This is a genomic window from Paenibacillus endophyticus (assembly GCF_014192395.1).
Taxonomy (GTDB): domain Bacteria; phylum Bacillota; class Bacilli; order Paenibacillales; family Paenibacillaceae; genus Pristimantibacillus; species Pristimantibacillus endophyticus.
Map to the genome: position 1 here is coordinate 57,672 of NZ_JACHXW010000007.1, position 85,541 is coordinate 143,212.

At 50.7% G+C, this 85,541-nt stretch carries 69 protein-coding genes (1 of these 69 only partly in view); 27 read left to right on the forward strand and 42 right to left on the reverse strand.

Going from position 1 to position 85,541, the window contains the following annotated elements:
* Positions 1-2,609 carry the 3' portion of an EAL domain-containing protein gene (locus FHS16_RS32440; RefSeq protein ID WP_183562840.1) on the forward strand. 46 nt of this gene lie to the left of the window's left edge, so the window shows 2,609 of its 2,655 coding nt (coding positions 47-2,655); its start codon lies off the left edge, out of view; the stop codon is at positions 2,607-2,609.
* Positions 2,610-2,715: 106 nt separating this feature from the next.
* Here the strand turns inward: FHS16_RS32440 and FHS16_RS13385 are convergent, their stop codons facing one another.
* The gene (locus tag FHS16_RS13385) at positions 2,716-3,891 is read right to left on the reverse strand and encodes a hypothetical protein (RefSeq protein ID WP_183562842.1); all 1,176 of its coding nucleotides are present in this window, start codon (positions 3,889-3,891) and stop codon (positions 2,716-2,718) included.
* 347 nt (positions 3,892-4,238) lie between these two features.
* Here FHS16_RS13385 and FHS16_RS13390 point away from each other — a divergent pair, with 347 nt between their 5' ends.
* Positions 4,239-5,984: a methyl-accepting chemotaxis protein gene (locus FHS16_RS13390; protein ID WP_183562844.1), complete on the forward strand. Its 1,746-nt coding sequence runs from the start codon at positions 4,239-4,241 to the stop codon at positions 5,982-5,984.
* 255 nt (positions 5,985-6,239) lie between these two features.
* Here FHS16_RS13390 and FHS16_RS13395 read toward each other — a convergent pair whose 3' ends face one another.
* Positions 6,240-8,267: an ABC transporter ATP-binding protein gene (locus tag FHS16_RS13395; protein WP_183562846.1), complete on the reverse strand. Its 2,028-nt coding sequence runs from the start codon at positions 8,265-8,267 to the stop codon at positions 6,240-6,242.
* 23 nt (positions 8,268-8,290) lie between these two features.
* Complete coding sequence (locus tag FHS16_RS13400; protein ID WP_183562848.1) at positions 8,291-10,036, reverse strand: ABC transporter ATP-binding protein; 1,746 nt, start codon at positions 10,034-10,036, stop codon at positions 8,291-8,293.
* 861 nt (positions 10,037-10,897) lie between these two features.
* Here FHS16_RS13400 and hmpA point away from each other — a divergent pair.
* Complete coding sequence (hmpA, locus tag FHS16_RS13405; protein WP_183562850.1) at positions 10,898-12,130, forward strand: NO-inducible flavohemoprotein; 1,233 nt, start codon at positions 10,898-10,900, stop codon at positions 12,128-12,130.
* Positions 12,131-12,140: 10 nt separating this feature from the next.
* Here the strand turns inward: hmpA and FHS16_RS13410 are convergent, their stop codons facing one another.
* Positions 12,141-12,641: a Crp/Fnr family transcriptional regulator gene (locus FHS16_RS13410; RefSeq protein ID WP_183562852.1), complete on the reverse strand. Its 501-nt coding sequence runs from the start codon at positions 12,639-12,641 to the stop codon at positions 12,141-12,143.
* Positions 12,642-12,838: 197 nt separating this feature from the next.
* Here FHS16_RS13410 and FHS16_RS13415 point away from each other — a divergent pair, with 197 nt between their 5' ends.
* Positions 12,839-13,321, forward strand: a complete 483-nt coding sequence (locus tag FHS16_RS13415) for an HPP family protein (protein WP_183562854.1) — start codon at positions 12,839-12,841, stop codon at positions 13,319-13,321.
* On the opposite strand, the gene FHS16_RS13420 is transcribed toward FHS16_RS13415, so the two are convergent.
* Positions 13,316-15,625 (reverse strand): helicase C-terminal domain-containing protein, encoded by a 2,310-nt coding sequence (locus FHS16_RS13420; protein WP_221226341.1) that lies wholly within the window; start codon positions 15,623-15,625, stop codon positions 13,316-13,318. The two genes, FHS16_RS13415 and FHS16_RS13420, sit on opposite strands and share 6 nt — an antisense overlap.
* 189 nt (positions 15,626-15,814) lie before the next feature.
* The gene (locus FHS16_RS13425; RefSeq protein ID WP_183563548.1) at positions 15,815-16,183 is read right to left on the reverse strand and encodes a hypothetical protein; all 369 of its coding nucleotides are present in this window, start codon (positions 16,181-16,183) and stop codon (positions 15,815-15,817) included.
* A 150-nt stretch (positions 16,184-16,333) separates the two neighbouring features.
* Here FHS16_RS13425 and FHS16_RS13430 point away from each other — a divergent pair, with 150 nt between their 5' ends.
* Complete coding sequence (locus FHS16_RS13430) at positions 16,334-17,434, forward strand: GGDEF domain-containing protein (RefSeq protein ID WP_183562856.1); 1,101 nt, start codon at positions 16,334-16,336, stop codon at positions 17,432-17,434.
* Between the two features lie 19 nt (positions 17,435-17,453).
* On the opposite strand, the gene FHS16_RS13435 is transcribed toward FHS16_RS13430, so the two are convergent.
* On the reverse strand, positions 17,454-18,374 hold the full coding sequence (locus FHS16_RS13435) for a PP2C family protein-serine/threonine phosphatase (protein ID WP_183562858.1): 921 nt from the start codon (positions 18,372-18,374) through the stop codon (positions 17,454-17,456).
* Between the two features lie 148 nt (positions 18,375-18,522).
* Positions 18,523-19,626 (reverse strand): ABC transporter substrate-binding protein, encoded by a 1,104-nt coding sequence (locus FHS16_RS13440; RefSeq protein WP_183562860.1) that lies wholly within the window; start codon positions 19,624-19,626, stop codon positions 18,523-18,525.
* A gap of 14 nt (positions 19,627-19,640) precedes the next feature.
* On the opposite strand from FHS16_RS13440, the gene FHS16_RS13445 reads away from it, so the two are divergent.
* A complete protein-coding gene (locus FHS16_RS13445) occupies positions 19,641-20,864 on the forward strand; it encodes a helix-turn-helix transcriptional regulator (protein ID WP_183562862.1) in 1,224 nt (407 codons plus the stop codon).
* 77 nt (positions 20,865-20,941) lie between these two features.
* Here FHS16_RS13445 and FHS16_RS13450 read toward each other — a convergent pair whose 3' ends face one another.
* Positions 20,942-21,172 (reverse strand): cold-shock protein, encoded by a 231-nt coding sequence (locus FHS16_RS13450; protein WP_053373644.1) that lies wholly within the window; start codon positions 21,170-21,172, stop codon positions 20,942-20,944.
* A 260-nt stretch (positions 21,173-21,432) separates the two neighbouring features.
* The gene (locus FHS16_RS13455; protein WP_183562864.1) at positions 21,433-22,086 is read right to left on the reverse strand and encodes a hypothetical protein; all 654 of its coding nucleotides are present in this window, start codon (positions 22,084-22,086) and stop codon (positions 21,433-21,435) included.
* Positions 22,087-22,433: 347 nt separating this feature from the next.
* Between FHS16_RS13455 and FHS16_RS13460 the strand changes: the two genes are divergently transcribed.
* Positions 22,434-22,565, forward strand: coding sequence for a DUF4023 family protein (locus FHS16_RS13460; RefSeq protein WP_221226342.1), 132 nt, complete (start codon positions 22,434-22,436; stop codon positions 22,563-22,565).
* Between the two features lie 70 nt (positions 22,566-22,635).
* Here the strand turns inward: FHS16_RS13460 and FHS16_RS13465 are convergent, their stop codons facing one another.
* The 5 genes from FHS16_RS13465 to ggt form a co-directional block, all read right to left on the reverse strand.
* Positions 22,636-22,965, reverse strand: coding sequence for a hypothetical protein (locus tag FHS16_RS13465; RefSeq protein WP_183562868.1), 330 nt, complete (start codon positions 22,963-22,965; stop codon positions 22,636-22,638).
* A 46-nt stretch (positions 22,966-23,011) separates the two neighbouring features.
* Complete coding sequence (locus FHS16_RS13470) at positions 23,012-23,710, reverse strand: pirin family protein (protein ID WP_183562870.1); 699 nt, start codon at positions 23,708-23,710, stop codon at positions 23,012-23,014.
* A 68-nt stretch (positions 23,711-23,778) separates the two neighbouring features.
* On the reverse strand, positions 23,779-24,639 hold the full coding sequence (locus tag FHS16_RS13475; RefSeq protein WP_183562872.1) for a fumarylacetoacetate hydrolase family protein: 861 nt from the start codon (positions 24,637-24,639) through the stop codon (positions 23,779-23,781).
* A gap of 21 nt (positions 24,640-24,660) precedes the next feature.
* Complete coding sequence (locus FHS16_RS13480) at positions 24,661-25,872, reverse strand: amidase (RefSeq protein ID WP_246431748.1); 1,212 nt, start codon at positions 25,870-25,872, stop codon at positions 24,661-24,663.
* 7 nt (positions 25,873-25,879) lie between these two features.
* Positions 25,880-27,460, reverse strand: coding sequence for a gamma-glutamyltransferase (gene ggt, locus FHS16_RS13485; RefSeq protein ID WP_312890890.1), 1,581 nt, complete (start codon positions 27,458-27,460; stop codon positions 25,880-25,882).
* A gap of 247 nt (positions 27,461-27,707) precedes the next feature.
* Between ggt and chrS the strand changes: the two genes are divergently transcribed.
* Genes chrS through chrA form a run of 3 tightly spaced genes read left to right on the forward strand, consistent with a single transcriptional unit; the run spans position 27,708 to position 29,360 of the window.
* Positions 27,708-28,190, forward strand: coding sequence for a chromate efflux transcriptional regulator ChrS (gene chrS / locus FHS16_RS13490; RefSeq protein WP_183562874.1), 483 nt, complete (start codon positions 27,708-27,710; stop codon positions 28,188-28,190).
* 2 nt (positions 28,191-28,192) lie between these two features.
* Positions 28,193-28,828 (forward strand): chromate efflux transporter ChrB, encoded by a 636-nt coding sequence (chrB, locus tag FHS16_RS13495; RefSeq protein ID WP_281379097.1) that lies wholly within the window; start codon positions 28,193-28,195, stop codon positions 28,826-28,828.
* Positions 28,815-29,360, forward strand: a complete 546-nt coding sequence (chrA, locus tag FHS16_RS13500) for a chromate efflux transporter ChrA (protein ID WP_183562876.1) — start codon at positions 28,815-28,817, stop codon at positions 29,358-29,360. The genes chrB and chrA overlap by 14 nt, the downstream gene beginning before the upstream one ends.
* A 162-nt stretch (positions 29,361-29,522) precedes the next feature.
* Here chrA and FHS16_RS13505 read toward each other — a convergent pair whose 3' ends face one another.
* Genes FHS16_RS13505 through FHS16_RS13515 form a run of 3 tightly spaced genes read right to left on the reverse strand, consistent with a single transcriptional unit; the run spans position 29,523 to position 31,490 of the window.
* Positions 29,523-30,347 carry a sugar phosphate isomerase/epimerase family protein gene (locus FHS16_RS13505; protein ID WP_183562878.1) on the reverse strand — a complete coding sequence of 275 codons (825 nt, stop codon included), beginning with the start codon at positions 30,345-30,347 and terminating at the stop codon, positions 29,523-29,525.
* Between the two features lie 19 nt (positions 30,348-30,366).
* Positions 30,367-31,197 (reverse strand): membrane protein insertase YidC, encoded by an 831-nt coding sequence (gene yidC / locus FHS16_RS13510; protein ID WP_183562880.1) that lies wholly within the window; start codon positions 31,195-31,197, stop codon positions 30,367-30,369.
* Complete coding sequence (locus FHS16_RS13515) at positions 31,167-31,490, reverse strand: hypothetical protein (protein ID WP_183562882.1); 324 nt, start codon at positions 31,488-31,490, stop codon at positions 31,167-31,169. Before FHS16_RS13515 ends, yidC begins: the two co-directional genes overlap by 31 nt.
* A gap of 236 nt (positions 31,491-31,726) precedes the next feature.
* Here FHS16_RS13515 and FHS16_RS13520 point away from each other — a divergent pair, with 236 nt between their 5' ends.
* Entirely contained in the window at positions 31,727-33,229 is a 1,503-nt protein-coding gene (locus FHS16_RS13520; protein WP_183562884.1) for an ABC transporter substrate-binding protein/permease, read from the forward strand.
* Positions 33,222-33,944, forward strand: coding sequence for an amino acid ABC transporter ATP-binding protein (locus tag FHS16_RS13525; protein ID WP_183562886.1), 723 nt, complete (start codon positions 33,222-33,224; stop codon positions 33,942-33,944). The genes FHS16_RS13520 and FHS16_RS13525 overlap by 8 nt, the downstream gene beginning before the upstream one ends.
* A gap of 168 nt (positions 33,945-34,112) precedes the next feature.
* Here FHS16_RS13525 and FHS16_RS13530 read toward each other — a convergent pair whose 3' ends face one another.
* The 5 genes from FHS16_RS13530 to FHS16_RS13550 all read right to left on the reverse strand — a co-directional run bounded on the left by FHS16_RS13530 (position 34,113) and on the right by FHS16_RS13550 (position 40,743).
* The gene (locus FHS16_RS13530; RefSeq protein ID WP_183562888.1) at positions 34,113-35,216 is read right to left on the reverse strand and encodes a glycoside hydrolase family 88/105 protein; all 1,104 of its coding nucleotides are present in this window, start codon (positions 35,214-35,216) and stop codon (positions 34,113-34,115) included.
* Positions 35,217-35,274: 58 nt separating this feature from the next.
* Positions 35,275-36,150 (reverse strand): carbohydrate ABC transporter permease, encoded by an 876-nt coding sequence (locus FHS16_RS13535; RefSeq protein WP_183562890.1) that lies wholly within the window; start codon positions 36,148-36,150, stop codon positions 35,275-35,277.
* Between the two features lie 52 nt (positions 36,151-36,202).
* A complete protein-coding gene (locus tag FHS16_RS13540) occupies positions 36,203-37,153 on the reverse strand; it encodes an ABC transporter permease (RefSeq protein WP_183562892.1) in 951 nt (316 codons plus the stop codon).
* 177 nt (positions 37,154-37,330) lie between these two features.
* Entirely contained in the window at positions 37,331-38,890 is a 1,560-nt protein-coding gene (locus FHS16_RS13545; RefSeq protein WP_183562894.1) for an extracellular solute-binding protein, read from the reverse strand.
* Between the two features lie 335 nt (positions 38,891-39,225).
* Positions 39,226-40,743, reverse strand: coding sequence for an extracellular solute-binding protein (locus FHS16_RS13550; RefSeq protein ID WP_183562896.1), 1,518 nt, complete (start codon positions 40,741-40,743; stop codon positions 39,226-39,228).
* 144 nt (positions 40,744-40,887) lie between these two features.
* Between FHS16_RS13550 and FHS16_RS13555 the strand changes: the two genes are divergently transcribed.
* The 4 genes from FHS16_RS13555 to FHS16_RS13570 all read left to right on the forward strand — a co-directional run bounded on the left by FHS16_RS13555 (position 40,888) and on the right by FHS16_RS13570 (position 47,529).
* Positions 40,888-43,200, forward strand: a complete 2,313-nt coding sequence (locus tag FHS16_RS13555) for an AraC family transcriptional regulator (protein ID WP_183562898.1) — start codon at positions 40,888-40,890, stop codon at positions 43,198-43,200.
* 64 nt (positions 43,201-43,264) lie between these two features.
* On the forward strand, positions 43,265-43,783 hold the full coding sequence (locus tag FHS16_RS13560) for a DinB family protein (protein WP_183563510.1): 519 nt from the start codon (positions 43,265-43,267) through the stop codon (positions 43,781-43,783).
* Between the two features lie 92 nt (positions 43,784-43,875).
* The gene (locus tag FHS16_RS13565; protein WP_183562900.1) at positions 43,876-44,295 is read left to right on the forward strand and encodes a DUF1284 domain-containing protein; all 420 of its coding nucleotides are present in this window, start codon (positions 43,876-43,878) and stop codon (positions 44,293-44,295) included.
* Between the two features lie 105 nt (positions 44,296-44,400).
* Complete coding sequence (locus FHS16_RS13570; protein ID WP_246431749.1) at positions 44,401-47,529, forward strand: ATP-binding protein; 3,129 nt, start codon at positions 44,401-44,403, stop codon at positions 47,527-47,529.
* Positions 47,530-47,687: 158 nt separating this feature from the next.
* Here the strand turns inward: FHS16_RS13570 and serS are convergent, their stop codons facing one another.
* The 7 genes from serS to FHS16_RS13605 all read right to left on the reverse strand — a co-directional run bounded on the left by serS (position 47,688) and on the right by FHS16_RS13605 (position 57,292).
* Positions 47,688-48,968, reverse strand: a complete 1,281-nt coding sequence (gene serS, locus FHS16_RS13575; RefSeq protein WP_183562905.1) for a serine--tRNA ligase — start codon at positions 48,966-48,968, stop codon at positions 47,688-47,690.
* Between the two features lie 300 nt (positions 48,969-49,268).
* A complete protein-coding gene (locus FHS16_RS13580) occupies positions 49,269-50,873 on the reverse strand; it encodes a response regulator (protein WP_183562908.1) in 1,605 nt (534 codons plus the stop codon).
* Between the two features lie 18 nt (positions 50,874-50,891).
* Entirely contained in the window at positions 50,892-52,238 is a 1,347-nt protein-coding gene (locus FHS16_RS13585) for an ABC transporter substrate-binding protein (protein WP_183562911.1), read from the reverse strand.
* A gap of 31 nt (positions 52,239-52,269) precedes the next feature.
* Complete coding sequence (locus FHS16_RS13590) at positions 52,270-53,994, reverse strand: cache domain-containing sensor histidine kinase (protein ID WP_183563513.1); 1,725 nt, start codon at positions 53,992-53,994, stop codon at positions 52,270-52,272.
* A gap of 81 nt (positions 53,995-54,075) precedes the next feature.
* Positions 54,076-54,930 (reverse strand): carbohydrate ABC transporter permease, encoded by an 855-nt coding sequence (locus FHS16_RS13595; RefSeq protein WP_183562914.1) that lies wholly within the window; start codon positions 54,928-54,930, stop codon positions 54,076-54,078.
* Positions 54,927-55,880, reverse strand: coding sequence for a carbohydrate ABC transporter permease (locus FHS16_RS13600; protein WP_183562917.1), 954 nt, complete (start codon positions 55,878-55,880; stop codon positions 54,927-54,929). The genes FHS16_RS13595 and FHS16_RS13600 overlap by 4 nt, the downstream gene beginning before the upstream one ends.
* Positions 55,881-55,978: 98 nt before the next feature.
* Positions 55,979-57,292 (reverse strand): ABC transporter substrate-binding protein, encoded by a 1,314-nt coding sequence (locus FHS16_RS13605; protein WP_183562920.1) that lies wholly within the window; start codon positions 57,290-57,292, stop codon positions 55,979-55,981.
* A 179-nt stretch (positions 57,293-57,471) separates the two neighbouring features.
* Between FHS16_RS13605 and FHS16_RS13610 the strand changes: the two genes are divergently transcribed.
* Complete coding sequence (locus FHS16_RS13610; RefSeq protein WP_183562923.1) at positions 57,472-58,056, forward strand: hypothetical protein; 585 nt, start codon at positions 57,472-57,474, stop codon at positions 58,054-58,056.
* Between the two features lie 184 nt (positions 58,057-58,240).
* On the opposite strand, the gene FHS16_RS13615 is transcribed toward FHS16_RS13610, so the two are convergent.
* The 3 genes from FHS16_RS13615 to FHS16_RS13625 form a co-directional block, all read right to left on the reverse strand.
* On the reverse strand, positions 58,241-60,238 hold the full coding sequence (locus FHS16_RS13615) for an elongation factor G (RefSeq protein ID WP_183562926.1): 1,998 nt from the start codon (positions 60,236-60,238) through the stop codon (positions 58,241-58,243).
* 153 nt (positions 60,239-60,391) lie between these two features.
* Positions 60,392-61,795: an MATE family efflux transporter gene (locus FHS16_RS13620; RefSeq protein ID WP_183562929.1), complete on the reverse strand. Its 1,404-nt coding sequence runs from the start codon at positions 61,793-61,795 to the stop codon at positions 60,392-60,394.
* A 328-nt stretch (positions 61,796-62,123) separates the two neighbouring features.
* The gene (locus FHS16_RS13625) at positions 62,124-62,345 is read right to left on the reverse strand and encodes a hypothetical protein (protein WP_183562932.1); all 222 of its coding nucleotides are present in this window, start codon (positions 62,343-62,345) and stop codon (positions 62,124-62,126) included.
* Positions 62,346-62,626: 281 nt separating this feature from the next.
* Here FHS16_RS13625 and FHS16_RS13630 point away from each other — a divergent pair, with 281 nt between their 5' ends.
* The 8 genes from FHS16_RS13630 to FHS16_RS13665 all read left to right on the forward strand — a co-directional run bounded on the left by FHS16_RS13630 (position 62,627) and on the right by FHS16_RS13665 (position 73,431).
* Positions 62,627-64,735 (forward strand): multicopper oxidase family protein, encoded by a 2,109-nt coding sequence (locus FHS16_RS13630; protein WP_183562935.1) that lies wholly within the window; start codon positions 62,627-62,629, stop codon positions 64,733-64,735.
* A gap of 116 nt (positions 64,736-64,851) precedes the next feature.
* Positions 64,852-65,361, forward strand: coding sequence for a hypothetical protein (locus tag FHS16_RS13635; protein ID WP_183562938.1), 510 nt, complete (start codon positions 64,852-64,854; stop codon positions 65,359-65,361).
* A 147-nt stretch (positions 65,362-65,508) separates the two neighbouring features.
* The gene (locus FHS16_RS13640; protein WP_183562941.1) at positions 65,509-65,994 is read left to right on the forward strand and encodes a hypothetical protein; all 486 of its coding nucleotides are present in this window, start codon (positions 65,509-65,511) and stop codon (positions 65,992-65,994) included.
* A gap of 175 nt (positions 65,995-66,169) precedes the next feature.
* Positions 66,170-68,437, forward strand: coding sequence for an ATP-binding protein (locus FHS16_RS13645; RefSeq protein WP_183562944.1), 2,268 nt, complete (start codon positions 66,170-66,172; stop codon positions 68,435-68,437).
* A 364-nt stretch (positions 68,438-68,801) separates the two neighbouring features.
* On the forward strand, positions 68,802-70,403 hold the full coding sequence (locus FHS16_RS13650) for a histidine kinase N-terminal 7TM domain-containing diguanylate cyclase (protein WP_221226344.1): 1,602 nt from the start codon (positions 68,802-68,804) through the stop codon (positions 70,401-70,403).
* A 36-nt stretch (positions 70,404-70,439) separates the two neighbouring features.
* A complete protein-coding gene (locus FHS16_RS13655; RefSeq protein WP_183562950.1) occupies positions 70,440-71,807 on the forward strand; it encodes a TrkH family potassium uptake protein in 1,368 nt (455 codons plus the stop codon).
* 83 nt (positions 71,808-71,890) lie between these two features.
* The gene (locus FHS16_RS13660; RefSeq protein WP_183562953.1) at positions 71,891-72,601 is read left to right on the forward strand and encodes a futalosine hydrolase; all 711 of its coding nucleotides are present in this window, start codon (positions 71,891-71,893) and stop codon (positions 72,599-72,601) included.
* The gene (locus tag FHS16_RS13665) at positions 72,598-73,431 is read left to right on the forward strand and encodes a 1,4-dihydroxy-6-naphtoate synthase (protein WP_183562956.1); all 834 of its coding nucleotides are present in this window, start codon (positions 72,598-72,600) and stop codon (positions 73,429-73,431) included. Before FHS16_RS13660 ends, FHS16_RS13665 begins: the two co-directional genes overlap by 4 nt.
* A gap of 98 nt (positions 73,432-73,529) precedes the next feature.
* Here the strand turns inward: FHS16_RS13665 and FHS16_RS13670 are convergent, their stop codons facing one another.
* The 3 genes from FHS16_RS13670 to FHS16_RS13680 form a co-directional block, all read right to left on the reverse strand.
* Positions 73,530-74,096, reverse strand: coding sequence for an S-layer homology domain-containing protein (locus FHS16_RS13670; protein WP_183562959.1), 567 nt, complete (start codon positions 74,094-74,096; stop codon positions 73,530-73,532).
* A gap of 262 nt (positions 74,097-74,358) precedes the next feature.
* Positions 74,359-74,736 (reverse strand): ArsR/SmtB family transcription factor, encoded by a 378-nt coding sequence (locus FHS16_RS13675; RefSeq protein WP_183562962.1) that lies wholly within the window; start codon positions 74,734-74,736, stop codon positions 74,359-74,361.
* A gap of 1 nt (position 74,737) precedes the next feature.
* Positions 74,738-75,166, reverse strand: a complete 429-nt coding sequence (locus FHS16_RS13680) for an SRPBCC family protein (RefSeq protein WP_183562965.1) — start codon at positions 75,164-75,166, stop codon at positions 74,738-74,740.
* A gap of 337 nt (positions 75,167-75,503) precedes the next feature.
* On the opposite strand from FHS16_RS13680, the gene FHS16_RS13685 reads away from it, so the two are divergent.
* Complete coding sequence (locus tag FHS16_RS13685; protein ID WP_183562968.1) at positions 75,504-75,944, forward strand: hypothetical protein; 441 nt, start codon at positions 75,504-75,506, stop codon at positions 75,942-75,944.
* 142 nt (positions 75,945-76,086) lie between these two features.
* Here FHS16_RS13685 and FHS16_RS13690 read toward each other — a convergent pair whose 3' ends face one another.
* The 6 genes from FHS16_RS13690 to FHS16_RS13715 are packed head-to-tail and all read right to left on the reverse strand — an operon-like array spanning position 76,087 to position 83,297.
* Complete coding sequence (locus FHS16_RS13690) at positions 76,087-77,274, reverse strand: amidohydrolase family protein (protein WP_183562971.1); 1,188 nt, start codon at positions 77,272-77,274, stop codon at positions 76,087-76,089.
* Positions 77,275-77,302: 28 nt separating this feature from the next.
* A complete protein-coding gene (locus tag FHS16_RS13695; RefSeq protein ID WP_312890894.1) occupies positions 77,303-78,019 on the reverse strand; it encodes an ABC transporter ATP-binding protein in 717 nt (238 codons plus the stop codon).
* Complete coding sequence (locus FHS16_RS13700) at positions 78,006-79,835, reverse strand: branched-chain amino acid ABC transporter ATP-binding protein/permease (protein WP_183562974.1); 1,830 nt, start codon at positions 79,833-79,835, stop codon at positions 78,006-78,008. Before FHS16_RS13700 ends, FHS16_RS13695 begins: the two co-directional genes overlap by 14 nt.
* 26 nt (positions 79,836-79,861) lie before the next feature.
* Positions 79,862-80,743, reverse strand: a complete 882-nt coding sequence (locus tag FHS16_RS13705) for a branched-chain amino acid ABC transporter permease (protein ID WP_183562978.1) — start codon at positions 80,741-80,743, stop codon at positions 79,862-79,864.
* A gap of 28 nt (positions 80,744-80,771) precedes the next feature.
* Entirely contained in the window at positions 80,772-82,019 is a 1,248-nt protein-coding gene (locus tag FHS16_RS13710) for an ABC transporter substrate-binding protein (RefSeq protein WP_183562981.1), read from the reverse strand.
* A 27-nt stretch (positions 82,020-82,046) separates the two neighbouring features.
* The gene (locus tag FHS16_RS13715; RefSeq protein WP_312890895.1) at positions 82,047-83,297 is read right to left on the reverse strand and encodes an amidohydrolase family protein; all 1,251 of its coding nucleotides are present in this window, start codon (positions 83,295-83,297) and stop codon (positions 82,047-82,049) included.
* 246 nt (positions 83,298-83,543) lie between these two features.
* Between FHS16_RS13715 and FHS16_RS13720 the strand changes: the two genes are divergently transcribed.
* Positions 83,544-85,223, forward strand: coding sequence for a PucR family transcriptional regulator (locus FHS16_RS13720; protein ID WP_183562984.1), 1,680 nt, complete (start codon positions 83,544-83,546; stop codon positions 85,221-85,223).
* Positions 85,224-85,541: the final 318 nt, after the last annotated feature.

Sequence of the window (85,541 nt, forward strand, 5' to 3'; positions counted from 1 at the left end):
TTTGCGCATTTTCATTATGCACATTTCTTGCGCTCGCGGCCGAGACGAACCATTTTCAGTTTTTATACGGCATAACTTTTTCGTTTACCAGCTTGTTCATCCTGCTGATCTTGCGTTTATTCGGACTACTGCCCGGACTCTTGACTTCAGTTGTCGCCGTTTCAACTGGCCTATTGTTTTTCAACCAGCCAGCCTATCACTCCATTCTCATCATAGAAGTGTTAGCGGCCGGCTTTCTGATTCAAAAATTTAAAAAATCATTGTTCGGTGCGGATGCATTGTTCTGGCTGCTCGCCGGCATACCGCTCATTTATATCTTCTATTCGATGGATTCCCCTTTGAATGCGAAGGACCTGCTGCTTATTGCTTGCATGATCGCGATGAACGGCATGTTTAATTCCTTGTTTGCCGAAGTAATCGATCATTACTTGCCTCTGCGCAGATGGAGCGGCCAATCCTTGGAAGGGAAAAAGCTGCTCTCCTTCAGCAAAGTCCTGTTCCACTTCTCCATCGGCATCGTTCTAATTTCATTCTTGCTTAACATTTTCATGAACAGCCTTAGCTCCTTCAAAGAAGTAAGCCTTTATGCACAGCGGTTATCCGCAAGTGAAATGAATCGCATTGTGGAGTCCTGGAATAGATGGCAGACCTCCAAGCTTTCATACTCGCTCACCGAGTCGGAACAAATCCAGGAGCAAGTCCGTTTCTTTCAATTGCTTCTTGGGAATCACGCTAGCACCTTTATGCTCCATGTAACAGACAACGACCATTTCATCGTTGCTGCTAGCGACCCTAAGGCTGAGGGGCAAAGGTACGACTGGAGAGACAACCGTCAAGTAACGGCGATTAACAGCCATCTGTCATTAACTATGCCTAACGAGCCTAGGCAAGCACTGCAATTCCATACTTGGCATGATGGCATATTCGTTTATACGGAAAATATTGATTCCACCGATTGGCATATTTCCATAGAGGTGCCGATCAAAAACTACCAAAATTATTTGTTCTCAAAATACTTTACGCACTTCATTTATCTGATCTTGCTGGCCTTATTCACTGCCGTTCTAGCCTTCATCATTAACCGCTCGCTTTCGAGAGGCCTTACGCAGCTGGCAGCGGCGACTACAAATCTTCCGCTAAAGCTTAAACAATTCAATAATATAGACTGGCCTAGCAGCAGCCTCGTTGAGGTTCAATCATTAATTGCCAATTTCAAGCATATGTCGACAAACCTGATTCATATGTTCCAAGAAGCACAGCGAAGCAATGAACGGCTTGAGTCGCAAGCCTTTATGCTCCAGCAATCCGAGGAGCGGTTGCATCAGCTCGCTTATTACGATATGTTGACCGGCTTGCCTAACAGACTACAGTTTACTTTGCATTTCCAAGATTTAATTGCCTTGCACGAGAGCAACAAGCAGCCAATCGCCGTTATGTTCGTTGATGTGAATCGTTTCAAGCAGATTAACGACACCTTGGGCCATGCCGTTGGCGACGAGCTGCTGCGGCAAGCAGCGGAACGCTTCGGGACTGCCGTATTTAGAGACTGTACCGTATTCCGGCTTGGCGGCGATGAGTTTGTTTTTATCGGGCGCTATGAGAATGAGGAGACGGTTTCCGCTGGCGCGCAGGCTGTCGTCGACTCGTTCAACAAGCCCTTTATCATCGATGATAAGCTGCTATTCCTAACCGTAAGTGTAGGGGTAAGCCTGTATCCGCAGGATGGAGAACAAATGGATACGATTATCCGCAATGCAGATATCGCCATGTACAGTGCCAAAGAGCAGGGCGACGGATGCTACCGCTTCTATAAGCCAACGCTTGTGTCTGCTATGACGGAGAAAATGCAAGTGGAGAACGGGCTATACAATGCCTTGCTGCAGCAGCAATTCTCTCTGCATTATCAGCCGAAAATGAGTGCAGCAACCGGTAAGCTCTGCGGCATCGAAGCACTGATTCGTTGGCATCATCCGGAGCTCGGCATGGTTCCACCCGATAAGTTCATACCGCTCGCGGAGCAATCCGGATTCATATTGGACATCGACAGCTGGGTTTTCCGAGAGGCCTGCCGCCAGAACAAAGCTTGGCAGGACGCGGGCTTGCAGCGGATATGCGTATCCGTAAACATCTCCGCAAGGCATTTCTATCAAGGGAATCTAACTGAAATGATTATTCAGGCATTAAAGGATACCGGACTAGAGCCGCAATACGTGAGTTTGGAGATCACCGAGGGCGTATTCATGCAAAGTATGGACCAAGTTATTGAGACCATTCTATTTCTCAAAAACCTTGGCATCCAAATTTCTATCGATGATTTCGGCACCGGCTACTCTTCACTCAACCAGCTGCAGCGTCTTCCGATATCGGATGTAAAGCTCGACCGCTCTTTTATACAAGGCATTACGAGCGATTCCAAAAAATCTTCAATCGTCAAAGCCATCATCGAGCTCGTTCACAGCATGAACATGAGGGTCGTTGCGGAGGGTGTCGAGACGGCGGAGGAATCGCAATTTTGTACGGATCTGCAATGCGATGAGCTGCAGGGCTACTTATTTAGCAGGCCGCTGCCGCCGCATGAGCTTGAACTGCTGCTTGGCAAAGCCATTTAAATGGTTGTATAGCTGCACACAGCAAGGAGCTGTCCAAGGAATCCATGATTCCATAAGACAGCTCCTTATTCATAAGCTACGCGTTTAAGCTAGTCATGCGTACTGACTAGACTTCTGAGCCCGCATCGGTTGCTGCAGCTTGATCATTCTGCACAGCTCCTTCCGGACGCTCGCCGCGCGGACCTTTGCCGCCAGCCCCTCCTTTGCGACCGCCTTCCAGCGCTTTCAGCTCACCGTTAACCTGCTTTGCTGCACGCTCTGCCGCTCCAGCCAGCTTCGTGTCGTACTGCTCCTGCGTAATCGTCCCCGCTGCCAATTCGGCCGCAAGCTTTGTTTTCTGACCATTCACCTGCAGATCGATAAGCACCTGTACGTCTACGCCATTCTCGGCAGCTATCGCTGCAAGAGTCTTGCCGCTTTCAAGCTCCGTCTTCAGCACATCCTCCGTCACCCCTAGCGCGGCAGCCAGCTCGTCCAGATTACGTTCGAAGCCGCCTCCCTTGCCTCGCTGAGGCAGCACGCCATTCACATGCTGAGTCGACCGCTCAACCGCCTTCTCAAATCTTTCATTATACTGCTCCTGCGTAATCGTTCCCGCCGCCAGTTCGGCTGCAAGCTTCGTTTTCTTATCCTTTACCTGCAAATCGATTAGCGTTTGTATTTCAACGCCCTTCTCCGCCGCTAAAGCAGCCAGCGTCTTGCCGGCTTCAAGCTCCGTCTTCAGCACATCCTCCGTCACCCCTAGCGCAGCTGCCAGCTCAGCCGAACTCTGAACAAAGCCATTGCCGCCACGGCCATGCTTGCCAAAAGCATTTCCCTTCGAATCAAGCAGCCGCTCAGCTGCGGCTGCTATATCCAGCTTGGCTGGCTGCTTGTCTGTATCCGCTGCGACTGCATCCTCTTGCTTAGCCGGCGCAGCTGCCACTGCTGCCTCCAACCACTCCACGAGCTTCGTCTTCAACTCTGCCCTTGTTTTCCCTTGCGCCACAGCCACTTCTGACAAGGTTGCCGTTTCCAGCTTTGTCTGCAGCGCCGCCTCTTCGAGACCTAAGTACTCAAGCAGCTGTGATTGTATTTGTACAAAGCCATGCCCGAATCCGCCTCGTTTACGCGCATGATCCGCTCCAGCCTCGCTGTTCTCTGCCTGGGTGCTCTGCTCCAGCTGTTCGCCTGCGCTGCTTGCCGCGTTCACATATTGTTTAGCCCAGAGACTACCGCCTCCAAGCGCCAGCGTCAGCGTAATCGCGCCCGCTGTTATTGCTTTTGCCTTTGCCTTCATCATTGTTTCTTCCACCTTTCACTTTCGATTTGTTCTTACAGGACTTATCATAGCCCTGCATGCTTAAAGCTCCTTTAAGCCCCGCTGAAAGTTGGCTGAATTTGGACATGGCATGCGATCCATTGAAATTCGACACTATTTTCATCACCTCTTTTCTGCTTATCTGCTTTTATATGCGCGACTCCATACTTTCCTAACAATAAAACCCGCATTTCCCTAATAGATGCTTGCTAATATAGATACAACTGCTTTATTGCGCTCAGTAATAAAAAGGAATGCATTATCCTCTTCATTTTTCGACATATTTCGACGATAACATTACTTATCTTATCATTATGAGGTGTGGTCCAATGAAACGTTTAAAAGACAAAAGCTTAGTCGTTACCAGCTCCATCGTGCTCGCTCTACTGCTCGTTCTAGTCATTGGCATTACCGAGTATCTCTCCTACAGCACGCAAAAAAAATCATACCTCGCTGAAATCGAACGGATCGGTGAAACCTTAAGCTATCAAATCGAAGCCGGACATGATCTGCTTACCTTCGGCTACAACGAAATTGCTGCCGGCAAGGATACCAAGAACGAAACCTTCGATCGGTTCAAGCTCCAATTGGACGTCATGATCAAAAACGATATTGTCTCCAACGCCTACGTATACATGCCGGATATTATTGAACGGGACGGAAAGCAATTTCTCAAAATGATGCAAAGCAACGAAGCGCTCACAGCTGATGGTCTAGGGGCCGGAGATGAGTATGAAATGACGCCTGGCTTCGCCGCCGATGTCCAGACCGCTCTGGAAAAAGGCAGCGTCGTCACGGAGCCCGTCATCGATCAATTCGGCGAATGGGTCTCCTATCTGGCACAGGTGAAGGACCCGAGCGGCAAGCTCGTCGGAATCTTCGGAATCGATATTGATTACAAGCAAATCAATGATGCGATGAAAGAAATGCTGTGGCAGAGCATTGGAATCGCGCTCGTGCTCTCTGTTATCGCCATCCTCATTATCATCTATTTGATTCGCCTGGTGCTGAAGCCGCTTAAACGGCTTGCCGAAGTATCTTCCCTGGCTGCAAAAGGCGACTTGACCTTAGCCGTACCCGTCAAAGGCGGGAACGAAATCGCACAAGTATCGCTCGCTTTTAACGAAATGATCGCAAGCCTACGGCAGCTAACAAGCAACATCCGCACCACGTCAGACGAAGTGGCAGGCTCAGCTTATAACATGCAGCAAAGCGCGGAGCAAACCTCGCGCGCGACAGAAGAAGTGACGGAGGCCATTCAAGAGGTGGCCTCAGGGTCCGACACACAGCTGCAAAGCTTCCAAGAATGCCAACGCGCCATGACCGAAATGACCATCGGCATTCAACGCATCGCGGAATCATCCTCATCCGTATCCGAGCTTGCTGCCGATACGACCGCGCTCGCAACGGAAGGCGAGTCGGTCATCAACGAGACGCTGCAGCAAATGCAGGCTGTGGAAACCAATGTCGTTGCTACCGTATCCACGCTGCATGAATTAAAGCAGCAAAGCGACAATATCGGCAGCATTCTCGCGTTAATCGGCGACGTTGCGAATCAAACCAACCTGCTTGCGCTTAATGCTTCCATTGAAGCAGCGCGTGCCGGCGAGCACGGCAAAGGCTTCGCGGTCGTAGCCCATGAAATTCGCAAGCTGGCTGAACGCTCCAAGGAATCGTCGGAGCAGATCGGTACGATCCTGCACAGCATCGGCAGCCAAACGGATGCTGCGGTTACATCCATGGAGCTGTCAGCGGAAGCGGCGCGTGCCGGATCACGGGTAACCAGCCATGCGGGCGAATCCTTCCGTTCCATCGTCGCATCCATTCGCGACGTATCCAGCCAGGTGCAGGAGGTTTCTGCTGCATCGGAGCAAATGTCTGCAGGCAGCGAGCAAATCGCCGCATCCCTCGATGAGCTTGAGGGCATAACGGCAAGCGCCGCAGGCAACTCGCAGCGCGTTGCCGCTGCATCGGAAGAGCAGCTTGCTTCCATGCAGGAGGTTGCCAGTTCCTCCGAGCAGCTTCGCAATCTCGCTCAAAGCTTGAATGAAGCCATCGGCAAATTCAAAACCTAACAAGCGTAAACGGCTGTCGCCGTCCTCTGTGGCAAAAGCAGTCGTTTCGCGGACATAGATAAGCACATTTATAGGTGAAAACATAAAAATACTTTTATAACAAGAAGAAACGGCTTCGCCTTCCTCTGCAAGAGGAGGGCGAATCCGTTTCTCGTAAAAATAGAAGCATACTTATCGCGTGAAACATATATAGTCTTATATTTACAAAAAGGCTAAGCGGGTTCGAGCCCGCTTAGCCTTTTTATCTATCTATTATTATGCTGGCAAAGCCCCGCCCAGCTGCAGCTGGTACATGGCGAAGTACTTGCCGCGCTGCTCCATCAGCTCATCGTGATTGCCGCGTTCCACGATTACTCCGCGATCAAGCACGAGAATCTGATCGGCATTGCGTATCGTCGAGAGACGATGCGCGATTACAAAGGTCGTGCGGCCTTTTTTGAGCACATCAAGCGCCTCTTGAATAATCGCTTCCGTCTCCGTATCGATACTCGCCGTCGCCTCGTCAAGGATGAGGATTGCCGGGTCATAGGCCAGTGCCCTGGCGAATGATACGAGCTGCCGTTGTCCGGCCGACAGCGTGCTGCCCTTCTCGATCACCGGAGCATCGATACCTCCCTGCAACTGGCTGAACATATCGTAGGCTCCCACGTCGCGAAGCGACTGCTCGATCTTCTCGCGGCTGATAGCCGGATTATCCAAGCTGATGTTGGAAGCGATCGTTCCCGTGAACAAGAAAGGGTCCTGAAGCACGATACCCATATGCTGGCGAAGCAGCTGCTTCGGCATGTCGCGGACATCCTTGCCGTCCACAATAATCTTGCCTTCTTTCGAATCATAGAAACGGAACAGCAGATTGAGAATCGAGCTTTTCCCCGAGCCGGTATGGCCGACCAGCGCAACGGTCTGACCTTGGCGCGCATGGAAGGAAATATGCTTCAGCACGTATTCGTCCTGCTTGTATGCAAATGAAACATCCTCGAACTTGACGTCACCCTTATAGCGGTCCATTTTTCCTGTAGCCACGTCAATTCCTTCTTCGTCCATCAGCTTAAATACCCGCTCCGCCGAGACGCGTGCCGTCTCGAGGTTCGACAGCTGATTGACGATACCGACAATCGGCGCAAACATACGGTTCATGTAATCAACGAACGCATAAAGCACGCCCACCGATACGGCGCCTCGCAGCGAATCGCCCCAGAACATCCAAATGACAATAATGAACAGAATGTTCCGCACGACATTAACGAGATTATGCGATGTAATGGAATTTAGGCTAAGCAGCTTGTTCTGATACTTGTAATAATGCTCATTCATTTCCTCGAATTCCTTCGTCGTTTCCTTCTGGCGGCGGAACGCTTGGATAATCGTCATCCCTTGAATGGATTCGTTGATCATCCCGTTGATCTCACTCAGCTTCGCACGAATAATTCGGTTATAGCGAGCCGCGAATTTGCGGTAAACGATAATCCAAATGATAAGAATCGGAACGAGCGGCAGCGCCACAAGCGCCAAGCGAACATCGAGCAGGAACAACGCTCCGTATATCGCTGCCATATAGATAATGCCTGTAAAAAAGTTGGCCAGCACCGCGACATAAAGCTCGCGGATCGCTTCCGTATCATTCGTTACCCGGGATACGACCTGACCCGCTGACAGATTGTCATAATAATTAACCGGCAGCCGCTGTGTATGCGCGAATATATCGGTTCGCATCTTGCGAACGATGCGATTCGCTGACGTCTGAAGCATCAGCCGCTGACCGTAAGTAAAAACCGCAACCAACAGCAAAAATCCAAAATACATGACTGCCAGCTTCAATAATGAAGGAAACTCCGGCTGATAGAACGCGTACAGCTCATCCTTCGAAAGCTTTGTTATCGGATAAGAGACACTCTCAGACGTATCCTTGTTCGTGACGACAAGCGTGCTTCCTTCCACAACCCGTTTGCCATCATCGGATGCCAGCGCCCCATCTAGAACGTAGAAGCTTCTTCCTACCTGCAGCACCCGGACTTCCTTGCCCTTCTGCTCGGAAGCATCAGCCGCGAAGTGGTCCTCCCGTTTATACCATTTGTCTTTATAAAGAACGGCAAAGTCTTGCTTGCCCTCGACCTCATGCCATTTCTTCTCTATGCCGAGAATGTTTTGGTCAATCATTCGCTTGGCGATAAAGGGACCTGCCAGCTCGGCGCACACTGCGAGTATGAGCAGCAGCAGCGCAAGCATAATCGGTTTTTTATAAAGCATGGCGTATTGAAACAATCGTTTCCCTGTGTTGCCCATTGCTCTTCACGCCTCCTCATTTATTACGTTTCAATAATGGCCTCTAGCTGCTGGCGGTCGTACTGCTCCCGATACCAGCCGTCGCCCGCGAGCAGCTGCTCATGCGTGCCTTCCTGTATGATCCGTCCATCATCCAGCACGATAATCCAATCGGCATGCTGTACGGCAGATAAACGATGCGTCGTAATGAGCGTCGTCTTCCCTGCTCTTTCCGTGCGGATGCCTTCAATAATCTCGGACTCGGTCTTGCCGTCTACGGCAGACAAAGCATCGTCCATCAGCAGAATCTCCGGATCGGCGATGAGCGCACGCGCAATGCTGACACGCTGCTTCTGCCCGCCTGACAGCGCTACGCCTCGCTCGCCAACCATCGTCGCAAGCCCGTCAGGCAGGAACTTAATATCCTTCGCGAACGAAGCACGCTCAAGCGCCCGCTGAAGGTCAGCCTCTGTTCCTTCCTTCAGCCCGTAGAAAATATTGTCGCGGATCGACTTCGAGAACAAGATCGGCTGCTGCGGCACATAGCCGATCCAGCCGAGCAGCTCCTCGATTTTCAAACTGCCGAGGGCTGCACCCGAAATGCTGATTTCGCCGCGGCCCAGCGGGTATTCACGGAGAAGCTGCTTAAGCAGCGTCGTCTTGCCGCTTCCTGTCCGGCCTACGATGCCGAGCGTCTGGCCTTGCTTTAGCGTAAAGGATACGTTCGACAAATTATCTACGTTAGAAGACGGATAACGGAAAGTTACCCCTCTGAACTGCAAGGAGGACGGGCCGTCAACTTGCACGGTTGCGCCGGCATCGGCAACATCCGGCTTATAGCCGAGCGTTTCACTAACGCGATCGAGTGAAGCGTTGCCTCTCTGCATAATATTGATCAGCTCGCCGATAGCGAACATCGGCCAGATCAGCATGCCAAGAAATACGTTAAAGGATACCAGCTCGCCGAGCGTAATCTCATTGTGAAAGACGAGATATCCGCCATAGCATAGACCGATCAAATAACTCGTTCCAACGAGTATTTTCATCGTAGGCTCGAACAATGCATCAATGCGGGCAACTGCAATATTTTTATTCAATACGTCATTCGTTTTGGCGCCAAAACGCGCCTCGCTCGCTTCCTCCTGCACAAAAGCACGGATGACGCGTACGCCTGACACCGATTCAAGCACCTGATCATTCAGCTCGCCAAAGGCATCCTGCGCATCCATGAACCGCTCGTGAATTTTTTTGCCGTAATGCTTCATCGCCAGCGCCATTAACGGCAGAGGCAGCAATGCGGCTAACGTAAGCTTCACGCTTATTAGGCCTGCCATTACAATAAGAATGGTGATCATAAATAATGTCGAGTCAATCAGCGTCAGAATGCCGAAGCCCGCTGTCGTCGCCACCGCTCCCAGATCATTCGTCGAGCGCGCCATTAGATCGCCCGTCCGATTACGTTCATAGAAGGTAGGGGTCATACGCAGGAAATGGCCCATTAATCGCGACCTGAGCAGCTTCTCCAGCACAAAAGCCCCGCCAAACAGCTTGTAATGCCATATGTACGTAATGATGTAGCCTACAACCGTCAGCGCAATCCAGCCGTACAGCACACGATTGAAGTCAGCCTGCCCGAGCAGATCCTGATGAATGCCGTCAATCGTATATCCGATTAGCCAAGGAGGGATGACATCAAGAAATCCCGTTAAAATCAGGAGCGAAATGGCAACGGTATACCGCTTCCAATTCATTTTGAAAAACCAGCTTAATTTTTTGAGTACACTGAACATATTCCTCTACCACACCTTCCGCTATCCATCCAAGCTTCGTTTCCCTTCAATCGCACAAGCAGCATCCTTAACCTAACGTCCGGCACATTCTTTGCCGTCTATTTTCTCCTAAATGGCAAGCGTAAACGGCTGTCGCCGTCCTCTGGCGGCTAAGCTTACGTTTCGCGTAGAAATATAGAGAAAGTTGGCGAAAAGATATACTTTCCTATATTTCAAGCGTAAACGGCTGTCGCCGTCCTCTGTGGCAAAAGCAGCCGTTTCGCAGAGATGTATAAGCACATTTATATGTGAAATCATATAAAGGCCTATCTATCAAAAAAAAGAAGCATGTCGCCGTAACGACACGCTTCTTCCTCCTTCGAGCCAGGGCTGCACAGCAGTCCGGACCCGCAAGCATAGAAAAGGCGCATGATTACGGTGACGTAATCATGCGCCTTTGATGGTAGGGATTCCCTTTATCAAAGAAAAACGACGCGCGGATGGATTACGTTATTCATGTTCAAACGATGATTCATTGCAGCAGTTAATTGAAAGTGAATGTTTGTATTCATGTAACGTAACCTCCTCTCGATAAAATCTAATTGTCACTTTACCATTCGTGGAAATGGCTGTCAACCCCTTGCGATCGTATTCTTTTTTTATAATCAAGTTTGACCAAACCTATGCGTTTACGCACTATTAACGCGTTCGCTTCGACTCGTTGCATATGCCATCCGTCACAAATCGTTTCCGTTTGCTGTGATTTCGATCACAAGGCAGCTGCTTGCGTCCAGCTATACTTGAATTATTCCTAACGGCGAAGCGAGGGCTTGCATATAAGCACACTCGCCGAAGAGCCAGTAGACATTGGAGGGGTTTTTAATGCTAAGCACGCATTCGATTCAAGTCATTAAGTCCACTGTACCCGTACTTGAGATTCATGGCGTCACGATTACGAAACGTTTCTATGAGCTGTTGTTCTCCAACCACCCGGAGCTGCTTAACATTTTTAACCATGCCAATCAGAAGCAAGGCAAACAACAAACTGCTTTGGCTAATGCCGTTTACGCAGCAGCCCTGCATATAGACAATCTAGCTGCCATCATTCCGGTTGTGAAGCAAATTGGACATAAGCACCGGAGCCTCGGCGTTAAGCCCGAGCACTATCCCGTTGTCGGCAAATATCTATTAATGGCCATCAAAGAGGTATTAGGAGATGCGGCTACGGAAGAAATTATGTCTGCTTGGGCTGAGGCTTACGGCATCATTGCAGATGCTTTCATCAGCATCGAGAAGGAAATGTACGAGGAGACGCGTTCGCAGGCTGGCGGCTGGGATGGATTCCGAGCATTCCGAATCGACCGCGTAGTGAAAGAAAGCGAGGTCATCTCCTCCTTTTATTTGGTACCCGAGGACAACCGCGCCATCGCAAGCTTCCTGCCTGGACAGTATGTGAGCGTGAAAATTAAAAAAGAAGGGGCGGAATATACGCAAATTCGGCAATACAGCCTATCGGATGTTTCCGGAAAACCTTATTATCGGATATCAGTCAAGCGTGAGGATGCCTATCAGGAACGCTCCGAGGGAGCCGTATCCACATATTTGCATCAATGCGCGCAAGAAGGCACAACGCTCATGCTATCGGCTCCTGCGGGAGATTTCGTCTTGGATACTGCTGACGAGCGACCGGTTGTCCTTCTAAGCGGCGGTGTTGGATTGACTCCTATGATAAGCATGCTAAACACGCTGACCGAGCACTATCCTTCGCGCCCAGTAACCTTTATCCATGCTGCTCAGCATGGCGGGCTGCACGCGATGAGAGCACAGGTGAACGCGCTCGCGGAGCAGCATCCGCAGCTGTCCGTACACTACTGCTATGCGCAGCCGACAGAGGAGGACCGGCAGCAGCGCCATTACCATAAAGAGGGCTATATCGACTTGGCATGGCTGCAATCCGTCATTCCGGGTGCCAATGCCAGCTATTATTTCTGCGGCCCTACTCCTTTTATGGCAGTGATTAACGAGTCGCTTCAGCAGTGGGGCATCCCGCAAGCGGATATCCATTTCGAATTTTTCGGACCTGCAGCAAGCCTTCAGCCTGTCGCTTCGAGCTAATCCGCGCTGCTCACTTCATTTGGGCGCGAAGCAGCCGGTTTACCGTCTCGCGCCTAAGGCCGATTAGCTGTCCGATCTCATCCTGCGTCAGCACATCGGTAATCGGCGCTGAGCCGATATATAAGGCGAACCATTGCTGCAGCTTCGCCAGCTTGTCCGCGGGAGCAACCTGCGTCAACTGATCGATGCGCTGCTGCATCATGCGCAGCTTGCCTTGCAGCAGCAGTGCGATTTCACGGCTCTTCTCCGGGCTTCTCTCAAGCTCTCCGTACCATTGCTGCGGAGAAACAAGATCGACCTCGCAGGTAACCAGCGCGACCGCTGTGCCGTGATTAGGCATTGGACTGATCAATGAATGATGGGGAATGATTTCATCCGGAACGATCAGATTAACGAGAAAAGGATTGCCGTCCTCATGGACGCGAACAATCTTGAGCATACCGCTCCGAAGATGATACAGGGAGCCCGTCTCGCCTTGATGAAACAGCGTTTGACCTTTATGCAATAGCATGCCGATCCTCCTTATAACCAAGCTCAGCCGATTATCGGCTGGGCTTTTTTGGTGCGTTTATTGCCTGTCCACTGTGGCTTAGATTCGAAAAGTGACACATTTAAGCAATTGACTGTACAAGATCGGGCGGCGTAAAATATAACTTGCTGAGTAAAGTTATCGGTTTATCCTACTATGAAAGAAGGCGACTCTGCAGCATGCGTATACGCACTTATGCAATCTGCTTGTATATCATCCTCATTTATTGGATTTCATCACATTTTCCATCTATGCATGCGTTGTTTTTCCCTACGCTTGGCGCGTTCAGCCTGCTCTTTATTTCAAGGCCGTTCGAGAAGGCCGAGGTTCGCAAAATCGCCTTCGGAGCAGTCATTTCCTCCATTGTCGGATCCATATCGGTGTACATTCATCCCGGCGTGATCTCTCTCCTGCTAACGCTGGTCATTGTCATTTCTTTTATCAACACATTCAAATGGAATGCGCCGCCCATTCTCGCCGTCTCGCTCATTCCTTTTTTCACGCAGCCATCGCTGCTTTGGGTCATACCGCTATCTGTCTGCATATCATTGCTCGGATTATTGGTTACGTTGTCTGCAGCCGCATTCGTCGAGAAAAAGTTCGGTGCCTTAACACTGTTCCTCAAGCGCGGCGTCAAAGCAGAATCCGACTCCGCTCTATAATAGGCCGCGCCACTCCTCCGGCAATAGCCGCTGATATTGCGGCTGCAAATACCGATCATCGATGAGCACCAGCGTTCCGCGATCGGTTTCGGACCGTATTAAACGTCCTCCTGCCTGCAGCACCTTATTCATGCCGGGGAACACATAGGCATAATCATAACCGCTCTTCCCCTGCTCGTTGAAATAATCCTTCAGCATATTCCGTTCCACGCCAAGCTGCGGCAAGCCGACTCCGACAACGATTACGCCTACTAAACGGTCACCAGCAAGGTCCACTCCCTCCGAGAATACCCCGCCCATCACGGCGAAGCCAATCAACGACTTTCCGCTGCCTGCTTGAAACGAACCGAGAAATTGATCCCGCTCCTCCTCCGCCATATCCGGCCTTTGCAGAAGCACCTCGGCATCGGACGCCGAGCCGGCAGGCACGGACCACTCTTTTAATTCCATATAGGTCTCATAAACCGCATTCATATAAGCATAAGATGGGAAAAATACAAAATAATTGCCCGGACGCTCAGCCATCAGCTTCACAATCAGCTTCGCGATCGGCAGCTTCGATTCATCACGGTCATGATAGCGGGTCGAGAGCGGGTTGACTACGACATCAAGCTGCTCCCTGGAGAACGGAGACGGCACAGCCAGCGTATAATCGTCCTCTCCGGCCCCCAGCATGTCCATATAATAAGAAACAGGGGACAGCGTTGCCGAGAAATAAACATGCGAGCGATAGCCTTTTCCCATATGCTGTAGAAGCTTGGAAGGGTCCAAGCAAAACAGCTTTAGCCGCACATCGCTTTTTGTCAGCTCCGTATATACAACATACCGCTCATCAAACAGCTTAGCTGTACGAGTAAAGTTCTGAGCCGTAAAATACGTATCCAGCAACAAGCCTCCTGCTCCAGCGCCTAACGCCAGCGCCTGCTCCGCCGCATGAACGAATGCATCCGCCAAGGCCACCAGCGTATCCGGCATCTGCCGCTCCACCAAATGCGGTGCGCCGTCACTGGTTTTACGAAGCGCGATGAAGTAATCATTAATGGCCTTTGCGGTTCGGTAGCCCTCGCTGTGCACGCTCTTCAGCTCGCGCTGCAGCGCCAGGAAAGGCGCTTTCGACAGCTCAGCCGAGAACATCTCGCGCGCCCGGTCTACCAGGTTATGCGCCTCGTCCACAAGCAGCGCCGTTCGTTTTTTCATCTCCGCGGATTGCCGCTTGAACGAAATTCGCGGATCGAATATGTAATTATAATCGCAAATGACCGCATCCGCCGCATAGGCTAGATCGAGCGAAAATTCAAACGGACATACCCGGTGCTTATGCGCATACCTTTCAATAACCGACCTCGTCATCACCGTTTCCTGCTCCAAAATATCAAGCACAGCGCCGTTTATACGATCATAATATCCGTCTGCATAGGGGCAATGCTCCTTCTCGCAGCGAACTTCCTCTTGAAAGCATACCTTATCCTTAGCCGTTATGGTCACCGCATGAAAGCGCAGCCCTTTTTCCTTCATGAATAGCAGCGCATCCTCGGCAGCAGCCCTCGTCGTCGTCCTTGCCGTCAAATAATAGAAGCGCTGCAGCATGCCTGCACCGATTGCCTTGATGGCTGGATAGGTCGTCGATATCGTCTTGCCAATGCCGGTAGGCGCCTTCGCGAACAACCTGACCTTCTCTTCGATTGATTTGTAGACCGCGCCTGCCAGCTTCCGCTGTCCTGCCCGATACGTTTCGAACGGAAAGGCGAGGCTGCTGATGCTTTCATTTCTATTCCGTTCATGCCTGTGCCGCTGCTGCGCATAAGGGGCATACCGCTCGGCAACCTCATAGACATACTGCTCCAGCTCTTCAAAGCTGACTTCCCGCGCGAAGCGGCGCTCTTCCTCCGTTTCCGTCTGCACGTAGGTTAATTGCACGCGCATCGCTTCCTGGCTATGCTCCTTCGCGTACATATAAGCGTAGAAAAGCGCCTGCGCCCAGTGCACGGAATAACCGTCATCTGCAATATGGTCAAGATCGCCGCCGGTCGACTTTATCTCATCCACGGTAAGGAGCGGCTCCGTATGGAGCAAGCCGTCACAGCGCCCATCCACAACAAATAGCAGATCATCAACGGCGATGTCCGCTTTGACGTACACTTCCTTCTCATCCTGCTCCCCGTAGGTTCGCTGAATTCTCTGATGCGCCTTGGTGCCCTCATGCATCGCATCGATCGCATTCAGCCTGACGTCGATGCTGCCGCTCAAGAATACATACTCCACCAGATGCCTTACCGATATCGCAACCGTTCCGTTAATCAGCATAAATTTTTCTCAACCGCCCCATAAAGAACATTTGTTCCTTAATTGTATCACAAGCGGCGTTTCAAACAACCAGACAGCAAAAAGCAGCAGCTGCACTTCCGCCTGCGACAACGGATTTGCATCTGCTGCATGTATAGGAAGGACGTACGAGGATAGGCTGCTTTGCCGCTCGATGGTTAAGCTGGCTGGCTAAAGCTCCTCTGTCTCTTCCTCCGGATGGTTGCCAACGCCGTTCAACAGATCCGTGCCATGAAACTCCTCGCCGGGCGAGGCGGGATCGATGGGACTGTCCTTCGCGATGACGTCTGCATCGGGCACTGCGGCAAGCTCCTCCGAAATTTCCTCAGCCGTGTCCACTTCATCATCCAGCATGACCGGAACATGCGATTCATGCAGCTCGGCATCCTCATGCGGATGCTGGCTTGACAGAAGCTCGGCAGCTGCCGGAACCGCATTCGCGTTCGCTTCTTCCGTAAACAAACCGAATGCCGGATCAATATCCTTTTCTGTAGCCAAGCTTCCTATATGCCTTTTGTCACGCTCATTAACGTTCTCCATGCAATGACCTCCTTAGACGTTTCTACCCTATAATACCCACTAAGGTCACGATTCTAACCAAAAAGTGAAACCGAGTTTGTCGAAAAAAAAGGATGCAGCTGTAAATTCGTCGAAGCCTACACAGACTGCACCGTAGAATTGGAGGCGTATATGACGAGACCGCATCTTCACAGCTTGCTTATTACATTCAATTGGAACCGACTGATTCTAAATATTATGTGGGCCATATCTATTGTCGTGTTCATCTCGCAGTGGTTGATATATGAGGTGATCGCGCCTCAGGTGCCTTTTTTAACGCCCCTGAATTATTTTGCGCAAGACCTGCTCATACCGGATTCGATTTTTTTATTGATTATGATTGGTCTTGAGCTGTGTCATCGAACCTATCCGCAATGGTCAGAGGTGGCCATTATTTCTGCTTCTATTGTTTTATCGTATATTTATTTATATTTCATCCGGGATTATTTTGCGGTAGCGCCGGTCGTTCTGCTGTTTCCACTGTTTATTTCCATCATTTATTTCAAAAAGGGATATTTGCTTGCTTGCCTTGCCCTATGCTTTGTCGGCTTGTTCGGAGCCTTCTGCTTGTCGGAGCACCGTTCCACGGCGGACATGATTGATTTGATCCTGATGTCCTGCATTTTTCTGGTCGCCGCTTTTACCGGTCTTGCGGTCATTCGACGCGGCAGCGAGCTGATCGAACAGCTCGACATGGTGCAGCAATCCGAGCAGGAGCTGCGAATTCAGGCGATGATGATGGAACGCATGGCCAAGATTGACCCTTTGACGGGCTTGCATAACCATAAGTCGTTTCACGAGCACATCGAAAAGCTGCTTGAGGATCAGAGACTTCACGCTTTTCCGATTCAGATCGCCATCCTTGATATTGATAACTTCAAGCAAGTGAACGACACGTTCGGTCATTGGGCTGGCGATATTGCACTTAAGCAAGCCGCCTCTTGCATAGCGGACAGCCTTTCCCACACATGCTTTGCAGCGCGCTACGGCGGGGAAGAGTTCGTTGTCTTGCTGCTAGAAAAGGATATGCAGTCTGCCTGGAAAATCGTTGAAAAGCTGCGAATATCGATTGCTCGCAGACCGATTGAGGAAATGAACCGGCGGCATATAACCGTTAGCATCGGGCTTCATGCTATTGAGACCGGCGAGACCAAGGAATACGCTTTCCAACAGGCGGATCAGGCGCTTTATGTCTCGAAGAGCGAAGGTAAAAACCGCACAACGATCCAGTAGATGCCAGGCTTCTTTCGGACTAATAGCAACCTAAAACGACAATCGTTGCGTTATCCTGATACGGCCGCTTCTGCGCACAAACATGCGCAATGATAAACGCTGACGCTTCCGAAGGAGGCAATCGCATCGCTTCCTCCAGCAGCTCTTCCGTCAAATCTTCATTTAAACCGTCACTGCACAAAATAACGAGATCACCTGCAATGACTCGCAGCGGCAGCTCGTTCGCATCAAGCTCTGTGACAATAGGGATGCCCAGATAGCTCGTCAATAAATGACGTTCTGGATGGGTATCCGCCTCTTCCTGCGTAAGCTCGCCTGCTTGGACCCGCTCCTGCAGCCAATTTCCGTAAACATGATCCTTCGTTAATGGAATCAGGCTGCCGCTTCGGTACAGATAAATACGGCTATCGCCCGCCGATATCCAGTATAACCGTCCCTCCTGAATGACAACAGCAATCAGTGTCGTACCCACGCTCCATTCCAGTCCATGCGCCAGCGCGAGCTCGTATACCTCTTTGTTAGCCGTGTGCAAGGCCCCGGCAAGCGCTCCCGGCACCCCCAATTTCGCAACCTGGCTTCTATATTCGTCCAGCATCGTCTGCGATGCCAGCTGTCCCGCCTCCTTGCCCATCTCATAGCCGCCCATTCCATCAGCGAGAACGGCCAGTACCCCCTGCTTTTTAATCTCCGCGCTATCCTCCAGCTCCGAGTAGCAATAGGCATCCTGCTGCTCCTCCCGCTCGCCAATGTGCTGCGCAAAGCCAAGCTGAACCTGAATGCTGCCGAATAGGAAGCTGTCGCCCTCCTCCGCAGGCTTGTTCTCAAGCGTATCCTTCACATACATCCTCCGCTGTCGACGGACATGCCTATGTATCGCGAGCGCTGCTGCCGCAAGCACCCCTATCCCTATAACCATGGAGCCCCACCATATCCCGCTCATCGCATCCCCCGCCCTATCTTGAGCTTGCCCGCATACAGGCTTTCCTTCATCTATATTCCTATTGGGCAAAGCAATCTTTTATGTTCGCAGAGGTGCATAGCAAAGAGCCCCGCACATTTGACTGTACGGGGCTCTGCTTATAGTACGCTTATTTTTTCACGATATCCTGTACCGCTTTGTCGAATTTCTCAAGCAGCTGTTCGCTCGTAATTTGTTTGCCGAGGTATTCCTGCATAGCCGCGCCCCATTGCTGCGTAATGCCGTCTGGGAAGCGATCCCAGTTCCAGCCTTTTACTTGCTCAGGATTAGCGTTCGCAAAGGTTGCGAAGTCGCCGCCGATTTTACCTACTGCTTCCGAATTCGGTGCAATGGAAGACAGGGCAGGAACAAATTTAAAGTCTGTAGAGATGAATTTTTTGCCTGTTTCTGATGTAACCATCCAGTTCAAGAATGCTTTTGCTTCTTCAACCTGCGCGGATTTGTTATTTACGATCCAATTGTTCGGCACGCCTGTGAACACGTTCGGCTTGCCTTGAAGAGGCACAGCCATCATACCGAGGTTAAGCGCCGGGTCGATCTCGTCGATCATGCCTTGAATCCAGTTGCCATGCTGAATCATCGCGTATTTGCCCGCTGCGAATTCAGCTACTTGCGTGTTATAGTCCGTTGTCAAAGCATTATCTTGACCGTTGGCGAACATGATATCTACAAGGCGAATCCATTCTTTCATAATTGGATCATCCTTCAGCTTCACTTTGCCTGCCTTGACATCTTCAATGAATGCAGCCGGATCAGCTTGATTCGCGAAAGCGATATTCAGCGTATGGATACCCATCGACCACCACTCGGAAGTAAGGGCAAATGGCGTGATGCCTGCATCCTTCAGCTTTTTGGCAGCAGCCTCCAGCTCTTCAAGCGTTTGTGGAAGCTCGGCAATGCCTGCTTTTGCAAACAGATCCTTGTTATACGTGAAGCCGTAAGCTTCAAGGTTCATCGGCATGCCCAGCAGCTTGCCGTCACGCGTAATTTGCGCTTTGGACGCTTCAACCAAATCCTTCGCCCATGCTTCGCCAGACAAGTCTGTCGCGCGGTCCACATAAGGATCGAAGCCTGCCCAGCCGCTGGAGTTGAAAATCTCAGGCTCCTCGCCTGCGGCCAGCTCCGCTTTCAGCAATGCGCTGTAATCCTCGCCGCCGCCGTGCGTCTCAATTTCCACTTTAACGCCCGTTTCCTTCTCATACTCGGCAGCCAACTCGAAAGCGTATGATGAGCATCGAGCTGAACCAGCTGAAGCCGATGTATTTGGAGCAGTATTTCTCCACGATCATTAATGAGCCTGGCGCCCATCCCGGCTTTGCCGATACCATCAAGCTGCAGCTCGGTATTACAAAGCCGATATCAAACGTCCGCATTGCTGTCATCAGGCTCGATCTCATCCCTCCTGCCGTGCGGGACAAATTCGCGGATAGTCTCGACCTGCTCCTATTCTCGATCACGAATATTTGCAATGAATTCTTAAAGGCGCAGCAGCAGGGCTTCGCGCTTCGCCACTGGAGCCATGAGCAGGAGATTCTGCTCCTCTTCTGGGGTGATGGCGATCAGGCGGCTGAGCTCATTCAAGCGATGAATCGCGCTTTCCTTCAGACGCTTAAGACCCGGTTTCACTTCGGACTTAGCAACGCTGCCGCTTTTCCGTCCGCCGGTGCCAGCGCCTATCAGCAAGCAAGACTTGCGCTGATGGGCCGAAATTTGCTCCTAAATGACACGTATTTACACTTGTTCAGCTCAGCCTCCGGCAGCAATAAAAACACGCCGCTTCTCTTTAGCGAGCATGAGGAGCGCATTCGATTTGCCGTGCTAAGCGGCAGCAAGGAGCAAATCCGCCGCGCTTTGAGGCCATGGTTTGATCTATTAGAGCAAGAACGGTTTCTTTCCTTGGAGCAGCTTGTCGTTTGGCGTCAGCAATTTGAGCTTGCCAAATCGATATGGGAATCCAAAAATGAGCGCAGCAGAAACGGAAATAGCCGCGCGGCGGCTGACGGAGAGCATGCGTCGCTGCCTGTTGATGCGAGCGGTTTCTTTGATTTCGCGCAGTGGCAGCTTGCCGTATTGGCGGAAGCCTTCGAGATTGCAGCAAGGTTCGCCGAGCAGGACAAGGAACGCAGCGTTATTGAGGAAATCGCCGCATATATTGAGCAGCATCCCCATGAGGATATTACGCTGCAGGATATTTCCGAAAAGTTTTTTTTGAGCCGGGAATACATTTCGCGCAAGTTCAAGCAGGAAACGAATGGGAATTTGTCCGATTTCATCGCGGAGGTGCGCATTAAACGCGCGAAGGAGCTGCTTGCGAACGGTCAGCTGAAAATTTCGCAGGTCGCTGAGCTTGTCGGCTTCCAGGATGAGAAATATTTCAGCCGCGTGTTTAAGAAAAGAACAAACTGCTCGCCTAATGATTACCGCAAGCATCATTTCGACGGGGATGTCTGAACAGAAAAAAGCCGGGCTCTGCGCGAACGGTGTTAACCGTACGTGCAAAGCTCGGCTTCTGCCTGCTGGAGAAGAAACTACATAATTGGCGTACCCTTTTTCAGCGTCTTCATGTCACTATTGGAGTTATTGAGCGCGGGCAGCATCTTCTCGCCGCTGACCATTGGTTCATGGCAGATCAAACAAGTAGGAACGTGATCAAACGCGAAGTTATCGCGCATCCAACTGTTGCACCCTTCCGTCTCGCATGTCCATACCTTCGTGTTTTCTTCCGGAATCTCTTCAAGCGGTTTTTTACGATTGTACATGGTCAGCCCCCTTCGCGATAAAAAAGGAAAAACTGCCTCGAACTGATGAGTTAGGGGCAGTTATCGTTTATAAACAGCAGTGTATTGTGAATATGTGCTACAAACTTGCAAGTAATCTTATTGTACCATATTTCGTCCATTAAAGGCAAATATCTGACTATGCTTGTGCGCCTTTTTTTAAAATACAGGAAAGTATATCATTCTGCCTACTTTCTCTAAATTTCTACGCGAAACGTTAGCTTATCCGCCAGAGGACGGCTTCAGCCGTTTACGCTTGTCGGATCATTGTAATAAGCGAATATCTGCTCCACTGGCTTGAAAAACAAATGCCCATCCTCCCAAGGCTGAAAATGCAGGTCCATTCTCGAATCGCTCCATGGAGTTGGCGTCCCCTTCGTGCTCAGCTTGCCAGGTAAGACAGGTGCTTCTACGACAGCGGGAAACTCTTGATAACCAAACAAAAGATTCTCATGCATCGCAATGATCTCATATTTGGGTCCATGGAAAGCTTGTTCCTCCTGCAGCTGGTAATGATAATAAATATAGCTTGCCGCCATCTCCGGCTTCAAATGCGCTACCCTGCGCTCAACAGTCTCCTTGCGCAGCCAGTGCTCCTCGCTGGCAGGCTCGTTGAAATGAAACACATCGATCATTGGAATCCACTTCCGCGTCTCAGCCTGCCCTGGCCAATTCAATAAAAATGGCGCCACCGACGACATCAGCACAGACGGCTCGAGCTGTCGATTCCTGCACTCGCAATACAAGAATAGGTTGCGCTCCCACCGAAAGCAGCCGACGGTCATGATCTCCCCTTGCTCCATTAGCGCCAGTACCGCTTCCTCCCGTTTCGCGGCAACAATCGCCTGCTCTTCCTTGCCTTCCTGCATGTAAGCTCTTGCTACAAGTCTAATCATATGTACCTCGCTTCTCTTATTTGGGTAGATTGCTGTAAGCACCTATAGGTGCCTACATGCAGCGAACTCGGGTTACTTTAGCACTGTTAGAGCACATATGTGCTTATCGCGGTGAACTTGGGTTACTTTGGCGCTGTTAAAGCATATATGTGCTAATCGCGGCGCTTCGACTTCACTCCATAGCTATCTCATCTAACGATTATATCTTTGTAGCCATCATAAAGGATGCCTTGTCCTGCCTCAATGGCTGCCGAATAAAAAATTCACCGTCATGCCTGATTTTTCAAATGTTGGTTATTCTAATGGGAGTAGTAAATATCACAATTGCATCCGAGGAGGGAACAGCATTGGAAAGCACCAAAAGTTTTGTCGATAAAATAAAAGCCAATCAGCACAAAGCCGAGCTCAATAAACGGCGCAGCGGCAACGGAAACCCAGCAGAAAGACTCTCCAACAAGCAGCACGGCACCAATAAATAAACCATATACAAAAAGACCTTTTGACGGAACAGCCGCCAAAAGGTCTTTTCATCCTGCGTTTGCAATTCATTTAAACCGAATATTCATGGGGGTAATACTCAATGCGCGATTCGGCGAAAATCGTAAGAATGCCCTTATCCGCATCGTATTCGACCTGCCCATCCTTGATGTAATACCACGTTTTCAACGTCGGCTGATCCTCATACTCCTGAAAAATAAACACATTCAGCTCATGCTTATGAGCGAGCACCTCTTCGAGCATCGGACCATTCGGTACGTGAACCGTGAATCGCCAGCCCTGCCCCTGTGCTTCCTGCGTGTAAGGCACGCCGTGTTTATCCGAGTCGATAAACATCCGTCCGCCTATCGCGTGCTTCACTTGAAACGTTTGCTTCATCACGTAACACCTCCCCCAAAGCTTGCGCATGCAAACTAATCTCGAAAGCCTATGGCAAATCAATCAACATGAAAAATGACGGTGAATCCGCCTGAAAAGCCAGCTCATTTAACGTTTCGACTTGCGCCGTATCGCCTGTCTCTAGCTGTTTGTCATTCACTTGAAGTACGCCCTCGATCATATAAATGAATTGTTTGCGTCCCGGCTCAACGGTGTAAGCAAGCTGCTTTCCCTGCTCTAGCTTACTCAGATAAATCGTCATGTCTTGTCCGATCGATGCCATTTGCTCCGCTCCTTGCGCAGAGACAACAGGCAGCAGGGCATTGTGCAGCTTGTTCGGATCAAAGCTGCTCGCCTCGTAAGACGGCGCAAGTCCCCGTTCTCTCGGCATAAACCAAAGCTGCAGCAACCGCAGCTCCGTTTCCTCCGAGGCATTAAATTCCGTATGAATGACGCCGGTTCCAGCCGACATGCGCTGCACTTCGCCAAAAGAGGATACGACGGAATTACCGAGGTTATCCTCATGTCGTATAAAACCGTCCAACACGATGGATACGATCTCCATATCGCTATGGGGATGGGCGCCAAAGCCTCTTCCCGGAGCCAAATAATCGTCATTGCACACACGCATCACGCTAAAGCCGGTTCGATTCGGATCATGGTAGCCTCCGAACGAAAAGCTAGGCTGGCTGCGCAGCCAGCCTAGGTCTGCCGAATGCCGCTCAGCAGCAGGAAATACGTCGATCATCGTCTCTCCTCCAACCACAATTTATTTACTTACTTATTTATAGCAGTTTTCAAACGACCTAGCAACTGCTAATCCCTTACAGGATTCAACAGCGGCTCAAAACGGTCGATATGGCATTCCACGATATCGCCATCACGAATAACGACGGCGCCCGGCGTCCCCGTGATAATGATATCTCCAGGTAGCAGCGTCATTACGCGCGAATGATAAGCCACGCAAAACCATGGCCGAAACTTCATGTTAAACGTCTTGTTCGAATGAACCGTTTCACCGTTAAGCACGGTTTCCACTCGTATGGAAAGCGGATCTGGAAATTCATCCTTTGTCAGCAGCTCCGGCCCAAAGCTAAAGAAGGTATCAAAGCTTTTGGCTCTCGTTAAATAGCGCTGATTCCGGGCATGGATATCGGATGCGGTTACGTCAATCGAGGTTGTGTAGCCGGCAATGACGTCATATACCTCAGCCTCCGTAATGTTTTTGCATGTTTTGCCGATAATGATGCCGAGCTCGGCCTCTGCCGTAATTTTACCCGCATTCGGAGGAACTCGTATGGCGTCAAGCGGACCGATCAAGGCCGTATCCGGCTTCATGAAGCTGACGGGCTCTTCACTCGGATCGACAGCCGCAAGCTCCTCGGCATCCTTCACATAGTTGAGGCCAATTCCCCAGATTTTGCGCGGATAGCGATAGAGCGGGCCATACTCGGCTTCCTCGAAGGGTATGGCTTCAAGCTGCGCCAGCTTCTCTTTTCCGCCCGTGCCATACCATTCCGTGAGCAGCTCCAGCTCGCCAAGCCGGATAAGCTCGAACAGCTCCGTGCTCCAATTGGCAGCCTCTGCCGCATTAATCGTTTCAATCAGTACAAGGCCATGCGTGCCTACGATCGCGCCAAGCTCTTTTCCGTTTATTTTCACCGTTGCTACTTTCATATCACAGCACTCCTCCGCAGCTTATTGGTTCACGCTTGCATCCAAGCGGTTCGCTACCCATTCCAGCAGCCTCAAGTCCTGGCCGCGACCAGCAACGAAAGAAAGGCCGACCGGGCAGCCAAGCTCGCCTCTAATCGGCACCGTAATCTGCGGCAGGCCGGCTAAGCCAGCGATACAGCTCATTTCGAACGTCCGCAAGCGGCGCTGCTCCACCTCAGTTCCTCCCAAATGAAGAAGCGGCGCAATGGCCGGCACAGTTGGAAGCACTAGCACCCCATCATTGCCGAGCAGCTCATCCATTCGGCTACGCGCTTCTTCCCTAAGCGTATAGGCTGCTGAGCTATCCTGATCCTTCAGGGTGCTGGCCCATGCGAAACGCTCGGCAATGCCCGGACCGAAGGCGGGATTCACCCGCTCTACCCATTCTCGATGCTCGCGCCATATCTCGATTCCTTGAATCATGCGGAATGCATTCATCCACCCCGATATCCCGCCTGGGGCAACCTTAACATGGCTCGCCTCTTCAACCAAATTGCGGAGCGCCGGAAAATACGCAGACGCCGCGGCCAACGTGTGCTGATCCGTTAACGACCATACATCATCGGCAAATAGCATACGTCTAAACTCCTTTGCTCTGCTCCCAGCCTGATTGTCCAAAAGCATAAGGCCCACCTCAAACAGCAGCTGCGGATCGCGAGCCATCCAGCCTACCGTATCGAAGCTTGGCGCAAGCGGGATCAATCCTCGCGTATGAACCGCTCCATGCGTAGGCCGAATGCCATATATTCCGCAGTAAGCAGATGGGACCCGGATCGAACCGCCCGTGTCCGTGCCAATCGCGAAATCGGCTAATTCAGCCGCTACTGCCGCTGCAGACCCGCTGGAGGAGCCGCCAGGGATGCGTCCAGGCGCTTTCCTATTAACCGGTGTGCCGTAATGGGCATTCTCCCCGTTTATGCTGTACATAATCTCGTCCGTGATCGTCGTACCCGCAAGACGTGCGCCGCTGCGCAGCAGCCGGTCCACTACGGCAGCGTGCTCCTTGGCAGGCTCATGCGTACGCAGCCAGTCCGGATTGCCTGCGCCAGCCGTATATCCGGCAATATCGAATACGTCCTTAACCGCAAACGTTTTACCGCTTAGCAAGCCTTCAGCGACAGGTTCTACCACCACTCGCTCATCAGCATACACATTCCAGCTTTGCATCGAATTCGTCCCCTTTCTATCGTTCATGATGCGGCTACCAGCCAATCGCAGCACCGTCGCAGCGCGGATCAGAGCCGCCTTGCAGAAAGCCCTGCTCATCTCGTCTAATGGCATGCGCATGCCCCATAATGCCGTCGAAATCCTTCACTTTCCGAACCGTGTGGCCCGCGTTTGCCAGCGAATCCAGTACCTGCTGCGATACCCGGCCCTCAATCTTCAGCTCCTGCGTCGGCTCTCCCCATGTGCGTCCCCATACCCATCTCGGCTCATTAATCGCCTGCTGCGGGTCCATTCCATAATCGATCATGCGCGTAATAATAGCCGTCTGTGTCTGCGGCTGCCCTTCTCCGCCTTGCGTGCCGTACAGCACTGCCGGTTTGCCGCCTAGGCAAGCCATCGCTGGCATAAGCGTATGAAAGGTCCTTTTGGCCGGCTGAAGGCTGTTTACATGATTCGGGTCAAGCGAGAAAAACGAGCCGCGATTTTGTAGCAATACGCCCGTATTGCCAGCAACCACGCCGGACCCAAACTCAAAGTAGAGGCTTTGGATAAACGAAACGGAGTTGCCTTCCTCATCGGCAACGGCCGCATAAGCCGTATCGCTGCCAAGCACCTGCGACTCCTCCGTTGATGCTCGGTTCATCTCGATTGAGGCAGCAAGCGCAGCTGCATAGTTTTTGTCCAATAGCCGCTCCAGCGGCACGTTCGTGAACGCAGGATCGGATAAATAAGCATTCCGATCACGGAAGCTGAGCTTAAGGGCCTCTACACATAGCTGGTAATAGGCATGTGAGCCGTGCTCCATCTCGCCAAGCTTGAACTTCTCCAATATATGAAGCGCCATAATGGCCGAGAAGCCTTGCGAATTAGGCGGCATTTGATGAACCGTATACCCTCGGTAGGAGCCTTCTATCGGCGCCACCCAGCTGCCTTTATGATCCGCAAAGTCATCGCCTGCCAGCAGTCCATCATGCTTCGCAAGAAAGTCCGTCATTTCCTTCGCGGTCTCGCCTTTATAGAACTCATCGCGTCCAAATTGGGCGAGGCGGCGCAGCGTCTTGGCCAGCGCGGGCTGCTTGAAGCGTTCGCCAATCTTAGCGGCCTGCCCGCCCGGCAAATAAATATCGGCAGTTTCGAGCGTCCTTGCCAGCACCGCTTCATTTTGAACCGTGTTGTGATATTGATCCTTGGACATCGGAAAACCATTCTCGGCATAATCAATCGCGGGCGCCAGCACCTCTGCCCATGTCAATCTGCCGTACTCGCTATGAACCGCGTCCCAGCCATCCACCATGCCCGGCACCGTTACAATACTGCGCACGCCGCGATTCGGAATTGCCGCAAGCCCCGCGTAGGCCTCTATATTTGCTTTATAGCCAGAACGGCCGCTTGCATTATAACCTCTTACTTTGCCCTCGCTGTGATGATAGCCCAGCCAAAAGGAGTCCCCGCCGAGACTTGTCATATGGGGGTACACGACGGCCAGGCATGCGCTAACCGCGACAGCCGCATCATAAGCATTGCCGCCCTGTTCGAGCATGCGTGCGCCAGCCGCTGTAGCTAAATAATGAGGGCTTACTACCATTGCCTTGGTTCCAATTACGGACTGATTCACGTCTATCACTCCTGAATATGAATTTGATTAGGATATAGCTCGCTTTTTTGAATGATAGATAATATAACATGATGCATAAATCTAAAATACCACCTCGCCGATTGATAGGCAACTAAAATGTAAGTATTTTTTTAATATTATATTGATTACGTATGAATTAGTGTATATATTTATACATATGGTAATTAAAATGCAATATTACAAGACACCTTGATAAGAGGTATTTTTTGAATGGAGCTGATAAAGCATGCAAGAAAAAGCGTTTGATGAGACGAAAGCGATAGAAATTGATGATATTGATCGAAGGATTATAGCTGAATTGAATATAAATGGAAGGATTTCTTACACGGATCTAGCCAAAGAAATCGGTTTATCCCGGGTTGCCGTTCAATCCCGCATCAATGCGCTAATGGAAGGAGGCGTAATCGAACGCTTTACTGCCGTTATTAATCCAGAGCGGATCGGCATTCACGTATCTGCATTTTTCAATGTGGAGGTAGAGCCCAAGCATTTGCACGCCGTTGCCGATCAGTTGTCTACGGAGCCATTCGTTACGAGCCTCTACCATATGACGGGACCAAGCAAGCTGCATATGCACGGATTGTTTCGCAACAATCAGGAGATGGAGCATTTTCTAAAGGAAAAACTCTATACCCTGCCTGGCATCATGAGCGTAGACTGCCAAGTTTTAATTAACCGGTATAAGAGCCGTATGGGAATGAGGCTGTAAGCATGGCTGGCAAAATGATGAACAACCGCTACATGCAGCTCTCGTGGGCCATGATGAAGACGGGCATTATCGGCTATGGCGGCGGTCCATCCGTTATTCCGCTCATTCGGTACGAGGCCGTTACCCATTATAAGTGGATGGAAGACGAGGAATTCGGCGAGATTCTTGCGCTGGCTAACGCGCTCCCGGGACCGATCGCAACCAAAATCGCCGCTTATCTCGGTTATCGCGAGAAGGGCACCTTTGGCGCTATCGTATCTGTACTCGCTCATATCATCCCTTCCGGCATCGCAATGATCCTGCTGCTGACGACCGTTCAATTTCTGAGCAGCGCGGCATTTATTCAAGGCATGATCGGAGCCGTGACACCCGTTATAGCGGTTATGCTCGGGATGATGGCCTATGAATTCGGCGAGCGAGCTGTCAAAGGGCTAGGCAAATATGTGGGCTTCGGTTTTTTTGCAATCGCGTTCGCGCTTCTTCAAGGCGTTCACATCCATCCCGCTATCGTTATTCTATTATTCCTATGCTACGGTGCATTCCATTTGCGTACGGTGGCGGCTCTGCAGCGCAGAAAACAGCAGAAGCAGCAGCGCAGCGTACAGAAGAAGGAGGGCGTAACCCGTGGAATGGATTAATTTAATTATTGGTTTCTTTATTGCCAACGTTCTTGGCTACGGCGGGGGACCTGCGTCCATTCCGCTTATGTATCGAGAGATTGTGACCAACCATGCATGGACAACGCCTATGGAGTTTTCTAACATCCTCGCGTTAGGCAACGCGCTGCCTGGACCGATCGCGACCAAAATAGCCGCTTTCATCGGCTATGATGTCGGCGGCTGGCTAGGGCTTATTGTTGCGTTGGCGGCAACCATTGTTCCGTCGGCTGTGGCGCTGATTGTGCTGCTTAAAGTACTCCAGAAGCACCGCCAATCGCCTATTGTCAAAGGAATGACGCTGCTCGTGCAGCCCGTAATCGCAATCATGATGCTGCTGCTTACTTGGCAAATGGCGCAAAGCTCCGTTGAATCGATCGGCATCATTCAATCGCTCATTATAGCGGCCGTCGCCTTCTGGGCGATGCAGTTCCGTAAAATCCACCCTGCTATCGTCATCGTTATTGCATTTGCATATGGCGGCCTCGTTATTCCTCATTTGCATGTGCTGTAATTGCGGTTATTGAAAAAAGAACGGGTACCCCTGGCATGCCTGCCTTGGGTATCCGTTCTTTTTGTGGTTTTCGCTTCTTATAAACGAATCGGGGTGGAGATAAAAAAAACAGCAGCCCAAGGAGAATAAACTTGGACTGCCGGATCAATTGCCATTGCTTAGTTATACCCGGCCGCGAATCTCATCTATAAACGCCTTCGATTGCGCCATCTGATGCTCCTTCGCTTCCTCCATAATAATATGGACATGCGGCTTATAGTGATTCAGAAGCTTCATATAAAGCTCATAGTTCATCCCGCCGAGCCCCGCTGTTGCTGTGCCAAGCTCTCCGTTCTCCAGCATGATACGATCCTTCGCGTGAGCTGCGATAATGCGGCTGCCCAGCAGCTTGAATGCTTCCTCTATAACCTGATTCTGATTGTGGAAATTGGCTGCTGTCAACAGATTGCCCGGATCGATCACGACGCCGATATTGGAGGAAGGCACTTCCTCCAGCATGCGCGCCAGCTCGGGAGCCGTTCCGACCAGATGGTCATTTGCAGCCTCAAGGCCCACAAATACGCCCCATTTCTCCGCTTCCTCAGCCAGCTCCTCAAGCGTTTCTTTCATAACGGACCAATCGCGGTCGGTGTAATCCCCGCCTTCATTCCGTCCCGTCTCCGCAGCGACCATCGGCGCTCCAAAAAAACGAGCGTAGCGCAGCAGCTCCTTGAAACGATTCACGTTCGCGCGGCGCAGCTCCACATCGCGTTCGAATAAATGAACGTAACAGCCCAGCACCGAAATCGAAACGCCGTTCTTATCGAACTGCTCGCCGATCGCATTCGCAAGGCCCGGACTTATATTGCCGGGCTTGCTGAAATCGACATCGCTAATGGCTTTCCAAAGCGCGAGCTGTACATGGGTAAAGCCGCTCGCTGCTACCTTAGGAGCTAACTCCTTGTAAGGCAGGCTTCCGAATAAATGGGCAAGAACACCGACTGACATTTGATCGTCTCCTTTATATTTAGACGCTGCCTTTAAGGGCAACCTCCAGCTCTGCCTTAGGCGCGTACACTTTTTTGGCCAAATACGACTGCGCAATCATAAAGATACCGCCCGTTACCCAATACAGCGAAATCGCTGCAGGAGCCGACAGGGCGAACACGCCCATTAAGATCGGAGACAAGTAGCCCATAAATGCCAGCTGCTTCTGCTGAGCGGCATTCGCGTTCTGCTGCGTCGTTTGCGACACCTTGAACTGAACGAAATAAACGAGTGCCGCGATAATCGGCAATACGATATCCGGCGATCCAAGCTTAAACCATAAGAAGGAGTGGTCCGCCAGTTCAGGCGTTAGCTTGATCGCTGAGTAAAGCCCCATCAAAATAGGCATCTGAATCAACATAGGCAGACAACCGATCGCAAGCGGGTTAACCTGATGCTTCTGGTACAGCTGCATCGTTTCCTGCTGCAGCTTTTGCTTGGATTCCGAATCCGATTTGTTTTTGTACTTATCCTGCAGCTGCTTAAGCTCCGGCTGGAGCACCGCCATCTTTGTTTTCATTTGATTCTGAGCGCGATATTGGCGCATCATAAGCGGCAGCAGCACCAAGCGGATAATAAGCGTGATACCGATAATCGCAAAGCCGTAGTTGCCGTGGAACATGTCAGCCAGGTATTGCAGCACCGCCGAAAGCGGATAGATGACATAGTGGTTAAACAAGCCTGGCGTATCGCCGTCGATCGTGCCGCTAGCCGTGCTGCAGCCGCTTACCAAAAGCAAGCCTGCCAGCATCATGCCAATTATAAAGAGTCGTCCATATTTTAATGAAGGGAATACATTGTTCGTTTGCATAAAAATCCTCCTCGTTTGTTTGAAAGTACTGGAACAAACGAGGACATGCAATCTGCTATATCGTCATCAGGCGACTCCTTCCGCTTCACCTTTCTGGCTAGCCAATGGTGCAGCGGAACGGTGCGAATCAGCACCTGCGGCATGGAAAGATACATGACGCTTACAACTTCGTCCCGCTCCCAATGCTCATGGGCATCGGTTTGCAAATGCGATGCGTAAGCGAAAGCCAAGGAGCATAATAGGCTGAGTGAAATGAGATAGGGCATTATGTCATGCAATTCAAACTCGAACAATGTATTCACCTCCTTTCATCATCGTTTCAAAAATAGAATGGCTGCTGTCTGGTTATTATAACAGTAATTCTCATCCGATTACGACTATCCCAAGCACAATTATGTTACAAAGCGGTGCTTCTTGGTTATTTACAAATGAATAGCATGCACCATATAATTTCTAAGTTGCCAATGTCCGCACCACGGTGCTTCATATCACCATAGATTCCCAATCAACTTAGAAGAAAGAGGACAACATGAATCGAAAAAGACTTAGAATCATTTATTTATCGCTCATTGCTTTCACGGTTCTGCTGGTCGCGCTCGGTCCGTTTTTCCCAACCGGAAAAACCGGCTCTTATTCCGTAAGCGCAGAAAGTGCCGCAGCACCTGCCTCCGGTCAGAAGAAAAAGCTTATTATGGGCACATCAGCCGACTATCCGCCTTACGAAAGCGTAGATGCCAAGGGCAGCGGCGAAATCGTCGGTATGGATATCGATGTAGCCAAGTATATCACCAGCCAGCTCGGATATGAACTGGAAATCGCCAACATTGATTTCAATGGGTTAATCGCTGCGCTGCAAACCGGACGCGTCGACTTCGTCATGTCCGCCATGTCCGCTACGGACGAACGGAGACAAAGCGTTGATTTCTCTGAGATGTACTACGCTGCGCGCAATACAATTGTTTCCAAAAAATCAGCGCCGCTTGCAACCGAAGCCTCGCTCGCAGGCAAGCAAGTCGGCACGCAGCTCGGCTCCACGCAGGATCTCTATGCGGCAACGATCGAGGGCGCTGTATTGAAGAAGCTCAATAAAATTCCTGATCTTATTCAGGAATTGAATTCCGGCCGGATCGATGCCGCAATCGTTGAGGATGCCGTCGCCGTAGAGATGACCAATTCCAATCCCGAGCTCGCCATGAATTTCCTGCCTGCCGAGTCTGCCGACAACGGGTATGCGATTGCTTTCCCGAAACAATCGCCAATTGTCGCTGAGTTTAATGGCGTACTCTCTGAGATGAAGGAGAACGGCAAGCTTGATGACATTACAAAAAAATGGTTTGCCGAGGAAGAAACAAGCTCAGGCGCATTGCTTGGCCTGAACATTGATTTCAGCATTCTCAAGGACTACATTCCTTATATTCTAAAAGGGGTTTACGTCACCCTGCTCTTCACGCTTGTGTCCGCCTTGTTCGGACTTGTATGGGGAACGATTCTATCGCTCTTCAAAATTTCCGGCATCAAGCCGCTCGAGTGGTTCGCAACCGCCTATACATCCGTATTCCGCGGCACGCCGCTGCTTGTCCAGCTTACGATTATTTATTATGCCACTCCGCAGCTGTTCAACTACGACATTCCTGCATTGATGGCAGCCGGACTTGCTTTCGGACTTAACTCTGCTGCTTATTTGTCAGAAACCATCAGGGGCGGCATTATGGCTGTCGACAAGGGCCAGCGGGAAGCCGCCATTGCGCTCGGCATTCCTTATCGGAAAATGATGATCCGCATTATTTTCCCGCAGGCGCTTCGCACGATTCTTCCTGCTCTCGTGAACGAATGCGTAGCGCTGCTGAAAGAATCGTCACTCGTCTCGGTCATCGGAGTATCCGATCTAATGCGCCGTGCAGACGTGGTTCGCTCTGACACCTTCCGCTCCATTGAAGTGCTGCTGTTTGTCGCTGCCATCTATTACGTCCTTGTCCTTATCCTAACCTCGTTTGCCCGTAAGCTTGAAAGGAGGCTGCGCCGCAGTGATTAACATAACCGATTTAACGAAAGCCTTCGGCAAGAACCAAGTACTGAAAGGCATTACAACAACGGTAGATAAAGGGGAGGTCGTGGCGCTGATCGGTCCGTCCGGATCAGGCAAATCCACGTTTCTGCGCTGTATCAACATGCTGGAAACACCAACCTCCGGCCAAATAGATATTGAGGGTACGGCGATTACCGATCCCAAAACCGACATCGCTCGCGTTCGCCAGCGCATCGGCATGGTCTTTCAGCACTTTCATCTGTTCCCACATATGACTGTCATCGATAATATTACGTTCGCTCCTATGGAAGTGAAAGGACTGACAGCCCAAGAAGCGCGCAGCAAAGCGAAGGAGCTGCTTGCCCGCGTCGGTCTCTCGGACAAAGCAGACAGCTATCCTTCCCGCTTATCCGGCGGGCAGAAGCAGCGCGTCGCTATCGCAAGGAGCCTCGCGATGGAGCCTGACATTATGCTTTTTGATGAGCCAACCTCCGCACTTGATCCCGAGATGGTGAAGGAAGTACTCACGGTAATTCGCAGCCTTGCCGACAGCGGCATGACGATGCTGATTGTCACGCATGAGATGAAATTCGCACGGGAAGCCGCGGATACGATCTATTTCCTAGACGACGGCAAGCTTGTTGAGCGCACCAAACCTGAGCAGTTTTTCACGAAGCCGCAAAGCGAGCGAGCTGCGAGGTTTCTGGAGCAGGTGCTTTAATCTAAGACGCTCCTTCGGCTTGGGCAGGATGTCTGTCGCTATCACTAAGCATTCCATTCATCCACGTCAGCCTAGCATGACGTGAATGAACAAAGGCGCTGCTGCAAAGCTGCGTATCGTAAAGAGCTCTGCGGATATTCATGCCGCAGAGCTCTCTTTATTGGCCTCTTACTCCGGCAACTCAACCAGCGTCTCCATCTCAACGCAAGCCATAACGAACGCACCTACGCCATGCAAATCATTCTCGCAGGTTGGCCGCGTCACGTAACTCTCGTAATCTCCTGCCGAGGTGCCGATGCAAATATCCGGCAGGACAAACCCTTCCTGATTATCGCTCTGTACGACGCGCACGAGTCCTTCATATCCCCGCCTAGCCGCAGCAAGGACAGTATCATCCGCTAAGCCGAGCTTATATGCTTTGGCTAGCGTATAGACAAACAAGCACGTACAGGAGGTTTCCAGCCAATTATCCGGCATATGCCCCTTGTCCACGATCTGATGCCACAAGCCGCTCTCCGTATCTTGATACCGCACGAGCGCGGCTGCAAATTTGGACAGCTCGGTTTCGAGCTCGGCACGGCCCGCTTCCCCTTCTTGCAGCTCATCCAGAAATTGAGCAAGCGCCAGTCCGTACCAGCCAAGCGACCTTCCCCAAAACTCCGGCGAGCAGCCCGTCTCTGGATCGGCCCAAGGCATCTGCCTGCTTTCATCCCAAGCATGATACAGCAATCCCGTTTTCTCATCGCGCATATGAAGCCGCATCAACCGCTCCTGCTGCAGCGCCAATGCACGCAGCGATTCATCACCGTAAGCATTCGCATATTTCAGCGCGAATACGCCTCCCATGTATAAGCCATCCAGCCACATGTTATAAGCGTACTTATCCTTATGCCAGAAGCCTCCCTCTGAGGTTCGGTGCAGCGTACCGAACAAACTGCGGAGCTTATCTGCCGCTATTCGGTATTTGCGCACCTCCGAGCGCTCATCTAAACGGAACAGCAATAATCCCGCTTGGATTGCATCCAGCTCATCCCGCGCGAATTCGAAATTGCCGCAGTCGTCTACCAGCTGATCCACATACCTTTTGATATACGCATCATACCGATCATCCCGCTCCTCCTGCCACAGCAGCTCCATCCCGCATAGGAATACGCCTTGATGATAGTGCCAGCGTCCCGCTGGCGGTAGCTCCTCCGGCGAATAGCTGCTCATTAATTGATCGCAGGCTGCCCTTGCCCATAAGATCGGCGTCCGTGCCTCATGATTCGGCATGTCCAAAACTCCCCTCAGCTGTTTCTATGCTATATCCTTAATCGTTCTCTCTATCAGACTAGCCTTTGATCGATCCCAGCATCGCGCCTTTGGCGAAATGCTTCTGCAAGAATGGATATACCAGCAGAATCGGCAGCGTTGCTACAACGATGACGGCCATTTTCACTGTCTGGTCAGGCGGCGGCACGGCCGCATCCAGATCAGAGCTGTAATCGAGACCGCTTGCAAGCACGACGATTTGACGCAGCAGCACTTGAATCGGCCATTTGGCGCTGTCGTCCAAATAGAGAATTGCGCTCAAATAGGTGTTCCAGTACGTCACCGCATAGAATAAGGATATGGTCGCAATCGCCGGCATCGACAATGGCAGAACGATTCGGAATAGAATGCCGAAGTCATTGCAGCCGTCTATTTTGGCCGATTCCTCAAGCCCCTCCGGAATATTCTGAAAAAAGTTCTTTAGAATAATTAAATTGAACGCGCTGATAGCGGAAGGAATAATAAGTGCGGCATACGTATCAATTAGCCCCATCTCCCGCACAACAAGAAACGTTGGTATCAGTCCGCCGCTGAAGAGCATCGTAAACACGACCAGAAACATGATCGCCTTGCGCCCGTCAAGATCCCTTCGCGATAATCCGTAAGCCATCAGTGCGGTTGTAAACATGCTGAACAAGGTACCGAACAACGTAATGCCCGTAGATACCGCCATCGCTCTGAAGATCGTATCGGTCGAGAAAATAAATGTATAAGCATCAAAGCTCCATATGGTCGGAACGAGAATGAATTTCTTCATCGCCATTTCGGCGCTCGTTGTGAATGATCCTGCTACAACATGCAGGAACGGCAGCACGGTAACGAGCGCGATTACAGCGAGCAGCGTGAAATTCACGATCGAAAATAACCGCCCGCCAAACGTCTTATCCTCTACCATGCGAAAATCCCCTTCCTCGATCACCATAACGGGTAAGCTGAGTTATTCTCACTTAATAAACGCCCTCCTCGCCCATCTTCTTCGCCAGCCTGTTCGCTGCCATGACTAATACGAGTCCGATAAAGGATTTAAAGAAGCCAATTGCGGTACTGTAGCTGAACTGCCCCTGCCTTAAACCGGCCGTATACACGTAGGTATCAATAATTTCGGCTACGTCGCGATTCATAGAGTTCAGCAGCAAGTATACATGCTCGAATCCAAGCTCCAGCACATCTCCGATTTTTAATATGAGCAAAATAATAATAACGCTTCTGATCGCAGGCAGCGTAATATGCCATACCTGTCGTACCCGACCGGCGCCATCCATTCTCGCGGCTTCATATAATCCGGGATCGACAGAGGCAATAGCCGCCAAATATATGATCGTTCCCCAACCCGCTTCCCGCCAGATCACCTGGATGATATAGGTCGGCCTGAACCACTCGGGGCTGAGCAGGAAATTGATTTTTTCGAATCCAAAATACGCAAGCAGCTCATTGACGATGCCGCCGTCCGATGTCAGCATGACGAAGCTGATCGACACAATGATGACCCAAGACATAAAGTGAGGCAAATAGACGAGCGTCTGGAACGTTCTTTTGAAAAAAGAGGATCGAACCTCGTTCAGCATAAGCGCAAGCAGAATCGGCACAGGGAAATAGAACAGCAGGTTCATGCCGAACAGCAGCAGCGTATTGGTCAGAATATTAAGGAAATCCGGCTCCGTAAAGAGCCTTTCAAAGTGCTTGAAGCCCACCCAGTCACTTCCGCCGATGCCCTTGAACGGCTTATAGTCCTGAAAAGCGATCGAAAGACCGGCCATTGGGATATACTTGAATACGATAAAAAAGAATATGCCCGGCAGAAGCATGACATAGAGCCATTTGTTTTTCCAAAGCCGCTTTTTGAGCTCGCTCGTTCTAGGCTGCGGTACTCTTGCCTGCCGAATAACCGATTCTTGCATATGGCTTCTTCCTTTCTGCGGGAGGTTTGGAGGCTGCTAATGATGCACGCAGCCTCCAAGTCATCACGATTGCACGATTTGCACGTTTTGCACGAATTACACGAATTGCACGAATTGTTCGATTCATACGATTTTCACGGTTTTGTACGATGGGTTCAATTTTCTCGATCGGCGCTTCTAATTCTTGTAAGCTGCGTTGTATTCTTCGATAATTTGGGCACCGCCGCGCTTCTTCCAGTCTTCTACCGCCTTATCGAAGCCTGCTTTATCAATGGTGCCATACATATATTTGTATGTGGCGTCCTTAATGATTTCTTGCAGCTCCGTGCCTTTCTCCGTATATGCAGCCGAATCAAGCGGCGCCGTTGGATCGGCGATGGCGATCTTCTCGTTCTCCACAATCAGCTGCTCGGCATGGATCCGTGCTTCCAGCTCATGCAAGCCCTCGTACATGCCGTTTGTTTCCGGCTCGCCGATAACGCTGTCCTTGAAGCCTTTCACTTCCCGCTCGGTCAGCTCCTTGTCCGCGGATGCTTTTGCTTTGCCGTCCACGACCGTGTAATGCGTGCCTTCAATGCCCCAATACATCATATTCGCCACTTCCGGCGTCATCAGCTTGTCGAAGAAGGCCAATATTTGCTTGAGCTCCGCTTCGTCTTTGATCGCTGATTTAGGGAACAATGCGACGTTATTGTAGCCAGGGATCGACCATGAAGCCATTTTCCCATCAGGGCCCGCTACCATGCTGTGCGTATCAACAACGGCTGTTGGCACGTTTTTGACCAAATCCTTCACAAGCGAATCCACGTCCTGCATCGAGCCGATGTAGACGCCCGCTTTGCCGCTTGTAAACATATTCACTTGATCGGTTTTGCTTGTGGCTGCAAAATCCACGTTCATCGCTTTGGCATCACGGATCTTTTTGATAAAATCCATCGTTGCCGCATATTCCGGCGTCGTAAAGTCAGGCACAAGCTGGCCGTCCCGCTCACCCCAGTTATTCGGAGCCCCAAACCAAGCGGCAACCGTTTTGAATGCGCCATAAATCAGATCATTGCGATCAGCTAAGCCGATCGTATCCGGCTTGCCGTTTCCGTCCGGGTCGCCGTTCGTGAATTTGTCCATCATCGCATACAGCTCATCTACATTTGTGGGAGCAGACAGGCCAAGCTTATCCGCCCAATCCTTGCGGTAAATCATGCCTTGGCGTGCAAGCGGCCTTCCGATATAAACCGAATACAGCTTCCCGTCTACCTTCGTATTATTTAAAATTTCTTCCTTCAGCTTGCTTAGGTTCGGGAACTCGGCAAGGTAGGGACCAATCTCCCAGAACTGCCCTTCGCGGATCGCTTCCTTCATCTGCACGAAGGTCGCTTGGTTTTTCAAATACGTAACCTGCGGCAGCGAGCCCGTAGCAAAGGAAGCATTCAGCTTCTCCTCGTACGTATCTGCCGGGAAAAATTGATAGGTCAGCTTGGTGTTCGTCAGCTTCTCAAGCTCGTTCTTGATCGTATCCGGCGGCGTCTCTGCTGTGTTAAGCGGAAGCATGATCGTAATTTCGGTTGGCTTAGCCGGTTCCTCCGGTTTGGCTGTTTCTTCTGTCTTAGCTTCGGTGTCATTGCTCGGTGAAGGCGATGTATTATTGTTGCCTCCGTTGCTGCCGCCCGAGCATGCTGCAAGCAGCAGGCTGAACGTCAAAACCATGCCCATCAGAATCGAATACGATTTTTTCTTCATACCGCGTTGACCTCCATATATCGTTTTGATTGCTTCCCATTCAAGCTACCATGTCTATTCAGAGTGCCGAAATAATCATTTGAACCGATGCACGCCCTCAAAGGCCCCAACTGAGCTAATGATTATCCCCCTCTTAAATGACACCTCCTAAGCCCAAGCCCGAAACCGCGCCAATATGACTATCTCAAAATCATTGCTAGAAGCTTCAGCTCCCGTATGCCTTCATATAGCCAAAAAAAAGGAACCTTCATCCCCGCTTTATAGTGGGGTTGAAGATTCCTCTCGGACTTTTATATGGTTTATCGACGCTTGATTACCCGCTAAGCCAATCCCTTCTACTTATTGAAATAAGCTGCCGTATACTCACTCATAATTTGGCTTCCGCCGCTGCGCTTCCAACGCTCAACCTCCTGATAGAAGCCCTCTGCGCTGATTTGTCCAAGCATATACTTATACGTCGCGTCGGAGATGATCTTATATAGCTCCATGCTTTTTTCGTCATTGGTTTTGGATTCCAGACCGATGGTCGGGTCCTTGACGATAAACTTGTCATTGTCTGCGCTAAGCCGCTCCGCAAGCTCCCACATCGACTCCTTCTCCGCCACCTTCAGCAGATTCGGGTTGCTTAGATCCGCAATCATCAGCGAATAGAGCGCATTCACCTCGCTAACGCGCAGCTGAGAGGTTGCTTCCGGCAGCGCCACCTGCCCGCCCTCCATTTGATAATGTTTGCCCTCAATGCCGTAACGCATCAGGTTCGCAGCATCCTTTTCCATCGTACGATCGAAGAAGCCAAGCATGGCTAGCAGCTCCTTCTCCTCACGAATGGCTTTTTTGGAGAATAAGTAAAGGCCGTTATAGTTCGGTATCGACCATATCCGGTACCCCTCTGGCCCAAGTATCCGGTTTACGAGCGTGAATCGTGCTTCAGGATTAATCTGCATCGCCTCGTCGGATAGTCGCTGAACATCCGTCATGCTGCCAATATACACGCCTGCGCTGCCGCGAATGATTTGATCGCGCTGCATATCCTTGCTTGTCACCGCAAAGTCGGCATTCAGCAGCTTTTCATCATAAAGCCGTTTCATGAAATCCATCGTATCCATATAAGCAGCCGTCTCGAATTCCGGTATGATCCCCTTCTCCGTCACTCCCCAGTTATTCGGCGTTCCGAAATAAGAGCTCAGCGTCTTGAACGCCCCGAATATCAAATCATTGCGATCAGCCAAACCAACCGTATCCGGTCTGCCATTGCCGTCTGGATCATTTTTCGTAAATTGCTTCATGACCTCATAGAGCTCATCAATCGTTCCCGGCTCGCTAAGCTTCAGGCGGTCCAGCCAATCCTGCCTAATAATGATCCCCTGCCTGGAAGAGGGCCGCTCCGTATACAGGCCATAGACTTTGCCATCGATCGCAGCTTGGTTCAGAATATCGGCATCCAAATGCATGAGGTTCGGGAACCGCTCCAAGTACGGTCCAATCTCCCAGAATGAACCGGAGCGAATCGCGTTTTTCACAAAAATATAATCCGTATGCTTCACGAAGGTCGCCTTCTTGAGCGAATTGGTGGAGAGCGCCGTGTTCATTTTATCGGTATAAATGCCATCCGGTACCCAGTTGATATCGAGCTTCACATGGGTAAGGCCTTCGACTCTCTCCAACATTTCCTCGCTCGGCGGATGGGGGAAATGCAGCGGCGCCATAATGGAAATGGTCGGTATCGAAGGGTCATTGTCCGGGTCATTCAAGGCGTTTGACGACGTGCATGCTGCACATAAAAGAAGAAGGAGCAGCACTGCGGCAGATCGCAGGCTAGCAGACAGCTTTGTTCTTCGTATACGAATGCTCATGGCGGCCCCCTTGTGTAATCGCCTTTATATCCCCATAATCTAAGGAAATGATTATCGGCGAGGCAGATGATTATTGCTCAAAATGTATGCGTTTACTAAAATAAAACTAATGCTCTTCCAATCTTAGACAAGGTGTTGGTGGCTGTGCGATCCTTAACCTTCTTAAGCAAGATGACGATCTTCGGTTTCCTGCTCAGCACGCTTCCCGTTATATTCATTGGCGCCTTCTCTTATATGACTTCATCGAATGAAATACAGAAAAATGTAAATGCAGGAAAAATGCAGCTTATTATGCAAATTAAATCAAATGTAGAGCAGAAATTGATGACTGTCAACCATACGCTCAATCAAGTCATCAACTCCACGGTACTCAAAAAAGCGATGAATCAGCCGCTGACCGCGAACGATTTTGTCATGTACGACGATTTGCGGAGCGAAATTCGGCATATGCAATCCTTCGATACGAAGCTCGAGGACGTGCTGCTCATCAACGATCGCCATGACTGGATGATTAAAAACTCAGGGTTGTACGCCTTCGGGCAATACGCTTATTATGAGCAGCTATCCGGCTTGCTGCAAGTGCCTGAGGGTACCTCATGGATGCTCAATCCTTCCAGCTGGTTCTATAGCGAGGAATCAGCTGAAAGCGCTGCCTGCGGCTACAGCATCAGCCTCGTGAAGAAGCTGCCGACGAATGGACTCGAGAAATATGGACTGGCGCTCGCCAATATTCCCGCATGCAGTCTGCAAGAGCTGCTGGAGAGCGACGACGAGCAATTATCGTCCATTATGATTTTGGATGAGCAATATCGTATTCTATTCCATCATGAACAGTCGTTGATCGGCAAGCCCGTTGCCGAAAGCGGATTGCAAACCGGCCTGCTTGACGACGAACCTAGCGGCCAATTCAAGGAAACCATCGCTCATAAGGATTATTCCGTTGCCTACTACCGCTCCGAGCTTAACGGCTGGATTTATTTGTCTACTGCATCCATTGCCAGCATGACGAAGGAATCTACGAAAATCGGCACCTATACGCTGTATGTATGCTTGTTTATGCTTACTTTGTCCATGCTGCTCGCTTGGCTTGGATCAAAGCGCATGTACTCGCCGATCCAGCTTCTGCTTAACCAAATTGGTGCGCGCCTGACCGATATTCAACAGCGCAAAACCAATGAGTTTCAGGTTATTGGGGAGCGCGTGGCGCATCTGTTTGAATCCAAGACCGAGCTGGAGAAGGAAGTACGGCAGCATATGCACCAAGTGCGCACTTTTTTCTTCATGAAGGCCTTTCAAGGTCAAATCAAGCCTGGCGAAATTAGCGGCAAGCTTGAGCAATTCGGCTATGGCAAGCAGTTAGCCGAATGGAAAACCATGGCCGCCGTTACACTGCAAATCGACTTCCTTGAAAATAGCCGTTATGCCAAAACCGACTTGGAGCTGCTCCTTTTTGCCGTTCACAATATGATTGAGGAGCTTGTTCCTTACGAGCAGCGCCTTGCGCCGGTCATCATGGATCAAACCATTGTCATGATTATCGGAAGTACGGAGCATGACATCAAAGCTTTCCACACGAGCAATTATGCGCTAACCGAGCATTTGCAGCAAGAAATCGCCAGCTGTCTAAACATACAGGTCAGCATAGGCATCAGCCTGCCGCTCAGCAATTTCTCCGCATTGGCAACTGCATACCGCGAGGGGCTGGAAGCGCTGAAGCATCGCATAAAGCTGGGCGAAGGCATCATCATCCCGTACGAGAACGTGAACGCAGGCAAGCATTATTTGAACCTCAACTATCCCGTACACATAGAAAACGAGCTATTGGATGCAATTAAGCTCGCCGATAAGGAACGGTCAAAGGAGCTGCTGCGTTCTTTCTTCCAAGCCGTATTTGCCGTGGAGATGTCCCCTCATGAATATCAGATTCCGCTTGCAAGGCTGCTCAACCAGCTATTGATTGTGATGCAGGAGTCGGGCGTGAATTTGAACCAGCTCCATCCTATGAAGAGCTCTCTGCTTGAGGAGCTTCTAAAACTGCATACGGCAGCGGAAATAGATGATTGGTTCTGGACGATGGTCGCCTACCCTATGGTCAGAATCTTTAAGGATCGACAGGAAGCGCAGTATCAAAATATTTCCGAAAAAATCATCGACCTTGTCCAGCATCAATATGATACGGACCTTACGCTGGAGGCGTGCGCCTCGCGCCTGCATTACAACGCCAATTATTTAAGCAGCGTATTCCGCAAGGAAACCGGATATTCGTTCAGCGAGTATTTGTCGATGTATCGGTTCAAAATGGCAAAGAAATGGCTGGCGGACAGCGAGACGCCCATCAAAGATATTGCAGCCAAGCTGCGCTACAACAACTCACAGAACTTTATTCGGTCTTTCCGCAAGCTCGAGGGAATGACCCCTGGGCAATACCGGGATAAGCACCGAGAGGCGGAGCGATAAACCTGCTAGATTCATTTGGAAGATACTATGTTATACTCTTGAAAATGAGAAGGAGGCTTGCATGATGTCATCACGACCGTCAACCGAAGAATATATCCCCTATTATGAGCAATATATCGGACTTGTAGGCGAAGGCTCCGTTACCGAATTGCTCGCAAGCCAGCTAGCAAGCACGACTGAGCTTCTGTCTGATATTCCCGAAGCCCAGGCCGATTGCCGTTATGCGGAAGGCAAATGGACGCTGAAGGAAGTGATCGGCCATATTTCGGATACGGAGCGCGTCATGTCCTATCGGCTGCTGCGTGCTGCACGCGGCGATAAAACCCCTCTAGCAGGCTTCGATCAGGATGAGTTCATGACTGCCGCCTCATTCCAGAATTGGAGCTTATCCCAAATTATCGAAGACTACATAGCCGTTCGCAAGTCTACCCTTTCCTTACTGAGAGGCTTGTCGGAGGAAGCATGGCTCCGCCTAGGTATAGCGAACGGCGGCGATGTATCCGCAAGGGCACTCGCTTATATCATTGCCGGACACGAGCTGCATCACCTGAGAATCGTGCACGAGAAATACCTTGCAAGATAAGGATTAACCCTAACAAACTCCTATATGTAAACCTTTTATTATGATAAAATGGTTAACATATAGGAGTTTTTGTTGTAAGGAGCGATAAAGGAATGACGATTCGATTGCGCGGACATCATCTGCTGTGCCTGCTTGGATATCGCGGCATGGGCTATTCCGATGATTTCTGCACCAACATGACCGCTATTTATGAAAGGCTGCGCACGCAGCCTCATACCCTAGTTGAATTAATAACGGGACCGGACGACGTCTGCCAAGCTTACCCGCCTGACAAAGCCAATCATTGCGAGGGAACGGTATACGGCCTTGACGAAGCCGTGCTAGCGAAGCTCGGACTTACGGCAGGATTGAAGGAAAGCTGGGAATCTTTGTGCAGCCGCGTGGCGGCTTCGATGGTGCCTGAGGATATTAGCCGCCTATGCACCTCCTGCCCTTGGGAAAAGTATGGCGTATGCGCCGAAGGTGTAGGCCTGCTGGCGAGCGGACAGCCATTGCCCAAGGTAGGGACATGACGTTTGAGCAGATTTGAGACGGTTATCCATGCAGCTTTTCCTCTAACCACTGCCATTTGGGGCAGGGAAAAGTCCATTCATGTCGAATGATATCGTATGCGAATAATGAAAACCACACTAGCTTTCAAACGTATCTCCGTCATGTTGTTGTTTCTAGGCATTCTGCTTGGCTTGCGATGGGCTTGGGCAACTGTTTTCCCCACGGCCGATGCTCCAAGTCCGGTCAATGGCGTGCTTGATTTACGCGGATGGGATTTGCAGCATTCACCGCCCATGCGATTGGACGGAGAGTGGGAGTTTTTCCCTGGCCAGCTGCTAAATCATCGTGATCTACCTTCAATAAACGATCGTTCGTCTACATATGTCCAGGTCCCAGGAGACTGGAAAAACTCTTTTCCCGCATCTCATGAAAATTCTTTCGGATACGGCACCTACCGACTGCGCATGTACATTGATCCGCTGAAGGAACCCGCCACGCTCTGGTTCAAAAAGATTCAATCATCGGCCCAGGTCCAAATCAACGATCTCCGTGATCCTGATATTGGAAAGCCCGCTGCGAATCCTGATGATTATATTCCGGAAAAGGTCTCCTTTACGAGCACTTACACGAAGCTGGGGGTACAGGAGCTTGACGTGTACATTCAAGTAGCCAACTACGAGGACCCCTATAATGGAGGAATATTGCACGCTATCCGTTTTGGCTCCCAGGCGGCCATTGATTACGAACGATGGTATTCAATCGGCTTTCAGCTCGTTTCTTTTATCATTTTGCTGCTGCACGGCTTATATGCCTTTATATTGTTTTTTCTGAACCGCAGCGAGCGAGCGCCGCTCCTCTTCGGCATGATGTCGTTAGCAGCGTCCCTTGCCATTGTCTCCGACAATGATAACCTGCTCATGTTGTGGCTGCCTATCAATTACGCGTGGTCCTTCAAAATCAGGCTGCTTTCCTACTTGTGGCTTGCCTATTTGATTATCTTCTTTTTCAGAAGGTTTACTTCGATGCTGCAAGGCCGCAAAGGTTTTTCCGTGTATTCGGCCTTGCTGATCATGTATTCTTTGTTTTTGTGTGTGGCGCCGACAGCTCTCGTCCACGCTACCTATCATTTTAGAGTTTTTAGCGCCCTGTACTTTTTTCCTTTCGCATGGCTCATTTATTTGATAACCAAACTCTTTTTCATAAAAGCAACCGATGAGGATGCCGTATTTCTGCAGTTCTCTGGCGCAGCCGTGCTGTCGAGCGCGATATGGGCAGCCATAAACGTGGGCATTACCAAAACGGATCTTTATTACCCGGTTGACATTATTGCTGCGATAATCGGCTTTTCTACGTATTCGCTTAAAAAGTATTTTCGCAAAACGCAAGAAATTATGCAGTTAAACCGTCAACTGCGTGAAGCGGATTTGCTGAAAGACCAATTTCTGACCCATACGTCGCATGAGCTTCGAACGCCTCTGCATGGCATTATGAATATTGCGGAAACGGTACTTCTGCATGAAAAGGACAGACTCCATTGGAAGAGCAGGAGGGATATGGATCTGCTCGTAAAAATAAGCAGGCGCATGTCTCATCTGCTCTCCGACCTTCTCGATATTACACGGCTTCGGGAACATAGAATCGTCCTGCAAAAGGAGCCTTTGCACGTGCAGGCGCTGCTTCCTGGCGTAGCAAGCATGCTTCGTTTCATGTACGAAAACAAGCCTATTATTTTGAAGCAGAATGTAGATCGGGCTTTTCCTGCCGTTTGGGCCGACGAGAAAAGATTAGTTCAGGTGCTCTACAACTTAATGCACAACGCAATCAAGTTTACAGAAAGAGGGTCCATCTCCATTTCAGCGGAGGTAATTGGCGGGAATGCGGTTATCCGGTTCTCCGATACCGGCGTCGGTATGGACGAAGAGACGGCAGCCCGTGCTTTTCAGCCGTACGAGCAAGGAGCTCACGGGATAAACGAAGGAAGCGGAATCGGAATCGGATTGAGCATCTGCAAGCAATTGATAGAGCTTCATAACGGTTCGATCACGGTTCAATCGGAGCTAGGCAAAGGAACGGTGTTTAGCTTTAGCCTGCCCTTGGCCGAGCCCTCCTTCTCTTCTTCCTTGCAGCAGCAGCTTACTGAGCGTGAAGCAGCAGTGGAGCTTGCGGCGGCCTCGCAGGTAAGTCACGAAGGTCCGAACGTAGAGACAGAGATTTTCGCGGCATCTGCCTCGCCATTATCAAATGACGATCGAATTCATATTCTTGCCGTTGATGATGATGCCGTTAACTTGAAGGTGCTTGTATCCATTCTCTCGACTGAATCCTATGCGATAACGACGGTGAGCTCTGGCGAAGAAGCGCTAAGGGTGCTAGATATCCAGCAATGGGATGTACTCGTTATTGACGTCATGATGCCGCATATGTCTGGCTATGAGCTGACGAGGAAAATTAGGGAGCGCTATTCCTTGTCGGATCTCCCCATTCTATTATTGACTGCCCGAACCATGCCCGAGGATATCTATACCGGGCTGTTAGCCGGTGCTAATGACTACGTAACGAAACCCGTCGATGCGTTGGAATTGAAATACCGCATGAGGACGCTGACGAATCTCAAACAATCGATACATGAGAGCATGCGCATGGAAGCAGCCTATTTACAGGCGCAGATTCAGCCTCATTTTTTGTTTAATACTTTAAATTCCATAATGGCCTTAAGCGCGATCGACACCGATAAAATGCAAGAGCTTGTCGAGGCCTTTGCGGACTATCTCCGCATCAGCTTTAATTTTTTGAATACGCAGCCTGTTGTCGATATTTCTCACGAAATAGATTTGGCTAAAGCCTACCTCTTTATTGAAAAATCGCGTTTCGAACATCGCTTAACCGTGGACTGGGAGATAGATGCCGATTGCCAGCTTAGCCTTCCTCCGCTTACGATCCAGCCGATTGTAGAAAACGCGGTCAAGCATGGCCTTACCCGCATGCAGGGCGTTAAGGTTTCCATACGCGTCACTTGCCAAGGCGATTACGCGCACATTGAGGTGAAGGACAACGGAATCGGAATGGACAAAGAAATGGTCGCTAAGCTGCTTAGCGAGCCAAGCGCAGCCAAGAGCGGTATCGGCCTTTACAATACGAACCGGAGATTGATGAAGAGATACGGCCGAGGCTTGATCATCCATAGCAAGCCCGACGAGGGTACTAGCGTCTCCTTTCGCATTCCCGTACATTCCGGCGATTCTTCGAGAATATGAATTTCTTAACTACTGGTAACGCCCTTCGGCCCGAATACGGCATCCCTACGCCAGTTCATACATGAGCTGGAACGCAATCATGATATATCCCTATTAGCAAAAAGCGGCAAGGCGCGGCACAATGCCAGCCTTGCCGCTTTCCGCTTTCGTATAAGCACCTAATTCGCTTCTAGCCGCTCCATCCCGTTCAAATACGGCCGGAGAGCCTCAGGTATCCGAATTGCTCCATCCTCGCACTGATGATTCTCAAGCAGCGGAATTAAAATACGCGGGCTTGCCACTGCCGTATTATTTAACGTATGGCAGAATTTCAGCGTTCCCTCCTTAGTCCGGTAACGGATATTCGAGCGGCGCGCCTGGAAGTCATGAAGGTTAGACGACGAATGCGTCTCCCCATAGCTCTCCCGGCTAGGCATCCAGGTCTCGATATCGTATTGCTTATACGTTTTTTGCGACATATCTCCCGTACAGACTGCCATTACCCGGTAAGGCAACTCAAGGAGTTGCAGCAGTTCCTCGGCATTCGCCGTTATTTCCTGAAGGATCGCCTCTGATAGCGTCGGATCCGCCTGGCAGAGGACAACCTGCTCTACTTTGGCGAATTGGTGTACACGGTATAAACCATGCACGTCCCTGCCCGCCGAGCCAACCTCGCTGCGGAAGCACGTCGACGCCGCAGCCAATTTAATGGGAGCCTCGGCATCTACGATCTCATTCGCGTAATACATAACCATCGGCACCTCCGAGGTGCCTACCAGCCATTTGTCATCATTCGATATCCGATAGGTCTGGTCTTCCCCAAGCGGGAAAAAGCCGGTGCTGTTCATTGCCTCTGTGCGAACCATCAAAGGTACGTCCAGCGGCGTAAACCCTTTCCCCACCAGCATATCCAGCGCGAGCTGCTGGACCGCCCGATGCAGCATAACCCCTGCTCCCTTGAGGTAATAATTGCGGCTGCCCGCCGCTTTGACTCCTCGTTTGATGTCAATGAGATCATGCAGCTCACCGAGCGCCATATGATCCTTTGCCTCAAATCCAAAGCTTCGGGGCGCGCCAATCTTCCTTACCTCTACATTGTCCTCATCCGACCTGCCAACCGGCGTATCCGGCGATACGATGTTAGGAACGAGCAAGAGCAGCTCTGCCAATTGATGGTCAACGATCGCAAGCTCTGCTTCCGCCGCTTCCAGCTTCTTATTCGTCTCCGTTACTTGCAGCTTCGCCTGCGCCGCTGCTCCGTCAGCCCCCTGCTTGATCAGACGGCCAATCTGAAGCGAGAGCTTATTCCGTGCTTCCCGAAGCGCCTCTGTCTCGTGAAGCAGCGTGCGCTTCTTCTCATCCCTCAGCAGCAGCTCTTCAAGCGACAGCCTAATTCCCTTTTGATCTGCCGCCGTCTGCACTTGCTCCGCATTTTGCCTGATCCATTTCAAATCCAACATGCTACCGCGCTCCTTTTGAGTAGAAATACAAAAAACGCCCTCATCCCTATGGGACGAGGAGCGCTTTGTACTCGCGGTGCCACCCAAATTGACCAAACAGTCGAGCTGTTCAATCCTCTTTGATCCGCTGTAACGGGCGGTCCCGGTAAACTTAGGGGGAGGCTTCTGCCTCTCCTTGACGAGAACGCCTCCGAGTTGGAATCTCTTCACTGGCGTGATCCGATTATTAATTTATAGTACTATAGCATAAAACTTCTAATAATAACAAGTTCATTCCTATATTCGTTTCACGTCCGCATGCTACGCGGTCTCTTGCCCATCCCGATATTCCGAAGGCGTTTGGCCGGTAATTTTCTTGAACACCTGCGTGAAATAGCGCGGGTCGTGGTAGCCGACAAGCGGCGCGACTTGGTACACCTTCACATCCGTATGCCTCAGAATATATTTGGCTTTCTCCATGCGCTGCTGCGTTAAATACTCGAGGAAGGTATAGCCCGAAACCTGCTTGAACAACGTACAGAAGTGGCTGGTGCTAAGGTCGACATATTCGGACACCTCATCCATACCGAGGTCATTATGGTAGTGGTTTTCAATGTATTTTTTGGCCTTCTCAATCAATGTCATCCCGTCTTCACGGGCTTGGCTGGCCTGATTTTGTTTGATCCAGTGCAGAACCGCCGCTTTCGAGGAACTCATCAGCTCCTCCAGCGTAGCCGCTTCCTGCAGATTTTGCAGCAGATCCTCAATCGAGCCTGTCCGCGTTAGGTTCAGATGCTCAAACTGCCGGTGCAGCGCAACCGTCATTGCCGCCAAGATGCGTTCTGTTATCTCTTTCGAGAAAGCGCCCTTAACGAACGTCACTTTCAACTCATCGAACAGCTCAGCCATTCGCGGTAAATTGAGCGTTCGAACGCATGCCAGCATTTGCTGCTCCAGACGCTTCGGGTACTCAAAGGCTCCAGGCGCCGGCTTGCTCTCTTCTTCATCCATAAATATGCCCTCAGCCCCGGCGTAGAACCTTCCGAACAACGCCTGGTTTGCGCTTTGGTAAGCAGCGCTCAGCTGGTCCACGCCTTGTGCCTGCTTACTAATTCCAACCGAACAAGTAAGCTTGGAGTACCGCTTGATATGATAAATAATATCTTCGCCAAGCAGCTTCTTCTGCTGTACCGTCGTATCAGAGAACAATAGAATCCATTCGCCACTATGAAAAGGAAACACGGCCAAGCCGTCGTTTTTCTTTGACCATTCCTCGAGAATATTACGGATCGCAAAAAACCACAGCCGCTTCTCCTCTGCCGTCCAGTGTTTATCCATCGCCGAATAATGGTCAAGCTGCACGACCACCATTATATAAGGCTGCTCCAGCTCGCTTTGCTCCAGCCATTGCAAATGCTGCAGCGGCCTTTGGTTTCCCTCGATCAGCTCGGCAAACATACGCTCGCGCGCAAGCAGGGACAACGCCTGCACCGAGTGCAGCAGCTTGTCGGTTTCCAGCTTTCGCATTTTATCAATGTCCAGCTTGGCAACGGCTTTCTCGATCATTTGCGTCAGCTCGTCATGGTCGATGGGCTTAAGCAAATAATCAAAAGCGCCAAGGCGCAAGCCCTCGCGCGCATATTGAAACTCGCCATAGCCGCTTATTACGATGAAGATTAGATTCGGGTTATAGGCCATCGCTTCCTTCATGAGCGAAATCCCGTCCAATGCAGGCATGCGGATGTCGCTGATTACTAGATGTGGATCATGCTGCAGCACAAGACGCAGTGCTTCCTCACCGTTTCTCGCCTCGCCCGCAATATCCAGCCGGAGTTCCTTCCATGGAATGGCCGCCTTGAGGCTTCTCAGAATAAGAGGCTCATCGTCTGCTAGAATCACCTTATATATCGTTTCGGAAACGTCCATCTTCTATACCTCCTGCCGCTACTGAGCGGCTGAACTCTGGCGCAGTCTCCAATAATCCTTGGAGGCCTGCTCTAATCGGGCTAACGCGTCGCCTGGGGCCGACGATTGGTTGATAAGCTCCTCAATTCCCTTTAAGAATGCTTTTTTCACTTCCGGTGACAGTAGATTATCATAGGGAACGAAGCTGCCGCGGCTTTGCTCCATAAGCGCGATGACCTTTGCGAATACCGGACCCGTGCGCGCAGGATCAAATGCAATCTTCATGGACGGAATACGCAGCGCCTCATATACAATTCTCGACTGAATTTCCTTGGTATAGATGAATCTCAGCAGCTCAAACGCGGCCGCCTGCTTCGCATCAGACAAATTGGAGGACATGCCTATGCCGAAAGTATAACCTCCGGCTATGGAGCGTAGCCCTTCCGCATGCAAGCTCGGGAACGGAATAACGCCAATCTCATTCTGAAAGTCTTTTCCTTGCTGTTCATTATGAAAGAGCGTAATATCCCAATTTCCGTTCAAATACATGGCTGCTTTCCCGCTCGTGAACATGTCGATGGCTTCCTCGGCAGAGCGGCCATTCGCTACTGTCGGAAATGCCCCCGCTTTCACCCACGCGTCAAATTGCCCATATGCCGTTTGGTATCCGCTGTTGACAAAGGTTCCACCCCGATCGCTGGCTGCAAGGTCTTCAATTAAAGCCGGTCCCGTGTGCCGATCCATCAAATATTGCAAATAGATGGCCGCAGGCCAGCGGTCCTCGTTGCCGAGCGCAAAAGGTGTATAGCCGTTCTTCTTCAGCACGCCAATCGCATGCGTGAGCTCAGCAATCGTTTCTGGTACCTTTAACGCGAGGCGGTTGAAGATGGTTTTATTATAGAATAGCGGCTCTGCGTTTCCTTCAATCGGCAGTCCATAGACGCGGTTATCCTTCGACCATAGATGCAAATCCTGAAATTGATTCGTCAAATCGTTTTGTTCCATAAAAGCCGTCATATCCATCAGACGGTCTGCACGTATGTAGGGTTCAATTTCCGCGCCGCCAAACAGTACGAACAGATCCGGCGGAGTTCCGGTGACCATCTCGTTTTTCAGCTTCTGCTCGCGGTGAATCGTCTGGTCCATACTCTCCATGTTAACCTTGACGTTGGGGTAGGCCTGCTCATAACTGCGGACGGCGTCCTCAAAAATATGAAGCATTGGCCGGTCATGCTCTTTGTTCCAGAAATGCCGAAACGTCAGCGTTATCTTCTCGGTCGGCACGTCCTCAGCTCGATTATCGCTTCCAATGGCGGCCGCGTAAACAGCGCCTGACAGCACAAGCGCGTAGAGCAGCAGCCATCCCCAGCTCATAAATCGTTTCACCTAAGCGTCCTCCTCTGGCTGCATGGTCCTGCTACGGCTTAATTTTGGGCAACCTGATCCGAATGGATGAGCCCATTCCGGGCGAAGAGCAGATCAATAGCCCGTAACGGCTGCCGAACCGGATTCGCAGCCTCTCGTGCACATTTCTCAGCCCAACGCTGCTATCCTTGTATTTCCGGTCATGCATTTCGTTTTTTTTCCATAGATTGAGCAGTGTCTTCTCGTCAAAGCCCGGCCCATTGTCGACCACGTCGATCCAGATATCTTGCCCGTTCTCTACGGCCTGGATCGTTATAGAGCCCGGGTGCTCCATCTGCTCGATCGCGTGGTACAGCGCATTCTCCACAATCGGCTGGACAATCAGCTTCTGGGTCAAATAACCGCGAAGCGAATCCGCAATCTGGATGTCGTATTCGAATTGATCCTCAAACCGGTATTTTTGAATATTCAAGTAATGCCGGACATGCTCCAGCTCCGTGTGGATCGGAATCAGCTCTTGATTCTCGCTGATGCTGATGCGGAGCAGCTTGCCTAGCGAGATGACCATTCTGCTAATATCCTTATTGCCTTGCAAGATAGCCATCGAATTAATCGATTCAAGTGAATTATATATAAAATGCGGATTGATCTGCGCTACAAGCGCCTGCATCTCTGCTTCTTTTTTATGGGCCTGCTCGGTTTCCACCTGCTGGAGCAGTTCATTGATTTGCCTGCTCATGCGGTTGAAGCCTTGAACAAGCAAGTCAGTCTCATCATCCGACTTGTCGTCATCGGGAATAGGGGTGAATATGCGCTGCTCCACTCTTTTCATGCCGTTCACCGCGCTAATGATGGTTCCAACCAGCCGAGTAACGAAGAATCGGTCGAACAATAACGCGGACAGCAGAGAAAACAACCCCAGCACGAGTGCGATGTTGCGAATCGAAAGCGATTCCGATTGCAGCAGCCGCTTGGGTGTAATGGCAACTAAATACCATTCCGGATTATGCGATGGCAGATATGTAATCAAAGCCTTCTCGCCCCGGTAGTTGTCCGTGTAATACCCTTTATTCGGCACGCTTCCCTCCGAAAGGAAAGGAAAATCAACATGTTCACCAATCGATTCGCCAGACTTGTTGAATACGACATTGCCCACTCTGTTCACCAGCAGAATATCGCCTTCCTTTAGCGTGGCCGCATCCCAGAACACCTGGTCGAGCACCTCTGGCTTAACGTAAACAACGACCGAGCCTATACGTTCAAGTGAGTAATAATCTCTTATTTCCCTCGCTTGGATCAGGACGGGCTTCCCTGCTGCTGCGGAGCCGTTCTCGCCCGGGCCCGACCATACCGGCACGCCCCCCGCCTGCATCATAGGCAGATGCCAAGGCTGCCGCTTCATATCCTTGAGCGACATCGAAGCATTGTATTGGTACACGAGCTTATCGTTGGCATAGACGATGAAGGAAGTGATCATTGGGTGGTTAATAAATAAATTATTGATTTCCTGCCTACGGTCATACGTAAAAACAGCATTAGGGCGCTTCAACGATTGCTGAAGCACCTGCTGGGTGATTGCCGCGTTCGTAACGGATGTAATCTCGTTTAACGCATATTTTAGTTTGCGGTCCGTCTCAAGCAAGGAAATACCGTAGAAGTCGCTCGACTTCTTCTCGATTACGCTCGAGAAATGGTAGTAGAAGATAGTACCCATCGCGATGACCGGGATAAACACGAGAAGAATGTTAGCCAGTAATATTTTGCGCCGCAGCTTCAACGTATTCACTCCTTTGTAATCGCTTCCTCTTACATATTCCCCGCCCATTCGACATTTACCTTTTGCTTGCGGAACATTTCGTTAGCTTTTCACAGCGCCGGAAGTAAGACCCGCTATGAACCAGCGGCTGAACATCAGAAACACAATAAGCAGCGGCAGCGTAGCCGAGAAGGTCGCCGACATGATCATGCCGTAATCCAAACCGTCGCGTGTCGTGAATAGCTGCTGCAGCGCCATTTGAATCGTAAACCTCGAGCTGTCCTTCAGCACGACAAGCGGCCAGAAGAAGTCATTCCAAACGTTCAAGAAGGTGAAAATGCCTAAAGTAGCCATGGCGGGGGTAATCACAGGGACAACCACACTCCAGAAAATCCGGAAATGGCCCGCGCCGTCGATGCGGCCAGCTTCAATCATCTCGGAATGGACGGCTGTCGAAATGTATTGGCGCATCCAGAAGATGCCGAATGCATTAACCATGGCCGGAACGATTAGCGCCTTGAACGAATCGATCCATTCCAGCTTCGCCATGATCACATACGTCGGCAATACCCCGAGCTGCTGAGGCACGAACAGCGTGCCGATTACAAAGAAAAACAGTATATTTTTGTAACGAAATTCGTACTTCGCGAATGCATAGCCTGCCAATGTGCAGAAGAAGATGACAGACAGCGTAACGACCGTAGAAACGAATAAGGAGTTGCCCAGCGCTGTGAAGAAAGAGGACAATTCCAATACCCGCTGGAAATTCACGAAAAACTGGTCCCCGACCGTCAGCAGAGGCGGGACGTGAAATACGCCGCTGCGATCGTTCGTGGCAATAACAAACATCCAATAAAAAGGAAAAACCGATACGAGAGCGCCTGCAATAAGCAACACGTAAAACAACGTTTTGCTCACAATGCCCTGCTTCTCTTCCACTGTCCCTGTTGCTCTCATGCTTTGCTCCCTCCGGTATCTCCGCCTAATCGATTCGAAACCCACATATTAATGACCGAGAAAATAATCGTAATGATAAACAGCATGACCGCTGTTGCCGCCGCCGTGCCGAAAAAGCCGTTGCGGAACGCTTCGCTGTAGAGATAAACGACCATCGTAATGCCTTCTTCGCGGGTCGAGCCCGTTCCCGATTGCCCAAGGTAGACGTAAGGCTCCGTGAAGAGCTGAAGGCCGCCGATCGTAGACATAAGCACCGTGAAAATAATAAACGGCTTAAGCAGCGGCAGCGTAATGAAGACGAGCTGCTGGCGCTTGTTCGCGCCGTCGATCTTGGCTGCTTCGTACAAGTCGGTCGGTATGCTTTGCAGTCCTGACAAATAAATGATGGCATTATAACCCGTCCACCGCCACATAATCATTGTAGCTATGGCAATCTTCACGCCCCAGAAGCCCGAGCCCCATGCGACCGGATCAAAGCCGATCAGATCCAGCAACCAATTCCCCATTCCGTTATTGCCGAAGAACGTGCTGAACACAAGTGTTACCGCTACGATTGACGTAATATTCGGCATAAAGAAAAGAATCCGAAAGCCTTTCTTAAAGCGCGTCATCGCTGAATTCAACAAGACGGCCAGCACGAGCGCGACGAGAAGCTGCGGCACCGTGCCCATTAAACCGATGAGCAGCGTATTCAAGAATGAAATCCAAAAGGTAGGGTCGCTCGTAATCAAATCGTAGTTTTTGAAGCCGACATATTTCATCGGTCCGAGCGCATCCCATTTGTAGAACGACAAATAAATAGTGAACAAAATCGGATAGAGGCCGAAAACGGCGAATAACAAGAAAAAAGGCGAGATAAATAAATAAGCCATCAGGCTGCTAAGCCTACGCTCCGTCAAAAATGGCTTACCCGTCTTCACCGCCGGACTGGCAGTTACTGGCTGCTGCATGTTGCACCTCCGAAATTTATGAGAATTAACCAAATTCGCAGGGATTACCCTGCGAATTTGACATTTCTATGCTGCGAGCAAACAGGCTACGAGCCGGATTAGCTGCGTTCTACCAGTTTTTTCGCTTTTTCGACAGCCGCATCCCATTCCTCTTGCGGATCTGCTTTTTTCTCCATAATGTTTTGCAGCGCGTCCTTGAAGAACGTATCTGTTTGGTCATGAAGAGGTCCGTAGTAGACCGGTTTAACGGAGCCAGCCGCTTTGCCGTATTCAACTGCGATCGCTTGTCCGCCGAAGAATTCATCCGTAAAGCCCGTGAATTCTGCATCTTCATAGAGAGCGGGAATCGATGGCATTAGACCTTTTGTTTTGAACGATACGAGCTGATTGGCCTTGCTGTCGAGCCAGCTGATGAACTGAAAGGCTTCCTTTGGATGCTTGCCTTCCTTTGGCAGCGACAGGAAGGAGCCGCCCCAGTTGCCTGAGCCCTCAGGGAGCTGTGTCACTTTCCATTTGCCGGAGGAATCCTTGCCGTTTCCTTTGATGTTGCCGATCATCCAAGCCGGAGCAAGCATGATACCGAAATCGCCGTTATTCGTTGCTTGGCCCCATTCTGGGGACCAAAGCGCCCAGTTGCCGATCCAGCCTTCATTAATGCCTTTTACCGTGAAGTCGAATGCCTTTCTCACCTGCGGGTTCGTGTCGCCGATGAAGGAGCCGTCCTCCTTCTTGAAGTAAATCTCACCGTCCGATTGGTCGCGAACCGAGTTGTACATCAAGTCTTTCAAGTCTACGAACGGCTTGCCTGTTTTTGCTTTGAAATCAGCGGCAACCTGCGCGAATTTGTCCCAAGTATCGATTGCTGCCGCGAATGCTGCCGGCTCTGTAGGAAGGCCTGCCGCTTCGGCCAGGTCGGTACGGTAATAAGCGACTGTCGGGCCAATATCCGTGGGAAGCCCGATCTGGAAGCTGCCGTCCTTCGAGGAGCCCTGCTGCCACTTCCAATCCAGGTAGTCGCCTTTCAACGCTTCCGCTCCCAGGTCATTCAGGTTGTGGAATTTATCCTCGGCCGTCAGGAAACGCTCCATGAAGCCTATCTCCAGCTGGAAAATATCCGGTGCGCCGGAATTCGCCGACAAAGCCGTTGTAAGATTATTATGGTGTGCGGTTTGGTCTCCCGTGTTCTGTACTTTTACTTGAATGTTAGGGTTTGCTGCGTTCCACTCTTTGACCAGATCCTCATACCCGGTATTACCGAGTGTCCAGAACGAAAGCTCGACCTTTTGGCCTGCACTGCCTTCTGCGGCTCCTTCTGTGTTTTCCTCGGTTTTATCGTTGCCAGCACAAGCTGACAAAGCAAGAACGAGCATAGCGCTAAGCAGCAGCATGACCCAACCTTTTGCGTTTTTCATCGTCTGTGTTTACCCCTCTCAAATATGTTCCTCGCTTACACCCTTACTTTAATGGAAGCAAGAGGCAATGTTGAGGTGGCAAATTTACGATTTATGGTTGAAAATACTACGGCCGGTTAAAAATAGGATATAAACATAAAGGTGGACCATACGGGTCCGCTAATCTTAAGGAGGCTATTATGCCGAATAGGCTATTGACGATACCATTTACGAAACGCAGAAGAAAAGGCTTAGCATCTTTTGCTGCCTTTGGCATAGCCGTAACTTTGCTCGTTGGCTGCGGGCAAACGAGTACGAGAAAGAGCGGAGCGGACACCGATCCGGGTGCCGCAGCGATTGCGCCAGTGAATCAGGCAGAAGCCAAGACTGCGCCAATAGAGGGAGCAAGCCAAGGGGATAATCCGTTCGCGGCTGCCGGAATCGATGATCCCGCCGCTTTTATTCGAATGTTCGAAAGCGCGCAAGCGGCCGTTGCCGCCGATGAGAAGGTTGCGGTAGCAGCACTTATTCTGCTTCCTCTTCAGGTGAACGGGGAAACGCCTTACACCGTGACGTCCAGGGACGATTTCATAGCGAAATACGATGAGATTATGACAAAACCCGTGAAAGACGCGCTCGCGGCGCAGAAGGTCGATGAACTTTTCGTTCGCGATCAGGGCGTTATGGTCGGTATCGGCGAGCTGTGGTTCGGAGCATCCGCCGAGGTGCCCCAAGCCTACGGCATGATTGCAGTTAATCCGATACCGATAGACCGCAAGACATAGAAGTGAGCTTTACGTGGTAAAAAGGAGCATCCGGGCCTAGGTGGCTAGTCTGGACTTGCATTCAGAAACACTAAAAACCTCCGGTCACCGCTAGGCGGCAGATCGGAGGTTTTTGGATGTGGACTTCAATATTTCTCTAGAACTCCAGCCAAAACATAAAACTAGTACTGAACGGATAACCGCGCTACGAGCTGGCAAGCGCATTGCGAAAGGCTAAAATATATTTCGCTTGGTCGAGCGGGTTGACGCCTCGGCGAACCCGCTCCGCCTTGACATCCGGCGGGCACTCTCTGTAGCCGGCAAAAAAGGTCGACAAGGCACCTCTTCCTTTCGTAAGCGAACCGAACCTTGCAGGGAACTCCAGTGAGGTAGCTACCGGCATTATGCCTTCGAGCTCCATTCGCTCCTGCCTCACAACAGGTGTGCCGAACTCTCCCCGCATTTGAATCAACTCATTCATCAGCTTGCCTCCCGTCTCCTCCGGCACGGAGATTCGGAATGAAAGCATGGGCTCCAGCAATTTCACCCCTGTATGGGCTAATCCATCCATAATGCCCATGGGCGTCGCCAAAGCAAAATCAAGCGGATGCGTATGCCAGACATGATGCTCGCCTTCTATTAGCGTCACTTTCACATCCGTAACTTCCCAGCCAAAGAGGCCTTGCTGCAGCGCTTCAGGCACGCTCCGCGCCACCTCGTTCTGGTACCGCTCCAGCAGCCGTTCCGGCCGCACGACCGAGCTATAGACAAGCCCGCTGCCGCGCTCGCCCGGTTCGATTCGGAACCGCATTATCGCCCAGCACGGCTTCGGCATCGTATAGGCAATGAAGCCTTCTCCCGACTCGGCTGGCGTCTCTTTATAGATAACGGATGGTTGGCTGAATTCGACCTTTAAGCCATATCTGTCGTGAAGCACATGCGTCAGCACTTCAATCTGAATCGGCCCCATCACCTTCAGGTGCAGCTCCCGCTGCTCCTGAAGCCACTGCAGATCGAGCAAAGGATCCTCATCGGCTAGCTCCTGCAGGGCGGCAACGACTGACGGGTATTCGGCCTCGCTGCCGAATCGCACTTGAACGGTGAGCAGCGGCACTGCAAGCCGCGTCTCACCGGGAACATAGTCCGCGCAGCCGACAATATCGCCGATCCGCGCTTGGTTCCATCCGCAGACAGCAGCGATATCGCCTGCGGCCAGCAGACCGACATCCTCTGCCTTCTGGCCATCGATTTTGCGGATTTGAGTAATCTTCTCCTCTATCTGCTGTGTCACATTCCTCACAGAATCACGATTGCGAATGATACCGCTATATAAGCGTACGTAGGCAATCCTTCCCATCGCTTGATCACGCTCAATCCGGAATACCACGCCGGATACCGGGCCATCCGGTACAGCCAACGGCCCTGGCAGCAGCGCTGCCATCGCCTGCATCAACGGCTCAATGCCAATGCCTTTATTCGATGCGCCGAATAAAACGGGAAATAGCTCACCGCTGTGTGTAAGCTCTGGCAGCCTTCGCGCCAGCTCCTCTCGCGGCAGATTTCCATGATCCAAATAGTGAAGCAGCAGCGCTTCCTCGCTTTCGGCCACCGATTCCTCGAGCAGCTGCAAATAGCCCTGTGCCTCTTCCGTATCTTCACCTGCTATATCCAGCACGCTCATTGAGCCAGTAAAACTGTCCTCCGTGCCGAGCGGAGCTTGAATAGGCGCCGCCTGAGACGATAGCAGCCTTCTCACTTGCTTCAATGTTCGCTCGGCATCTGCACCGATCCTGTCCATTTTGTTCACATAGATGAGCGTTGGAATATTGCGTTCCCTTAGCGCATGCCAAATAACCTCCGTTTGCGCCTGCACGCCCTCTACTGCTGAAAGAATAAGAACCGCTCCGTCCATCACTCGCAAAGACCGTTCAACTTCAGACAGGAAATCGACATGCCCTGGCGTATCCACTAGGTTCACGGTCATCCCTTCCCAGTTAAAGCGCGTCGCCGCAGCGCGTACCGATATGCCTCTCGTGCGCTCCACCTCCAGAAAATCGGTTTGCGCCGTGCCTGCATCCACGCTGCCAAGCGACCGAATACGTCCGCTGCGGAATAAGATCTGCTCCGTCGTTGTCGTTTTCCCCGCGTCAACATGAGCGAAGATCCCAATGTTTCTTATATATTGTTGTGCAATAGACTCCATCTCGCATATCTCCCTCGAAACGCTCATTCTTTCCTTATCGTAACGTTGAAAGCGCATTACAGCAAGCAGCTGCTGTCGTTGCATGACATGCCTAATAGAAAAGGGATGCCCTAGAAGCATGATAGCCTCCTGAGCATCCCTTGCATATAAGGTCTATCCGTGCACAACTGGCGCTATGTCCTTCTGCTCCCGCTTGACCAGCGCATGCTTCTCCCACGCCCTGCTGCGCCAGCGGAAAAACATGATGAACGCACGCAGCCACTCATCTGCAGCAATAGCCAGCCAAATGCCAGCCAAGCCCAAATCAAGCTGGAAAATAAAGAAATACCCGAGCGGCAAGCTCATGGCGACCATCGAGAACATGCCTACCCATAGCGGGTATTTCGCGTCTCCCGCCGCGCGCAGCGAATTGACAAGCACAATGTTGATCGTACGTCCCGTCTCAAGCACGATGCTCAGAAGCAGAACGCTTACGCCAAGGCGGATAATTTCCTCATCGTCCGTAAACATTCGCATGAGCGGCTCGCGGAACGCGATTACGAGCAGCACCGCGAATAAGGTGACGCCGCTTGCCCAGCGCACGCTTTTCCACACCCGGTGATACGCAGTCGACGGTTCGCCCGCCCCGACCAGCCTGCCGACAATAATGGAGGTTCCCATGCCAATCGCGAATGCGAACAAATACGTAAACATCGAGATGTTATTCGCATAGTTTTTGGCTGCCAAGGAGGCTGCTCCAAGGTATGTTGCATAAAACAAAAACACGATTTGGCATGTTTGGTACATCACCTGCTCCAGCGCAGACGGAATGCCGATTTTTAATATTTTGGATATATATTCCTTGGACATATTGAAGTAGTAATGCAGCTCCACCCGGACCGACATAATCCGATACAGCATCCAGAAAAATACCGCAAGCGCCAAACCGCGACTGATGACGGACGATAGCGCCGCGCCTTGCACGCCCATCTCTGGAAAGCCGAAGTTCCCGAATATGAGCAAATAGTTGCCGATAATATGGATGATATTCATCCCCAGCGATACGTACATCGCTTCCTTCGTAAAGCCGTGAACGCGAATAATCGCCGCAACCGAGTTGATAATCGCCTGCAGGAAAATCATGCCGCCAACGATGGATAGATAACTCTTCGCATGAACGAGAATTTCGCCCTGCAAATTCAACGTTTGGAGCAAATGCCCGCCAAACAGCACAAAAGTTAAACTGATCAGCAGCCCTACCGCTAAATTAAGCGTGACGGCAAGCGCTGATATTTTGGCCGCTTCGATAAACTTGCGTGAACCGATATATTGCGCAACTACGATGGATGCCCCGTTGCCGATGACTTCCAGCAGTAAGATAGCGATATGCAAATATTGATTGGCCGCTCCCACTCCGGATACCGCATTATCCGAGATCGCGCTCAGCATAAGCGTATCCGCGATGCCCATGAGCATAAATAAAAAGATTTCTAAAAATATGGGCCATGTCAGAAAAAATAAATTAATATTTTTCGGATCCTGCTGCCCTTGACCGTTACCGGCTTCTGCCGCTGCCATGATGTCACCTTCTTCTAATAGGAAAAGTAAAGCACAGGTATCGTAGCATATCAGAAGGGCTATTGCACGCAAGAATTGTGATTTTACGCGAATAAAATGTTGGTAGTTTCAATGTAAACGCATACGTGGATTTTTCGCCAAATTCTATCAAGCGTAAACGGCTATCTCCGTCCGTTGGCGGCGTAACCTATCGTTTCGTGGATGAAAGATCAACATAGGGATAAGAGTCAAACTTATACTTTCCTATCTATAAAAAAAGACTACCCCAAAGCCGCCTAAGCAGCCTCGAAACAGTCTTCCTCTTTATAATTTAAAATGATAGATATCATTATTGCTCTTCAGACTCTTCTTCGGCTGCTTCTTCCTCAGCCGCTTCTTCCTCTTCTTCCTCTGCAGCGTCTTCCTCTACCGCAGCGGCAGCTTCTTCCGCTTCCTCTTCTTCCAATTCAGCTTCAACAGCTTCTACTGCCTCTTCCGCTGGAGCCTCTTCCGAAATCAGTTCCGCGGTTTCTTCCACGCCTTCTTGAACTACTTCCTCCTCTTGGCTCATGTTATCACCTCCTGCCTCTTATTACCTTAATAATAGCGCTTTCATAGAACTATACAAGGGGTGTAAAATGTCGTTTCATAAGAAGTATTTCCGCTTTTTGTAACGTTCGATTTCTTTCGCGTATTTCCGACGAATCTCCCCCGCCACAGGTCTAGGACTGCGTTCGGACCTGCGGCGGTTTTTCATTGCTTCCGTACTAGATAAGATAAATGACGACTAGTAAACGCGTCTTCGAGACGCATGAAACCGCATACCAACATATTCTTCAGGGGGCTATACCGATGTACTCATCGCTCATTCATTTAGAGCTAGGCGCTTTAATGCTATTCGTTGTTTTTTCACTCATTACAGCTGGCAAAGCAGCCAAGCTTATTTACAGCAAAACAGAAAAGCAGCTTAACATAAAGACCCGCAAGCTCGTATTCTGGTCCGTATGCTTAAGCTTGCTTGCTTCCGTCATCACCGGAGCAGATGCCGTGCTTGCGGCTACGGCACACCCGCTGTTTTGGCTGGATCGGCTGTTTGTACGAACACCGCTTGCCGTCATGCCTGTTCTCCTGATCTGGTTTTACTCTATCCCCAGGCTTCGCAAGCTCCTGCATCGAACGAACGGACGGACAGAGCTTGCGCCAGACGTCGCACGCAGGCGTCAGGCTTCCGATCCTGCTTTCATCGTCCCGTTTCAGCTATCGGCCTTATGCTCGACCGCTTTGTTTTATTTCGCATTCGTACCGCCTATTCCGTTCCAATGGACGGCCATAACGATTCCAATCACTACGCTCCTCTTTTTTGCCTGCTTGCTGTGGATGCTGCAAACCCGGCGTAATCAACTGGCCGCAGAAGCACCGCTCGTCTATCGCCCATGGAGGCGCAGACTGACGCATAGCGGCGTGCTGCTAGCCCTATTGGCAGTAGGCAGCATTCCATTCCTAACCGCTTTGGAGAGCAGCAAGCTGCCCGAGAGGCTCAGCATGATGACAGGCAAAGCCGACTACGGCATCGCTCATGCTCCTTCGAACGGTATTGCATTGGCTGGACATCACCATGCAGCTGTCAGCAACCAGCCAAGCACGGAAACAGCGCCCGTCTCGGTAAAGGAACTGACCGGGCCGCTCACAGGAGAGCCGGACCGCCGTTTCGCGCTTACCGCCGAGCACAAGAGCGTTACGCTGGATTCTGGCGAGCAAATCGAAGCATGGACCTATAACGGCCAAATGCCCGGCCCCGAGCTTCGGATGAGGAAAGGCGAGCTTGTGGAGGTTATCCTTCACAACAAGGACATTGAAGATGGCGTTACCCTGCACTGGCACGGCCTTGACGTGCCGAACGCAGAGGACGGGGTTGCCGGCGCAACGCAGGATGCCGTCATGGCCGGCGAAACTTATACTTACCGTTTCATAGCCGAGCAGGCAGGCACCTTCTGGTATCATTCACATCAAAACTCCAAAACCGCTGTTCAAAAAGGCTTATTCGGCGCACTCATCGTAGAGCCGCCCGATGCTTCTGCCGATCAATTCGAGGACATCACCGTGATCACGCACATATGGGAAGGTGCTGGCATGTCCATTGGAGACAAAAGGGGCATCCAGCCAAAAAAGATTGCACCAGGCACGACCGTCAAGCTTCGGCTTATCCATACCGATGACTGGGTTCGCCAATCCTATGTTTTGACGGGTGCTTCCTTTAAGGTTACCGCCATAGACGGAACCGACCTGACCGGACCAAGCGAGCTGCATGACCAGAGCCTTGAGCTCCTTACCGGCGGCAGGTACGATATCACCTTTATCATGCCGGATTCTCCTGTCTTTCTGCGGGTTGGAAACGGCAATTCCTTGGGCATACTGATGAGTAAAGATGGCAACGGAGAAGCACCGATTCGCCGCAAGACTACAACCTTTGACCCGACGCATTACGGTACTGCGGCAACAACGGCCCCTTTTGACCTGAACAGCAAATTCGATCGCGAGTTTAAGATGGTGCTGGATAACCGGTTTGCCTTCTTCAACGGCGGCTTCGCCGCTTACGATACGATTAATGGAGAGGTTTTCCCGAATACGCCGATGTTTATCGTCAAGGAAGGCGATCTCGTAAAAACAACCATCGTGAATCGCAGCTCCGTCGAGCATCCCATGCATCTGCACGGCCATCATATGCTCGTGCTCTCGCGCAACAACGAGCCCGTTACGGGCAGCCTTTGGTGGTCCGATACGCTGGATGTCGCACCTGGAGACTCCTATGAGGTCGCGTTCCGCGCAGACAATCCCGGCATCTGGATGGACCATTGCCATAACTTAGTGCACGCCGCTGCCGGCATGACCATGCATCTCATGTACGAAGGCGTCGTATCACCCTATGAGGTGGGAACGGCGACGCCTAATCACCCGGAGTAATCGATACTGGACTTTAGTCTAGTTCGTAATTTTACCTTCAGCAGGAGGACAGCCGTTTTTGATCTATGCTATGCTGAGGACAGCTAATAAAACGTGGATTGGGGTGCTATTGAACAATGAATGTTAATGTAAGAACAATCAGCGGGTTTGTCCTGCTTCTGCTCGGCGCTTGCCTGTTTCTCAACCAAGGCGAAACCTTCGGACCTGGCAAAATATTTGCCTACTTCTGGCCATCGCTATTCGTTATCCCGCTCGGTCTCTTCTTTCACTGGATGTACTTTTCCATGGTTGGAAGAAAAGGCGTCGGCCTTCTGATCCCCGGCGGCATACTATTTGTCGCAGGCGTTATTTGCCAAATTGCCATGTTATTCAATAACTGGGTTTACATGTGGCCGGGCTTTATCCTTGCCGTTGCAGTCGGCCTATTCGAATTTTACTGGTTCGGCAACCGCAACAAATGGCTGCTCATCCCCATCAACATTCTGAGCGTGCTGTCGCTTCTCTTCTTCGCGGTATTCTCGATTGGCTCCTTCTATAATAAGTTTGTACTCAGCCAGCCGATTATCGCCATCGTATTTATTCTTGCCGGCGCCATGATCCTTCTTATGAAGCGGAAAGACGCTTAACCACTTCCTACGGCTATGTGGTATAATCACAAGCATCGCAACAGCTGCTTCGCAAACCTAAGCCCATGCTTACGAAGTGGTTTGCTTCGCAAACCTAAGCCCATGCTTACGAAGTGGTTTGCTTCGCAAACCTTTAGGAGGAATTAAATGCTTTCTTTTGAACAAAAGCTCGCTATTATTGAAGCATTTCCTGAATTGGAACGGAAGGACGTCTCTCTCGGACGTACCAACTTCCACTACGAGGAGAGCGCCCATGAGAAAAAATCGGTCGTGCACCATCTGCATCCGAACGGAAACGGCTATGTCTTCGCCGGACTAGTGCCTGGCGTAGCGACGGATGACAAGGGACTTGTCAATATTCGCGACTTCACGGAGGAGGAGCTTCGCGCGATTATCGAGAAATCGATCAGCTCGCTTGCTATCGCACCCCCGGAGAAGCCGGAATCCAAAAAGAAGAAAAAGAAAAAACCACCGCTGGAGCAGAAATGGATTGGCCCGGACGATGCGGTGCTCACTTTGCTTTTTGAAGAAGACCTGTGGTATTTGTATGCGGATCTCAATCTGGAATCAGCTTTTGAAACCTATGAGGAAGCAGAGCAATACTTGGAAGAAGAGCAGTTCACTCGCGCTTAGCTTCTATACGATTTTTATTGAACGGAGAAACAGAACCCCTGTTTCTCTGTTTTTTTATGTGGAACATTACTTATTCCAACAAATATTTTAAGAAATGCCCCAAGAAACGACAGGAATTGCATAGACCTGTGTCTAATTGTAGTAAGTGCACCTTAGACTTTGGGGGGATATCCTGTTGTCCATTAAAGCCAAGCTATCATTATCGATTTCTATCATTGTTGCAGTCATTTTGGCGCTGAGTTTATCCATTTATTACTTCTCTTCCAAGGCTGAGGTACAATCAAGTCTCGAACAGCAAGTAAACAATATTGCAAAGCAAATCAGTCTCACGATTACAGCATCGGAGAGCGCAAAGCAGTCCATGGAGGATGCGATCGGCGAGAAGCTGAGACTCGCTGCCATTGCGGCAAAAGCGCAGCTCGATCCCGATATCGACAACGTGAAAAACGAGCAGCTCGTGGAGCTTAGCCGCAAAATTGGCGTCGACCACATTACACTTTGGAAGCGTTTCGACAATGATGTGATCGCTTTGAAATCATCCGACCCGTATGAAATCAATATGAGCTCCAAAACATGGGATTACTGGCATATCGCGTTTCTTCAGCTTTTTAAAAACCATAATGTTACGATTCCACAGGGGCAAAAACTCGAAAACTACTGGTCAGGTCCATTTAACTTCTCCACCTCGGACCCTAAGAAGATTAGAAAATGGGGAGACTATTACGACGGAACGACCAATTATATGATCAATCCCTACGTTAATGCGCAGGTGCTGCTAGATTTCGATTATTCGATTGGCACGAACTCCATTGTGAATAAGATTATTGCTAATCAGCAGGATATTCTTGAAATAACCGGATTTGACCCGCAGTTTTTCGGCAAAAGGCCGATTATCAAAATGAAAAAGGGCATTCCCGTATTCAATTTGGACGTGCGCGATATCCCGTTTGGCCAATATACCTATAAAGATCAAGAAAACGACTCCATACATATCCAGAATGCCTTGGAGAGCGGGCAAGCGATCACTGCAAAGAGCAACATCATGGGCAAGCAGGTCATGAAAACGTTTATTCCGATCACAATCGATAAAACCTATGTCATCTGTATCAGCTTTGACCAACAGGCAATTCTAAAGCCGCTTAATAAACAGCTTTTCATGCAATCGATCATTTCATTATGCCTTGTTCTCGTGTCTATGCTTGCCAGCTATTTCATTGCCGGCTTTATGCTTCGCGGCTTGAATCAGATTCTAAGCAAAGTAAATGCGATTGCAGCCGGCGATTTCGGTCAGCTCATTACAATTCGCAGCAATGACGAGCTGGGCTTGCTTGCTTCTAGAATTGATACGATGGGCAGCAACTTGCACAGCTACACCACTCAGCTTCAGGATACGGCCGAGGAGCTCCGCAGTACAAAGCAGTACTTGGAGTCCTTCGTTAACCATACATCTGATGCCATTCACGTATCGGATTTGTCCGGCAGCGTCATTCAGGTAAATAAGGCATTCGAAAAAATGTACGGCTGGTGCGAGGAAGAGGCTCTTGGCAAGCCGCTGGAAAATGTGCCGCCCGACTATCTAAGCTCACATTATGAGCTTGAGGCTACCGTACTGCGCGGCGGCTCCGTCACTGATTTTGAAACGGTGCGATATAGCAAGTCCGGCGAGCTTATCGATTTAAGCCTAACCATCTCGCCCATTCGCAATGAGCTTGAAGCGATCATTGCAATAGCGACTATTTCTCGCAATATTACCTCGCGCAAGCAGTCGGAGGAAATCATCAGACGTTCCGAAAAACTGTCGGTTGTCGGCCAAATTGCGGCAGGCGTTGCACACGAGGTACGCAATCCGCTGACGACGCTTCGAGGCTTCGTGCAGCTGCAGCAGAAGACAGGCAGCCTATCGCAAGCTAATCTGGAGGTTATGCTAGGAGAGCTCGATCAGATCAACATGATCGTAAGCGAATTTCTTGTATTCGCCAAACCGCAGGCGACTCATTATCAGCCGGTTAACATTCTTCATCTCGTGAGCGATATAATGATGCTGCTTGATTCAGAAGCCAAAATGAGCAATGTTCAGCTTGACTTGCTCGCAGATCCCATGCTGCCTGAAGTCATTGGCGAGGCTAACCAGCTGAAGCAGGTATTCGTTAATATCATGAAAAACGGCATTGAATCCATGTCTAAAGGCGGCATGCTGTCCATTAAGCTTGAATGCTGTCGGCAAGAATCGATTATTATACAATTCATCGATCAAGGCTGCGGCATCAAAGAAGAGGATCTTATGCGCTTAGGCGAGCCTTTCTTCACGAAGAAAGCAAGCGGCAATGGGCTAGGCCTGATGGTGAGCCAGCAGATTATTGCTGCGCACAAAGGCACGATTGTCTTCCGAAGTCAGCTTGGTGAGGGCACATGCGTTGAAATCACGCTGCCAATGCGCACTTAACGGACCTTAGCATGCTGCCAGTCCGACTTCAAATGAGCGGTTTTGCTTTTTGTTTTCTATATTCGCAGTCAAAGCAGGCCAAGAACCCGTTATGGAGTTCCTAGGCCTGCTTTATTGTTGGAGCTTCTATGTGATACAGGAGATATAGAACCAAATAGATGATAGGCAATTCAAAAAAGCCTAGGTATCCTATTTACCGCTATACACTCCTGTTCAATATTCGGAATTCGTCATATAACCGCGAATTTTATATTTTTTTGAAGTAAAGCGAGCTCATATGGTAAAATGTGTCCGAAGCCTTTTTGCATAAGATGGGAAGACTTAATTAATAACGTACGATCATTCCGCTATATTGGAGCCGCATATGTTGATGACTATGGATACCCCTATTTCTCAGTATATAATTTTTGTCGTTATTTCCGGTGTTCTAAGCGTGCTGCTTGCCATATATGCATACAACAACAAGAATAAGTTCACAGGCATGAAAGTATTTATGTGGTCAACCATCCTATCCGCCGTATATACCTTTGCATTTGCCTTTGAACTCGCCAGTGATTCGCTTAGCGAGATTCGATTCTGGCTGAATATCGAATATCTCGGCATGCCCTTCATCTCTCCCTTAAGCTTGCTGCTGATTATGATTTATGTCGGTATTGAGAAGTTCAATACGTTTAAGAAATCTTGGGTCTTTTTTATTATTCCGTTCATCACGTTGTTAATGGTAACGACTAATGAATACCACCATTTATTTTATAAAGATCTATTTCTGAACCCTCATATCGAAAAACCTATGGTTGATGTCATACCCGGTCTATGGTATTACGTCCATGGAAGCTACACTTCCGGCTCTATGTTTGCCAGCTTGTTCCTATTGTACCGATATTGGCGGAAGACCAAATCCATCTACCGCAAGCAAATGATAACGCTAGCTATTGGCATTATGCTCCCCATGCTGGGAGCGCTCGCTTACGTGCTCGGCATTACGCCTCTCGGTATGGACCCCGTGCCCATATTGATGTGCATCACATCCACCTTGTATGTGACTTCGATCTTCTCGACCTCGCTTCTCACCGTCGCGCCAATTGCGCGCGAGCATATATTCGAGAGCATGCGCGATGGAGTGCTTGTCCTTAACTTGGAAAACCAAATCATGGATTTCAACGGGGCTGCCGCCAAAATCATACCCGCCTTGACTCCCGAAACAATCGGGCAAAAGCTGGATCATATTTGGAAGCGCGGAGCGGAGACGGGAGCCTTCTCCGTGGGCTCGGACGAAGCCCTCGACCATGAGGAGGAGCTCAAATGGGTACGCGGCGGAGAAACGTTCTATTATCGGATAAGGTCCTCCAGGCTCCTTAAGTCCAATGGCCAGCTGGCGGGCAGAACCATCGTCATGATCGACGTCACCGAGCATACGCTGCTGCAGCATAAGCTTCGCTATCTGGCGGAGATCGATGGCCTTACTTCTATATATAACCGTACCTTTTTTATGGAAAAAAGCAGAGAACTGCTGGCAGCTGCTCACCAAAGCCAAGCCCCGCTCTGCTTTATTTTGTTTGATATTGACCATTTCAAGCAGATAAACGACCGTTATGGGCATAGCGTAGGCGATTTCGCCCTTAAGCATATCGTAATGATTTGCCAGCAATTTTTGCCCGAGCACGCCTTGCTTGGCCGGTACGGCGGCGAGGAATTCGCCATCAGCCTGCCGAGTACAACGCTTGAGCAAGCCGGACAAACCGCTGAACTGCTGCGTGCCGAGATTGCCGCCAACCCGCTTTATAGCTCAGCTAAAGCGATAACGATTACCGCAAGCTTCGGCGTTACGCAAGCTCGAACCGCGGATATACCGCTTGAAATGCTGCTGAGCGAAGCAGACATCGCCTTATACCGGTCAAAACATACGGGTAGAAACGCTGTGCATCTTTCTAATAACGGCAGCATACATGCTTTTCAACAAAAATAACGATACTAGCGGGAAAGAGATAGGTGGGAATGGCTTATGCTTAAAGCAGTTAACCTGCGCGACAAATTGCGTTTTCGTCCTAGCCCTCCGCAGGTTATGACCTTTGGCTTTATTTTGCTCATATTAGTTGGAGCGCAGCTCCTGTCTCGGCCTATCTCCTTCACGAACGCTACTTCTATCTCCTACTTAGACGCTTTGTTCATGTCGGCAAGCGCTACCTGCGTGACTGGCCTTACCGTACTGAATACAGGCACTCATTTCTCCACTTTCGGACAGGTTGTCATTATTCTATTAGCCCAGATCGGCGGTCTCGGCTTTATGACAATGGCAACCTTATTTGCCCTGCTGTTCCGCAAACGAATTTCGTTCCGGGAAAGACTCGTGCTGCAGGAATCGATGAACTACGGATCAACGGAAGGCATCGTGCGCATGATTCGTAAAGTTCTGCTATACGCTTTAGTTATCGAGCTGTCCGGCGCTATCCTGCTGAGCGGTTATTTCATGCTGGAGATGCCGGTTGGACAATCCATTTATTTTGGCATATTCCACAGTATCTCCTTTTTCAACAATGCAGGCTTTGATTTGTTCTCACAGTTTCCAGAGCGTGCCGGCAGCCTTATTCATTACGTAGAGGATCCGTTCGTCAATATCGTATCCATGCTGCTTATTTTTTTCGGAGGAATTGGCTTCATCGTTATTTCAGAGCTGGTGACTTACCCCAAAAACAGAAAGTTCAGCCTGCACAGCAAGGTGGTTTTATCGGTTACCGGCGTACTTACTGCTTTCGGTGCCATTGTCATTTTCGCACTCGAGCTATCCAATCCGCATACGCTGCAGCCTTTGTCGGCAATCGGCAAATTTCTCGGCGCTTTGTTCCAGTCCGTCACCGCACGTTCAGCAGGCCTGAGTACTGTAGACCCATCTATGCTTAGGGAAGTGACGCAATTTTTCCTTATACTGCTTATGTTCATCGGCGCAGGCCCAGGCTCAACGGGAGGCGGTATCCGCGTGACGACCTTCGCTATTCTCATAGGTGCAATTATCGCGATGATGCGCGGCAAGGACGACGTCGTACTGTTCCGTTATCGCATTGCCAAGCAGCAGATCCATCAAGCAATCATGTTCACAATGATCGCCTTCTCCATCATTTGCGGAGCGACGATGCTGTTGTCCATAACGGAAACCGGCTCGTTTCTAGCTATCTTGTTCGAAGCCACTTCCGCATATTGTACGGTCGGCATGTCAGCAGGATTAACCAGTCACCTCAGCGAAATCGGCAAGGTTATCATCATTTTGCTCATGTTCGTCGGCCGCTTAGGTCCTGTTACGCTCGCTTTCGCGCTCAATACGCGCTCGAAGAAGGAGCTGTACCGCTTCCCTGAAGGGAAAATCACAATCGGCTAAGCTGCGGTTTGCATCTGCAATCCGACCAATGATACGATTAATGAGGACAAGTCATTTGCATTATTAAAGGAGCTTTCGTTCTTATGTCATTACATTCACATATCCACTCGGGCAATGCCGTTGATGATGCGGCCTTAGACAGCATGGGGCGCGTGCTGATCGTGACCGCCGTCGATGCCGAGCGGGAAGCGGTCCTTCGCGGATTAGCCGGCTTGCCGAACATCGATGTCATCGCAGCAGGGGTTGGCTCAGCCGCAGCCGCAGCCGGAACTGCGGCTGCTCTCGCCTCACCGGAAACTGCCTATCGCCTTGTGATTAGCATGGGCATTGGCGGCGGATTCATAGACCAGGCGGCAGTCGCCTCTCTTGTTGTAGCCGATCTTATCGTTGCTGCCGATTTGGGCGCGGAGTCGCCGGAGGGCTTCCTCAGCTTAGATGAGCTCGGCTTCGGCTCCGCACGCGTTGCTGCAAGCGGCGCTTGGAACAACCGGCTGCTTGCAGCCATTCAGGGCAGTGGCTTATCCGTATGCAGCGCACCCATTCTTACCGTCACGACAGCCACCGGCACCGCCGAGACCGCAAGCCTGCTTGCACAGCGGATTAAAGGCGCCGCCGCTGAAGCAATGGAGGGGCATGGCGTCGCAGTAGCGGCTGAGCGTTTCGGCATTCCTGTCACGGAAATTCGCGCCATATCCAATGCAGTCGGACCACGGGACCGGTCTGCTTGGCGAATTGGCGACGCACTCGCTGCACTAGAAGCAGCAACCAAAGCTATACGGGAGGTACTATCATGAACATTGCATTCTCACCCTGCCCGAACGATACATTCGTCTTCCACGCTTGGGCACATCAACTCATTCCAGGCGCGCCAGAGCTGGATGTCACCTATGCAGATATTGACATTACGAACAACTGGGCAGCCAAGTCCAAAGGCCCAGAGGTTATGAAAATCTCCTATGCGGCTTTGCCTTGGGTCCTTTCGGAATACAAGCTTCTTCCCTGCGGCGGCGCGCTTGGGAGAGGCTGCGGCCCGCTTGTCTTAACCAATGAGGACCATGCTGCTCCCGCTTCTTTGGCTGGCAAACGCGTTGCGGTACCGAGCGAGCGCTCCACGGCCTATCTTCTATTCCGTCTGTGGGCTGCCAAACATGTTCCAGGCGGCGTGGGAGAGATTGTGGTCATGCCGTTTCACGAAATCATGCCAGCCGTTCGCGACGGCCGCATCGATGCAGGCTTAGTCATTCATGAAGCCCGCTTCACGTACCCGAACTATGGGCTCCAGATGTTGATCGATCTCGGCAGCTGGTGGGAATCGGACACCGGTCTGCCTATCCCGCTCGGTGCCATTATTGCCAAGCGTACGCTTGATACCGAAGCGATCACGGAGTGGATCCGTTCATCCGTCCAATACGCCTGGGCTCATCCCGATGAGTCCAAGCGTTACGTAATGATGCATGCGCAGGAGCTTTCCCAGGAAGTCGCTCAAGCGCATATTGATTTGTACGTCAATGCGTTTACGGCTGATTTGGGCGAGGATGGCTATGCGGCCGTTACAGCTCTGCTCGGCCGGGCTGCTGAAGAAGGGCTTGTACCGAGCTTTGACTTGTCGCTGCTGAAATCTTGATGAGTGTCAGCCTAAACAACGGCTGACGCTTATCGCTTCATTCGCCTTCGACTCATACAAAATGGCTGAACAGACTTATGCCTGTTCAGCCATTTCTTCTATCTGCCTATACGGTATAATCGATAAATAATAACCGCGGCTTGCGCCCGGGATGCAGTATCCATTGGAGCGAAACGTCCATCTCCCAGACCATTTATAAGTCCTGCTTTCTGTATATCCAATACTGCGTTTACGGCGTAAGCTGCAATACTCGATTCATCTGTGAACACGCCGGCTTCTGCAAATCCCCCGCCCGGCACAATGCCGAATATATCGGCAGCTCTTGCAATCAGCACCGCCATTTCTTGCCTCGTGATGCCTTCATTCACACCAAAAGTGCCGTTTGATCGCCCCGTTACGATACCAAGCTGCTCGGCTGCAGCTATCGCTCCGTAATGCCAGGTCCCTTGCTTAACATCGTGGAGCTGACTGACTGCATCATTATCCGATAGTTCAAGCGCATTCATTAACATCGTAATGAAGGCAGCTCGTGTCACCACTCCGGACGGCGCGAACCTCTCGCTGGCAACGTCATTGATTGCTCCCCTTGATGCAAGCGCCTCTATGGCTTCCTCTGCCCACTTGGCTGTATGAAGGTCCTTGAATGGTGCGTCTGCTGCATACATGCCAACGTGCTTCGGCTTAAACGACAGGCTGCCCTTGCCAGCTTGAAAGTAGCCATTGCGAACCGTTTCAAGCTTACCGTTCCTTGTGCCTTCGAGTTAATACCGCTTCAATAAAGGATGATATTTGCTCCTAAAGCCACGGCAAGTTTCGAAAAATAAGTCTAAAGAGGTGTCTCCACCAAATAAATGCGACCTTATAAACATAAAAAAGACCGTCTCCGCTGGCCATCGGCCATAAAGACAGTCTCGCTTGATATTTCCTTTATTCCTTATCCATAAGCTTAAGCGATCCAAAGGGATCGCTAGCCTCGCTATTATTACTATCCGATTCAACAAACCGCTTAAGAGCAGAGAGCTTATTGTCCCAATAACGCTCATAATAAGCGAGCCATCGCTTCAGCTCCAGAAGCGGCTCAGGGTCTAAGCGATAGCGCGTTTCTCTTCCTACCTTCCTATCCTTTACCAGGCCCGCATCCGCCAGCACCCGCAAATGCTTCGACACAGCCGTACGGCTCATCGTGAAATGGCCGCTGATCACGGTAACAGGAAGCTCATCATCGCCAAGCAAATGCAGCAGCCTGCGCCGAGTCGGGTCGGCGATTGCTTGGAAAACGTCATGCTTTGTCGCCGGCTCCGCCATTCTAGACTCCAACGTATTGACTTAGTTTCTTTACGATACCAACCCAACCGCCCGACATTCTCTCGCGGACTTCCTCGTGCGATTGACCGAACTCCGTCACTTTATTCACATCCCAGCCGGCATGAATAAGAGTAAATTCTGTTTTTCCGGCTTGCTCGACTAGTTCAAACGTCAAAGACCAGTCCTTTCCCCATTCGAAGGCTAGCCGGTTTGGGGGATCAAGCACGGTTACCTTGCAAGGAGAATTGCCAAAGGGGCCTGCCTCTAGGTGGAATTCGTAACCCAGCTCCGCCACAAAATTGTTCGGCATGAACCAAGCCGCGATGCCATCCGATGTAGCTACAGCATTCCATACCTTCTGAATCGGCGCATCGAGGATCAGCGTTTGCCTAATGTCAGGCAGCGTATTTTGCGTTTGATTGTTATCCATTTGGTAGCCTCCATAAGTTGTTGTTAGTGAATTAAAGTCCATCGTTAATATGAAACCATTTGGTTTCGCATTATGATTATATGACACCCTATGGTTTCATGTCAAATGGGCAGCCTTCTATAGCTAGCTTTTCTATTTGTGGGCTCGATTGTAGAAAAAAGGAATAGAGTAGGAGAATAGAGATATAGACCGAGGTAATAAATGATTAAAACTGTCAGGTTCGTTTCATAGTATCGCATCTTGCCCACTGTCCCGTTTTGACCCTTAATTTCAATAGGAATAAATCCATTATCCAACCCATAGATTAAAAGGCACGATAAACCCTTGGAGGTAGATTATGGAGAAAAAACTATTGATTGTTGTTAATGAAACAAATCAAAATTTCAAATTCGTAAACAAGGAATGCGATAACGACGAAAGGCAGATCCAACCCAACGCATCCAGCTCTTTGGCAAGCATCAACCTAACGCCGGGGCAATATGAGGCAGGCTGCGACATACCTGATTGTAGTGCAAGCGAATATTTCGATGCTCATCATATGGCATTCATTAATCCGAATAATAATTCCGAAGAAATACCTGCTTTTTGTTTTTGGTATGACGATGATCAAAATCAATATTATTATACAACAACGGGTAAATATAATACGGACTCTAAAAATGGAGAAACGAATAAGATCATACCTGGCAATGTTTCTAGTTCAGAAAGCCGAAAGGCAATTTACATAAAGAATGACGGTACTCTTCTTATCACCGATATTTACAATAAAAAGGAATAGTTGCCCGATATCGTTCGTACAAAAAAACAGCGGCAGCATGGATTATTCTCGTCCATGCTACCGCTGTTTTTATTGGAGCCTTATCGTATATATTTTACGATATTTATATAGAGAGATGCTATTGCACGTAAATGACTCGCTTCTATATGGATATGAGCGAAAACTGCTCCGACCATTTGCCGCCCACCAGCTTGCCGCCCGAGAAAGCAGCTTCACGAATAGGCGCCGATGCAATCGCGTGTTTCGCATTCGTTGCCGCAGCAAGAATGAAGCTAGCTGCATCACCCTCCTTCGGCGTTAACGGGTTCTCCGAAATAAGCGGATACGTTTGCAGCAGCGCATCATCCAGAATCCATCCGAACTTCTCAGCCAGCTTCGCGCCTCTTGCCAGCAAATCACCGTTTCCAAATGGACTCCACGCATCCAAAATATTGTCCGAGCCTACGTGAACCGTGACGCCTTCGGCTATCAGCTGGTCTACGCGCGGCATTGCCCTATCGAGCGGTACGCTTGTAATAATCGCGACATCGGCCGATTTCAGCTGCTGTGCAAGCTCTCTTGATTCGGACTCGGATACCTGGCCAAGGCAATAAGCATGGCTAACCGCTGTTCTTCCGCCCTTGTCCGCTTGCAATGTCAGATCGGCGAACCGACTTATCGTATATAAGCCCAAATGCCCCGGGTCGTGCAAATGAAGGTCCACGCCTGCATTAAACTCGGCACTCAGCTCGAACGTCGCTTCTAGGCTTCGGTCAACCTGCCGATCAAGACCTGCCGGATCGACGCCGCCTACGTATTCGGCACCTGCGCGCAGCGCATCCTTCATCACTTTAATCGAATCGGAACGGAGAAGCCCTTGCTGCGGGAATGCCACGATTTCGATCTCCATCACGCCGCGATACTCCTCTCGCACCTGAAGAACATGCTCCAAATGTGAAATCCCGATTTGCGGGTCCACATCGACATGGGTTCTGATTTTGGTCGTGCCGTGGCTAAGAAGCAGTTGGATAAGCCTGCGAGCACGCTCGGCAACCGTCGTCGGAAGCGAGGCGAGCATCGTTTTTTCGAACGATAATTGCCCGGGCAATGTAATAAACGGTTGCAGCGGCCTCCACGGCTCGCCAAGGAAATGCTTATCGAGATGAATGTGCATATCGGTTGTAGATGGCAAATAGTGCAAGCCCTCCGCATCCCGTACACTGCTCGTATTCACGCCTGCGGAAGCATTCGTGCTTGGCGCTATTCGCGAAATTAAGCCTTTTTCCAAATCCAATGTCAGATCAAACAAGCCTTCGTTTATGCGTACGCGATTTATTTGTGTTATGGACATGTTCGTCACCCTCAATTTCATCATTTAGTTAATGCGCGCCTAAATAGGCCTTGATCATCCGGTCGTCATTCAACAGAGCGGAGGAAGAGCCGTGCAGCGCAATGCTGCCATTATCCACGACATACCCCCGCTTCGCAATCGACAAAGCCTTGTGGGCCATTTGCTCGACGAGCAGTATGGCAGTCCCGTCCTTCGCCAGCTCGCCAATCGTAGCGAATATTTCGTTTACGATAATCGGCGCAAGACCGAGTGAGGGCTCATCTAACAATAGCAGCTTCGGTTTGCTGATCATCGCCCGCGAGAGCACGAGCATCTGCTGTTCGCCTCCGCTGAGCGTGAACGCAAGTTGATGGCGACGTTCATGCAGCCTTGGAAACCGCTCGAATACAAGATCCAGCTCTTTTTCGAATTGCTGCTTCGAATAGTAACCGATTTTTCTTTTGAGACCCATCCGTAAATTTTCTACAACCGACAGCGTGCCAAACACCTCTCGCCCTTCCGGGACAAGCGACACACCGAGATTCGAGGTTTTGTTCGCGGATAGGTGGGTAATTGACTTGCCGTCCAGCTCGATGACACCAGCGCTTGGGCGTACGAGTCCAAGTACCGATTGGAGCATCGTCGTTTTGCCTGCCCCATTCGAACCGATTACCGCCACGATCTCACCTTTGCCAAGCTCCACGTCAACACCCTTCAAAGCTTGGATGGCGCCATAGCGCACTTCTAGTCCCTTAATGCTCAGCACTGGCAGCAACCTCCTCTCCGCCTAGGTAGGCCTGTATGACGCGAGGGTCGCTCAGCATTTGCTCCGGGCTTCCCGTACCGATCACCCTGCCGAAATCAAGCACCGTTACCGTATCGGAAACCCGTTGCACGAAATCCATATGGTGCTCGATTAATATAACCGTCACGCCATGCGAAACGAGCTTCCGCAGTAGATTCTCCAGCTGCTCGATCTCAGTCGCCGTCATGCCCGCCGCAGGCTCATCAAGCAGCAGCAAGCTTGGCGAGGTTGCCAAAGCGCGTGCAATCTCTACCATGCGCTGATGCCCGTAGGGCAGCTGGCTTGCAGGCATATGCCGGTCACCCTCGTAGCCGATGAGATCCAGCAGCGCATGGGAACGTGCCTCCATTTGCCGTTCCGAGCGAAGCTGCTTAGGCGTCCGAAGCAGAGATGCTCCTAGGCCGCTGCGCTCCCGCTTCGTCATGCCGGTCATGATATTCTCAAGCACCGACAGCTCTTTAAATAACCGCGAATGCTGGAACGTCCTTGCGATGCCGAGCTGAGCCACTGCCGACAACGAGCGCGGTACAAGCTTCTCGCCATGCAGCTTGAATGAGCCTTGCTCCGAGCTGTACAAGCCGGAAATCACATTAAGCAGCGTCGTTTTGCCTGCTCCGTTCGGTCCGACCAATGAATGAATGGTACCGGCGGCAACCGAGAAGCTGACATCCTTCAAGGCATGCAAGCCGCCAAAATATTTATTGATGCCCTCAAGCACGAGAAGCTCCTTATCCTTAGCTTGCGCGGGAGCGCTAAACATAATCTCCTCACCGCTTGCCGTGCTGGAAGAGGCTTTCTGGCTTTTAGGGGCAAATCGGCTCAGCTGCGGAGCAACCCAGCCTGCCACTGTGCCCGCAATTCCCTTCGGCAGGAAAAACAGCACCGCGAACATAATGCCGCCGTATAGTGCCATCCGGAGCTTTTCCATATCGAGCACTTCAGGCAGGAACACGATAATGGCCGCTCCGATAACCGGACCAAGCACTCTTCCCGACCCGCCTAGAATAACAATTAACACCAGCTGGACGGAGGTTTGGAAATTATACGTGTCCGGACTAATGAAGCTGTTCGTATGCGCGTAGATCGCACCGGACAAGCCTGCCAGCACCGAACTGATCGCAAACCCGGCATACTGCACCGTAAACTTGCGAATGCCGAGCGACGCCGCCGCGATTTCATTCTCCTTCGTTGCGATCATCGCCCTGCCCCAAGACGAGCGGCGCAGATTGCGGGCGATCAGCAGCGCAATAACAGCAATCGCCAGCACGAATATATACATGCTCTTCAGATCGAATGTATAACCGGCAACCTGCGGCTTCGCAATGCCGGAAATGCCAAGCGGCCCGCCCGAGAAGCCGTCCCAACGGATCAGCACCTCATGGATAACAACGCCGAAGGCAATGGTAATCATAGATAGGTAGACGCCGCCCGCCCGAATGGTCGGTATGGCAATCAAGCTTCCGATAATCAAGGATACCAGCATGCCGATCAGGGCTACCGTCCAGAACGATAGTCCGTATGTGGTGCTGAGAAAAGATGACATATAAGCGCCAACTGCCATAAGCCCTGCGTGGCCGATAGAAACAATGCCGCAATAGCCGATTAAAATATTCATGCCTGTGCATGTAATGACGAAGATTCCGATCATGAACAATAGATTCAAATAATACGTGTCGACCATCCATGGCCCGGCAGCAAGCAGCCCCACGGCTGCGAGACCTGCAATCCAACCGGCAGCCGTGCGGTAGCCGAAGCTTTTTTCGATAAGCTGATTCATCTGTGCACCCCCTGACGTTTGCGAACTTACACTTTTACAATCGTTTTACGTGCGTTGAACAAGCCCATCGGCTTCCAATAAAGCACGAGAATGACTAAACCGTAAACAAACATCTCTCTGAATGCGGTCGAAATGTACTGCCCGATGAACGCCTCCGAAATGCCGAGAATGAGTCCTGCAGCAACGATTCCTTTCGGATTGTTGACGCCTGCGAGAATAGCAACCGAAATCGCCTTAAGCCCGAGAGGCAGGCCGATATCGACGGACACGGCATAGTTGGTAGACATCAATGCGCCGCCGATGCCAGCAAGCAGACCGCTCAGCACGTAAGCGACTGCTACAATTTTGTTGCTGCTGACGCCCATGATTTCTACGGCCGTCCGATTGTCGGCGGTTGCCCGAAGCCATAATCCCCAATGCGATTTTTTGTAAAATAAAATTAACAGCACCAGCAAAACACCGACGACCGGAAGAAAAATAAATTCCTTCCAGTAGATGCCTGCGCCAAAAATCCGAAGCATTTCATCGCCGACCGGTGAAGGCGTTACCCCTTCGTCCGGACCGTTAACGTATAGTGCGACGTCTTGAATAATAATGCCTACCGCTATCGTGCTGAGCACCCACTCAATCGAATTCGCGCCCTTGTCGAATTTGCGGATGGCAAGCCTCTCTATGCCTAGGTTGAGAAGACCCACAATTAACGCCGCAAGCGCGAATGAGACAAGAAAGGGCAGGTGCCCCAGCTCGGAAAATCCGAACATGAGCACCCCGCCAAGCATGACCAGCTGTCCTTGCGACATATTCAGCGTGCCGTTCACAACGAACGTCAAACTGTAGCCAAGCGCAATCAAGGCATATAGACATCCGACTGAGAGCCCGCTAATGACGAGCTGAAGTATAAGCGACATGTCCATCCCTCTTTCTTTGTTAAGTGACTTATTGCTTGTCGGAAATAACCAGCTTGCCGTCCTTCCATACGCACATCAGATACGAGTTCACATCGACAGCATCATGGTTATCCGGCGTGAAGGCTTGGTCCCAATCCTTGATTACGCCGCTATAAGAGCCGAGACCCGTTTCGAGCGTATTTTTAATCGCCTCGCGGTCCTTTGCCAGATCGCCGGTCAAACCTGCCTTCTCAATCGCTTGGAAAATCATCATCGCGCCGTCATACCCTTGCGCCGCAGAAGCAAACGTCGTCGGAATATGTCCGAATTTCGCCGTGAAGTCCGCCAAGAACACCTTTGCCGTCTCACGCGTTTGATCTACGTTAAAATTAGCTGTTTGAATGGCATACGTGCCCTCTGCAAGCTCCTTGCCTACCTCCTGCGCTCCTTTGTTCGCCATACCGTTTTCCCCTACGATCGGCACCTTCCAGCCGAGCTTATCCATCGCCTGCAGCACATAGCCGTTAGCGGCGCCTTGGCCGAATAAATAAACAACCTCGGCTCCTGCTTCCTTCGCACGGTTGACCTGCGCCGTCATGTCTTTGTCCTTCGCGTTATCAAAGGATTCCACGGCTACCGGCTTCAAGCCCTCCGCCTCCAGCACCTTCGTCATAGCTGCTGCGGCGCCTTTGCCGTAACCGCCATTTTCGTGCAGCACCGCAATATTGGTCGTATTGAAATGCTCCTTAATGAACTTGAGCGCGTATTGCGCCGTAATATTCGCATTCATCCGAACGCCGAACGTCCATGGCATGCCGGATTCTACCGATGCCGGCACGTTGGAGGTAGCGACCATGAACGGAAATTTCTCCTCCATGATGATCGGCGACTGCGCCAGCATGACCGTGCTGTGGAACCCGCCAATTGCAGCCAGCACCTTTTCCTTCTGGCTGAAATCGCGGATGATGCTTATGCCGCGCGTCGGGTTCTGCTCCGTGTCACGTACGACCAGCTCCACAAGGCGACCCCCAATGCCGCCTTTCGCGTTTATTTGGTCTACAGCCACCTGAACGCCTTGATACAGGTTCACGGAGTTCATCGCATTATCGCCGGTTGCTTCCGTGGACATGCCAATCAGAATCGGCTCTTTGCTTGCCGCTTCCCCGCCTGCTCCCGCTGCGTTAACCGGCTCAGCTTCCTTCACGTTGCCGTTCCCTCCGCCGCATGCAGCCAGTACCCACGCCATAACAACGACCAATAAACCTAGCGTCCATTTGTTGCTTGATCCCTTTTTCATCCCAAACCCACTCCTCTATATGTTCTTTTATAAAAGCCCAAGTATTCTGCTTTCAACCTGCGTATCCGCCGTCTTCACGCCGCGTTTCCACACCGTGCGCCGCTCCGGCTTATCGAGCAAAATATCACGCTCGGTCATGGCGGAGAAAAGCACCATATCCGCTTCTGCCCCGATGCGGATACCGTAGTCTTTCAAACCAAGCGCCTTGGCCGCCCCCTCAGTCAGCATGTGAATGAGCCTGCATGCATCAGCCTCACTGCCCATGTAGGAAGTTACCGCCAGCAGCCATGCCGTCTCGAGTGGATCGGCCTTGCCGAACGGAGTAAACGGATTGCGCACATTGTTGGCCCCGATGACAACGTTGACGTCCATCTCGAGCAGAAGCCCGACAGGCGTCAGCCCGCGGCGCGGCTTCTCGCGGTCGCCTCTCCCATTAATGAATAAATCAGTCGCCGGGAGCGTCATGATATGAAGCTCTGCTTGCTTGATCAGCTCTGCGATGGATACTGCCCGCTCTTGCGGAAGCGAACCAAGCGTTGTAACATGTCCTGCTGAAACCATGCCTTGCATGCCGGCTTCAATCGTCATGCTCGCGATGTCAGCTATGGCAAGCTGCTCGGGGTTATCCGCGAAATCGGCATGGAAGTCGATCGGCTTCCCATATTTCTCGGCCATATCGAATACGAACCGCAAATGCTCTTGCAGGTCAGCGTCTTGGTAAGTGATGCCTCCGACTACATCGCCTCCAAGCCGCATCGCCTCATCCATTAATTCTGCCGTACCTGGGCTTTTCGAAATGCCCTCCTGCGGGAACACGACGATCTGCAAATCAAGCGCCGCCTTCACCCGCTCCTTCAGTTCAAGCGCGGCTTCAAAAGCAGCAAGGCCCAAAATCGGATCAACCTCTGCGTGACAGCGCATATGGGTAACGCCGCTGCGGATAGCCTCGCGGATGACCGCAAGCGATCTCGCCTGCATGTCATCCTTCGTAAACCCATGCTTCATATCCGCAGTCATTTGAATTGCAGCCTGCAAGGAATTTGCTTCTTCTTCCATTCTGGAGAGCAGATACGCTTTCTCGAGATGGATATGCGGTTCAACGAACCCTGGCAGGAGCATTCCTCCGGCACCCTGTTCCGTTTGCAGTGCCGCCGGCTTTCCCTCCGCTCCGCTTAAGGCTAAGTAAGCGACTTTTCCCTCGCGCACTCCAACGTCCATCAGGAACGCTGTATTCGGCAGCCGCACATTTGTAATAAGCAAATCAAGCAACAGCTTCACCTCTGTTCCTATTTCGATGTGTACATATAGTCGCAGCCTGTTATATGGATTCCTCTTTCGTTTATGTCATGTTATCTAACATTAATTCCCTTGGAGAAAGCATACCTTCTTACACTTCTGCTGTCATTGTTCGATAAGTCCAAAGGTAACCATGACGTTTGGATCATTCGTCCAGCGAACTATTTACAAAGGTTTTAATTGATGTTAGTTTTTATATCATCTATTCAAACGAGGAGATGGACGAGAATGCTGCTCGAGCAATTGCTTTCCAACGCCATTTTTTCCAAATCACAGATCATTGCAGGGCGAAGCGGACTTACGCGTGCCGTTCATACCGTCAATATCATGGATGCCCCCGACATCATCCATTTCTTAAGGCCCGGTGAGCTACTGCTTACCAACGGCTATTTCATGAAAGAAAAGCCCGAGCTGCTGCTCGAGCTTTTGGCCAAGATGAATCAACTGAAGTGCTCAGGGCTTGCGGTCAAAACCAAACGCTTTGCGCTCGAAATTCCGCAGACGGTCATCGATGAGGCCAATCGTATCGACTTCCCGATTATTGAGATATCCGCAGTCGAGCACTCGCTCGGAGAAATTTTGCAGCGCACGACTAGCGTTATTTTGGATAACAAAAATGATGAACTGCAATATTCGCTCACGATTCACAAGCAGTTTTCGACCATGATTATGAAAGGCGACGGCATTCCCGAAATTATAAATGCGCTAACGCAGCTGCTGGACTCGCCTATCATGGTGCTAAGCAGCAAGCTGCAAAGTACCGCGCAATCAAAGCATTTCAAGCAGCCCGGACTGCAGCCGCTAATCGTCGCTGCCGAAGCTATGCTCAGCGGATTGCCGAGCCTGCCATCCTCGGCGCAGCTTTGCCTGATCGATCCAGCGCTTTATAAATACCGCTATGTGGAGCTGTATCCGATTTTCACCTACCGGCATGAGGGCTATCTCATCGCCTTCCAGCCTAAGCAGGCAGCCTCCAACCAATACGGCTTGACGCTGGAGCAGGCCTCTAATGTCATCGGCATGGAAATTACGAAGCGGCAAGCGGTGAAAGAGCGCTCGCGCCGCTATAAAAACGAGTTTTTCTCCGATTTGATCGACGGATTCATCGGCTCCGAGCAGGAGGCACTGCATCGCGGCAAAAAATACGGACTGAAGCCGCAGGGGACGTGGCTGCTGCTTGCCGCACGCAAAGACGAATCGACCGTGCTTTCATCAGACATGCCAAAAAACACAGCGTCCTCCGACGAGCGTCTAATTTCCGAGCGGGATTTGCAATATGAGCTGATCAAGCGCCATTTTGCCACCTTAGGCGAAGTATTTGTTATGTTTACAAAAAACGACCTGTTCGGCATGCTTGTTTTTATCCAAGACAAGGGATGGGAAGAGGGTTTTTTCCTGAAGCAGCTCACTCTCATGACCGCTCAGCTGTACGAGCAATCCGGGCTCAGCATCTCGCTCGGCATTGGCAAGCCGGTTACGAATGTGCTCGATATCGGACTCTCTTATAACGAAGCGGTTAAAGCGCTGCAGATCGGCTATCAGATGAAAAAAACGAGGTTTATCCAGTCGTATCAATCCAAGGATATCAGTTATTTATTTCGAATGATTCCCTACGATGAGCTGAAGCAATTTCACGAGGAAACCTTTCACTGCTTCTCCGGAAACGAGGAAAGCGAGCAAAAAGAGCTAATGCGCACGTTGAATGTGTTTTATGACACGCAGTGCCAGCTCGTCGAGACGTCCAAGCAGCTTTTCGTACACCGCAACACCGTAATCTATCGGCTAGATAAATGCGAGAAGCTGATGGGCATAAAGCTCAAAGACCCGGTTGAAAGCCTGCGGTTCCGCATCGCGTTCGCCATCGAGCCCCTTCTGAGGGCAGGAAAGGGCGAATCCGCACAGCGATAGTGAAGTGCGATGGCCAAGAGGAGATGCCGCTTAAGGGAGCACGAGGAGATAGGACGGGAGGTGGTCTGCTGTGGAAGACATTTGGGCAGCTCCTCTAACTTTTGCGTTGATGTGCGTCTCCTCTACCTTGCATTAATGCACATCCACTCGGCCTTTACGCTGAGGTGCGTCTCCTCTACCTTGCACTTATGGGCAGCCACTCGGCTTTTGCGTTGAGGTGCATTTCCTCTACCTTGCATTAATGCACATCCACTCGGCTTTTGCGTTGAGGTGCATCTCCTCTACCTTGTATTAATCAGCAGCCTCTCTAGTTTTTGC

What these genes read in the sequence shown, in the direction of transcription:
- FHS16_RS13615 (WP_183562926.1), bottom strand. Translation starts at nt 60,238, where the DNA reads ATGGAGTCTATTGCACAACAATATATAAGAAACATTGGGATCTTCGCT.
- FHS16_RS13415 (WP_183562854.1), top strand. Translation starts at nt 12,839, where the DNA reads ATGCGTATACGCACTTATGCAATCTGCTTGTATATCATCCTCATTTAT.
- FHS16_RS13600 (WP_183562917.1), bottom strand. Translation starts at nt 55,880, where the DNA reads ATGCAGCAGCCAGTAACTGCCAGTCCGGCGGTGAAGACGGGTAAGCCA.
- FHS16_RS13655 (WP_183562950.1), top strand. Translation starts at nt 70,440, where the DNA reads ATGCTTAAAGCAGTTAACCTGCGCGACAAATTGCGTTTTCGTCCTAGC.
- FHS16_RS13700 (WP_183562974.1), bottom strand. Translation starts at nt 79,835, where the DNA reads ATGAATCAGCTTATCGAAAAAAGCTTCGGCTACCGCACGGCTGCCGGT.
- FHS16_RS13570 (WP_246431749.1), top strand. Translation starts at nt 44,401, where the DNA reads ATGAAAACCACACTAGCTTTCAAACGTATCTCCGTCATGTTGTTGTTT.
- FHS16_RS13400 (WP_183562848.1), bottom strand. Translation starts at nt 10,036, where the DNA reads ATGTTCAGTGTACTCAAAAAATTAAGCTGGTTTTTCAAAATGAATTGG.
- chrB (WP_281379097.1), top strand. Translation starts at nt 28,193, where the DNA reads ATGGCTGGCAAAATGATGAACAACCGCTACATGCAGCTCTCGTGGGCC.
- FHS16_RS13635 (WP_183562938.1), top strand. Translation starts at nt 64,852, where the DNA reads ATGAATGTTAATGTAAGAACAATCAGCGGGTTTGTCCTGCTTCTGCTC.
- FHS16_RS13470 (WP_183562870.1), bottom strand. Translation starts at nt 23,710, where the DNA reads ATGATCGACGTATTTCCTGCTGCTGAGCGGCATTCGGCAGACCTAGGC.
- FHS16_RS13640 (WP_183562941.1), top strand. Translation starts at nt 65,509, where the DNA reads ATGCTTTCTTTTGAACAAAAGCTCGCTATTATTGAAGCATTTCCTGAA.
- FHS16_RS13670 (WP_183562959.1), bottom strand. Translation starts at nt 74,096, where the DNA reads ATGTATGCAGCAGACGCACCATTCAAGGACCTTCATACAGCCAAGTGG.
- FHS16_RS13650 (WP_221226344.1), top strand. Translation starts at nt 68,802, where the DNA reads ATGTTGATGACTATGGATACCCCTATTTCTCAGTATATAATTTTTGTC.
- FHS16_RS13535 (WP_183562890.1), bottom strand. Translation starts at nt 36,150, where the DNA reads ATGGTAGAGGATAAGACGTTTGGCGGGCGGTTATTTTCGATCGTGAAT.
- FHS16_RS13560 (WP_183563510.1), top strand. Translation starts at nt 43,265, where the DNA reads ATGTCATCACGACCGTCAACCGAAGAATATATCCCCTATTATGAGCAA.
- FHS16_RS13605 (WP_183562920.1), bottom strand. Translation starts at nt 57,292, where the DNA reads ATGAAAAACGCAAAAGGTTGGGTCATGCTGCTGCTTAGCGCTATGCTC.
- FHS16_RS13520 (WP_183562884.1), top strand. Translation starts at nt 31,727, where the DNA reads ATGAATCGAAAAAGACTTAGAATCATTTATTTATCGCTCATTGCTTTC.
- FHS16_RS13720 (WP_183562984.1), top strand. Translation starts at nt 83,544, where the DNA reads ATGCTGCTCGAGCAATTGCTTTCCAACGCCATTTTTTCCAAATCACAG.
- FHS16_RS13565 (WP_183562900.1), top strand. Translation starts at nt 43,876, where the DNA reads ATGACGATTCGATTGCGCGGACATCATCTGCTGTGCCTGCTTGGATAT.
- FHS16_RS13690 (WP_183562971.1), bottom strand. Translation starts at nt 77,274, where the DNA reads ATGTCCATAACACAAATAAATCGCGTACGCATAAACGAAGGCTTGTTT.
- hmpA (WP_183562850.1), top strand. Translation starts at nt 10,898, where the DNA reads ATGCTAAGCACGCATTCGATTCAAGTCATTAAGTCCACTGTACCCGTA.
- FHS16_RS13660 (WP_183562953.1), top strand. Translation starts at nt 71,891, where the DNA reads ATGTCATTACATTCACATATCCACTCGGGCAATGCCGTTGATGATGCG.
- FHS16_RS13395 (WP_183562846.1), bottom strand. Translation starts at nt 8,267, where the DNA reads ATGGGCAACACAGGGAAACGATTGTTTCAATACGCCATGCTTTATAAA.
- FHS16_RS13710 (WP_183562981.1), bottom strand. Translation starts at nt 82,019, where the DNA reads ATGAAAAAGGGATCAAGCAACAAATGGACGCTAGGTTTATTGGTCGTT.
- FHS16_RS13610 (WP_183562923.1), top strand. Translation starts at nt 57,472, where the DNA reads ATGCCGAATAGGCTATTGACGATACCATTTACGAAACGCAGAAGAAAA.
- FHS16_RS13530 (WP_183562888.1), bottom strand. Translation starts at nt 35,216, where the DNA reads ATGCCGAATCATGAGGCACGGACGCCGATCTTATGGGCAAGGGCAGCC.
- FHS16_RS13685 (WP_183562968.1), top strand. Translation starts at nt 75,504, where the DNA reads ATGGAGAAAAAACTATTGATTGTTGTTAATGAAACAAATCAAAATTTC.
- FHS16_RS13390 (WP_183562844.1), top strand. Translation starts at nt 4,239, where the DNA reads ATGAAACGTTTAAAAGACAAAAGCTTAGTCGTTACCAGCTCCATCGTG.
- FHS16_RS13550 (WP_183562896.1), bottom strand. Translation starts at nt 40,743, where the DNA reads ATGAGCATTCGTATACGAAGAACAAAGCTGTCTGCTAGCCTGCGATCT.
- FHS16_RS13580 (WP_183562908.1), bottom strand. Translation starts at nt 50,873, where the DNA reads ATGGACGTTTCCGAAACGATATATAAGGTGATTCTAGCAGACGATGAG.
- yidC (WP_183562880.1), bottom strand. Translation starts at nt 31,197, where the DNA reads ATGCAAACGAACAATGTATTCCCTTCATTAAAATATGGACGACTCTTT.
- FHS16_RS13445 (WP_183562862.1), top strand. Translation starts at nt 19,641, where the DNA reads ATGAGCATCGAGCTGAACCAGCTGAAGCCGATGTATTTGGAGCAGTAT.
- FHS16_RS13540 (WP_183562892.1), bottom strand. Translation starts at nt 37,153, where the DNA reads ATGCAAGAATCGGTTATTCGGCAGGCAAGAGTACCGCAGCCTAGAACG.
- FHS16_RS13430 (WP_183562856.1), top strand. Translation starts at nt 16,334, where the DNA reads ATGACGAGACCGCATCTTCACAGCTTGCTTATTACATTCAATTGGAAC.
- FHS16_RS13420 (WP_221226341.1), bottom strand. Translation starts at nt 15,625, where the DNA reads ATGCTGATTAACGGAACGGTTGCGATATCGGTAAGGCATCTGGTGGAG.
- FHS16_RS13475 (WP_183562872.1), bottom strand. Translation starts at nt 24,639, where the DNA reads ATGAAAGTAGCAACGGTGAAAATAAACGGAAAAGAGCTTGGCGCGATC.
- FHS16_RS13450 (WP_053373644.1), bottom strand. Translation starts at nt 21,172, where the DNA reads ATGTACAATCGTAAAAAACCGCTTGAAGAGATTCCGGAAGAAAACACG.
- FHS16_RS13425 (WP_183563548.1), bottom strand. Translation starts at nt 16,183, where the DNA reads ATGGAGAACGTTAATGAGCGTGACAAAAGGCATATAGGAAGCTTGGCT.
- FHS16_RS13625 (WP_183562932.1), bottom strand. Translation starts at nt 62,345, where the DNA reads ATGAGCCAAGAGGAGGAAGTAGTTCAAGAAGGCGTGGAAGAAACCGCG.
- FHS16_RS13705 (WP_183562978.1), bottom strand. Translation starts at nt 80,743, where the DNA reads ATGTCGCTTATACTTCAGCTCGTCATTAGCGGGCTCTCAGTCGGATGT.
- FHS16_RS13545 (WP_183562894.1), bottom strand. Translation starts at nt 38,890, where the DNA reads ATGAAGAAAAAATCGTATTCGATTCTGATGGGCATGGTTTTGACGTTC.
- FHS16_RS13680 (WP_183562965.1), bottom strand. Translation starts at nt 75,166, where the DNA reads ATGGATAACAATCAAACGCAAAATACGCTGCCTGACATTAGGCAAACG.
- chrS (WP_183562874.1), top strand. Translation starts at nt 27,708, where the DNA reads ATGCAAGAAAAAGCGTTTGATGAGACGAAAGCGATAGAAATTGATGAT.
- FHS16_RS13665 (WP_183562956.1), top strand. Translation starts at nt 72,598, where the DNA reads ATGAACATTGCATTCTCACCCTGCCCGAACGATACATTCGTCTTCCAC.
- FHS16_RS13385 (WP_183562842.1), bottom strand. Translation starts at nt 3,891, where the DNA reads ATGATGAAGGCAAAGGCAAAAGCAATAACAGCGGGCGCGATTACGCTG.
- FHS16_RS13675 (WP_183562962.1), bottom strand. Translation starts at nt 74,736, where the DNA reads ATGGCGGAGCCGGCGACAAAGCATGACGTTTTCCAAGCAATCGCCGAC.
- FHS16_RS13455 (WP_183562864.1), bottom strand. Translation starts at nt 22,086, where the DNA reads ATGATTAGACTTGTAGCAAGAGCTTACATGCAGGAAGGCAAGGAAGAG.
- FHS16_RS13505 (WP_183562878.1), bottom strand. Translation starts at nt 30,347, where the DNA reads ATGTCAGTCGGTGTTCTTGCCCATTTATTCGGAAGCCTGCCTTACAAG.
- FHS16_RS13595 (WP_183562914.1), bottom strand. Translation starts at nt 54,930, where the DNA reads ATGAGAGCAACAGGGACAGTGGAAGAGAAGCAGGGCATTGTGAGCAAA.
- FHS16_RS13630 (WP_183562935.1), top strand. Translation starts at nt 62,627, where the DNA reads ATGTACTCATCGCTCATTCATTTAGAGCTAGGCGCTTTAATGCTATTC.
- FHS16_RS13410 (WP_183562852.1), bottom strand. Translation starts at nt 12,641, where the DNA reads ATGCTATTGCATAAAGGTCAAACGCTGTTTCATCAAGGCGAGACGGGC.
- FHS16_RS13620 (WP_183562929.1), bottom strand. Translation starts at nt 61,795, where the DNA reads ATGGCAGCGGCAGAAGCCGGTAACGGTCAAGGGCAGCAGGATCCGAAA.
- serS (WP_183562905.1), bottom strand. Translation starts at nt 48,968, where the DNA reads ATGTTGGATTTGAAATGGATCAGGCAAAATGCGGAGCAAGTGCAGACG.
- FHS16_RS13480 (WP_246431748.1), bottom strand. Translation starts at nt 25,872, where the DNA reads ATGAACGATAGAAAGGGGACGAATTCGATGCAAAGCTGGAATGTGTAT.
- FHS16_RS13435 (WP_183562858.1), bottom strand. Translation starts at nt 18,374, where the DNA reads ATGAGCGGGATATGGTGGGGCTCCATGGTTATAGGGATAGGGGTGCTT.